The 115343-nt window shown below is 58.7% G+C and carries 93 protein-coding genes, 3 tRNA genes, 2 rRNA genes, 1 other RNA gene and 3 pseudogenes (2 of these 102 cut by a window edge); 31 read left to right on the top strand and 71 right to left on the bottom strand.

Features of this window, described 5'->3' with window-relative positions; genetic code table 11:
- The 5 genes from ACVHNU_RS00525 to ACVHNU_RS00505 all read right to left on the bottom strand — a co-directional run.
- Nucleotides 1-82, bottom strand: the start of a protein-coding gene (locus ACVHNU_RS00525; protein WP_473018787.1) for a hypothetical protein. The gene continues 308 nt to the left of window position 1, outside the view; 82 of the gene's 390 nt are visible here — the first part of the coding sequence; the start codon lies at nucleotides 80-82; the stop codon falls past the left edge of the window.
- A 158-nt stretch (nucleotides 83-240) separates the two neighbouring features.
- On the bottom strand, nucleotides 241-945 hold the full coding sequence (locus tag ACVHNU_RS00520) for a methyl-accepting chemotaxis protein (RefSeq protein WP_445261634.1): 705 nt from the start codon (nucleotides 943-945) through the stop codon (nucleotides 241-243).
- A gap of 1614 nt (nucleotides 946-2559) precedes the next feature.
- Nucleotides 2560-3399 carry a regulatory signaling modulator protein AmpE gene (ampE, locus tag ACVHNU_RS00515; protein WP_103486509.1) on the bottom strand — a complete coding sequence of 280 codons (840 nt, stop codon included), beginning with the start codon at nucleotides 3397-3399 and terminating at the stop codon, nucleotides 2560-2562.
- A complete protein-coding gene (ampD, locus tag ACVHNU_RS00510) occupies nucleotides 3396-3956 on the bottom strand; it encodes a 1,6-anhydro-N-acetylmuramyl-L-alanine amidase AmpD (protein ID WP_262143699.1) in 561 nt (186 codons plus the stop codon). Before ampD ends, ampE begins: the two co-directional genes overlap by 4 nt.
- A 64-nt stretch (nucleotides 3957-4020) precedes the next feature.
- Nucleotides 4021-6207: a DUF1631 domain-containing protein gene (locus ACVHNU_RS00505; RefSeq protein WP_473018786.1), complete on the bottom strand. Its 2187-nt coding sequence runs from the start codon at nucleotides 6205-6207 to the stop codon at nucleotides 4021-4023.
- 293 nt (nucleotides 6208-6500) lie between these two features.
- Here ACVHNU_RS00505 and nadC point away from each other — a divergent pair, with 293 nt between their 5' ends.
- Entirely contained in the window at nucleotides 6501-7349 is an 849-nt protein-coding gene (gene nadC / locus ACVHNU_RS00500; RefSeq protein ID WP_003221558.1) for a carboxylating nicotinate-nucleotide diphosphorylase, read from the top strand.
- A gap of 51 nt (nucleotides 7350-7400) precedes the next feature.
- Here nadC and ACVHNU_RS00495 read toward each other — a convergent pair whose 3' ends face one another.
- The 17 genes from ACVHNU_RS00495 to rlmE form a co-directional block, all read right to left on the bottom strand.
- Nucleotides 7401-7700 carry a DUF6388 family protein gene (locus tag ACVHNU_RS00495; RefSeq protein ID WP_003221556.1) on the bottom strand — a complete coding sequence of 100 codons (300 nt, stop codon included), beginning with the start codon at nucleotides 7698-7700 and terminating at the stop codon, nucleotides 7401-7403.
- Between the two features lie 225 nt (nucleotides 7701-7925).
- Nucleotides 7926-8001, bottom strand: a tRNA-Thr gene (locus tag ACVHNU_RS00490).
- Nucleotides 8002-8138: 137 nt separating this feature from the next.
- On the bottom strand, nucleotides 8139-10244 hold the full coding sequence (gene pnp / locus ACVHNU_RS00485; protein WP_473018785.1) for a polyribonucleotide nucleotidyltransferase: 2106 nt from the start codon (nucleotides 10242-10244) through the stop codon (nucleotides 8139-8141).
- Between the two features lie 193 nt (nucleotides 10245-10437).
- Nucleotides 10438-10707: a 30S ribosomal protein S15 gene (rpsO, locus tag ACVHNU_RS00480; protein WP_003221553.1), complete on the bottom strand. Its 270-nt coding sequence runs from the start codon at nucleotides 10705-10707 to the stop codon at nucleotides 10438-10440.
- Between the two features lie 115 nt (nucleotides 10708-10822).
- Nucleotides 10823-11740, bottom strand: coding sequence for a tRNA pseudouridine(55) synthase TruB (gene truB / locus ACVHNU_RS00475; protein WP_024011571.1), 918 nt, complete (start codon nucleotides 11738-11740; stop codon nucleotides 10823-10825).
- A gap of 4 nt (nucleotides 11741-11744) precedes the next feature.
- Entirely contained in the window at nucleotides 11745-12143 is a 399-nt protein-coding gene (rbfA, locus tag ACVHNU_RS00470; RefSeq protein ID WP_003221549.1) for a 30S ribosome-binding factor RbfA, read from the bottom strand.
- Between the two features lie 160 nt (nucleotides 12144-12303).
- Entirely contained in the window at nucleotides 12304-14823 is a 2520-nt protein-coding gene (infB, locus tag ACVHNU_RS00465) for a translation initiation factor IF-2 (protein ID WP_003221547.1), read from the bottom strand.
- A gap of 27 nt (nucleotides 14824-14850) precedes the next feature.
- Nucleotides 14851-16332, bottom strand: a complete 1482-nt coding sequence (nusA, locus tag ACVHNU_RS00460) for a transcription termination factor NusA (protein WP_003221546.1) — start codon at nucleotides 16330-16332, stop codon at nucleotides 14851-14853.
- 47 nt (nucleotides 16333-16379) lie between these two features.
- Complete coding sequence (gene rimP, locus ACVHNU_RS00455; RefSeq protein ID WP_007973115.1) at nucleotides 16380-16838, bottom strand: ribosome maturation factor RimP; 459 nt, start codon at nucleotides 16836-16838, stop codon at nucleotides 16380-16382.
- A gap of 138 nt (nucleotides 16839-16976) precedes the next feature.
- A tRNA-Met gene (locus ACVHNU_RS00450) sits at nucleotides 16977-17053 on the bottom strand.
- 97 nt (nucleotides 17054-17150) lie between these two features.
- Nucleotides 17151-17236, bottom strand: a tRNA-Leu gene (locus ACVHNU_RS00445).
- Between the two features lie 22 nt (nucleotides 17237-17258).
- The gene (gene secG, locus ACVHNU_RS00440) at nucleotides 17259-17645 is read right to left on the bottom strand and encodes a preprotein translocase subunit SecG (protein WP_473020044.1); all 387 of its coding nucleotides are present in this window, start codon (nucleotides 17643-17645) and stop codon (nucleotides 17259-17261) included.
- A 4-nt stretch (nucleotides 17646-17649) separates the two neighbouring features.
- Nucleotides 17650-18405: a triose-phosphate isomerase gene (gene tpiA, locus ACVHNU_RS00435; RefSeq protein ID WP_003221542.1), complete on the bottom strand. Its 756-nt coding sequence runs from the start codon at nucleotides 18403-18405 to the stop codon at nucleotides 17650-17652.
- Nucleotides 18406-18470: 65 nt separating this feature from the next.
- The gene (gene glmM, locus ACVHNU_RS00430) at nucleotides 18471-19808 is read right to left on the bottom strand and encodes a phosphoglucosamine mutase (RefSeq protein WP_400509730.1); all 1338 of its coding nucleotides are present in this window, start codon (nucleotides 19806-19808) and stop codon (nucleotides 18471-18473) included.
- Nucleotides 19809-19824: 16 nt separating this feature from the next.
- Nucleotides 19825-20676 carry a dihydropteroate synthase gene (folP, locus tag ACVHNU_RS00425; protein WP_103484333.1) on the bottom strand — a complete coding sequence of 284 codons (852 nt, stop codon included), beginning with the start codon at nucleotides 20674-20676 and terminating at the stop codon, nucleotides 19825-19827.
- A gap of 8 nt (nucleotides 20677-20684) precedes the next feature.
- Nucleotides 20685-22592, bottom strand: coding sequence for an ATP-dependent zinc metalloprotease FtsH (gene ftsH, locus ACVHNU_RS00420; protein ID WP_027610779.1), 1908 nt, complete (start codon nucleotides 22590-22592; stop codon nucleotides 20685-20687).
- 202 nt (nucleotides 22593-22794) lie between these two features.
- Entirely contained in the window at nucleotides 22795-23424 is a 630-nt protein-coding gene (gene rlmE, locus ACVHNU_RS00415; protein WP_003221536.1) for a 23S rRNA (uridine(2552)-2'-O)-methyltransferase RlmE, read from the bottom strand.
- Between the two features lie 101 nt (nucleotides 23425-23525).
- On the opposite strand from rlmE, the gene ACVHNU_RS00410 reads away from it, so the two are divergent.
- A complete protein-coding gene (locus tag ACVHNU_RS00410; protein ID WP_003221534.1) occupies nucleotides 23526-23834 on the top strand; it encodes a YhbY family RNA-binding protein in 309 nt (102 codons plus the stop codon).
- A gap of 9 nt (nucleotides 23835-23843) precedes the next feature.
- Here ACVHNU_RS00410 and ACVHNU_RS00405 read toward each other — a convergent pair whose 3' ends face one another.
- The 8 genes from ACVHNU_RS00405 to grpE form a co-directional block, all read right to left on the bottom strand.
- Nucleotides 23844-24248, bottom strand: a complete 405-nt coding sequence (locus tag ACVHNU_RS00405; protein WP_003221532.1) for a hypothetical protein — start codon at nucleotides 24246-24248, stop codon at nucleotides 23844-23846.
- A gap of 28 nt (nucleotides 24249-24276) precedes the next feature.
- A complete protein-coding gene (gene greA, locus ACVHNU_RS00400; RefSeq protein WP_003221530.1) occupies nucleotides 24277-24753 on the bottom strand; it encodes a transcription elongation factor GreA in 477 nt (158 codons plus the stop codon).
- A complete protein-coding gene (carB, locus tag ACVHNU_RS00395) occupies nucleotides 24750-27971 on the bottom strand; it encodes a carbamoyl-phosphate synthase large subunit (RefSeq protein ID WP_003221526.1) in 3222 nt (1073 codons plus the stop codon). The genes greA and carB overlap by 4 nt, the downstream gene beginning before the upstream one ends.
- A gap of 126 nt (nucleotides 27972-28097) precedes the next feature.
- Entirely contained in the window at nucleotides 28098-29234 is a 1137-nt protein-coding gene (gene carA / locus ACVHNU_RS00390) for a glutamine-hydrolyzing carbamoyl-phosphate synthase small subunit (protein ID WP_473018784.1), read from the bottom strand.
- Nucleotides 29235-29491: 257 nt separating this feature from the next.
- The gene (gene dapB, locus ACVHNU_RS00385; RefSeq protein WP_262143704.1) at nucleotides 29492-30298 is read right to left on the bottom strand and encodes a 4-hydroxy-tetrahydrodipicolinate reductase; all 807 of its coding nucleotides are present in this window, start codon (nucleotides 30296-30298) and stop codon (nucleotides 29492-29494) included.
- Nucleotides 30299-30307: 9 nt separating this feature from the next.
- A complete protein-coding gene (gene dnaJ, locus ACVHNU_RS00380) occupies nucleotides 30308-31432 on the bottom strand; it encodes a molecular chaperone DnaJ (RefSeq protein WP_003221522.1) in 1125 nt (374 codons plus the stop codon).
- A 297-nt stretch (nucleotides 31433-31729) separates the two neighbouring features.
- The gene (dnaK, locus tag ACVHNU_RS00375) at nucleotides 31730-33646 is read right to left on the bottom strand and encodes a molecular chaperone DnaK (protein WP_003221521.1); all 1917 of its coding nucleotides are present in this window, start codon (nucleotides 33644-33646) and stop codon (nucleotides 31730-31732) included.
- A gap of 102 nt (nucleotides 33647-33748) precedes the next feature.
- Entirely contained in the window at nucleotides 33749-34315 is a 567-nt protein-coding gene (gene grpE / locus ACVHNU_RS00370; protein ID WP_007961425.1) for a nucleotide exchange factor GrpE, read from the bottom strand.
- A gap of 240 nt (nucleotides 34316-34555) precedes the next feature.
- Between grpE and recN the strand changes: the two genes are divergently transcribed.
- Nucleotides 34556-36229 (top strand): DNA repair protein RecN, encoded by a 1674-nt coding sequence (recN, locus tag ACVHNU_RS00365; protein WP_003221517.1) that lies wholly within the window; start codon nucleotides 34556-34558, stop codon nucleotides 36227-36229.
- A 75-nt stretch (nucleotides 36230-36304) separates the two neighbouring features.
- Here the strand turns inward: recN and fur are convergent, their stop codons facing one another.
- Nucleotides 36305-36709: a ferric iron uptake transcriptional regulator gene (gene fur / locus ACVHNU_RS00360; RefSeq protein WP_003221515.1), complete on the bottom strand. Its 405-nt coding sequence runs from the start codon at nucleotides 36707-36709 to the stop codon at nucleotides 36305-36307.
- A gap of 97 nt (nucleotides 36710-36806) precedes the next feature.
- Here fur and ACVHNU_RS00355 point away from each other — a divergent pair, with 97 nt between their 5' ends.
- Nucleotides 36807-37334, top strand: coding sequence for an outer membrane protein assembly factor BamE (locus ACVHNU_RS00355; protein ID WP_003221514.1), 528 nt, complete (start codon nucleotides 36807-36809; stop codon nucleotides 37332-37334).
- Nucleotides 37335-37395: 61 nt separating this feature from the next.
- Here ACVHNU_RS00355 and ACVHNU_RS00350 read toward each other — a convergent pair whose 3' ends face one another.
- The 3 genes from ACVHNU_RS00350 to ACVHNU_RS00340 are packed head-to-tail and all read right to left on the bottom strand — an operon-like array spanning nucleotide 37396 to nucleotide 39548.
- Nucleotides 37396-37710, bottom strand: coding sequence for an RnfH family protein (locus tag ACVHNU_RS00350; RefSeq protein WP_473018783.1), 315 nt, complete (start codon nucleotides 37708-37710; stop codon nucleotides 37396-37398).
- Nucleotides 37703-38137 carry a type II toxin-antitoxin system RatA family toxin gene (locus tag ACVHNU_RS00345; RefSeq protein ID WP_003221509.1) on the bottom strand — a complete coding sequence of 145 codons (435 nt, stop codon included), beginning with the start codon at nucleotides 38135-38137 and terminating at the stop codon, nucleotides 37703-37705. The genes ACVHNU_RS00350 and ACVHNU_RS00345 overlap by 8 nt, the downstream gene beginning before the upstream one ends.
- A 7-nt stretch (nucleotides 38138-38144) precedes the next feature.
- Nucleotides 38145-39548 carry a sodium-dependent transporter gene (locus ACVHNU_RS00340; RefSeq protein WP_003221507.1) on the bottom strand — a complete coding sequence of 468 codons (1404 nt, stop codon included), beginning with the start codon at nucleotides 39546-39548 and terminating at the stop codon, nucleotides 38145-38147.
- 119 nt (nucleotides 39549-39667) lie between these two features.
- On the opposite strand from ACVHNU_RS00340, the gene smpB reads away from it, so the two are divergent.
- The gene (gene smpB, locus ACVHNU_RS00335) at nucleotides 39668-40150 is read left to right on the top strand and encodes an SsrA-binding protein SmpB (protein ID WP_003221505.1); all 483 of its coding nucleotides are present in this window, start codon (nucleotides 39668-39670) and stop codon (nucleotides 40148-40150) included.
- Between the two features lie 143 nt (nucleotides 40151-40293).
- On the opposite strand, the gene ACVHNU_RS00330 is transcribed toward smpB, so the two are convergent.
- Nucleotides 40294-41061 carry an FCD domain-containing protein gene (locus ACVHNU_RS00330; RefSeq protein WP_045122286.1) on the bottom strand — a complete coding sequence of 256 codons (768 nt, stop codon included), beginning with the start codon at nucleotides 41059-41061 and terminating at the stop codon, nucleotides 40294-40296.
- 261 nt (nucleotides 41062-41322) lie between these two features.
- Here ACVHNU_RS00330 and ACVHNU_RS00325 point away from each other — a divergent pair, with 261 nt between their 5' ends.
- From ACVHNU_RS00325 to ACVHNU_RS00285, 9 genes are all read left to right on the top strand, one after another.
- The gene (locus tag ACVHNU_RS00325; protein ID WP_103484338.1) at nucleotides 41323-43017 is read left to right on the top strand and encodes a lactate permease LctP family transporter; all 1695 of its coding nucleotides are present in this window, start codon (nucleotides 41323-41325) and stop codon (nucleotides 43015-43017) included.
- Between the two features lie 161 nt (nucleotides 43018-43178).
- Nucleotides 43179-44003, top strand: a complete 825-nt coding sequence (locus ACVHNU_RS00320; protein WP_473018782.1) for a (Fe-S)-binding protein — start codon at nucleotides 43179-43181, stop codon at nucleotides 44001-44003.
- Nucleotides 44000-45454 carry a LutB/LldF family L-lactate oxidation iron-sulfur protein gene (locus ACVHNU_RS00315; protein ID WP_103520284.1) on the top strand — a complete coding sequence of 485 codons (1455 nt, stop codon included), beginning with the start codon at nucleotides 44000-44002 and terminating at the stop codon, nucleotides 45452-45454. The genes ACVHNU_RS00320 and ACVHNU_RS00315 overlap by 4 nt, the downstream gene beginning before the upstream one ends.
- Nucleotides 45454-46125 carry a LutC/YkgG family protein gene (locus ACVHNU_RS00310; protein WP_473018781.1) on the top strand — a complete coding sequence of 224 codons (672 nt, stop codon included), beginning with the start codon at nucleotides 45454-45456 and terminating at the stop codon, nucleotides 46123-46125. Before ACVHNU_RS00315 ends, ACVHNU_RS00310 begins: the two co-directional genes overlap by 1 nt.
- Nucleotides 46122-48932: an FAD-binding and (Fe-S)-binding domain-containing protein gene (locus ACVHNU_RS00305; protein WP_473018780.1), complete on the top strand. Its 2811-nt coding sequence runs from the start codon at nucleotides 46122-46124 to the stop codon at nucleotides 48930-48932. Before ACVHNU_RS00310 ends, ACVHNU_RS00305 begins: the two co-directional genes overlap by 4 nt.
- 129 nt (nucleotides 48933-49061) lie before the next feature.
- Nucleotides 49062-49340, top strand: coding sequence for a hypothetical protein (locus ACVHNU_RS00300; protein ID WP_103484340.1), 279 nt, complete (start codon nucleotides 49062-49064; stop codon nucleotides 49338-49340).
- A 96-nt stretch (nucleotides 49341-49436) separates the two neighbouring features.
- Nucleotides 49437-49826, top strand: a transfer-messenger RNA (tmRNA) gene (ssrA, locus tag ACVHNU_RS00295).
- A gap of 182 nt (nucleotides 49827-50008) precedes the next feature.
- Nucleotides 50009-51244 carry an integrase domain-containing protein gene (locus tag ACVHNU_RS00290; protein WP_473018779.1) on the top strand — a complete coding sequence of 412 codons (1236 nt, stop codon included), beginning with the start codon at nucleotides 50009-50011 and terminating at the stop codon, nucleotides 51242-51244.
- 139 nt (nucleotides 51245-51383) lie between these two features.
- On the top strand, nucleotides 51384-52043 hold the full coding sequence (locus tag ACVHNU_RS00285) for a hypothetical protein (RefSeq protein WP_473018778.1): 660 nt from the start codon (nucleotides 51384-51386) through the stop codon (nucleotides 52041-52043).
- A 3-nt stretch (nucleotides 52044-52046) separates the two neighbouring features.
- Here the strand turns inward: ACVHNU_RS00285 and ACVHNU_RS00280 are convergent, their stop codons facing one another.
- Together ACVHNU_RS00280 and ACVHNU_RS00275 are read right to left on the bottom strand one after the other, a co-directional pair.
- On the bottom strand, nucleotides 52047-53132 hold the full coding sequence (locus ACVHNU_RS00280; protein WP_473018777.1) for a YagK/YfjJ domain-containing protein: 1086 nt from the start codon (nucleotides 53130-53132) through the stop codon (nucleotides 52047-52049).
- Between the two features lie 361 nt (nucleotides 53133-53493).
- Nucleotides 53494-53694 carry a helix-turn-helix transcriptional regulator gene (locus ACVHNU_RS00275; protein WP_473020043.1) on the bottom strand — a complete coding sequence of 67 codons (201 nt, stop codon included), beginning with the start codon at nucleotides 53692-53694 and terminating at the stop codon, nucleotides 53494-53496.
- Nucleotides 53695-54084: 390 nt separating this feature from the next.
- Between ACVHNU_RS00275 and ACVHNU_RS00270 the strand changes: the two genes are divergently transcribed.
- On the top strand, nucleotides 54085-54414 hold the full coding sequence (locus ACVHNU_RS00270; RefSeq protein WP_473018776.1) for a hypothetical protein: 330 nt from the start codon (nucleotides 54085-54087) through the stop codon (nucleotides 54412-54414).
- Nucleotides 54415-54463: 49 nt separating this feature from the next.
- Complete coding sequence (locus ACVHNU_RS00265; RefSeq protein WP_473018775.1) at nucleotides 54464-55432, top strand: DUF932 domain-containing protein; 969 nt, start codon at nucleotides 54464-54466, stop codon at nucleotides 55430-55432.
- Nucleotides 55433-55495: 63 nt separating this feature from the next.
- On the opposite strand, the gene ACVHNU_RS00260 is transcribed toward ACVHNU_RS00265, so the two are convergent.
- Nucleotides 55496-55741 carry a helix-turn-helix domain-containing protein gene (locus ACVHNU_RS00260; protein ID WP_473018774.1) on the bottom strand — a complete coding sequence of 82 codons (246 nt, stop codon included), beginning with the start codon at nucleotides 55739-55741 and terminating at the stop codon, nucleotides 55496-55498.
- 149 nt (nucleotides 55742-55890) lie between these two features.
- Here ACVHNU_RS00260 and ACVHNU_RS00255 point away from each other — a divergent pair, with 149 nt between their 5' ends.
- A complete protein-coding gene (locus ACVHNU_RS00255) occupies nucleotides 55891-56559 on the top strand; it encodes a hypothetical protein (protein ID WP_473018773.1) in 669 nt (222 codons plus the stop codon).
- 109 nt (nucleotides 56560-56668) lie between these two features.
- On the opposite strand, the gene ACVHNU_RS00250 is transcribed toward ACVHNU_RS00255, so the two are convergent.
- From ACVHNU_RS00250 to ACVHNU_RS00240, 3 genes are read right to left on the bottom strand one after another with little or no spacing between them, the layout of a single operon-like run.
- Entirely contained in the window at nucleotides 56669-57850 is a 1182-nt protein-coding gene (locus tag ACVHNU_RS00250; protein WP_473018772.1) for a GIY-YIG nuclease family protein, read from the bottom strand.
- Nucleotides 57843-59963: a DEAD/DEAH box helicase gene (locus ACVHNU_RS00245; RefSeq protein ID WP_473018771.1), complete on the bottom strand. Its 2121-nt coding sequence runs from the start codon at nucleotides 59961-59963 to the stop codon at nucleotides 57843-57845. Before ACVHNU_RS00245 ends, ACVHNU_RS00250 begins: the two co-directional genes overlap by 8 nt.
- A complete protein-coding gene (locus ACVHNU_RS00240) occupies nucleotides 59960-62749 on the bottom strand; it encodes a class I SAM-dependent DNA methyltransferase (protein ID WP_473018770.1) in 2790 nt (929 codons plus the stop codon). Before ACVHNU_RS00240 ends, ACVHNU_RS00245 begins: the two co-directional genes overlap by 4 nt.
- A gap of 788 nt (nucleotides 62750-63537) precedes the next feature.
- Between ACVHNU_RS00240 and ACVHNU_RS00235 the strand changes: the two genes are divergently transcribed.
- Nucleotides 63538-64056 carry a hypothetical protein gene (locus tag ACVHNU_RS00235; protein WP_473018769.1) on the top strand — a complete coding sequence of 173 codons (519 nt, stop codon included), beginning with the start codon at nucleotides 63538-63540 and terminating at the stop codon, nucleotides 64054-64056.
- 182 nt (nucleotides 64057-64238) lie between these two features.
- Nucleotides 64239-65645, top strand: coding sequence for a DUF2252 domain-containing protein (locus tag ACVHNU_RS00230; RefSeq protein WP_473018768.1), 1407 nt, complete (start codon nucleotides 64239-64241; stop codon nucleotides 65643-65645).
- Nucleotides 65646-65735: 90 nt separating this feature from the next.
- Here ACVHNU_RS00230 and ACVHNU_RS00225 read toward each other — a convergent pair whose 3' ends face one another.
- Nucleotides 65736-66308: a GNAT family N-acetyltransferase gene (locus tag ACVHNU_RS00225; RefSeq protein ID WP_473018767.1), complete on the bottom strand. Its 573-nt coding sequence runs from the start codon at nucleotides 66306-66308 to the stop codon at nucleotides 65736-65738.
- A gap of 141 nt (nucleotides 66309-66449) precedes the next feature.
- Here ACVHNU_RS00225 and rimJ point away from each other — a divergent pair, with 141 nt between their 5' ends.
- Together rimJ and ACVHNU_RS00215 are read left to right on the top strand one after the other, a co-directional pair.
- A complete protein-coding gene (gene rimJ / locus ACVHNU_RS00220) occupies nucleotides 66450-67037 on the top strand; it encodes a ribosomal protein S5-alanine N-acetyltransferase (protein ID WP_473018766.1) in 588 nt (195 codons plus the stop codon).
- 30 nt (nucleotides 67038-67067) lie between these two features.
- A complete protein-coding gene (locus ACVHNU_RS00215; protein WP_473018765.1) occupies nucleotides 67068-68546 on the top strand; it encodes an ArnT family glycosyltransferase in 1479 nt (492 codons plus the stop codon).
- Nucleotides 68547-68622: 76 nt separating this feature from the next.
- Here the strand turns inward: ACVHNU_RS00215 and pmrG are convergent, their stop codons facing one another.
- Nucleotides 68623-69291 carry a lipopolysaccharide core heptose(II)-phosphate phosphatase PmrG gene (pmrG, locus tag ACVHNU_RS00210; RefSeq protein WP_262143719.1) on the bottom strand — a complete coding sequence of 223 codons (669 nt, stop codon included), beginning with the start codon at nucleotides 69289-69291 and terminating at the stop codon, nucleotides 68623-68625.
- Between the two features lie 255 nt (nucleotides 69292-69546).
- Here pmrG and ACVHNU_RS00205 point away from each other — a divergent pair.
- Nucleotides 69547-70560: pseudogene (locus ACVHNU_RS00205) on the top strand (methyl-accepting chemotaxis protein); the annotation flags it as partial.
- A 42-nt stretch (nucleotides 70561-70602) separates the two neighbouring features.
- On the top strand, nucleotides 70603-71466 hold the full coding sequence (locus tag ACVHNU_RS00200) for a methyl-accepting chemotaxis protein (RefSeq protein ID WP_371260362.1): 864 nt from the start codon (nucleotides 70603-70605) through the stop codon (nucleotides 71464-71466).
- A gap of 171 nt (nucleotides 71467-71637) precedes the next feature.
- Here ACVHNU_RS00200 and ACVHNU_RS00195 read toward each other — a convergent pair whose 3' ends face one another.
- The 7 genes from ACVHNU_RS00195 to ACVHNU_RS00165 all read right to left on the bottom strand — a co-directional run bounded on the left by ACVHNU_RS00195 (nucleotide 71638) and on the right by ACVHNU_RS00165 (nucleotide 81917).
- Complete coding sequence (locus tag ACVHNU_RS00195) at nucleotides 71638-71850, bottom strand: FitA-like ribbon-helix-helix domain-containing protein (RefSeq protein ID WP_473018764.1); 213 nt, start codon at nucleotides 71848-71850, stop codon at nucleotides 71638-71640.
- A 223-nt stretch (nucleotides 71851-72073) separates the two neighbouring features.
- Nucleotides 72074-73447, bottom strand: coding sequence for a DUF1329 domain-containing protein (locus ACVHNU_RS00190; RefSeq protein ID WP_473018763.1), 1374 nt, complete (start codon nucleotides 73445-73447; stop codon nucleotides 72074-72076).
- Nucleotides 73448-73595: 148 nt separating this feature from the next.
- Complete coding sequence (locus tag ACVHNU_RS00185) at nucleotides 73596-75554, bottom strand: DUF1302 domain-containing protein (protein ID WP_473018762.1); 1959 nt, start codon at nucleotides 75552-75554, stop codon at nucleotides 73596-73598.
- Between the two features lie 47 nt (nucleotides 75555-75601).
- Complete coding sequence (locus tag ACVHNU_RS00180; protein WP_473018761.1) at nucleotides 75602-76891, bottom strand: phospholipase; 1290 nt, start codon at nucleotides 76889-76891, stop codon at nucleotides 75602-75604.
- 240 nt (nucleotides 76892-77131) lie between these two features.
- Nucleotides 77132-78700: an FGGY-family carbohydrate kinase gene (locus tag ACVHNU_RS00175; RefSeq protein ID WP_473018760.1), complete on the bottom strand. Its 1569-nt coding sequence runs from the start codon at nucleotides 78698-78700 to the stop codon at nucleotides 77132-77134.
- Between the two features lie 20 nt (nucleotides 78701-78720).
- Nucleotides 78721-80316, bottom strand: a complete 1596-nt coding sequence (locus tag ACVHNU_RS00170) for a glycerol-3-phosphate dehydrogenase/oxidase (protein WP_473018759.1) — start codon at nucleotides 80314-80316, stop codon at nucleotides 78721-78723.
- 5 nt (nucleotides 80317-80321) lie between these two features.
- Nucleotides 80322-81917 carry an FAD-binding oxidoreductase gene (locus tag ACVHNU_RS00165; protein ID WP_473018758.1) on the bottom strand — a complete coding sequence of 532 codons (1596 nt, stop codon included), beginning with the start codon at nucleotides 81915-81917 and terminating at the stop codon, nucleotides 80322-80324.
- 211 nt (nucleotides 81918-82128) lie between these two features.
- On the opposite strand from ACVHNU_RS00165, the gene gliR reads away from it, so the two are divergent.
- From gliR to ACVHNU_RS00150, 3 genes and pseudogenes are all read left to right on the top strand, one after another.
- The gene (gliR, locus tag ACVHNU_RS00160) at nucleotides 82129-83145 is read left to right on the top strand and encodes an AraC family transcriptional regulator GliR (protein WP_027614133.1); all 1017 of its coding nucleotides are present in this window, start codon (nucleotides 82129-82131) and stop codon (nucleotides 83143-83145) included.
- Nucleotides 83146-83294: 149 nt separating this feature from the next.
- Nucleotides 83295-83507: pseudogene (locus ACVHNU_RS00155) on the top strand (helix-turn-helix domain-containing protein); the annotation flags it as partial.
- 517 nt (nucleotides 83508-84024) lie between these two features.
- On the top strand, nucleotides 84025-84390 hold the full coding sequence (locus ACVHNU_RS00150) for a DUF6124 family protein (protein WP_003221460.1): 366 nt from the start codon (nucleotides 84025-84027) through the stop codon (nucleotides 84388-84390).
- A gap of 255 nt (nucleotides 84391-84645) precedes the next feature.
- Here the strand turns inward: ACVHNU_RS00150 and ACVHNU_RS00145 are convergent.
- Nucleotides 84646-84942, bottom strand: a pseudogene (locus tag ACVHNU_RS00145) (glyoxalase superfamily protein); the annotation flags it as partial.
- Nucleotides 84943-85337: 395 nt separating this feature from the next.
- Here ACVHNU_RS00145 and ACVHNU_RS00140 point away from each other — a divergent pair.
- Nucleotides 85338-86402: a hypothetical protein gene (locus tag ACVHNU_RS00140; protein WP_473018757.1), complete on the top strand. Its 1065-nt coding sequence runs from the start codon at nucleotides 85338-85340 to the stop codon at nucleotides 86400-86402.
- Nucleotides 86403-86666: 264 nt separating this feature from the next.
- Here the strand turns inward: ACVHNU_RS00140 and ACVHNU_RS00135 are convergent, their stop codons facing one another.
- The 9 genes from ACVHNU_RS00135 to mdaB all read right to left on the bottom strand — a co-directional run bounded on the left by ACVHNU_RS00135 (nucleotide 86667) and on the right by mdaB (nucleotide 96143).
- Nucleotides 86667-87035, bottom strand: a complete 369-nt coding sequence (locus tag ACVHNU_RS00135) for a glyoxalase superfamily protein (RefSeq protein WP_473018756.1) — start codon at nucleotides 87033-87035, stop codon at nucleotides 86667-86669.
- Nucleotides 87036-87153: 118 nt separating this feature from the next.
- Nucleotides 87154-88611, bottom strand: coding sequence for an N-acyl-D-amino-acid deacylase family protein (locus tag ACVHNU_RS00130; protein ID WP_473018755.1), 1458 nt, complete (start codon nucleotides 88609-88611; stop codon nucleotides 87154-87156).
- A 25-nt stretch (nucleotides 88612-88636) separates the two neighbouring features.
- A complete protein-coding gene (locus ACVHNU_RS00125; protein ID WP_473018754.1) occupies nucleotides 88637-89275 on the bottom strand; it encodes a YdcF family protein in 639 nt (212 codons plus the stop codon).
- Nucleotides 89272-89946 (bottom strand): HAD family hydrolase, encoded by a 675-nt coding sequence (locus ACVHNU_RS00120; protein WP_473018753.1) that lies wholly within the window; start codon nucleotides 89944-89946, stop codon nucleotides 89272-89274. Before ACVHNU_RS00120 ends, ACVHNU_RS00125 begins: the two co-directional genes overlap by 4 nt.
- 1 nt (nucleotide 89947) lies before the next feature.
- Nucleotides 89948-91123: an MFS transporter gene (locus ACVHNU_RS00115; RefSeq protein ID WP_473018752.1), complete on the bottom strand. Its 1176-nt coding sequence runs from the start codon at nucleotides 91121-91123 to the stop codon at nucleotides 89948-89950.
- Between the two features lie 63 nt (nucleotides 91124-91186).
- Entirely contained in the window at nucleotides 91187-92908 is a 1722-nt protein-coding gene (locus ACVHNU_RS00110) for a carbamoyltransferase family protein (RefSeq protein ID WP_473018751.1), read from the bottom strand.
- Between the two features lie 563 nt (nucleotides 92909-93471).
- The gene (locus tag ACVHNU_RS00105) at nucleotides 93472-94365 is read right to left on the bottom strand and encodes an NAD-dependent epimerase/dehydratase family protein (RefSeq protein WP_400508279.1); all 894 of its coding nucleotides are present in this window, start codon (nucleotides 94363-94365) and stop codon (nucleotides 93472-93474) included.
- Between the two features lie 103 nt (nucleotides 94366-94468).
- Entirely contained in the window at nucleotides 94469-95380 is a 912-nt protein-coding gene (locus ACVHNU_RS00100; protein WP_123587338.1) for a LysR family transcriptional regulator, read from the bottom strand.
- Nucleotides 95381-95552: 172 nt separating this feature from the next.
- Nucleotides 95553-96143, bottom strand: a complete 591-nt coding sequence (gene mdaB / locus ACVHNU_RS00095; protein ID WP_473018750.1) for an NADPH:quinone oxidoreductase MdaB — start codon at nucleotides 96141-96143, stop codon at nucleotides 95553-95555.
- A 183-nt stretch (nucleotides 96144-96326) separates the two neighbouring features.
- On the opposite strand from mdaB, the gene ACVHNU_RS00090 reads away from it, so the two are divergent.
- A complete protein-coding gene (locus ACVHNU_RS00090; RefSeq protein ID WP_473018749.1) occupies nucleotides 96327-96641 on the top strand; it encodes a putative quinol monooxygenase in 315 nt (104 codons plus the stop codon).
- Here ACVHNU_RS00090 and ACVHNU_RS00085 read toward each other — a convergent pair.
- Nucleotides 96631-97395, bottom strand: a complete 765-nt coding sequence (locus ACVHNU_RS00085) for a sulfite exporter TauE/SafE family protein (protein ID WP_473018748.1) — start codon at nucleotides 97393-97395, stop codon at nucleotides 96631-96633. The two genes, ACVHNU_RS00090 and ACVHNU_RS00085, sit on opposite strands and share 11 nt — an antisense overlap.
- Before the next feature lie 214 nt (nucleotides 97396-97609).
- Here ACVHNU_RS00085 and ACVHNU_RS00080 point away from each other — a divergent pair, with 214 nt between their 5' ends.
- Both ACVHNU_RS00080 and ACVHNU_RS00075 read left to right on the top strand, forming a co-directional pair.
- Nucleotides 97610-98509, top strand: a complete 900-nt coding sequence (locus ACVHNU_RS00080) for a LysR substrate-binding domain-containing protein (RefSeq protein ID WP_473018747.1) — start codon at nucleotides 97610-97612, stop codon at nucleotides 98507-98509.
- A gap of 95 nt (nucleotides 98510-98604) precedes the next feature.
- The gene (locus tag ACVHNU_RS00075; RefSeq protein ID WP_201135860.1) at nucleotides 98605-98955 is read left to right on the top strand and encodes a cupin domain-containing protein; all 351 of its coding nucleotides are present in this window, start codon (nucleotides 98605-98607) and stop codon (nucleotides 98953-98955) included.
- A 262-nt stretch (nucleotides 98956-99217) separates the two neighbouring features.
- Here the strand turns inward: ACVHNU_RS00075 and mmsB are convergent, their stop codons facing one another.
- Both mmsB and ACVHNU_RS00065 read right to left on the bottom strand, forming a co-directional pair.
- Entirely contained in the window at nucleotides 99218-100105 is an 888-nt protein-coding gene (gene mmsB / locus ACVHNU_RS00070) for a 3-hydroxyisobutyrate dehydrogenase (RefSeq protein ID WP_338800738.1), read from the bottom strand.
- Nucleotides 100106-100114: 9 nt separating this feature from the next.
- The gene (locus ACVHNU_RS00065; RefSeq protein WP_083367084.1) at nucleotides 100115-101641 is read right to left on the bottom strand and encodes a CoA-acylating methylmalonate-semialdehyde dehydrogenase; all 1527 of its coding nucleotides are present in this window, start codon (nucleotides 101639-101641) and stop codon (nucleotides 100115-100117) included.
- 150 nt (nucleotides 101642-101791) lie between these two features.
- Between ACVHNU_RS00065 and ACVHNU_RS00060 the strand changes: the two genes are divergently transcribed.
- Nucleotides 101792-102739 carry a LysR family transcriptional regulator gene (locus tag ACVHNU_RS00060; RefSeq protein WP_007962101.1) on the top strand — a complete coding sequence of 316 codons (948 nt, stop codon included), beginning with the start codon at nucleotides 101792-101794 and terminating at the stop codon, nucleotides 102737-102739.
- Here the strand turns inward: ACVHNU_RS00060 and yfiB are convergent.
- The 8 genes from yfiB to ACVHNU_RS00020 all read right to left on the bottom strand — a co-directional run.
- Complete coding sequence (yfiB, locus tag ACVHNU_RS00055) at nucleotides 102736-103230, bottom strand: outer membrane lipoprotein YfiB (RefSeq protein ID WP_003221406.1); 495 nt, start codon at nucleotides 103228-103230, stop codon at nucleotides 102736-102738. The two genes, ACVHNU_RS00060 and yfiB, sit on opposite strands and share 4 nt — an antisense overlap.
- A 4-nt stretch (nucleotides 103231-103234) precedes the next feature.
- Complete coding sequence (gene dgcN / locus ACVHNU_RS00050) at nucleotides 103235-104503, bottom strand: diguanylate cyclase DgcN/YfiN (protein ID WP_201135862.1); 1269 nt, start codon at nucleotides 104501-104503, stop codon at nucleotides 103235-103237.
- Nucleotides 104500-105075 (bottom strand): regulatory sequestration protein YfiR, encoded by a 576-nt coding sequence (gene yfiR / locus ACVHNU_RS00045; protein ID WP_473018746.1) that lies wholly within the window; start codon nucleotides 105073-105075, stop codon nucleotides 104500-104502. Before yfiR ends, dgcN begins: the two co-directional genes overlap by 4 nt.
- A 119-nt stretch (nucleotides 105076-105194) precedes the next feature.
- Entirely contained in the window at nucleotides 105195-107294 is a 2100-nt protein-coding gene (gene recD / locus ACVHNU_RS00040) for an exodeoxyribonuclease V subunit alpha (RefSeq protein WP_473018745.1), read from the bottom strand.
- Nucleotides 107291-110980, bottom strand: a complete 3690-nt coding sequence (gene recB / locus ACVHNU_RS00035) for an exodeoxyribonuclease V subunit beta (RefSeq protein ID WP_473018744.1) — start codon at nucleotides 110978-110980, stop codon at nucleotides 107291-107293. Before recB ends, recD begins: the two co-directional genes overlap by 4 nt.
- Nucleotides 110977-114429: an exodeoxyribonuclease V subunit gamma gene (gene recC / locus ACVHNU_RS00030; protein WP_473020042.1), complete on the bottom strand. Its 3453-nt coding sequence runs from the start codon at nucleotides 114427-114429 to the stop codon at nucleotides 110977-110979. The genes recB and recC overlap by 4 nt, the downstream gene beginning before the upstream one ends.
- A gap of 154 nt (nucleotides 114430-114583) precedes the next feature.
- Nucleotides 114584-114699, bottom strand: a 5S ribosomal RNA gene (rrf, locus tag ACVHNU_RS00025).
- Nucleotides 114700-114852: 153 nt separating this feature from the next.
- Nucleotides 114853-115343: ribosomal RNA gene (locus ACVHNU_RS00020) — 23S ribosomal RNA — on the bottom strand; it runs 2401 nt beyond the window's last position.

The raw sequence follows: 115343 nt of genomic DNA, 5'->3' as shown, positions 1-115343 counted from the left end.
CATTGAGTTGCCAGGGTTTAAGCACCTGCGTGGTCTGGCAATGAGCACAACGGCCCTGAACTCCCAGGGTTACAACGGACATTCGCGGCCTCCTCAGCGCAACTAACTGATCAGGGATACTGGCTCAATAATGACGAAAAGCCAGTCGCCGGAAGAAAACAGGAATTGGCTTACAAGCGTAAGCATCAAAGCATTACAAAATGTTCTGACATTACCGCCCTCGTAGGCATTCGCGCTCGATCAGACGCGGAACGCGCTGATCAGCTGTTTCAGTTCCACCACCTGCGCTGACAACGCTCGGCTGGCGTCTTCGGTCTGGTGCGCCCCCTGGGCCGTGCGCTCACCGGCGCGATTGATCTCGACGATGTTCTGGTCGATGTCATGGGCCACCGCAGTCTGTTGCTCCACCGCGGCGGCGATCTGCTGGTTCTGATCGACGATCATGCCGACCGCCCCGAGGATGTTTTCCAGCGCCTGCTGGACCTTTTCCGACTGCCCGACCGTGCCATTGGCCATCTGATGGCTAACGCCCATGGCCTTCACCGCAGCGCCCACGCCGCCATGCAGCTTGCTGATCATCTGCTCGATTTCTTCGGTCGATTGCTGGGTGCGTTTGGCCAACGTTCGCACTTCGTCCGCAACCACCGCGAAGCCACGGCCCTGCTCTCCGGCGCGGGCCGCTTCGATGGCGGCGTTGAGTGCCAGCAGATTGGTCTGTTCGGCGATGCTCTTGATTACTTCCAGGACGCGACTGATCGACTGGCTGTCGCTGGCTAGCTGGTTGATCACCAGCACCGATTGATCGATCTCGCTGGCCAGCGCGGCAATGCTGCCCTGCTGCGACGCTACCAGTGTGCGACCGCTGACGGTTTCGTCGTTGACGCTGTGCGCGCTGCTCACCGCTGCCGCCGCGCTGCGTGCAACTTCCAGCGAGGTCGCCGACATCTGGTTCATTGCGGTCGCCACTTGCTCGATCTGCGTGCGCTGCCCGGCCACCGCCTGATTGCTTTGCGCAGACACGTTTTCCACCTGTCCGGCCTGACGCTCGACCTCTGCCACGGTGTGCCCGACCCGCTCGATCAGGTCGTGGATCTTCCTCACGGTGCCGTTGAACACCTCACCCAACTCGCCCAGTTCATCACGGCTGTTGGCCTTGAAATTGACCGTCATGTCACCGGCCGCGACCTTGTCCATCATCGCGCCCAGGCGCTTGAGCGTGGTGCGGGTCGAGGCGTAGAACCCGCCGTAGAGATAGAAAATCAGCACGAACACCACCGACAGCGCCACCGCCTGCAACACCATGTGCGTGCGATTTTGCGCCAGCCGTTGCTGCAATTGCGTATCGAGGAATTTCAGGGTCGCTTCGTTGAGCTGGTAGGTCTGGTTCATCAGCCCGGTGACTTGGTCATAAAACGTCAGCCAAGGCGTATCAAGGGTCTCGGCCACCACGACTTTCGCTTCAAACAGCTCGCTGGCCTGCTTGAGCGAGGTTTTGCTGCTGTCGGCCGGTGCGCTGAGGCTGGCGCGCGCGGCTTTGCTGGAGTCGAGGGCATCGGCCAGTTTCAGCGCGTATTCGGCCTGGAGCTTTTCGATCTGCGCCAGCAACTCGTCGAAACGGGCGCTCGACGAACTGTTGAGAAAGCCCTGCCCCAACGAATACGAACCGATGGCCCGGCCTTCGCCCAAGGTCTGGGTCACGGCCGGGGTGATGTTGGTGAGCAACTCGCTGAGCTGGCGGATGTCGCTCTGGTTGTCGCGGCTCAGACCGGCCTGACTGGCGATGATCTGGCTGAAAATCTGCGCGTTGCCGAGCAGCTTGCCGATCATTGCGCTTTTGCTTTGCAGGGAGCTTTCCGCCTGTTGAGCCTTGAACGCGCTGATCATTTCATCGCGTTTGCCGTCGAACACCTTGATCTGCTCAGGATCGTCAGTCATCGCCTGCAGACCTTGCAGGCGCGCCAGCACGGTTTGCTCCAGGCTGCCGATCTGCGACTCGAGGTTGTCGGCTTTGCCGGACTGACCGAGGGTGACGTTGATCTGCACCAGATTGTTCAGGGTTTCCAGATCCCGGCGCAGGGTCAGGCTGCTGCCCAGCAGGTCGAGGCTCTGCAATTCGACCCGGGTGCCCTGGAATTCGCGAAAGGAATCGCGCACCAGATAGAAATTGGTCACCAGCATCGGCACCAGGAACAGCACGCTGATCAGACTGAACTTCATGCCGAAGCTCAGGCGATTCATCAACGAGACGGCGGGATAGAGCAAGCTCTTCACTGGAAGTCTCCCTTGGCTTTTCTTGTTTTTATTGGCAGGCGCGGGGCGAAAGCAGATAGCCACTATCGGGCGCTGTCTCTGTATAGCTCAAATCGGGGGGAGGTTTTGTAACTTAAGGTTAACGACTATCTGGGGCAGATCGCTCACCCTGTGGCGAGGGAGCTTGCTCCCGCTCGGCTGCGCAGCAGACGCAAATCGCTTGGACGCGTTGTTTATGATGAACAGCGAGGGCGGCTTCGCCACCCAGCGGGAGCAAGCTCCCTCGCCACAATTAACTTTACCGAGGGCTCAGTGAATCAACACTGTCCACAAGGCAAATCCGGCATACCACAACACCGCCGCGCGCAGCAGCAGTTCCCACAGGCAATCGAGGGTGTTGATGCCTTCCGGCCCGACCACCGGCGGCGGGATCTCGCCGGCTGCGAGCCCGACCTTGTTGATCAATTGCGCGGCGCTGATGTTCCAGTTCAGCAGTTCGTGCAACATCACCCGGCTGACCGCAACAAAGTTGCCGACCAGAGCAAAACTGGCGGCGAGCAAGCGCACCGGCACCCAGTCGAAGGCATGACGTAACTGGCCGGCACGTTCGGCGAGGGCCGGGTTCTGGCTGTTTTCTTCAGCCAATGCGAGCAAGCGATAAGCCAGCGCCGCCACCGGACCGAGCACGAAGTACCAAAAAATCACCGCGAAGAAACTTTGATACGCCTGCCACAACAGATGGCCCTGTACCTGATCCAGCAATTGCTCACCGCTGTCGGCACAGATATCCAGATCACGCTTGGCCACATGCGCGGCGGCTTGCAGGTCTTCGCGACGCCAGGCGTCACGAAACGGCCCGAGGCCGCCGAGCAGATCACCGCGCCCCAGCGCGTAAATCACCACCAGCAAATGCACCGGCAGCGCCAGCAAGCCGTAAGCGACGGGTTCCAGTACCACCAGCAACAAGGCAAGCAGCGCCACCGGCAGCAACACCAGAATTGTCAGCACCAGCCATGGCCGCTTGGCCAGGCGCTCACTGGCTTCGAGTTTGTGCAGTTCGCGGATCCATCCGCCATCGCGTTGAACCCGATGGCGCAGGGCCGAGAATTTCTCGATCCAGACCGCCAGCAGTAACACCAGAAAACTCATTGTCCTTCCTCTTGTGCCAGGGCTGCGCGGTAACGCGCCCAGTCGAATGCCGGGCCAGGATCGGTCTTGCGCCCGGGTGCGATGTCGCTGTGCCCGCAGATACGGGCGCCGGTGATAGCCGGAAATGCTCTTTGCAGCTGACGCGTCAGCGTGATCAACGCCTGATACTGCGCGTCGGTAAAGGGCAGATCATCGGTGCCTTCGAGTTCGATGCCCACGGAAAAATCGTTACAGGTTTCACGGCCTTCGAACATCGACACGCCAGCATGCCACGCCCGTTCAAGACAGGAGACAAACTGGGTGACGGTGCCGTCACGTTCAATCAGAAAATGCGCCGAGACGCGCAGGTCAGCAATCCCTGCAAAATAGGGATGCTCGGTGACATCCAGACGATTCTGGAAAAATTCCTGCACCTTGCCGGTGGCGAACTGCGCTGGCGGCAGGCTGATGTTGTGAATGACCAACAGAGAAATTTCGCCCGCAGGGCGTTCATTGAAGTTGGGCGATGGGCAGACCTGCACCCCGTGACACCACCCGCTAGCGGGATCCAACTGCATACCGATTCCTTCAACGCCGACTGTGTTGGCGCCCAGTATGCCGTGATCGGCCCCCGGCGCGCGATCACTTGCCGCGATTGAGTCGCCGCAGATTGCCGAGCACCGACTCCAGCGCCCGATCGAACAGCAAGGTGTCATCCAGCGCCCGCACCGCGCCACGGCGAAACTCAAGGGCCAGATCGACGCGGCTGCGCTCCAGCACTTTCATCCCGGTACGGTCGACAAACACGTATTTGCCGGTGGCTTCGATGATCGCTGCCAGCTTGCAGCGCAGGCTGTGCTCGTCGTCTTCCTGGAACGCGACCCAGTTGCCCAAGCGCAGTTGCTCCACCTGACGCAGCCCGGGGTCGTCATGCGCAAGGCCGCTGGCGTTCAGGCCGACCGCGCCCTCATCGGCGCTGCGCAGGGTAATGTGCTGCGACACTTCAACCAGCGCCGGCGCATCCGCCGGCGGCTGCTCGGTTGCAGGTTCAAGCACCCGCACATGCAGCGCTTCCAGCTCGCTGAAAAATTCGCTGGTGGCGAACGGATCAAACGCCGAGCTGCTCAGGCCGTCACGCAGTGATTTGAGCAAACCGGGCACCAGCGCCAACAATTGCAGACCGGCGTCCGCTTCGTCGTGACGCTGCACGCTCCAGATCAATTGCTCCATGGTCTGCACATCGGCCTGCCACTCAGCCGAGTGATCGCCATGCTTGAGACAGGTCAGCAGCAGCACCTTGCTCCAGGCGTCGCGCACAAACGTCACCACCGACGGCGGCAGGACTTTACCCAGCAGCGCCAGGTTCAACGCCTGCTCGACCCGTTGCCGCGCCAGTTCGGTTTTCGCCCGGCCCTCTTCGGCATCGCGCAAACGCTGCTCCAGCAACTCGCTGCGCCGCCGCTCATCGCTGGTGAAGGCGAGGAAATCGGCGAGCAACTCGGAGAAAATCGCCGGATCGTCGACGAAGTCACTCAGCAGGCGCTGCACCACTTGTTCGATGCGCAGATACAGGCTGTCGCGGGCCTCGCCATTGCAGTCGCCCCACCCCATGGCGGCATCGGCGATTTCGTTGAGCAGGCGCCGCGCCGGATGACTGCTGCGGCTGAAGAAGCTTTTGTCGAGTACCGCCACCTTGAGCATCGGGATCTGCAAACGCGCGATCAGCGCCTTGAGCGAATCCGGCAGGTTACGGTCTTCAAGGATGCATTCGAAGACCATGGCGATCAGGTTGATCACATCTTCATCGGCGCCGTCGACGATGCGCGATTTGCCGCTCCTGACACTGACCCGCGTCAGCAGCTGTTCAAGCTGATTGCGCAGATCGAAATCGTCTTGCGCCGCCAGCGCCGGGACGTATTGCTGCAAGTGCGAAAGCAGGCGCAGCAGATCGCGGGTGGTAATCGGTTGCGCGGCAGCACTCGGCTCCAGGGTAGGCGCGACGCTGCCGCGCACATGTAAAAGTAACTCCTGCAACGCCGCAAAGACTTCCTGCACGCCTTCGTCGGCGGGCTCGGGTTCGGCACCTTCTTCATTGTTGATACTGGCCGTCGCGCGCTCGATTGCGCGCCGCGCCGGTGCTGGCTTCAACTCAGGCAAGACGCCGGTGGCAATCAGCAATTGATTGGCTTCAGCGTACAGTTGCTCGGTATCGGCCAGCACGTAGCGCTCGAAAAGTTTGAGCAGGATCAGTTTGACCTTGATCTCCACGCCCAGGTTACGTCCGGCCTGCAGGAAAAACTCGCAGAGCATCGCCGGGCCGAGCGGGTTGTGCTGGTTGTCGAAATCCTTGCCCAGCAACACGTTGAGCCGCGCGGTCAGTTGATCGAGGGCAAAGCCGTCACGCTTGAGCACGCGGCCGACCATGGTCTCGACCGCCACACTGCGCTCCATGTCATCGGTACGCGGTGCCGAATCCTCGAACATCAGCGTGCCGGGCAATGTGGGTGGTGCGGCGTCGTATTGAATCAGCGCGACAAAGGCTTCGAAGAATTGCTCGAGAAAACCGCGCTCGATGTTTTTGCGCTTGAGGCGCAGGTCGCGCATGGCTTCGAAAAAGATGTTCTGTTCGACATCGTTGCGCGCCCGGTCGGCCATCTCGAACAGGGTGTCGTCGGCGTTATCGAACAACTCCTGCAAACCATGGCGCAGTTGCTGGGCCGCCTTGTCGCGGACCTGAAGCAGAATCACAGGCAGGCGGGCGAGCGGCGAATGATTCGCCTGATCGGTAGCAGCCTTGTGCAAAGGCACTACATTCCCGTCGTTGCGCATCCAAGCCTCCTGAAACGGTGATTCCACTGGTCAGTCAAAACGCAATGCCCGGTGGGAGCGAGCTGCACGTCAAAGCTATGACGTCAAATGCAAGGCGGATTATCTTGCAAAACTTGTCCCCGGCGCTATAGCCGTCAGGGTTTCCCCTATGCCTGCAACACCTTTCAGTGACCACGGAAATCTGGCTTTGCTCAAAGAAAATCGACCAGATGCAGTCAGGCACGCGAGTTCTCGCCTTGGGTTGGCTCTCGCCATGCCCCTATAATCGGCGCACTTAGTCTGTGGAGCCCGTTATGCCGAATCTACGTCTCGCCGATTTGACCGCCGAAATCGAAGCCAACGTGCGCCGTGCGTTGCTCGAAGATGTCGGCAGCGGCGACATCACCGCGCAACTGATCCCGGCCGAACGTCTGGCCAAAGCCACCATCATCACTCGCGACGAAGCAGTTATCTGCGGTACGGCGTGGGTCGATACGGTGTTTCGCCAGCTCGATCCGCGGGTCGCGGTGCATTGGCAGGTGCGGGACGGCGAACGGGTCAAACCCAATCAGCCGCTGTTTCATCTGGAAGGCCCGGCCCGTTCGTTGCTGACGGGTGAGCGCAGTGCGCTGAACTTCCTGCAACTGCTGTCCGGCGTGGCCACGCGTGCGCAGTACCTGGCGGACTTCGTGGCGCAGACCCAGGTCAAGCTGCTGGATACCCGCAAGACCCTGCCAGGCCTGCGTCTGGCGCAGAAATACGCCGTGACCTGCGGCGGTTGCCACAACCACCGCATCGGCCTCTACGACGCGTTCCTGATCAAGGAAAACCACATCGCCGCCAGCGGCGGCATCGCGCAGGCCATCGCCGCCGCGCACAAGATCGCGCCGGGCAAACCGGTGGAGGTCGAAGTAGAGAGCCTGGAGGAGCTGAAGGAAGCGCTGGCAGCCGGCGCCGATATCATAATGCTCGATGAACTGAGCCTGGACGACATGCGCGAAGCCGTACGCCTGAACGGCGGCAAGGCCAAACTGGAAGCCAGCGGCGGCATCAACGAAAGCACGCTGCTGCCGATCGCCGAAACCGGCGTGGATTACATCTCGATCGGGGCGATGACCAAGGACGTGAAGGCAGTGGACCTGTCGATGCGTCTGAGCCTCTGAGGCCGTCGCGCAATAAAAAACGCCAGCCTGGTTGAGGCTGGCGTTTTTGTTTCAGACCACCAGATTGTTCATCTCGCAGTACTCGTCCCACTCGACGCCCAACACTTCGGCCGCCTCCTTGTGCAGCTCCAGACGCTTGGCCTCGAACTCTTCAGGGGTGCTGGTGTACTTGAGCGTCAACTCCCACGGCTGCAAACCCTGAGCTTCGGCTTCGTCTTCGAATGCCCACTGGATCTGGTCTTTCTGATCATCAGGACTCAGGTCCTTGATCTCTTCTTTCAGATCCGGCACGTCCAGAATGTATTTTTCCAGCGCTTGTTCGTGACGTTGCTCTTGAGTTAATTCGGTCATGGCGTTCTCGCTGATCGTAAGAATGGAGGATGGATCTGGATCATCAAGGATCTCTCTGACGCGGATTGTCCGGCCTTCGGAACCATTCGGGATCATCTGAAAACTGCTGGGCGATGCTCATGCAGGCATCGAATATAGGACGTTTGCATGACGAATTACACGGCTCTTTACATCTCTCCCACAAAAACTTTGACCTGGAAGACATAAACCGGGGGACTGAGGGGATGGTGCCCGAGACAGGAATCGAACCTGCGACCTTCGCGTTACGAGTGCGCTGCTCTACCGGCTGAGCTACACGGGCGGTGGGCTAAACCTAGCACCGGTCTCGGGTTGCGGCAAATTTGGCGTTGTCTCTACTGATATCATTTGTGGCAGACAAAAAAATGCCCCGCCGTTTTCACGGCGGGGCATTTTTATTGCGCTAAAGCTGTGGGGCGATTAAACGCCCGAAGCCTTGGCTGCTACCACGTCTTTGATGGACAGCTTGATACGGCCGCGGTTGTCCACGTCCAGTACCAGCACTTCCACTTCCTGGCCTTCTTTCAGGATGTCGGTGACTTTCTCTACGCGAGCGTCGCTCAGCATCGAGATGTGCACCAGACCGTCCTTGCCCGGCAGGATGTTGACGAATGCGCCGAAGTCGACGATGCGCTCAACCTTGCCGACGTAGATCTTGCCGATTTCAGCTTCTGCAGTGATGCTCAGAACGCGCTGACGAGCAGCTTCTGCGGCATCCTTGGTTTCGCCGAAGATCTTGATCGAACCGTCGTCTTCGATGTCGATCGAAGCCTTGGTTTCTTCGCAGATCGCACGGATGGTCGCGCCACCTTTACCGATAACGTCACGGATCTTGTCGGTGTCGATCTTCATCGCGATCATGGTCGGAGCGTTGGCCGACAGTTCGGTACGCGACTGGCCAATGATCTGGTTCATCTGGCCGAGGATGTTCAGGCGCGCTTCCAGGGCTTGGCCCAGAGCGATTTCCATGATCTCTTCGGTGATGCCCTTGATCTTGATGTCCATCTGCAGCGCAGTAACGCCTTTGGCGGTACCGGCTACTTTGAAGTCCATGTCGCCCAGGTGGTCTTCGTCACCCAGGATGTCGGTCAGGACGGCGAACTTCTCGCCTTCTTTAACCAGACCCATGGCGATACCGGCAACCGGCGCCTTCATTGGAACACCAGCGTCCATCAGGGCCAGGGAAGCGCCGCAAACGGAAGCCATCGAGCTCGAACCGTTGGATTCGGTGATTTCCGAAACCACACGGATGGTGTACGGGAACACGTCAGCGGCCGGCAGCATAGCCGAAACCGAACGACGGGCCAGACGGCCGTGACCGATTTCACGACGACCAGCGCCACCCATGCGACCACACTCGCCCACCGAGAACGGAGGGAAGTTGTAGTGCAGCATGAACGGGTCTTTTTTCTCGCCTTCCAGGGTGTCCAGCAGCTGTGCGTCACGGGCAGTACCCAGCGTCGCGACTACCAGAGCCTGGGTTTCGCCACGGGTGAACAGCGCCGAACCGTGAGTCTTCGGCAGAACGCCGACTTCGATGTTCAGCGGACGTACGGTGCGGGTGTCGCGACCGTCGATACGTGGCTTGCCGTTAACGATGTTTTCGCGAACGGTGCGGTATTCGATTTCGCCGAAAGCCGCTTTGACGTCAGCAGCCGAAGGCTGGCCTTCTTCGCCGGACAGCTTGGCAACGACCTGGTCTTTCAGCTCGCCCAGACGGGCGTAGCGGTCAGCCTTGACGGTGATGGTGTAAGCCTGGGAGATCGCTTCGCCGAACTCGGCACGGATCGCGCCCAGCAGTTCGGTGGCTTCTGGCGCCGGAGCCCAGGTCCAGGTTGGCTTGGCAGCTTCAGCGGCCAGTTCTTTGACGGCGTTGATCACCACCTGGAACTCGTCGTGAGCGAACAGTACCGCGCCCAGCATCTGGTCTTCGGTCAGCTCTTTGGCTTCCGATTCAACCATCAGCACGGCGTCCGCGGTACCGGCAACGACCATGTCCAGGCTCGAAGCAGCTTGCTGCTCGTAGGTCGGGTTCAGCAGGTAGCCGGTGCTTTCGTGGAACGCTACGCGAGCGGCGCCGATCGGGCCGTCGAACGGAATGCCCGAGATGGCCAGGGCAGCCGAGGTACCGATCATCGCAGCGATGTCCGGATCGGTCTTCTTGCTGGTGGAAACGACGGTGCAGACAACCTGCACTTCGTTCATGAAGCCTTCTGGGAACAGCGGACGGATCGGACGGTCGATCAGTCGGGAAGTCAGGGTTTCTTTCTCGGAAGGACGGCCTTCACGCTTGAAGAAACCGCCAGGGATCTTACCGGCAGCGTAAGTCTTTTCCTGGTAGTGAACGGACAGAGGGAAGAAGCCCTTGCCTGGATCGGCTTGCTTGGCACCGACTACGGTCACCAATACGCTGACGTCGTCGTCAACGGTGACCAATACTGCGCCGGAGGCCTGACGGGCGATACGGCCAGTCTCGAGGGTAACGGTCGACTGACCGAACTGGAATTTTTTGATTACCGGGTTCACGGTGTCCTACCTTCTTTGTGGCTCTTGGGGGAACTGGTTTCTTGCGAAATTCTTGGGCAATGTCGGGAATCGGCCCGCTGACTGTCCGGGTAAAACGGTAGTGCAGATAAAACTTGAGGCTGGGAGCCTGCCAGCCACCAGCGGAAAACCGCTGATGCCTGACAGACAACCAACCTCATAGCGCAATCGCTGATTAGCGACGCAGACCCAGGCGGCCGATCAGAGCGCTGTAACGGCTCAGATCTTTGCCTTTCAGGTAGTCCAGCAGCTTGCGACGCTGGTTTACCATGCGGATCAGACCACGACGGGAGTGGTGGTCTTTACCGTTGGCCTTGAAGTGACCTTGCAGTTTGTTGATGTTGGCGGTCAGCAGTGCAACTTGCACTTCTGGCGAACCAGTATCACCAACAGCTTGCTGGTAGTCGGCAACGATTTGAGCTTTTTCTTGAACGTCGAGAGCCATGAGGCAATCCTTTTATCAGGAAACTGTTTCAAAAACAGTTTCAACAGGCCAGGGACAAATCCCTGTATCTATAAATGAGTAGTGACCGTGCCTGTTAACAGCCACACTCGTTCGGTCATTCTGACCGAATCAGTCGACGCGGCGCGATGCGCCCGTCTTCGCTCACTTCACCGATACCGATGAAGCGACCATTGTGATCCTGTACCCGTACCATGCCGAACTTCGGAGCATCCGGGGCGCGTACCGGCTGGCCGTTGAGCCAGTAGAACGCACTCGCTTCGGAGAAGTGCAGCAGCGGCCAATCCTGCAGGCCGCTGTCCGATGGCATCAGGAAGCGGTCGACCGCTTCGTTGCCGCCTTCGGCATGTACCGCTTCCAGCTCTTCGAGGGTTACGGTCTGCGCCAGGGTGAAAGGCCCGGCCTGGGTACGACGCAGTTCAGCGACGTACGCACCACAACCGAGTTGCTCACCGATATCCTCCACCAGGGTGCGGATATAGGTGCCCTTGCTGCAATCCACCGCAAGACGCGCAGTATCGCCTTCGAAGGCCAGCAATTCCAAGCGCGCAATAGTAACAGAACGCGGTTCGCGCTCCACTACTTCGCCTGCACGGGCCAGCTTGTACAGCGGCTGACCGTCACGCTTGAGTGCCGAGTACATCGGCGGTATCTGACTGATTTGCCCACGAAATTTCGGCAGAACCGCTTCGACATCGGCGCGACCAACGGTCACCGGACGCTCCTGCAAAACCTCACCCTCGGCGTCCGCCGTGGTGGTGGTCTTGCCCAGTTGCGCCAGGGTCTCGTAACCCTTGTCGGAATCGAGCAGGTATTGCGAAAACTTCGTTGCCTCGCCAAAGCACAGCGGCAAGACACCGGTGGCCAGCGGGTCGAGACTGCCGGTGTGACCGGCCTTCTCGGCGTTGAGCAACCAGCGAACCTTCTGCAACGCGGCGTTGGAGGTGAACCCCAGCGGCTTGTCGAGCAGGATGATACCGCTGACGTTACGACGGATACGTTTGACCTGAGCCACCGAATTACTCCTTGGTGTCTTCAGGTGCAGCGGCCAGGTGCTGATTGTCCTCAGCCACGGCGCGCTCGATCAGGGCCGACAGATGCGCGCCACGCACGACGCTTTCGTCGTAGTGGAAGTGCAATTGCGGCACGCTGCGCAGCTTCATTTCACGGGCCAGCTGCATGCGCAGGAAACCTGCAGCAGCGTTGAGCACCTTGATGCTTTGCGCGATGTCTTCGGCGTTGTCCTGCCCCATCACGGTGATGAAGATCTTCGCGTGACCGACGTCACGGCTGACTTCCACAGCGGTAATGGTGACCAGGCCGACGCGCGGGTCTTTGACTTCACGACGGATCAGTTGGGCCAGCTCACGCTGCATCTGATCGCCGATACGTTGGGTACGGCTGTATTCTTTTGCCATGATTTTGTTACCTGTTACTGCCCCGCGGTGAAACCCGCAAGGTCTGAAAGCGGCAAACGCCCGGCCTGACAAAAGCCAGACCGGGCGTTGCGTTTAGAGTCCTGACGCCGTGGCGCGCATCTGCATGCGGCGGCTCGGCGAGGCCCTTGAAGTGCGCGAGTCAGAGGCTGCGAGCAACCTGAACCTTCTCGAAGACTTCGATCTTGTCACCGACTTTGACGTCGTTGTAGCTCTTCACGCCGATACCGCATTCCATGCCGGCACGTACTTCGGAAGCGTCATCCTTGAAGCGGCGCAGGGATTCCAGCTCGCCTTCGAAGATAACGATGTCTTCACGCAGTACACGGATCGGACGGTTACGGTGCACAACACCTTCGATCACCATGCAACCGGCGATCGCGCCAAACTTCGGCGAACGGAACACGTCGCGCACTTCGGCCACGCCCAGGATGTTCTCGCGAACATCGCTGCCGAGCATGCCAGTCAGGGCTTTCTTGACGTCTTCGATGATGTCGTAGATCACGTTGTAGTAACGCATGTCCAGACCTTCCTGCTCGACGATCTTCCGTGCGCCAGCATCGGCACGCACGTTGAAGCCGAACAGTACAGCGTTGGAAGCCAGTGCCAGGTTGGCGTCGGATTCGGTGATACCACCGACACCGCCACCGACTACGCGCACTTGCACTTCGTCGTTGCCCAGGCCGTTCAGAGCGCCCTGCAAAGCTTCCAGCGAACCACGGACGTCGGATTTGAGGACGATGTTGAGCGTCTTCTTCTCTTCCTGACCCATGTTTTCGAAGATGTTTTCCAGCTTGCCGGCGTGAGCGCGAGCCAGTTTGACTTCGCGGAACTTGCCTTGACGGAACAGAGCCACTTCACGGGCTTTCTTCTCGTCGGCAACCACGCTCATCTCGTCGCCAGCGTCTGGTGTACCGTCAAGACCCAGGATCTCGACCGGAATGGCCGGACCTGCTTCCTTGATCGGCTTGCCGTTCTCGTCGAGCATGGCGCGCACGCGGCCATAGTTCGAGCCGACCAGCACCATGTCGCCTTGACGCAGCGTACCGTCCTGAACCAGCACGGTGGCCACCGGGCCACGGCCCTTGTCCAGACGCGATTCAACGACAACACCACGGCCAGGAGCCGATGGAGTGGCGGTCAGTTCGAGAACTTCGGCCTGCAGCAGAACGGCTTCGAGCAGTTCGTCAACGCCGGTACCCATTTTCGCCGAAACCGGTACGAATGGAGTGTCGCCGCCCCACTCTTCGGAAGTCACGCCGTGAACCGAAAGTTCGCTGCGGATGCGATCGAGGTCAGCACCAGGCTTGTCGATCTTGTTCACCGCAACCACCAGAGGAACGCCAGCCGCCTGAGCGTGCTGAACAGCCTCGATGGTTTGCGGCATCACGCCGTCGTCCGCCGCCACCACCAGGATCACGATGTCGGTCGCCTTGGCACCACGGGCACGCATTGCGGTAAACGCAGCGTGACCCGGGGTGTCGAGGAACGTCACCATGCCACGGTCGGTTTCAACGTGGTATGCACCGATGTGCTGGGTAATGCCGCCGGCTTCGCCCGCTGCAACCTTGGCACGACGGATGTAGTCGAGCAGGGAAGTCTTACCGTGGTCAACGTGGCCCATTACGGTCACGACCGGTGCACGGGAAACTGCCTCACCTTCAAACTTCAGGGACTCGGCCAGGGAATCTTCCAGGGCGGTGTCGCTGACCAGGGTCACTTTGTGGCCCAGCTCTTCAGCAACCAGTTGAGCAGTTTCCTGATCGAGTACCTGGTTGATGGTCGCTGGAGTGCCCAGTTTGAACATGAACTTGATGATTTCAGCAGCCTTGACCGACATCTGCTGGGCGAGATCGCCAACAGTGATGGTCTCGCCGATCTTCACTTCACGCACGACAGGACCGGTAGGGTTCTGGAAACCGTGAGCGTTGCGTTTCTTCAGCTTGGCCTTGCCGCGACCACCACGACGGAAGCCATCGCTTTCTTCGTCGGTAGTGCGTGGTGCCACACGTGGAGCCGGCGCCTTTTCTTTGACCGATGCGCGATGCGGAGCGTTTTTGCGCTCGCCATCGCCACCACCGCCGCGACGATTGTTATCGTCGGCACGTGGCTTGTCCGGACGACGCTGTTCGTCACGCTTGCGAGTGTCGGCAGCTGGCGCAGCAGCAACCGGCGCGGCTTCGCGCACGGGTTCGGCTACTGGCGCAGGTGCAGCAACAGCTTCGGCAGACGCGGACGGCGCAGCAGCAGGCTGGCGACGCGCTTCTTCTTCAGCGCGCTGCTTGGCTTCTTCTTCAGCCTTCTGACGGGCAGCATTTTCTACTGCGCGACGCTCATCCAGTTCACGCTTGCGCTCGGCTTCGATTTCTTCCGGGCTACGCTGTACGAAAACTTTCTTCTTGCGAACTTCTACGCTGATGCTCTTGCTACCAGCCACACGCAGGGTGCTGGTGGTTTTACGCTGCAGCGTGATCTTGCGTGGTTCTTCCACTTTCGCCTTGTGACTGCTCTTCAAGTGAGTCAGCAGGGATTGCTTCTCACTGTCAGTCACATGTTCTTCGGCGGCGGTGTGCGGCAGACCTGCCTCACGCATCTGCTGCAACAGGCGCTCTACCGGTGTTTTGACCTCATCGGCCAGTTGTTTCACCGTGACTTGCGTCATGCACTTCTCTCCTCAGGCCGCGCCTAATTACTCGAACCAGTGGGCTCGGGCGGCCATGATCAACTTGCCGGCACGATCATCGTCAATGCCGTCGATGTCGAGCAGGTCGTCAATAGACTGCTCGGCCAGGTCTTCGCGGGTAATTACGCCGCGCACCGCCAGTTCCATCGCCAAATCCTTGTCCATACCCTCAAGCGAGAGCAGGTCTTCGGCCGGATGGGCGTCTGCCAGCTTTTCCTCAGTAGCGATGGCTTTGGTCAACAAACGATCCTTGGCACGAGCGCGAAGCTCGTTGACGATATCTTCGTCAAAGCCGTCGATGTTGAGCATTTCTTCCAACGGTACGTAGGCAATCTCTTCCAGGCTGGTGAAGCCTTCATCTACCAGCACCTGAGCCAGTTCTTCGTCGACTTCCAGCTCGTCGATGAAGTTGCGCAGGATGTCGCCGGTTTCTGCTTGCTGCTTAGCCTGGATGTCCGATTCGGTCATCACGTTCAGGGTCCAGCCAGTCAACTGGCTCGCCAGACGCACGTTCTGACCACCCCGACCGATGGCCTGAGCCAGATTGTCTGCGCCAACGGCGATGTCCATTGCATGGGCATCTTCGTCAACGATAATGGCCGCCACTTCTGCCGGCGACATGGCATTGATCACGAACTGCGCCGGGTTATCGTCCCACAGGACGATATCGACACGTTCGCCACCCAACTCGCCCGACACGGCCTGGACGCGCGAACCGCGCATACCGATGCACGCGCCCTGCGGGTCGATGCGCTTGTCCTTGGAACGGACAGCGATCTTGGCACGCGAACCCGGATCACGGGACGCTGCCATTACTTCGATCAGGCCTTCAGCGATTTCCGGCACTTCGATGCGGAACAACTCGATCAGCATTTCCGGCGCGGTGCGCGACAGGATCAGCTGCGGGCCGCGGTTCTCGGTGCGGATTTCCTTGAGCAGTGCACGCAGACGCACACCGACACGGAAGGTTTCGCGAGAAATGATGTCTTCACGGGCCAGCAACGCTTCGGCGTTGTTGCCCAGATCGACGATCACGTTGTCGCGGGTGACTTTCTTCACGGTGCCGGAGATGATTTCTCCCAGGCGCTCGCGATAGGCGTCGACCACTTGAGCGCGCTCGGCTTCACGCACTTTCTGCACAATGACTTGCTTGGCAGTCTGTGCAGCAATGCGGCCGAACTCGATGGATTCGATCTTTTCTTCGACGACGTCGCCGACCTTGGCGCCCGGATGCGTTTCGGCAACCTTGCTTGGCCAGGTTTCGATCGCAGGATCGTCGAGATCATTCTCTTCGACGACTGTCCAGCGACGGAAAGTCTCATAGGAACCGGTGTGGCGATTGATCTCCACACGCAGGTCAACTTCGTCTTCAAAACGCTTTTTGGTAGCAGTGGCCAGAGCCAGCTCCAGCGCTTCAAAAATCACGCTTGCCGGTACGCCCTTTTCATTGGATACCGACTCAACAACCAGCAGTACTTCTTTGCTCATCGTACGCCTCGCCTTTCGCAAGCCATTGGATCCGCGGGATCCGCGTCTCAGTCAAAACTGGGAATAATGTTGGCCTTGTCGATCATATCGATCGGCAACAGGAACTCATGGTCTTCTACCTGCACCACGACGTCCTGTTCTTCTACACCGCGCAGAAGGCCCTGAAAGTTGCGTCGACCTTCGAAAGGCGAGCGCAGCTTGATCTTCACTTGTTCACCGGCAAATTTTGCAAACTGCTCAAGAGTGAACAGTGGGCGTTCCATGCCAGGCGAGGAAACTTCGAGGGTGTATTCAACGGAGATCGGATCTTCAACATCCAGGACACCGCTGATCTGACGGCTGACAATGGCGCAATCGTCCACCAGCACGCCACCCTCTTTATCGATATAAACACGCAACATCGAGTGACGACCTTGAGCCGAAAACTCGATACCCCAGCATTCATAGCCTAGGGCCACGACCACCGGGGCCAACAAGGCCTGCAACTCTTCTAGCTTGCTCGACACCTGAACCCCCTCGTGCATGTAAATGCATGCGCTGCAAAATAAAAAAATGGGCGAAACGCCCATCCTTGAAACGCCGTCGAACAGCGGCGCAGAAAGTGTCCAGCTAACAAAAAGCCCCTGAAAAGGGGCTCCTTAAACTGGTTGCGGGGGCCGGATTTGAACCGACGACCTTCGGGTTATGAGCCCGACGAGCTACCAGACTGCTCCACCCCGCGACAAAGCTGGGGCGGAAGTATACGACCGATCCCTTATAGGGTCAATGTAACCTTCCACCTGCAAGAAAGCCCGCAACAGCGGGCTCTCCTGACTAATTGGTACCGAGAAGGGGACTCGAACCCCTACACCCTATGGGCACAACCACCTCAAGGTTGCGTGTCTACCAATTCCACCACCTCGGCAAAACTACGTTTGAAACCCTTCTTACTTCTGCTCTTGAGCTGGAGGTACGTCAGTCGCTGTAGTAGCCGACTTTTGCTCTTGAAGCACCGGGACATCATCAGAAGCCGGTTTTTGTTGCTTAGGTACTTCCAACACTGCTGGATCTGGCAAACCTGCTTGAGTCAGCTGATGAGCTTTCTCTTTAGCAAAGTAACCTAACCCCAGGCTGGTTATGAAGAAACCGGCGGCAAGTATAGCAGTAAACTTACTAAGAAAGGTAGAGGAACCTTGGCTTCCGAACACAGTATTTGAAGCACCTGCTCCGAAAGACGCGCCAGCGTCCGCACCCTTACCCTGCTGCAGCAAAACCAGAGCAACTACGCCCAATGCACCCAGCAGATGAAAAACGACTACGACTGTTTCCAGCATTTTTTCAGTTTCCCGCGGCGCGACAAATCGCACCGAACTCATCTGCATTCAGGGAAGCTCCACCAATGAGCCCCCCATCGATATCCGGCATGCCGAACAGTTCGACCGCATTGGCCGCCTTCACGCTGCCGCCGTATAGAAGCCGCACACCTCGTGCGACTTCAGAATTCTCTGCCGCCAACTGCTCGCGAATGGCTTTGTGCACATCCTGAGCCTGTTGCGGCGTTGCAGTCAGTCCGGTACCAATGGCCCAGACAGGCTCGTAAGCAATAACTGCATTGGCAAAGGCACCTACACCCAGCTCCTCGATGATGCTGCCCAGCTGACGCCCGACAACCTCAAGAGTTTTTCCGGCTTCGCGCTGCTCGAGGGTTTCCCCTACACACAACACCGGAATCAAGCCACATGCCTGTGCCGCTGCGAACTTGCGATTCAGCATCCCGTCTCGCTCGCCCATTATCTGGCGGCGTTCGGAGTGCCCGACAAGCACCAGGGAACAACCTGCATCCACCAACTGACTCGGTGCAATTTCACCGGTCAATGCACCTTGCATGGATTCCACCGCAGAATTCTGCGCACCGACCGAAATCGATTTGCCTTTCAAACCATCAATCACTTGATTGATATGCAAGCAAGGCGGGAATACCGCGACATCAACACCGCTTGGCAAGGCCAGATGACGAAGGCCGTTGATCAGCTCAGCGACGCTGGCGCGGGTACCGTGCATCTTCCAGTTACCAGCTACCATAGGGCGACGCATGCTGTACCTCGTCGGTCAAAGTGGGCGCAGATGTTACCCAACACAATCATGGCTGGCAAGCCGAATCAGGCAGAAACTTCACTTACCAGTTTTGCCAGTTCTTCGGCATAGCTGCGAACCTGAGTTTCATCCTCGCCTTCGACCATCACACGCACCAGCGGCTCTGTGCCGGACTTGCGCAGAAGCACACGACCTCGACCCGCCATCGCCTGGGTTACCCGCGCACTGGCTTCCTTGACAGCCGGATGCTCAAGCGGGCTTTCGCCACCACCGAAACGCACATTGATCAGCACTTGAGGGCACTTGCGCAAGACCTGACGCGTTTGCGCAAGACCTTCATTGCGGGCTTTCAATGCCATCAACACCTGCAACGCAGCAATGATCGCATCACCTGTTGTGGTGTGATTGAAGCAGACGATGTGGCCCGAATTCTCACCACCTACCAGCCAGTTGCGCTCCAGCAGCTCGGCGATCACATAGCGATCACCGACATTCGCTCGAATGAACGGAATCGAGAGATCCGCCAACGCGAGCTCAAGACCCAGGTTGCTCATCAGAGTACCGACCACGCCACCCTGCAACTTGCCACGCTCGTGCAGATCGCGCGCAATGATGAACAGCAGCTCGTCACCATCGACGATGGCGCCAGTGTGATCGACCATCAACACCCGATCACCGTCGCCATCGAAGGCGATACCCAGATCAGCGTGCTCAGCCAATACAGCAGCCTGCAACGGCCCCATATGGGTCGAACCGCAATTTTCATTGATGTTCAGACCATTGGGCTGAGCCGAAAGCACGACCACTTCAGCACCCAACTCACGGAATACACTTGGAGCAACCTTGTAGGTCGCACCATGTGCGCAGTCGATCACGATCTTCAAACCGGAAAAACTGGTACCGCTCGGCACGCTGCTTTTGCAGAATTCGATGTAGCGACCCGAAGCATCGTTGATCCGCGACACCTTGCCAATCTTGCTCGACTCGACCACGGTCATCGGGGTGTCGAGCAGTTCTTCGATCATAAGCTCCAGTTCATCAGGCAGCTTCGTGCCCTTGCCGGAGAAGAACTTGATTCCATTATCATCATGCGGATTGTGCGAAGCACTGATCACGATGCCTGCTTCGGCCTGGAACGTGCGCGACAGATAGGCAATCGCCGGCGTCGGCATCGGGCCGAGCAGCATTACATCGGCACCCGCCGACGTCAGGCCTGCTTCAAGCGCCGACTCGAACATGTAGCCGGAGATTCGCGTGTCCTTGCCGACCAGAACCTTGCAGGCGCCCATCTTGCGAAAGGCCATGCCAGCCGCCCAGCCGAGCTTGAGCATGAAGTCCGGAGTGATCGGGTATTCACCGACACGACCACGAATACCGTCAGTACCAAAGTATTTCTTGCTCATAAGTGCTCCATCATTCTTATTCGGCTGATTCCACGGCCGCGAGCATTCGCACCACGTCTACCGTTTCCGCCACATCATGGACGCGCAATATACGCGCTCCTTTCACTGACGCCAGTGCCGCGAGTGCCAGACCACCATGCAGACGCTCGCCCACCTGACGATTCAGCGCCTGACCAATCATGCTTTTGCGTGAGACACCGACCAATAGCGGACGCCCCAGCGCATGCAGGGCTTCCATATGCTTGAACAAGCTTAGATTGTGCTGCAGGGTTTTGGCGAAACCGAAACCGGGATCAAGAATGATCCGCTCGGCAGGAATACCCGCCGCCGCACATTGAGCCATGCGCTCGGCCAGAAACTCACCCACTTCCCGGGTAACGTCCTGATAGTGTGGATTGTCCTGCATGTCACCTGGCTCACCGAGCATGTGCATCAGACATACCGGCAACCCGGTCGCCGCAGCGGCATCCAGCGCACCATCACGGCGCAGCGAGCGCACGTCATTGATCAACCCGGCACCGAGCCGCGCAGTTTCGCGCATCACTGCAGGTGTCGAAGTATCAACCGAGATCACCACATCCAGCTCGCGATTGATCAGCTCCACAATCGGAGCTACGCGCTCCAGCTCTTCCAGCGGCGAAACCGCTCGAGCGCCGGGCCGGGTCGATTCACCGCCGACATCAATCAGCGTCGCGCCAGCAGCCACCATGGCTTCGGCGTGACGCAAGGCCACGTCGAGCTGACTGTAGCGGCCGCCATCGGAAAAGGAATCGGGAGTGACATTGAGAATGCCCATGACATGCGTCCGGGCCAAATCAAGAACCCGGTTGCCGCAAGGCAACCGGGTCAGGGACTGTGCAGAAGTCATTTCAAACCTTAAACGTCAGCAGCCGGACCGCCGATCGGTGTTTCCGGACGCTCATCCTGGATCACTGGAGGCGGAGGCGTACCGGTGCCACCTGTCCAGTCACGCGGTTCGCGGGGCGTACGACCCGCCATGATGTCGTCGATCTGCTCGGCATCGATGGTTTCGTACTTCATCAGCGCATCGGCCATGGCATCCAGCTTGTCACGGTTGTCCGTGAGGATCTGCTTGGCCGTGCCGTAGCACTGATCGATGATGCTACGCACTTCGGAGTCGATCAGCTTGGCGGTCTCACCGGAGAAACTGGCATTCTGACCACCACCACCGCGACCGAGGAACACTTCGCCCTCTTCTTCGGCGTACATCAGCGGACCGAGTTTTTCCGACAGGCCCCACTTGGTCACCATGTTCCGCGCAATCTGACTGGCACGCATGATGTCGTTGGAAGCGCCGGTGGTCACACCGTCGAAACCAAGAGTCATTTCTTCGGCGATACGGCCGCCGTACAGCGAGCAGATCTGACTGATCAGCGCACGCTTGGACAGACTGTAGCGATCTTCTTCCGGCAGGAACATGGTCACACCCAGCGCACGACCACGCGGAATGATCGAGACCTTGTAGACCGGATCATGCTCAGGCACGACGCGACCAACAATGGCGTGGCCAGCTTCGTGATAAGCGGTGTTCTGTTTTTCTTTCTCGGACATGACCATCGATTTGCGCTCGGCGCCCATCATGATCTTGTCTTTGGCCAGTTCGAATTCTTTCATTTCAACGATGCGCTTGCCGCTGCGTGCAGCGAACAGCGAAGCCTCGTTGACCAGGTTGGCCAGGTCCGCACCGGAGAAGCCCGGGGTACCGCGTGCGATAACGGCCGGAGCAACGTCGTCGCCCATTGGCACTTTGCGCATGTGAACCTTGAGGATCTGCTCGCGACCACGGATATCCGGCAAACCTACAACCACCTGACGGTCGAAACGGCCCGGACGCAGCAGCGCAGGGTCGAGTACGTCAGGACGGTTGGTAGCGGCGATCACGATGATGCCGTCATTCATTTCGAAGCCATCCATCTCCACCAGCAACTGGTTGAGAGTCTGCTCGCGCTCGTCGTGACCACCGCCCATGCCGGCGCCACGATGGCGACCAACGGCGTCGATTTCGTCGATGAAGATGATGCACGGTGCGTGTTTCTTGGCCTGCTCGAACATGTCACGAACGCGGCTTGCACCGACACCCACGAACATTTCAACGAAGTCAGAACCGGAAATAGTGAAGAACGGTACCTTCGCTTCGCCGGCAATCGCTTTGGCCAGCAAGGTTTTACCGGTACCCGGAGGACCGACCATCAGCACACCGCGAGGGATACGACCGCCCAGGCGTTGGAACTTACCCGGATCACGCAGGAACTCAACCAGCTCGCCGACTTCTTCCTTGGCTTCGTCGCAACCCGCAACGTCAGCCAGGGTGGTTTTCACCTGATCTTCGGAGAGCAGGCGCGCCTTGCTCTTGCCGAAGCTCATCGGTCCACCCTTGCCCCCGGCGCCACCCTGCATCTGGCGCATGAAGAACATGAACACCGCAATGATCACCAGGATCGGGAAGCTGGCCACCAGGAGTTGAGTCCAGATGCTTTGCTGTTCAGGCTGCTTGCCTTCAACCACAACGTGATTGTCGACCAGATCGCCGATCAGGCCATTGTCCTGGATCGCCGGACGAATGGTCTTGAAGCTGTCGCCATCGTTGCGTTTGCCGGTAATCACATAGCCGTCAACGGCTACGCGCTCGACCTTGCCATCCTTGACCTGCTGGATGAAGTCGGAATAGTTGAGGGTCTGCGGCTCGTTAGGGCTGGAGAAGTTGTTCATCACCGTCACGAGGACTGCCGCGATGATCAACCACAGGATCAGATTCTTTGCCATATCGTTCAATTAACTACCCTCTGAAGCAAGCTCCGCTACTGGCGCGCGCTTCGCATGATATTCACCGGCCTAACTTACTACATTACCTACAACTCTGGCAGGCGCCGTCTGTAACCCTTTGTGAAACACTTTCTACACAATATTCGCTTATGCACGCGGGGCAAAATACGAAAAACCTATCACCCCGGCCAAAAAACTCGTTTTACTCGTTACCGCCGCGGTAGCCCCAAGCCAGCATATATTGCTCGCGGGAGCTGCCACGGGACGAATCCGGCTTGATCATCTGGATCTTGTCGAATTTCTTGCGAGCATCCTTCAGGTAAACATCGAAACCTTCGCCCTGAAAAATCTTGATCACGAAGTTACCGCCCGGTTTGAGTATCCGCTCCGCCAGATCAAGCGCCAGCTCACAAAGGAACATGGCTTTGGGCATGTCTACCTCAGGCGTACCACTCATATTGGGGGCCATATCGGAAATCACAAGGTCCACCTGCGAATTACCCACGGCCTCAAGGATCCGCGCGAGCACTTCGTCCTCGGTGAAGTCACCCTGGATGAAAGTCACGTCCGGGATGCTGTCCATTTCCAGGATGTCCGACGCGATCAGGCGGCCCTGACCGCCGATCAACCGGCTGGTGACCTGCGACCAGCCGCCGGGCGCCGCGCCCAGGTCGACAACGCTCATGCCGGAACGGATCAGCTTGTATTTCTCCTGGATCTCCAGAAGCTTGTAACTCGCACGCGAGCGGTAGCCATCCTTCTGCGCCTGCTTCACATAAGGATCGTTGACATGTCGTTTCAGCCAACCAAGGCTTGTCTTGGAACGCGCCATTGGGCACCTCGATAATAAGGGTCGTGATTAATTGGGCGGATCCACGAACCCTCGGGTAAAATGGCCGCCATTTTACAGAATCCAGACGAAAGGGTCAGATTATGCCGCTCACTCCAGAGCAGAAGAAACAGTACAAATCCATTGGCCACCATCTGAAACCAGTTTTGACTGTGGCTGACAACGGTTTGACTGAAGGTGTGTTAGCCGAACTCGAACGCGCATTGGCGGATCATGAGCTGATCAAGATCAAGCTCAACATCCTCGACCGCGAGTCGCGCCTGGCGCACATTGCAGAACTGTGCAAGGTCGGCAAAGCAGACCTGGTTCAGGTCATCGGCAAGATGGCACTGGTTTATCGCAAGAACTTCAGCGTCAACAAGCAGCTGTCGAACGTTCATCGCTTCAAGTGATGACAAGGGTCAAGGGTGTGCTTCGCGCACCCTCCCGCTCCATCCCGGAACCGGTTGCAACACCAGCACCAGACCGGAAAAGCCCAACACCAGAAAACTGAACTCCTGCCAGCGCTGCGCTTGCGGCCAGCCGACACGCACGGCGACAAACATCGCACACGCATACAACGCCATCAGCAACACCTGCCCACGAAAGTCCCGCCATAGACTGGCAAGGCCCTCGGCCTGTACCAGCACCAAAGCCTGAAAAATTACGCATGCGGCGGCAAAACTCACCACCGGCACTTCGAACGCATCGGCAATCTCATCGATCAGCAATGGTGCCAGGCCAATCTTGCCCAACACCGCTCGCAAACCGAGATGAATCAGCCAGAAGCCGCCGACCCACAACATCTGGGTCAGCTGCCAAAGCATGGCGCCCGCACGTAGCGGGCGCCTGCCTTCAGATATGACGGACTTCGACAATCTCGTACTCGATAACGCCGCTTGGCGTTTTCACTGCGACCACATCGCCCTCTTCCTTGCCGATCAAGGCGCGGGCCAGAGGCGAGCCAACCGAAATCTTGCCGAGTTTGAAGTCAGCCTCATCCTCACCGACGATGTGGTAAGTGACGCTCTCATCCGTCTCGACGTTGGCGATCTCGACGGTAGTACCGAAGATCACTTTGCCGGTGTGCGGAATGGTCGTGACATCGATGATGACCTGATTCTGGATCCGGCCTTCGATGTCACGGATCCGCGCCTCGACCATGCCTTGCTGTTCGCGGGCGGCATGGTATTCAGCGTTTTCCTTCAGGTCACCCAACTCGCGAGCCGTACCGATGTCCTGGCTGAGTTTCGGACGAACGACCTTGGTCAGATGAGCGTGTTCTTCTTCCAGGGCTTTCGCGCCCTGGACGGTCATTGGGTATTTGATCATGCCTTCAATCCTGCGTGTAAATCCTGCAAGCGGCGCACGGTCTTCTCGGGACCGAACTTCAGCGCTTCACAGATAGCCTCGCCCGCAGCAATGGTGGTGGTGCAGTAGATCTTGTGCTGCAGGGCATTACGACGAATGGAGTAGGAATCAGCGATCGACTGACGGCCTTCGGTGGTGTTGATGATCAGGGTGACTTCGTCATTCTTGATCATGTCGACCACGTGCGGACGACCCTCGGTCACCTTGTTCACACGGCGCACTTTCAGGCCTGCGGCTTCGATCAGCTTGGCAGTACCGGCAGTGGCGACCACTTCGAAGCCCAAGTTGATCAGATCACGGGCCACGCCTGCAACCAGCGGCTTGTCATCGTCACGCACGCTGATGAACGCGGTACCGCCGGTCGGCAGCACTTCGCTCGCGCCCATCTGGGCCTTGGCGAATGCTTCACCGAAGGTGTCGCCGACGCCCATCACTTCACCGGTGGACTTCATCTCCGGGCCGAGGATCGGGTCAACGCCAGGGAATTTGGCGAACGGGAACACCGCCTCTTTCACGCTGTAGAAGTTCGGGATGATTTCCTTGGTAAAGCCGATTTCCTTCAGGGTCTTACCGGCCATGACGCGAGCAGCGATCATTGCCAGGGAAACACCGATGCACTTGGACACGAACGGTACGGTACGCGAAGCGCGCGGGTTGACTTCGATGACGTAGATGTCTTCGCCCTGCAGCGCCAGTTGCACGTTCATCAGGCCGACAACGCCCAGTTCCAGGGCCATTTTCTTGACCTGTTCGCGCATCTCGTCCTGGATGTGCGCCGGCAGCGAGTAAGGCGGCAGCGAGCACGCGGAGTCACCGGAGTGAACGCCCGCCTGTTCGATGTGCTGCATGATCGCGCCGATCACCACGTCTTTGCCGTCGCAGACCGCATCCACGTCCATCTCGATGGCGCAGTTGAGGAAGTGGTCGAGCAGCACCGGGCTGTCGTTGGAGACTTGCACCGCATCACGCAGGTAGCGCTTGAGTTCGTCTTCCTTGTAAACGATTTCCATCGCGCGGCCGCCCAGTACGTAGGACGGGCGCACCACCAGCGGATAACCGATTTTCGCGGCAGCACGAACAGCTTCGTCTTCGCTGCGCACGGTGGCGTTTGGCGGCTGACGCAGGTTCAGGCGCTCGACCATTTGCTGGAAGCGCTCACGGTCTTCGGCACGGTCGATGGCGTCAGGGCTGGTGCCGATGATCGGCACGCCAGCGGCTTCCAGGGCACGCGCCAGTTTCAGCGGCGTCTGGCCGCCGTACTGGACGATCACGCCTTTCGGCTTCTCGACGCGGCAGATTTCCAGCACGTCTTCCAGGGTTACCGGCTCGAAATACAGACGGTCGGAAGTATCGTAGTCGGTGGAAACGGTTTCCGGGTTGCAGTTGACCATGATGGTTTCGTAGCCGTCTTCGCGCAGTGCGAGGGCCGCGTGTACGCAGCAGTAGTCGAACTCGATGCCCTGGCCGATACGGTTCGGACCGCCACCCAGAATCATGATCTTGTCACGACCGGACGGCGCGGCTTCGCACTCTTCCTCGTACGTCGAGTAGAGGTAAGCGGTGTCGGTGGCGAACTCGGCGGCGCAGGTGTCAACGCGCTTGTAGACCGGGAACACTTCCAGTTTTTGACGGTGAGTACGCAGATTCTTCTCGGTCACACCCAGCAGTTTTGCCAGACGCTGATCGGAGAAGCCTTTGCGCTTGAGTTTGAACATCAGGTCACGGTCGATGGCGGACAGACCGAGGGTCTTGACCTTCTCTTCGTCCTTGATCAGATCTTCGATCTGCACCAGGAACCACGGGTCGATCATGTTCATGCCGAAGATGTCTTCGACGGTCAGGCCGGCGCGGAAGGCGTCCGCCACGTACCAGATACGCTCGGCGCCCGGCACGGTCAGCTCGCGCTTGAGGATGCTCATGCTTTCCGGGTTGCTCAGGTCGAGCTTCTCGTCCAGACCGCAAACACCGACTTCCAGACCGCGCAGGGCTTTCTGCAGGGATTCCTGGAAGGTGCGACCGATGGCCATGACTTCACCGACCGACTTCATTTGAGTGGTCAGGCGTGCGTCAGCGTTGGCGAATTTCTCGAAAGCGAAACGTGGCAGCTTGGTCACGACGTAGTCGATCGACGGCTCGAAGGACGCCGGGGTCTTGCCGCCGGTGATGTCGTTCGACAGTTCGTCGAGGGTGTAGCCCACCGCCAGTTTGGCCGCGACTTTGGCGATCGGGAACCCGGTGGCTTTCGAAGCCAGTGCCGAGGAACGCGATACACGCGGGTTCATCTCGATCACGACCATGCGGCCGGTGTCCGGGCAGATGCCGAACTGCACGTTGGAACCGCCGGTCTCGACTCCGATCTCACGCAGTACCGCCAGCGAGGCGTTACGCAGGATCTGGTATTCCTTGTCGGTCAGGGTCTGTGCCGGAGCCACGGTGATCGAGTCACCGGTGTGCACGCCCATCGGATCGAAGTTTTCGATCGAGCAGACGATGATGCAGTTGTCCTTTTTGTCGCGGACAACTTCCATTTCGTATTCTTTCCAGCCGATCAGCGATTCGTCGATCAGCAGCTCTTTGGTCGGCGACAGGTCCAGACCGCGGGCGCAGATTTCTTCGAACTCTTCACGATTGTACGCGATACCGCCACCGGTGCCGCCCATGGTGAAGGACGGACGGATGATGCACGGGAAGCCCAGACGCTCGAGGACGGCGTTGGCTTCTTCCATGCTGTGGGCGATACCGGAACGCGGGCATTCCAGGCCGATCGACTTCATGGCCTTGTCGAAACGCGAACGGTCTTCAGCCTTGTCGATGGTGTCGGCGTTGGCGCCGATCATTTCCACGCCGAACTTTTCCAGGACGCCTTCGCGCTCCAGGTCCAGGGCGCAGTTCAGTGCAGTCTGGCCGCCCATGGTTGGCAGCACTGCATCCGGACGCTCTTTTTCGATGATCTTGGCCACGGTCTGCCACTTGATCGGCTCGATGTACGTGGCGTCGGCCATGTCCGGGTCGGTCATGATGGTGGCCGGGTTGGAGTTCACCAGGATGACGCGGTAACCCTCCTCGCGCAGGGCTTTGCAGGCCTGGGCGCCGGAGTAGTCGAATTCGCAGGCCTGGCCGATAACGATCGGGCCAGCGCCGAGAATCAGGATGCTTTTAATGTCTGTACGTTTTGGCATGGGTTTGTCACTCAAATCCGCAGGTCAGTCGGCAAGCCGTCTTGATCGATTTCTGAAGCCCTGAGGGGCGCCACCGGTGTCGGGGCCGCCCTCGAGGGCTTCTCGCTACAGTCTCAAGGCGAACGCTTAGCGTCGCTTGGCCATCTCGTTGATGAAGCGGTCGAACAGGGGCGCCACATCGTTCGGGCCCGGGCTCGCTTCAGGGTGGCCCTGGAAGCTGAACGCGCTCTTGTCGGTGCGCTCGATACCTTGCAGGGTGCCGTCGAACAGCGATTTGTGGATCGCACGCACGTTGGCTGGCAGGGTCGCTTCGTCAACCGCGAAACCGTGGTTCTGGCTGGTGATCATCACGACGCCAGTGTCCAGATCCTGCACCGGGTGGTTGGCACCGTGGTGGCCATGGCCCATTTTCAGGGTCTTGGCGCCGGAGGCCAGAGCCAGCAGCTGGTGACCGAGGCAGATACCGAAGACCGGAATTTCGGTTTCCAGCACTTCCTTGATCGCCTTGATCGCGTAGTCGCAAGGCTCCGGGTCACCAGGGCCGTTGGACAGGAACACGCCGTCCGGCTTGAGTGCCAGCACGTCGGCCGCCGGGGTTTGCGCCGGCACCACGGTCACGCGGCAACCGCGCTCGACCAGCATGCGCAGGATGTTCAGTTTGACGCCGTAGTCGTAGGCAACCACGTGGTATGGCAGCTCGGAGGCTTCGATGGTCGCGTGGCTGTCGGTCTTCAAGTCCCAGACAGTGGAGCGCCATTCGTACTTTTCCTTGGTGCTGACGACTTTCGCCAGATCCATGCCCTTCAGGCCCGGGAAGCCTTGCGCGGCGGCAATTGCAGCATCTTCGGAGATGTTGTCGCCGGCCATGATGCAGCCGTTCTGTGCGCCTTTTTCACGCAGGATGCGGGTCAGGCGACGAGTATCGATACCAGCGATTGCCACAACGTTGTTGGCTTTCAGGTAGTCGGACAGGGACATCGTGTTACGCCAGTTGCTCGCTACCAGCGGCAGGTCACGGATCACCAGGCCAGCGGACCATACGCGGTCAGACTCGGCGTCTTCCGGCGTGGTGCCGGTGTTGCCGATGTGCGGGTAAGTCAGGGTAACGATCTGCTGGGCGTAGGAAGGATCGGTAAGGATTTCCTGATAGCCGGTCATTGCGGTGTTGAACACCACCTCACCAACGGTTTGACCGTCGGCTCCAATGGCTTCGCCGCGAAAAATGCTGCCATCAGCAAGGGCGAGTATGGCTGGCTTAGTCAAGAAGACCTCCCGTAAATAACGCATGAAAGGGCAATCGCAGGTTGTAAAAAAGCGGAGTGACGTATGGACACGTCACCCCGCTTCTTCACTGAATTATTCTGCGCGCTTTTAGTGGACACACTAAAGCTGTAGCTTACAGAAAAAGGCTTTTTTGGTCCACCGCTAAAGAGCCTAAAAGGCCGGAGAATGCGACAGGCCGTCGCGCGGTGTAGAAAAACCAGCGCAAACCGGGCGTTTGCGCTGGGTAAAACAGTCAATCAATGCAGGTCGAGCACGTCCTGCATGTCGTACAGACCCGGCTCGCGACCATCCAGCCACAACGCCGCACGCACCGCACCCTTGGCGAATGTCATGCGACTGGAAGCCTTGTGCGTGATCTCCAGGCGCTCGCCTTCGCAAGCGAACAGCACGGTGTGATCGCCGACCACATCACCACCACGCACGGTAGCGAAACCGATGGTTTCCCGCTCGCGCGCACCCGTGTGGCCTTCACGACCATAGACCGCGACCTTGTGCAGATCACGATCCAGCGCATCGGCAATCACCTCACCCATGCGCAGGGCAGTACCCGAAGGCGCATCGATCTTGTGCCGGTGATGCGCCTCGATGATCTCGATGTCCGCATCGTCACCCAGCACCCGGGCGGTCATCTCGAGCAGCTTCAGCGACAGGTTGACCCCGACGCTGAAGTTGGCCGCGAACACGATCGGAATATCCTTGCCCGCCTCGGCTAGCAGCTGCTTTTGCGCAGCGTCGAGCCCGGTGGTGCCGATGACCATGGCCTTGCCGGCCTTGCGACAGAACGCGAGGTTTTTCAGCATGACTTCCGGCAGGGTGAAGTCGATCAGCACATCGAACTCTTCAGCCACCGATTCGAGGTTGCCGGACAACGGCACACCGATGCGACCCAGCGAAGCCAGCTCACCGGCGTCCACTCCGATCAGCGTACTGCCGGGACGAACGATCGCCGCGGTCAGGCCGGTCAGCGGCGCGCGCTGTTGCACGGCCTCGACCAGAATCTTGCCCATGCGCCCGGCGGCGCCCATCACAGCTATACGTCGCATGCCAACTCCTTACAGATCGCCGAAGAAGCGCTTCACACCATCGAACCAACCGGTGGTTTTCGGCGAGTGGCTGTTGTCGTCCGCCAGCGAGCTGCGGAACTCTTCAAGCAATTCGCGCTGACGGCGATTCAGATTGACTGGCGTCTCGACAGCCACACGGCACATCAGATCGCCCGCACCACCGCCACGCACTGGCGCCACGCCTTTGCCGCGCACGCGGAACTGCTTGCCGGTCTGGGTACCTTCAGGGATTTTCAGTTTGACGCGACCGTCGAGGGTCGGGATTTCCAGTTCACCACCGAGCGCCGCATCAACGAAGCTGATCGGCACTTCGCAGAACAGGTGTTTGCCATCGCGCTGGAAGATGTCGTGCTCGCGTACGTTGATCACCACGTACAAGTCGCCAGTCGGGCCACCTTGAGTACCCGCTTCGCCTTCGCCCGACAGACGAATGCGGTCGCCGGTATCGACGCCAGCCGGCACTTTCACCGACAGGGTCTTGTACTCTTCGACGCGACCATCGCCGTGGCAGGAATCGCACGGATCGGAAATGATCTTGCCCTGGCCATGGCAACGCGGGCAGGTCTGCTGCACCGAGAAGAAGCCCTGTTGCATGCGCACCTGACCGATGCCGCCGCAGGTCGGGCAGGTCGATGGCGACGAGCCTTTCTTCGCGCCGGAACCATCGCATGGCTTGCAATTGACCAGTGTCGGAACGCGGATATTCACGGTAGTGCCGCGCACCGCTTCTTCCAGATTCAGCTCCAGGGTGTAGCGCAGATCGCTGCCACGCTGGGCGCCGCCACGGGAACCGCCACGACCGCCACCGAAGAAGTCACTGAAGACATCGCCAAAGATGTCCGAGAAGTTCTGCCCGCCGAAGCCGGCGCCACCGCCACCCATGCTTGGGTCGACACCGGCATGACCGTACTGGTCGTACGCCGCGCGCTTGCTCGAATCGGACAATACTTCGTAGGCCTCGTTGGCCTCTTTGAACAGTTCTTCCGACGCTTTGTCATCGGGATTACGGTCCGGGTGATGCTTCATCGCCAGACGACGATAGGCCTTCTTCAGGTCTGCATCGCTTGAACCACGCTCAACACCCAATACTTCGTAATAGTCACGCTTTGCCATAATTCTTTTGCACTCTTGAGGACGTCCGGCAAACCCCTCCTGAGGATGGCCAAACTCGTTGAGCCCCAATACAGGCCCGGACCCAACTCACGTCAATTCAACGATCCTGGTCTTTGCTTCGTTTGGTACTTGCAGCGCGAAAAGCAGGAGCATTCCCGGCCATACCAGCAGCAAGCGAACCTTGTCGCATGCTGTAAAAATTCGTGTATTCCAGATACGCCAACGCGGGAGCAAGCTCCCGCGCGGCGACATCCTACCAGTCACCGCCGCAAGGCAGTCAACCGGGCGACCAACAACTTACTTGTGGTCTTTGACTTCTTCGAACTCGGCATCAACGACATCGTCAGCCTTTTCAGCTTTCTCGTCGTGCGGCGCCGCGCCTTCAGCAGGCTGAGCCTGTTCGGCGTACATCTTCTGAGCAACCGGAGCCGAAACTTTCGACAGCTCTTCGATCTTCGCTTCGATGGCAGCCTTGTCGTCGCCTTTCACAGCGGCTTCCAGTGCAACCACAGCGGCTTCGATCGCGGTCTTCTCTTCAGCGCTGACCTTGTCGCCCGCTTCGGTAACCATTTTGCGAGTCGAGTGAACCAGTGCGTCACCCTTGTTACGGGATTCAGCCAGCTCAGCGAACTTGCGGTCTTCCTCGGCGTTCAGCTCGGCATCGCGAACCATCTTCTGAATTTCTTCATCCGACAGACCGGAGTTGGCCTTGATAGTGATCTTCTGCTCTTTGCCGGTCGCCTTGTCTTTCGCGCCAACGTGCAGGATGCCGTTAGCGTCGATGTCGAAGGTCACTTCGATCTGCGGCACGCCACGTGGAGCTGGTGGAATGTCGGCCAGGTCGAACTTGCCCAGAGATTTGTTCTGTGCAGCTTGCTTACGCTCACCCTGCAGGACGTGAATGGTCACGGCGCCCTGGTTGTCGTCGGCAGTCGAGAACACTTGCGATTTCTTGGTAGGAATCGTGGTGTTTTTCTCGATCAGCGCGGTCATCACGCCACCCATGGTTTCGATACCCAGGGTCAGCGGGCTGACGTCGAGCAGCAGAACGTCTTTCACGTCACCGGCCAGAACGGCGCCCTGAATCGCAGCACCCATGGCAACCGCTTCGTCCGGGTTCACGTCTTTACGTGCTTCTTTACCGAAGAAATCGGTCACCAGCTTCTGTACCAGCGGCATACGGGTCTGACCGCCGACCAGAATCACGTCGTTGATCGCGCCAACGTCGATACCGGCGTCTTTCATGGCGATACGGCAAGGCTCGATGGTGCGCTGAACCAGGTCTTCAACCAGTGCTTCGAGCTTGGCACGCGAAATCTTCACGTTCAGGTGCTTAGGACCGGTAGCGTCTGCAGTGATGTACGGCAGGTTGACGTCGGTCGACTGAGCGGACGACAGCTCGATCTTGGCTTTCTCAGCGGCTTCTTTCAGGCGCTGCATCGCCAGCGGGTCACCTTTGAGGTTCATGCCGCTTTCTTTCTTGAATTCGTCAACGAGGTAGTCGATCAGACGAATGTCGAAGTCTTCACCGCCGAGGAAGGTGTCACCGTTGGTGGCCAACACTTCGAACTGGTGCTCGCCGTCAACTTCAGCGATCTCGATCACGGACACGTCGAAAGTACCGCCACCCAGGTCGTAAACAATCACGGTGTGATCGCCCTTGGCCTTGTCCATACCGTAAGCCAGAGCAGCTGCGGTTGGTTCGTTGATGATACGTTTAACGTCCAGACCGGCGATGCGGCCGGCGTCTTTGGTCGCCTGACGCTGGCTGTCGTTGAAGTAGGCCGGAACGGTGATCACCGCTTCGGTCACTGGCTCGCCGAGGTAGTCTTCGGCGGTCTTCTTCATCTTCTTCAGGATTTCAGCCGAGATTTGTGGCGGCGCCATTTTCTGGCCGTTCACTTCAACCCAGGCATCGCCGTTGTCAGCCTTGGCGATTTTGTACGGGACCATCTTGATGTCTTTCTGTACGACTTCTTCGTCGAACTTGCGACCGATCAGACGCTTCACCGCGTACAGGGTGTTGTGCGGGTTGGTCACTGCCTGACGCTTGGCCGACTGACCAACGAGGATTTCACCATCGTTGGCGTAAGCGATGATCGACGGCGTGGTACGCGCGCCTTCGGCGTTTTCGATAACTTTGGCTACGCCGTTTTCCAGCACGGAGACGCAGGAGTTGGTAGTCCCCAGGTCGATACCGATAATTTTGCCCATGTTCACTCTCCCGAAACTTTGGATTTTGTTGCCGCAGCAGTGGTGGCTAACTGCGGTAATACTTAAACGCTTGACTTCTAAATGGGGGCCTTGCGGCTAATTTCAAGCCTTCTCGTCAATCGAAGGCGAAATTGGCGCCGGCGCCTTGCTGACCACGACCATGGCCGGACGCAACAGGCGACCATTGAGCTGGTAGCCCTTCTGGAACACCTTCAGAACACTGTTCGGTTCGACGTCGGCGCTTTCCTGCATGGCCATCGCCTGATGGTGAACAGCGTTGAACGGTTCGCCATGCGGATCGATCGCTTCAAGCTGATAACGCTTGAGGGTGTCGTGGAACATTTTCAGGGTCAGCTCGATGCCTTCGCGCATCGGACGGATGCTTTCGTCGTCCGGGCTCGACAGCTCGAGGCCGCGCTCCAGGCTGTCGACGATCGGCAGCAGGTCACCGGCGAATTTTTCCAGCGCAAACTTGTGCGCCTTCTCGACATCCTGCTCGGCACGACGGCGGACGTTCTGCAGATCGGCAGCTACGCGCAGCGACTGATCCTGCGCGGCGGCCAACTGCTCTTCGAGCACTTGTACACGGGTCGCCAGGTCGTCACCCGAAGTTTCGGGCGCCTGATTGGCTTCTGGATTTTGCGTATCTACTGTCTGTTCGTCAGCCATAGAATTCTCCTTTCAATTACGTCCGCGAGCTGTACTCGCGCTTCTGCCCCGATATATGGGGCCGCAAAATCAGGCTTCAAGGGCCTGCAATGATTAACCCTACAAAAAAGTGCTGCATTGTCATTCCCGCTCGGACTAAGCATCTGATCGGATCAAGCAAATCGAGCTAAGCAAGGGCATTGTCAGCCTGAAACAAAACACTGTATAAATAACCAGACCTAAAGCCTGGGAGCGGCCTTTATGCTGGTGCACCTGTCCGTACACAACTACGCCATCGTTGAACATCTCGATCTCGAACTCGATCGCGGGATGAGCGTGATCACAGGGGAAACCGGCGCCGGCAAGTCGATCATGCTCGACGCCCTGGGCCTGACCCTGGGCGATCGCGCCGACAGCGGCGTGGTTCGCCCAGGCGCCGACAAGGCCGACATTCTGGCCACCTTCGATCTGGTCGACATTCCCGAAGCCCATGCCTGGCTGGCCGAGCGCGACCTGGAAAACGATGGCCCGTGCATCCTGCGCCGGGTGATCACCGCCGAAGGCCGTTCGCGTGGCTATATCAATGGCACGCCCTGCCCGCTCGGCGATCTCAAGGCTCTCGGCGAACTGCTGATCGATATCCACAGCCAGCACGAACATCAATCGCTGCTGAAAACCGATACCCATCGCCGCCTGCTCGATGAATACGCCGGTGCCACCGATCTGGCCCGCCAGGTTCAACTGGCTGCGCAGCGCTGGCGCCAGACTCGCCAGGAGCTGGAGCGTCTCTCCAACTCCGGCGACGAACAACGCGCGCGCCACCAACTACTCAGCTACCAGCTCGAAGAACTGGAAAACCTCGGCCTCGGCGAAAACGAACTGGAACAGCTGGAGCAGGAACACAAGAACCTGACCAATGCCGAAACCCTGCTCGGCATTTGCCGACAAGTGGTCGAACAATGCAGTGAAAGCGATTCCGGCAACGTACTGAATGCACTGACCGCCAGCCTCAACCGTCTGTCGAGCGTGAACAACTCGGTGGGCGCGCTGGGCGAAGCCAGCAGCTTGCTGACCAGCGCACAGATCCAGGTCGAAGAAGCCGTGGGCGAACTCAATCGCTTCCTCGACAACTTCGATGCCGATCCGGCGCGCCTGCAATATCTGGAAGAACGCCTCGACGCGATTTACACCCTGGCCCGCAAGCACCGGATCCAGCCAACCGAAGTCGCCGAGCTGCAGCAAAAGTTGCTGGATGAGATCGAAACCCTCAACGCCAATGACGAATCCATCGAGCGTCTGGGTGAAGAGCTGGCTTCCTACGCACGCCACTATCAAGAAAAAGCCCGCGAGCTGAGCGACTTGCGCCATCAAGCCGCCGGCAGCCTCGCCAGCGCCGTGGAACAGGAAATCCAGCGCCTGGGCATGCCCGGCGGTCGCTTCACCATAGAATTGCGCGCCAACAGCAGTGACGAATTGCTACCCAACGGCCTGGAGCAAGTCGAGCTGCTGGTCAGTGCCAACCCCGGTCAGCCGCTGAAAGCGCTGGCCAAAGTGGCTTCCGGTGGCGAGCTGTCGCGGATCAGCCTGGCGATTCAGGTGATCACCGCGCAGACCTCACGGGTGCCGACCCTGGTATTCGACGAAGTGGACGTGGGCATCGGCGGGCCGACCGCCGAAATCGTCGGCCAGTTGTTGCGGCGTCTTGGCGATCGCGGGCAAGTGCTGACCGTGACGCACTTGCCGCAAGTGGCAGCGCAGGGCCATCAGCATTTGTTCGTGCACAAGGTACGGGGCGAACAAGCGACTCACACCGCCGTGTCCAAGCTGAGCAAGAACGACCGTATAGAAGAAGTGGCACGGATGCTGGGCGGCATCGACCTGACCAAAGAGTCTTTGGCTCACGCGAAAAAAATGGTGGTCACCGCAAAAGTTTAAGAGCAGCAGAAAGCACGAAGGCGACCCTTGGGTCGCCTTCGTTCGTTTCGCGAACCTGAAATTCGCGCGACATGCTTACTTTTTCTTGCGTACGTACAGCACCAGATTGTGATCTACCAGATCAACACCGTGCTCCTCGGCAATTGCCTTCTGGAGCTTTTCGATTTCCGGGCTGACGAATTCGACGACTTCACCGGTTTCCACGTTGACCATATGGTCGTGGTGGCCACCGTCGGCCAATTCGAATACCGCGTGGCCACCGTCGAAGTTGTGACGGACCACGAGGCCAGCGGCTTCGAACTGGGTCAGAACACGGTAAACCGTGGCCAGACCGACGTCCTCGCCCGCTTCCATCAACGCCTTGTAGACGTCCTCGGCACTCATGTGACGCTGCTCGGTAGAGTCGAGCATTTGCAGGATCTTGACCCGTGGCAGGGTCACTTTGAGGCCGGCTTTGCGTAGTTCGCTATTTTCAACCATGGTCAGCTTTCTCGCGATGCTGCTTCGCAGCTTCTCTTAATGCGGGTATGATCGGCGTTTACGTTGTCCCAGCCAAGATAGTGGAAGTCGCCCACCGATGCAAAACACCAAGCTCTTGCTAACCAGTTTCACCTTTGTGGGACTGCTCGCACTCGCCGGTTGTTCATTCCCCGGGGTTTACAAAATCGACATCCAGCAGGGCAATGTCGTCACGCAGGACATGATAGACCAGTTACGCCCGGGAATGACCCGTCGGCAAGTACGGTTTATCATGGGTAACCCTCTGCTGACCGACACGTTCCATGCCGATCGCTGGGATTATCTGTACAGCCTGCAACCTGGTGGCGGTGAACGCCAACAGGAACGCATGAGTGTTATTTTCAACTCTAACGACCAGCTTGTCAGCCTGTCCGGTGACTTCATGCCGGGCGTGAGCCGTGACGAAGCCATTCTCGGCAAGGACAGTGGCACCAGCGTGACCGCCCCTGCTGAAAACGCCGAGAAGCCGAAGCCGGAACAACCAGCCAAACCTGGCTCCTTGCTGGATTCGATCCAGAAGGACGTGGATGGTGTTGAAACCGTTCCGGTTCCGACGCCTGAGCCGCTGGACACCTCGCCGCAGTAATGTGCGAGGCAATAAAAAACCCGGAATTTCCGGGTTTTTTATTGCCTGCGATTTGCTCGTCCTACTGATTTCGCGCCTTGGCTTCGGCAGCCTTGGCCGCCCGCAAGCGCCGAACCTCTTTCGGATCCGCCAGTAACGGCCGGTAGATCTCGATGCGATCCCCCGCCTGAATCAAGCGAACCTGTGGGTCAGCCACCACCTTGCCGAAGATCCCCAGCGGACATTCGTTCAGGTCCAGCTCTGGAAATTCATCGCCGATACCTGACTTGAGCACCGCCTCAAGCACTGTCGCCCCTTCAGGGACGCTCAAAGTGCGCAGGATCTGACGATCCACGGCGGCATATACCACCTCGATCTCGATCACCGGCTCAGCCATGCATCTGCTTGGCACGCTGGCAGAAAGCATCCACCAGCGTATTGGCCGCCTGATTGAACAGCGGGCCGAGTGTCGCGCGCACCAGCGGCCCGGCATAGTCGAAAGACAGGTCGAGACTGATCTTGCAGGCCTTCTCGTTCAACGCCTTGAAGACCCAGACGCCATGCAGCTGATTGAACGGGCCTTCTTCCAGGTTCATCTCGATCGACTGCCCCGGCACCAGCGTATTGCGCGTCACGAAGTGCTGACTGAGACCGCCCTTGGCCACGCCAACGCTGGCGCGCATGTGCTCGGGCGAGCTCTCCAGCACCTCGGCGGACGAGCACCATGGCAGGAATTCCGGGTAACGCGCGACGTCGTTGACCAGGTCGTAGAGGAATTGCGCCGGGTATGGCAGCAACGCCGAACGTTGAATATGTGTCGTCATGTAAGCGTTACTTCCAGAGCTGAGCGGCAAACACTACAAGAATGCCGATAGGCGCCACGTAGCGCATCAAGAACAAGGACAGGGCAAACAGCGCCGGGTTACGAATCGACAACTCGTCACGCACCGCATCACGCCCCATCACCCAACCGGCAAACAGCACAAAACACAGGCCACCGAGCGGCAACATGATCCGCGAGGTGAAGAAATCGATCACGCCGAAGAAGTCCAGACCACCCGCCGCACCCCATTGGTAGAGATGGAACAGCCCGCCATCGTTCACGAAAAATTTGGCTTCCTTCCAGATATTGAAGGAGAAAACCGTACCCAGACCAACGAACCAGCAGATGAAGGCCAGCCAGAAAGTTACCCAGCCACGGCTGATTTTCGTGCGTTCAACCAGATAGGCAACCATCGGTTCGAGCAGGGAAATCGCCGAACTCCAGGCGGCAATTGCCACCAGGACAAAGAACACCACGCCCATCAACTGGCCGAAAACCACGTTACCGAAGGCAAATGGCAGGCTGACGAACATCAGCCCCGGGCCTTCGCTAGGGTTCAAACCGCCGGCGAACACAATCGGAAACAATGCCAGACCGGCCACCAGCGAAACGAAGGTATCGAGCAGCGCGACACCGACTACGGTGCCGGACAGCGAGGCTTCCTTGGTCATGTAAGCGCCGTAGATCATGATCGAACCGACGCCCACGCTCAGGGAAAAGAACGCGTGCCCCATGGCGGGCAGCAAGCCGTCGAGGACTTTTTCCGGGTGGAAATCGAACATGAAATGCACGCCTTCCATGAAATGCCCGGTGGTCATGCTGTAACCCAGCAGCACCAGCACCATCACAAACAGCAGCGGCATCATGATCCGCAGGCTGCGTTCAAGCCCGGCAACCACGCCTTTGGCGATCACCACGGCCGACAACAGCATGAAAACTGTGTGCCAAAGTGTCAGGCGCCAGGGATCGGAGATGACATTACCGAAATAAGCGCCGACCTGATCCGCCGTAGCGCCCTGGAAGTCCCCGCGTCCCATGTCGATGATGTAATCCAGCGACCAGCCGCCGACCACACTATAGAAAGACAGGATCAGCAGCGCCGTGATCATCCCGGCAAATGCGCCCCACGACCACTTGCCCGAGTGCCCTGCTTCCAGCGCCAGCACCTTCAGGGCATTCGCCGGACTCTGTCGCGCGCGGCGGCCGATCAGGGTTTCAGCCAGCATGACCGGGATCCCGATCAACGCGATGCACGCCAGGAACATCAGCACGAAGGCGCCGCCACCGTAGACCCCGACCATGTAGGGGAATTTCCAGATGCTGCCCAGTCCCACGGCCGAACCGGTCGCGGCGAATATGAAAACCCAGCGGCTAGCCCAACTGCCGTGGACAGAAACCTTGTCTGTCGACATTGAATATCACGCCCAAGCGTTAGAAAAAGAGGCCGCATTGTCCGGGATTCACTCAACGTGCTCAAGCACGCAGCATCACCGTAGCCGAGGACCGTTTATCTCCATATAATGCCGCCCCTATGGCTAAACAGAAGAAACACCCAACAGGGACCATCGCGCAGAACAAAAAGGCGCGACACGATTACTTCATCGAACATCGGTTCGAGGCTGGTCTGGTCCTGGCCGGCTGGGAAGTAAAAAGTCTGCGGGCAAGCAAGCTGCAACTGGTCGACAGTTACGTCCTGCTCAAGGACGGCGAAGCCTGGTTGCTCGGCAGTCACATCACACCGTTGATGACCGCCAGCACCCACGTCATCGCCGATCCGACCCGCACCCGCAAACTGCTGCTCAACAAACGCGAGCTGGAAAAACTCGCCGCTGCCGTGCAACAGAAAGGCTACGCCTGCGTGTGCCTGTCCTTTTACTGGAGCAAGCACATGGTCAAGTGCGAGATCGCTCTGGGCAAGGGCAAGAAGGAATACGACAAGCGAGACACCGAGCGCGAACGCGACGCCGGTCGTGAGTTGCAGCGCGCCGTGCGCAACAAGGGCAAGGAAGAGTAATTTCTTCTGCCTGATACTGTAGCGAGGGAGCTTGCTCCCGCTGGGGCGCGTAGCGGCCCCCGCTTTCAGACAGTGGCGAGAGCCGGGGGCGCCTGCTGCGCAAGCAAGCGGGAGCAAGCCCCCTCGCCACAACTGAATTGCCGTCACATCCCCTTGCGCCGCTCCGCCCGAGCCATGCGCTGAACCTCCTGCCGCACCTCTTCCAACACTTCCTGCACATACAGAATGTGCCGACTGGAAACCTCGCGCGCCTGCTCCGCACGCCCTTCGATAATCGCCAGATACAGTTCCCGATGCTGAGCGATCAGCATGTCGCGGGTTTCCGTGCGTTGCTTGTACATGCCGCCGATGTTGGTCACCACGTTGCGTTTGAGCAGATCGAACAATCCGCGAATGGTGTGCAGCAGCACCGCGTTGTGGCTGGCTTCGGCGATCGCCAGATGAAACTTCGCATCCGCCGCCCCCTCTTCCGCCCGGCTCACTTCGTCATGTCGCGTGTAGCAATCCTGCAGCTCGTTGAATGCTGCTGTCAGACGCTCACGATCCACATCCGTGGCGCGCAATGCGGCGTAATAGGCACACGATGCCTCCAGAGTGTGCCGAAATTCCAGCAAGTCACGCTGCGCTTCGGGGTTGCTTTCAAGCAGCAATAGCAAGGGATCGCTGAAGGTCGAGCCAAGCGTATCCACCACGTAGTTACCGCCACCCTGGCGACTGACCAGCAAGCCCTTGGCCGCCAGTTTCTGAATCGCTTCGCGCAGCGACGGGCGCGATACGCCGAACTGCTCGGCCAACGTTCGCTCGGCCGGAAGCCGCTCACCGGACTTCAGCGTGCCCTCGAGGATCATCCCCTCGAGTCGCTCGACAATATCGTCAGACAAACGGCGCTGACGAATCTGATCAAACCCCATAACTCAACTCTCCACGATCCCGACCGCACGCCGGGCTCTCTATTCTGGCCGATCGGCGCCGCGCCGACACCTGTCAGTGCGCAATCGTCCGACCGGATCAGATGCCCTCTGCACCGCTTATTCGACAAAAGTTTCAGGGCGACAAATTGACACACCGACATCAAGGCTTTTACCCTAGCCAACAGCGATTGTAAATTGGTATTACCAATTAACCAAGAACGCTGACAGTGCCTGACCAACAACAATTAGGGGCCACCCCATATGCAAACCTGGCAACAGCTCTATACCCCGCTCGGCAGTCTCGGCGTCTCCGCACTCGCGGCCGTCATCCCCATCGTTTTCTTCTTTCTCGCGCTGGCGGTGTTCCGCCTCAAGGGGCATGTGGCCGGCAGCATCACGCTTGCGCTGTCGATCGCCGTGGCGATTTTCGCCTTCCACATGCCGGTCGACATGGCCTTCGCCGCTGCTGGATACGGCTTTGCCTACGGTCTGTGGCCGATTGCCTGGATCATTGTCGCGGCAGTGTTTCTCTACAAACTGACGGTCAAGAGTGGTCAGTTCGAGGTCATTCGCAGTTCGGTACTGTCGATCACTGATGACCAGCGCCTGCAGGTATTGCTGATCGGTTTCTGCTTCGGCGCCTTCCTGGAAGGTGCAGCCGGTTTCGGTGCGCCGGTAGCGATTACCGCTGCGCTGCTGGTCGGTCTCGGGTTCAACCCGCTGTACGCCGCCGGCCTGTGCCTGATTGCCAATACCGCGCCGGTAGCGTTCGGCGCGCTGGGAATTCCGATCATCGTGGCCGGCCAGGTGACCGGCATCGACGCGTTCAAGATCGGCGCCATGACCGGCCGCCAACTGCCACTGCTGTCGCTGTTCGTGCCGTTCTGGCTGGTGTTCATGATGGACGGCCTGCGCGGCGTGCGCGAAACCTGGCCCGCTGCGCTGGTTGCCGGCCTGAGCTTTGCCGTGACGCAGTACTTCACCTCGAACTTCATCGGCCCGGAACTGCCGGACATCACCTCTGCCCTGGCCAGCCTGATCGCCCTGACCTTGTTCCTCAAAGTCTGGCAACCAAAACGCACTGCCGGTGCACAGATCGCCGGCGCCACCTCGAGCGCAGCGATTACCGCCAGCGTCGGAGGTTTCGGCCAGAAGCGCACCACCGTGGCTTCGCCTTACAGTCTTGGGGAAATTTTCAAGGCGTGGTCGCCGTTCCTGATCCTCACCGTGCTGGTGACCATCTGGACCCTCAAACCCTTCAAAGCCATGTTCGCCGCCGGCGGATCGATGTACGCCTGGGTATTCAACTTCGCCATCCCGCACCTTGATCAACTCGTGATCAAGACCGCGCCGATCGTCGCCACCCCGACCGCGATTCCTGCGGTGTTCAAACTCGATCCGATTTCCGCAACCGGTACAGCAATTTTCTTCTCGGCGCTGGTCTCGATGCTGGTGCTGAAGATCAACTTCAAAACTGGTCTGACCACTTTGAAAGAGACCTTCTACGAACTGCGCTGGCCAATCCTGTCGATCGGCATGGTGCTGGCCTTCGCCTTCGTCACCAACTACTCGGGCATGTCTTCGACCATGGCTCTGGTATTGGCCGCAACTGGCGCAGCCTTCCCGTTCTTCTCACCGTTCCTCGGCTGGCTCGGTGTGTTTCTGACCGGCTCCGATACTTCGTCGAACGCCCTGTTCAGTTCGCTGCAAGCGACCACCGCGCACCAGATTGGCGTCAATGACACCTTGTTGGTAGCCGCCAATACCAGCGGCGGCGTGACCGGCAAAATGATCTCGCCACAATCGATCGCCGTGGCCTGCGCCGCGACCGGCCTGGTGGGCAAGGAATCGGATCTGTTCCGCTTCACTCTCAAGCACAGCCTATTCTTTGCGACGATTGTCGGCCTGATCACCCTGGCCCAGGCCTACTGGTTCACCGGCATGCTGGTGCACTAAAGCTGGAAGAAGCCTACAAGCAACACGGAAATAACCGACGCCGGTTCGTGATTCCGGCGTCAGCAATTCACACCCCGGTCTGTAAGGCTGCTGAAAGCAAGGCTCTTTATATTCAGCAGCCGCAACAGACGGATAACCGGGCCCACCCGGAGACACGCCTGATGAGCGAGCTTTTTTACAACGCTGTGCCCAACGCCACCCGCGTTGCACCGCCAATGCCCGAACCTCGGCAATACCCCAGCGAGAAACCGTCGCGGGTCTACCTGTTCGGGACCTGTGTGGTCGATCTGTTCTACCCCGAAGCCGGGATGGACGCGATCCACTTGCTGGAGCGCGAAGGGATAACGGTCGAGTACCCGCAGGGGCAGAGCTGCTGCGGACAACCGGCCTACACCTCGGGTTACACCGAGCAGGCGCGGACGGTCGCGCGCTCGCAACTGGCGCTGTTTGCCGGGGATTATCCGGTGGTGGTGCCATCGGGTTCCTGCGCGGGCATGCTGCGCGAGCATTACGCCGACTTGTTCAAGGACGAGCCGGAAACGTTGAAACAGGTGCAGGCCCTTGCGGCCCGCACCTATGAGTTGGCCGAGTTTCTGTTGTTCGTCTGCAAGGTGCAGCTCAAGGACAGCGGCGAACCGGTCAAAGTCGCGCTGCACACCTCGTGTTCGGCACGCCGCGAGATGAACACCCACCTGCACGGCCGCGAGTTGTTGGCGCAGTTGAGCAATGTGGAACGGGTCAACCATGAGCATGAAAGCGAATGCTGTGGCTTCGGTGGGACATTCAGCGTCCGTATGCCAGACATTTCCGGCGCGATGGTGGCTGACAAGACCCGGGCGTTGAAGGAATCCGGTGCGCATCAGGTGTTGAGCGCCGACTGCGGCTGTTTGATGAACATCAACGGCTCGCTGGAAAAACAAAAGGAAGCGTTGCGCGGGCAACACCTGGCGAGCTTCCTCTGGCAGCGAACCGGAGGTGCGAAATGAGCACCTCGACGATTATTCCTACGGTCGCCGTAGAAGAAGACTTCCGCACCCGGGCGCACAACGCCTTGGGCGATCAGCAGTTACGGAACAATTTCCGCACTGCGATGGATTCACTGATGACCAAGCGGGCAGCGGCTTTCAGCGATGCCCACGAAAGAGAACACTTGCGCGCCCTGGGCAACTCGATCAGGGCGCGAGCGCTCTCCAAGTTGCCCGACTTGCTCGAGCAACTGGAACAGAACCTGACCCGCAACGGTGTGACAGTGCACTGGGCGGAAACGGTGGACGAGGCCAATGGCATCGTCTTATCGATCATCCGCGCTCACGAGGCGCGGCAAGTGATCAAGGGCAAATCGATGGTCAGCGAAGAGATGGAGATGAACCATTTCCTCGAGGCTCAAGGTGTTGAATGCCTGGAGTCCGACATGGGGGAATACATCGTCCAGCTCGACCACGAGAAGCCTTCACACATCATTATGCCGGCGATCCACAAGAATGCCGGTCAGGTCGCGTCCTTGTTCCACGACAAACTTGGCGTGGAGTACACCAAGGACGTTGACCAACTCATTCAGATCGGTCGCAGAGTCCTGCGGCAGAAATTCTTCGAAGCGGACATCGGCGTTTCCGGCGTCAACTTCGCCGTGGCCGAGACCGGCACCCTGCTGCTGGTGGAAAACGAAGGCAACGGGCGCATGACCACCACCGTGCCGCCCGTGCACATCGCCGTCACCGGCATCGAAAAGGTTGTGGAAAACCTGCGTGACGTGGTGCCGCTGCTATCGCTGCTGACCCGCTCGGCGCTGGGCATTCCGATCACCACTTACGTCAACATGATCTCCGGCCCGCGCAAGGAACATGAACTCGACGGCCCACAGGAAGTGCACCTGGTCCTGCTCGACAACGGTCGCAGTCAGGCCTTTGCCGACAGCGAGCTGCGCCAGACCCTGAACTGCATCCGCTGCGGCGCCTGCATGAACCATTGCCCGGTCTACACCCGCGTTGGCGGTCACACCTATGGCGAGGTGTACCCGGGACCGATCGGCAAAATCATCACCCCGCACATGGTCGGTCTGGCGAAAGTACCGGATCATCCGAGCGCTTCGTCGCTGTGCGGTGCCTGCGGTGAAGTGTGCCCGGTAAAAATTCCGATCCCCGCTCTGCTGCGACGCCTACGCGAAGAGAACGTCAAAGCCCCGGACAGTCCGCATCAAGTGATGCGCGGCCAGGGCAGCAAGTATTCGCGCAAGGAACGCTTCATCTGGAACGCCTGGGCGAAACTCAACAGCTCGCCGACGCTGTATCGGTTGTTCGGGTTCTTCGCCACGCGCCTGCGTGCCCTGACCCCGAGCAATATCGGCCCATGGACGCAAAACCACAGCGCACCCAAACCCGCCGCCCGCTCACTGCACGACATGGCCCGCGAACATCTGGCCAAACAGGGAGACCGCTGATGAGCGCCAAGCAAAATATCCTCGCCAAACTACGGAAAAGTCTGACCGGCGCCACACCAATTCCCGACGACTTCGACGTCGATCTGGTGACGCAGCCTTACACCTACAGCGCCGAGCAACGTATCCCGCAACTGCGCAAACTGATGGAAGCGGTGCACACCGAAATCCATCTGACCAGCGGCGCAGACTGGCCGGCGCTGCTCGCGCAATTGCTGCGTGACCGTCAGCTACCAAGCCTGTTGATCGCACCGACTACACCTCACGGGCAGCGCATCTCACAACACTGGGCGAACAATCCTGATCTGCCGACGCTGAAGTCCTACAACCGGCCGATGGAAGAATGGAAAGCCGAGCTATTCAACGACACCCCGGCCAGCCTCACCGGCACCCTCGGCGCCATCGCCGCGACCGGTAGCCTGATCCTTTGGCCAACCCGTGAAGAACCGCGACTGATGAGCCTGGTGCCGCCGGTGCATTTCGCCCTGCTCAAGGCCAGCGAAATCCGCGACAACTTCTATCAGGTGCAACAGGAATTCGAGTGGGCCCAAGGCATGCCGACCAATGCGCTACTGGTGTCCGGCCCGTCGAAAACTGCCGACATCGAACAAGTACTGGCCTACGGCGCCCACGGCCCGAAAGACCTTGTGGTGCTGATCCTGGAGGACCAATGACGCTTCCGGTGAATTTCCTGCGCGATGCGCAGCAACTGATTCCAGCGGATCGCCGCTTCGACGATCCGCTGTCGACATTGGCCTTCGGCACCGACGCCAGTTTTTATCGGCTGATTCCCAAACTGGTGATCCGCGTCGAGTCCGAGGACGAAGTGGTGGCGCTGCTGAAACTGGCCCAGCGCGATCAGGTCCCGGTGACCTTCCGCGCCGCTGGCACCAGTTTGTCCGGGCAGGCGATCAGCGATTCGGTGCTGATTGTGCTGGGGGATAACTGGAACGCTCGTGAGATTCGCGGCCAGGGCATGCAGATTCGCCTGCAACCCGGGGTGATCGGCGCGCAGGCCAACGCGTGGCTGGCACCGTTCGGGCGCAAGATCGGCCCGGATCCGGCATCGATCAACGCCTGCAAAATCGGCGGCATCGTCGCCAACAACGCCAGCGGCATGTGCTGCGGCACCGCGCAAAATACCTATCACACCCTGGCCGGGATTCGTCTGGTTCTTGCCGACGGCACGCGCCTCGATACCGAAGACGCCGCCAGTGTCGCCGCGTTTCGCGCCAGCCACGGCGATCTGCTGGAGCGCCTGGCGACATTGGGCCGTGAGACCCGCGCCAATGCCGAACTGGCGGCGAGAATCCGCCACAAATACCGTCTGAAAAATACCACCGGCCTGTCACTCAACGCCCTGGTGGATTTCGACGAACCTGTGGATATCTTGAGCCACCTGCTGGTCGGCTCCGAAGGCACGCTCGGCTTCATCAGTGCGGTGACCTACGACACGGTGATCGACCACCCGAACAAGGCCTCGGCACTGATCGTGTTCCCGGATGTGGAAACCTGCTGCAACGCGGTCACCGTGCTGAAAAGCCAACCGGTGTCGGCGGTAGAACTGCTGGACCGGCGCAGTCTGCGTTCGGTGCAGGACAAACCGGGCATGCCGGATTTCGTACAACACCTGTCGAACAATGCCTGCGCGCTGCTGATCGAATCCCGCGCCGCCTCTTCCACTTTGCTGCAGGAACAGCTGGCGCAGATCATGGCTTCGCTGGTCAGTTTCCCGGTGGAAAAACAGGTCGACTTCACCGAAGACCCGGCCGAGAACGCCAAGCTCTGGGCGATCCGCAAGGACACCTTCCCCGCCGTCGGCGCCGTGCGTAAAACCGGCACCACGGTGATAATCGAAGACGTGACCTTCCCGGTCGAGCAACTGGCCATCGGCGTCAATCGCCTGATCGCGCTGTTCGACAAACATGCCTACGACGAAGCGATCCTTTTCGGACACGCACTGGAAGGCAATCTGCACTTCGTCTTCACCCAAGGCTTCAACAGTCCGGAAGAAGTCGCACGCTATCAGGCGTTCATGGACGACGTGGCGCAACTGGTGGCGGTGGAGTTCGGCGGTTCGCTGAAGGCCGAACACGGCACCGGGCGCAACATGGCGCCGTTCGTTGAGCTGGAATGGGGCAGCGACGCCTATCAACTGATGTGGCAACTCAAACGCCTGCTCGACCCTAATGGCATCCTCAACCCGGACGTGGTGCTCAGCGAAGATCCGCAGATTCACCTCAAACACCTCAAGCCGTTGCCAGCCGCAGACGAGATTGTCGATAAATGCATCGAGTGCGGTTTCTGCGAACCGGTCTGCCCGTCAAAAGGCCTGACCCTCAGCCCGCGTCAGCGCATCGTGATCTGGCGTGACATTCAGGCGAAAAAACGCGCCGGCGTTGACACCACCGAGCTGGAACAAGCCTACGAATACCAAGGCATCGAAACCTGCGCCGCGACCGGATTGTGCGCGCAGCGTTGCCCCGTAGGCATCAATACCGGCGAACTGGTGAAAAAGCTCCGCGCCCGTAATGCCACGCATCAGAAAACCGCCGACTGGATCGAAGGAAATTTCGCCAAGACCCTGCAAGGCGCACGCTTCACCCTGCACGTGGCAAACGGCGCACGGATGCTGCTCGGCGCACCGCGTCTGGCCAAGCTTTCGGCGACGCTGACGCGCTTGTCCAAAGGCCAGGTGCCACTGTGGAGCAACGCAATGCCACAACCGGAAAAAGCCATTCGCTTCAGCCCGAGCGTATCGGACGAACGGCCCCGCGTGGTCTATCTGGCCGCCTGCGTTTCACGGGTGATGGGCCCGGCGGCGGGTGACGAAGAGCAGATGTCGCTGTACGACAAGACCCGTGGCCTGCTGGAAAAGGCCGGTTACCAAGTGGTGTTCCCGGACAATCAGGACAACCTCTGCTGCGGTCAACCGTTTGCCTCCAAGGGCTACGCCGAGCAGGCTGAGCACAAACGCCAGGAACTGATTAGCGCCCTCCTCCATGCCAGTCGTGGCGGGCTCGATCCGATCTACTGCGACACCAGCCCGTGCACCTTGCGCCTGGTGCAGGACGTAGGAGATGTTCGCCTGGATCTGTACGACCCGGTGCGCTTCATCCGTACGCATCTTCTCGATCGTCTGGAGTTCACCCCGCAAGAAGCACCGATTGCGGTTCACGTGACCTGCAGCACACAGCATCTGGGCGAAAGCCAGGCGTTGATCGATCTCGCGCGCAAATGCAGCAAGACCGTAGTGATCCCGGAAGGCATTCATTGTTGCGGGTTTGCCGGCGACAAGGGCTTCACCACACCGGAGCTGAACAGCCATTCGCTGCGCACACTCAAGGACGCGGTGCAGCACTGCAGCGAGGGGATCTCCACCAGTCGCACCTGCGAGATCGGCCTGACGCAGCACGGCGGCATCGACTATCACGGACTGGTCTATCTGGTGGATCGGGTGACCCGCGCCAAGGCCTGCTGAAGAAAAATAGAACCCTTGCGCGCGACCGTAGTCCACAGAACAGACCCCGAAAATCGGGGCTTTTCTTCCACTCGGTTGCCCGTCCTGACGGCCAGCGAAGTCTGGAACCCTCAGTTCAAGGAGATACACATGAAACGTTCTGTACTGTTAGGTCTGTTCGTTACTGCCTCGATGCTGGCCTCCACCTCGTTCGCCGCCGACAAGCCTGCCGACCTGTGCGATGCCAATATCCAGACCATCGACAATGCCAAAGGGCAGCTGTCTACGAATCCAGAACTGACTCAGCGCGCTGAAACCAGTGTTGCCAAAGCCAAAGCGCTCAAGGCCCAAGGTAAAATCGACGACTGCATTGCGGAAACCTCGCAAACCATCGTGGAACTGCGTAAATCCACCGGCACCAACAACTGATTCACTCCCCGGCCAACCTTCGGGTTGGCCTCGGGGGCCGTTTGGCGTACACTGCGCAGGCTTGTTGCCTCACCTGATGTACGAGGCAATGAGTTCGGGGCCGATTAGGATTCGACGCCGGTGACGAAACTTTAGGTGCATGCCGACTTGGTAACAGAAGTCGTAAATCCACTGTTGCAACTTCTTATAGTTGCCAATGACGACCAATACGGTGCTGCTCTCGCTGCTTAATTGCAGCTGACATGCACTCCTGGTGCCTTCGGGCCCAGCAATCATCAGGGGATGTCTGTAAACCCGAAATGATTGTCATATAGAACAGAATCGCCGTGCAGTACGTTGTGGACGAAGCGGCTAAAACTTACACAACTCGCCCAAAGCACCCTGCCCGTCGGGTCGCTGAGGGTTAACTTAATAGACACGGCTACGCATGTAGTACCGACAGCGGAGCACTGGCGGACGGGGGTTCAAATCCCCCCGGCTCCACCACTTCAACATCTAAAGACGTCCAAGGACGTCTTTTTTTGTGCCTGAAATCCAGTAAACGCGGGGCTTTCAGGTCCAATGGTGTCCGATGGTATCTGAGCTCATCCTACAATTCGTGTATTCCACGTGGTATTCCAAACCCACGACTGGTATTTTTTGGAATACACGCAGTATCGGAGATCACCATGGGTGCTCAAGCCACGCGGCTTTCAGACGTCAAAGTCAAAGCAGCGAAACCAAAGGAAAAAGACTACATCCTCACTGATGGCGACGGCCTTCAAATGAGGGTGAGAGCCAATGGCTCAAAGCTGTGGAATTTTAACTACATTCACCCAGCAAGCAAAAAACGAATCAACATGGGCCTTGGCACCTTTCCGGAGGTGAGCTTGGCTCAAGCCCGGAAAAGGACCGTAGAAGCCAGGGAGTTGGTAGCTCAAGGCCTAGATCCGAAGGAGAAGCGCGACGCGGATCGAAAAACCTTAAGAGCGACTACGGAACACACATTTAAAAACGTAGCCACCGCGTGGTTCGAGCTCAAGAAAGATTCCGTCACGACTGCCTATGCTGAAGACATCTGGCGTTCGCTGACGCTGCATGTTTTGCCCGACTTGGGTACAACTCCAATCTCAGGGATCACTGCGCCGGAGGTAATAAAACTCCTTAGACCGCTTGAGACCAAAGGCAGTCTTGAGACAGTAAAGCGACTTAGTCAGCGTCTCAACGAGATCATGACCTACGGTGTGAATTCTGGCTTGGTTCATTCGAACCCACTCAGCGGCATTCGCTCAGTCTTCAAGAAACCAAAAAAGAAAAACATGGCAGCGCTCGCCCCAGACGAGCTGAAAGAGCTAATGGTGACCGTGGCGAATGCCAGTATAAAAAGGACAACGCGGTGCTTGATTGAGTGGCAGCTGCACACGATGACCCGCCCCGCAGAAGCAGCTACCGCACGGTGGGTCGACATAGACATCGGAAAGAAAATCTGGACGATACCTGCGGAGCGAATGAAAAAGCGCCGGACTCACATCATCCCCCTCACGGAACAGGCTCTAGAGCTTCTGGAGGCTATAAGGCCGTTAAGCGGTCATCGCGAGCATGTCTTCCCAGCAGATCGGAATCCCCGTACTCATTGCAATAGCCAAACCGCCAATATGGCTCTCAAGCGTATGGGCTTTGAAGGCCGCCTGGTTAGTCATGGCATGCGTTCAATGGCTAGCACCATCCTCAACGAGCACGGCTGGGAACCTGAGCTGATCGAGGTTGCGCTTGCTCATGTTGATAAGGACGAGGTACGCAGCGCATACAACCGGGCAGATTACATAGAGCGAAGACGTCCCATGATGAAATGGTGGAGCGAGCATATAAGGGAAGCTGCCACTGGAAACCTATCAGTCTCAGCGATCCTTGATCGCCGCGACTAGTGCCATAGTCCAAGAGCCCACCTCGTAAAAACTAAGAATGCCGTTGCTCGTGTCCTAATGCGACACGGGCAACGGTCCATTGCGTACCATGCTGAGGAAACATGCCTCGTGATTGTTAAGCGCACTAGGAGCAATTCGCATGTCTTTTGACAAGCTATATGAGATTGATATAGATGATTTCATAAAAGGAATTTGGAAGTCTTTACGTCAAGCTTTCAAATCCATGCCCGAAGATAAAAGCTTTGATGAGTACACGAAGCAGCTTCGTGAGGGCATCGCAAGCGGAATTATTACAGATGACTGGGTTAATGAACCACAATTCGAGTATTTTGGTTCAAATCCTCTCAGCCTAGAATATCCCTTCAGGCGCGCGATAGTTCTAGCAGAGCTCACACAGCAAGCGCTAAACAAGGGAGATAATTTGAGCTTTTTGGCTCTTGCGTTAAAAGCTAGCGCCGCTGTAGAAAGCGCTTTCGTACACGCAGAATTCCAATCAATTCTGAACGTCCCTGCCGCTTTGCGACGACACCGCGCTGAAAAAGGGGGGGCGGCGCGGGCCAAAACATTCCAGCTAGCCAGAGACCATGCGTTAGCACTCATTCGCGATCAGCGCCCAGAAGATGGCTGGGATGACATAACACATGCAGCCGAGACGATTTCAGGAGAACTTTATCAGTTCGCCAGAAGCAATAAAATCAGCCTCACGGAACAAAGAATTGTGAGCAATCTAAAAAAATGGTCCAAGGAAGATGTAGCGTTTCGCAACGCGCTGAACAGCTTGCTTAAAGGCCCTCACTAGGTCTCAGATCTCAATAGCGGGCTGCCGCCGAGGTCGCCCTCTTTTTTTGACTGCTGGCTTTGGCATCTCTCCACGGCCAAACGTTCTAGCTCTACCTTCTGTAGCGATGCGTAAGTAATATTCAATTTTAGTCAAATATACTGCCGCCTTCTGCAAGTTCTTCCTTTTATCTTTGTCAAAATGCTCAATCATGCCAATGCCGCAAGCACGGTATACATCCTTTCTACGATTACAGTTGTAATACACCCCCGTACCCTGAGTCGCTCTGTCGGCCCACATCTCACCAATCGTCCTCGCCCAGCCTATATCCTCTCTAACCTGTGATCCATCTAAAAAGAACATACAGTGATAATGGTATCCCTTGGACAATCCGTACTCTAACTTCCAGGCATGACCTAAGAATGCACCTCTAACTTTACGTCTCAACATACCCATTAAGCGTTCCCTATGTGATTTCACATCTTCAAAATGTAACTCCTCTCGCATCCCCCCGGCGCATACTAGCTTCGAATACCCTAAATCCACTCGCAACACCATCACCCGAGAAGTTTCTTTGAAAATAGCATCAATATAGGCGAGCAGACTTTTGTAGTTTTTATTTGAAAGCCTGCGGTGTGCGCTTAATTGTTTTCTGAACACTGCACCACGTATCAGCTTTCTAACTCGGTCGACAGAAACATTAATCGAGTCGACCAATGCAAACAAATCACCATGAAAACTCTTTGGATTACGTTGATGGTAATACTGAAGAGCGTGCTCTTCAGTCGCTTGAAAAAATACATTGACCAATGGACTGAAATCATGGATTGGATAATACCTCTGAATTTCACTCCTAGACCAGATATTAGCCAGGAGTCGTTTCCCTATACTGTTTAACTTAACGACCTGCTGTCCACCGCATGCTTCATGGATAGAGGCAACATTTTCATCAGTAGCGTCCACATCTTTAACTAGTCTCTCTATCGCGCTAATCCTTAAAATCGCACTTCTTTCGCCATTTATTGCGATGACTCCAGATATAGCACTATCGAAATACGACGTGGTGCTTTCCAGCAAAGCATCTTCAACGTATCTATCTAATATCTTCATTCCTACTCCTACACAATCGATTCACATAACCGTGCGCTATGTGCGCACAGTCAGCCAGCACAACCAACCTCATAAAAACGGCTTAACTGGAGGATGCTCACCCACTGCTCATTTTCATCTGCGAGGCACCTACTTTCATTAATCGTCTACTGACAAAATTCAGAACTATCAATAGGCATATCTGCTAAGAAATACTTAGAGCTAATGCAATAACAAAGAATCCAGAATCCCCCTACGGGACATTCAGAAGGGAATCTAGGCAAAGGAAGAAATCTACAAAGCGTGGCCCGGAATAAAAAAGGCCTAATTGCAAATCCACAACCATCGAGTTAGTGCTACGCCAGATACGACCAACGACGGGTCAGAGCTCAGAATTGGTTGCCCTGGACTGAATCCAGTCGTTGATATGCGCTTCCATCCATCCGACAGCTGAGCAGCCAAGCTTTATCGGCTTGGGGAAGGTTTTGTCGTACCTGGGCGAATTGACGTTCATCCGATCATAAATTGTGGACCGCGATAAACCGATACGTTTCTGGACCTCCCTCATCCGGAGAACCCTCATTGGCCTTTGCGTCTGCGCTTCCATCGTCAACCTCTCATGAGTCAAATTGGCTATGGATCGACTTTAAATATTCATGCGAATCGCGTGCAAAATTGTGCTTACGTAAAAAAATACACGTCGCGTAAGCCCTAAGAATGACGACCTGAAGAACTAACCCAAGCTTTCCTGAAGAACCAACACGCACAGCGGTTGTGGACCTAACTGGAACACCACGCTTATAACCAAATAGAATATTAAAATAAACTCATATTCCTTATTGATGTATCGGACTCAAGCTAACTATCAACACACTAATCAAACTTATTTGAAATACATATTACCTAATTGAATATATGAATTATTCAAAGCGAAACGCCATCCACAGCAAAGCAGTCCACTACGGAAACTAAAATGAACAACTCATGCCCGAACTGTAATTCATCTCGCATAACCACCAGAAATATCGGACGAAAGACCGGCGGTTTTATTGGATCTGTAGGAGGCGCAACGAGTGGTGCCACGGGAGCGTTAGCAGGTGCAGAGCTAGGCGCGACTTTAGGTGTTACTGGTGGCCCTATAGGCATTGCGATAGGGGGAATAGCTGGCGCTCTAATAGGTGGTCTATTCGGCGGAGTAGCAGGTGGCATTGCTGGCGCGACTGTGGGGGAACAGATCGACACGAGAATACTTAACAACTTCCAGTGTTTAAGTTGCCGTCATTCTTTTACGTCCAGAATCTGATAACTCACATTCCTGTTAACTTCATTAAACTTTGCTAGCGAGTTAAAAAATGGCTCATCTCATCGAAAAAATGGCTTATGTCGGCGCTACTCCTTGGCATGGTCTTGGCAACCAACTTACAAAAAAGCAACCTCTTGAAGTCTGGCAAGAGGAAGCGGGCATGGACTGGCTGATACAGGAAAGCCCGGTCCACTACAAAGCTGGCTCAATCGGCCACTTGGGGAGCATTCACACTTTTCCTGAGCAGAAAGTACTGTATCGCTCCGATACGAAAATCGCTCTCTCAGTCGTATCTCAACGCTACCAGGTGGTGCAACCCCGTGAGGTATTAGAGTTCTACAGAGACCTCACCGAGGTTTCAGGCTACGAACTGGAAACGGCTGGGATACTAAAAGGTGGTCGTAAGTTCTGGGCACTGGCTCGTACCGGACAAGGCACGACGCTCCGGGGTAACGACCAGGTGAATGGTTACCTGCTGCTAGCCACCTCCTGTGACGGTACGCTGGCTACGACGGCAACACCGACCACGGTACGGGTGGTATGCAACAACACGTTGACCATAGCCTTGGACGGCGTAGCCAACGCTATCAAAGTACCGCACAGCACGCGTTTCGATCCACAAGCGGTGAAAAGGCAGCTCGGTATCGCCGTCTCTCAATGGGACGAGTTCATGTACCGAATGAAAAATCTGTCTGAGCGAAAGGTTCAGTGGCCCGAGGCGATGAGTTTCTTCATGAACGTACTGTGTGACACCAGCCCTGATAGCCCGCTACCGACAGTCCTGCCTAATGAGCGGGCATTGCGGAAGGTGCAAAATCTATACGAAGGACAGGGACGCGGATCGACACTGGAGTCGGCTCAGGGCACTGCCTGGGGGTTACTCAACGCTGTAACTGAGTATGTGGACCACGAGCGTCGAGCTCGAAGTAGTGAGTACCGCATTGATTCCGCATGGTTCGGCCAAGGGGCAACTCTCAAGCAACGAGCACTGAATGCGGCCCTAAAGCTCGCGGCATAAAGCAATGGCCTCTCAGCCCGTACCAACCAGGCTGGGAGGTCGTCGCTGAGAAGACAGTAGCTCTCAAAGCCCGGCGTCGCTCAGCAGCTCAGATGGCTTACGTTGGATCGCTTTGGCAATGCGCAAGATATTCAAGAACGTAACATTTCGTTCTCCCCGCTCGATTTTTCCCATATGGGACCGATCAATCTGCGCGAAGTCGGCTAATGCTTCCTGGGAAAGCCCTAGCTCAAGTCGACGAGCACGCACAGCAGCCCCCAAACGTACAAGGTCACGGTCTTTATCAAGGCTTGCGGAGATTCTTTCCATGCCGAGAATCGTTACGCTATGATGCCTAAACAACCACGGCATTTACGACCCTTTTTGGTTCGTTGACGTAACGTGTGAGATCCCCAACCGAGCCCCTCACGGCATCAATGCCATGACTTCAAACCAAGTTAAGGAAAGCAGCGGAAGCTATGAAAATCTCTAAAGTACTTGTCGCAACAGCACTCGTAATTTTATCGACGCAATCTAAAGCAGATCTTTGGAGCCAATATCAAACCCCGAACGCCATTAAATGCGAAGTTTTGAGAAGCAACATTAAACACTGTACAGATTCAACCAGACCAGAAAAACATGTAGTACAGTACCAGGACCAGAGTGGTCAATCCGCAATGAGAGAAGAGCCCACCTTCGAAGCGGTCACATGCATTCCGCAGCTAGAAAAATGCATAGACAACAGTCGAAATTATCGTGGCAAAAGTAACACTGAGAAAGATATGAAATACTTTGTTTACTTAGACTTTTATATCTACCCAGGGGCCGACGGAACTGACTGGGCTTATAAAGATGGTACAGGGCCTTTGTTCGGAGGTGCTCCAGCAGGCAACACCGTAGTAACACCTGTGGCTACCTCAGTGAAAGCAACACCTAATGCTTCCGGAACCTATGACATTTGGTGCGATCCTCAAGGTGATGCTTGCGATCTAACAATTGATGGAGGTAGCGACCAAGTGAGTCGTGCTCGGCTTCCCGTTTACGTACCGATAGCTTCCAATACAGAAAATTGCTCAATGGAATTTTGTTACGACTCCAAGCAGAATGTTATCGGCCTTAACCCTGACTACCATCTGTGGAAAAAGTGATGCTTCGAGTCTGTGTTAAGGCGTTAAGGCGTTAAGTACGACGCTATTAAGAATATTTATTTGTAGGCACAGGGTGTTAGCTTAGACACCCTACGCCTTTTCATAGGTACTAGCTGACTAAGCGAGCCGACTTGGGATCGTACAACATTTCGGTAATAGTTCCATTACGAATATGCTCGACCGCTTCGTCAATCACATGGAGTGGCACAAGGAACCACTCTCTCGGTTTTACCGGATTTCCGAAGCGATCTTCTATGGTCAGATCAAGCTGCACTGCGCCAAATAAGCGATGGAAGATATTCTCTAATCTCGTTCTATTAAGGTTGTGCAGCTTATAGGCGGCGACTACCTCCACTCCAGCCAACATGTAGGTAGCATCTTTTTCCGCGCCCGCGATGCGTGCTTCCACTTTACCACCAGTCACCCCGATCTTGTGAATCAGTTCGCGGTGCTCTGCCACAAATGGGTGGCCCGACAAGCTTCGCAATACATAGATCGTGCCGCTCTCAATGTCGTCGGATTCAGAAGCATCACCAAACAACGGCCCCATGTCCGGGTCTGTCAGTCGGCGACCAGTGTCGTCTTTGTACAGCGCGCGTTGTAAGGAGCGACGCAGCAGATTGCTTTCCGTGCCATTGGCGTAGATGACGCGCAAACGCGCATCGCTTTCGCCATTCGGAGCCTTGATGGTTTCTCCTATGTCGGCTACATACGCTAGCTGCCCGCCGACGATGAAGTAGTTTCCAGTTTCAACGCTGGTATCGCGCCCAAAACGCAAGGTTTTACGAATGCCGGATTTCAGATCGCTCTCAGCTAGTTCGAATAGCGGTTGGAATTTGTCAAAATCCGCACAAGGAGCACGATCAGCGACTTCCTCGGCAGCACGCTTTTCAGTGCTCGAACGCACATGGCGCAGCACCGTGATGTCGTTCTGGTCTGCGGACTCACTGCCCATACCGAGCTCAGCAAGCAATGCGTCTTCATCCAGCTCGTCCACATCCACCGAAGCGATAAAGGCACCAGACAGCAGGCCGGGCTCGTCGAACGCAGTCAGTAGGGTTTGGGCTTCCGGCAACCTGCGTAACTGATCCAGGCGCACTGCATACAAACGCTCGAATATGTCGCGGTCTTCACCGTGTAGTGGTGCACGACCGTGGATCTGATAAAAGCGCAGAATGTCCTCGAAGCCGGCGACGATCCGTTCTTCACGAGGCGTTCGGGTTGCTACCTTGAGTGGAGTGACTTCTACGCCAAGCGCATCCAGCAGTTCGTCATCGTTCATATCAGCCATTGTCGGATTCTCTCAGAGCCTGTGCGGCCCTGGCCTGCGCACGGTAACGGGATAATACAGCCACTCCTTCGGCCATTCGCTTCTCCCACGAATCGGCGGAATTGATATCCGGGAGGCGACCGCGTTCATTCTTGAACTGCAAAGCGCGCCTTGCCAGCTCACGGGCTTCGTCTTCGGGAATACTCAACTTCTTGGCGGCAATGCTGGCCTGCACCTGACGCAATGATTTCTCATCCATCGCTTTCGCAAGCACCGCATAAGCCGCGTCGAAGGGGTTAATACGATCGATCAGGTCAATGTCCAGTTCGCGTACGTTAACGAATTTACGCACGCCATCCAGCAGCGCTGTACTTCCTTGGGCGGTGTCACCACCGTTCGCATCTGCCTGCCCCAAGACCAGTTTGGCCTGCTGAGTAATGTTCATTGCAGCGATAGCGTGCTGGCGAATGGCTTCCTGGTCGACGTCGCTCAAGTCTGGGTAACGCTCACGCACTATCTTGCCCATGCGGAGTTGTGTCAGCTCTTCGGGCAGGGTGTTTTCCTTGTCAAACAAACCGCGCTCTAACACGGTTTTATCCTGTAAGAAGTTGGTCACCACTTCATTCAAATCCTCTTTGCAAATGCGCGTAGCTTCTGCGCTTTGCGGCGTCGTCAGGCCATTGATCTCGACATGGAATTGGCCTGTGGCTTCATTCACGCCGAGGTTAGTGCCACCTGGTTGATAACCATCGAGCCCATAATTGAAACCCTCTTTCGGTCCTGTATCTTTAGGGGTGAACTCATAGCGCGGTGCGAGCACCTGTTCCATCAATAAGCTGGCAGAAATGGCCTTGAGCATATCGTTCACCGCTTCAGCAACAGCGCTTTGATCGGCTGAAGGTTCGGCGATCAGGTTGGTGAAGCGTGAGCGCTCCTTCCCCTCGGCATCACGAGTTGCGCGGCCAATGATCTGCACAATTTCCGTCAAGCTTGATCGGTAGCCAATAGTTAGCGCATGTTCGCACCAGATCCAGTCAAAGCCTTCCTTCGCCATACCCAACGCAATGATCACATCCACGTTGTCCCGGTTATTCTTCTGCACAGGGTCTTTCAGCGCGGCGAGCACTTTCGAACGTCTAGCCGCGTCGCTGTCATCCACCAGATCGGCCAGTTTCAGAGTGCGACCGTCCTTGGTCTTAATGAGGTGGAAGCCGGTGGCCGGATCGACACCCTGCCAATCCCCCAGCGCACTCATTATCTCGTTGACTTCGCGTTCCTTGTCTTTGAGGCTTTCGCGGGCATTCACATTGGGAATATGGATGATAGTTTTCAACGCCGGGTCCAGCACCTTGGCGACGGCATCCACATACTTTCCAGTGTAGAAAAAGTAGCCTATGTCCAGAGACTTCAACCAACGGTAGCCATTGAGCTGCTCGTAATAAGTGTAAGTGACCGTCTCAAACCTAGCCTCTTCCGCAGGGGCCAGTACTGCCTCGCTGTCACCGCGAAAATAAGAGCCGGTCATAGCTACCAGATGCACTTTATCGCGACCGATAAAGGCGCTCAGTTGCCCACCAAGCTTGTTGTCTGGGTTCGCGGAAACGTGGTGGAATTCGTCGATGGCGATCAGACGGTTGTCGAAAGCTTCGATGCCCAACTCTTCCACCGCAAAGCGGAAGGTGGCATGCGTACAAACCAGCACCTTGTCAGTGCTTTCCAAAAACTTACCTACCGCCCCAACCTTGGACTTGGCTACACGTGGCTCGTCGATGCCTGGGGCATTGCACAGGTTCCACTGAGGGGATACCTGCCAATCCCAGTAAAAGCCGTACTTGCTAAGAGGCTCATCAGCAAAGCTACCGCCAATAGAACGCTCCGGAACGACGACGATGGCCTGCTGCAAGCCTTGGTTGTGGAGCTTGTCCAGCGCGATAAACATCAGCGCACGAGATTTTCCCGAAGCTGGTGGTGATTTGATTAACAAGTACTGCTCACCGCGCTTGGTGTAGGCGCGCTCTTGCATCGTTCGCATGCCCAATTGGTTGGCTTTACTGGATGCGCCGGTGCGAGCAGTGGTAATGGACACCGACGGTACGGTATAGCTATTTGTCGGATTGCTGGCTGGTTCCGTCACGCTTTTTTTCCCTTTATTTTGGGTGCGACTTTGGCTGCACCGGCCGTCATCTTGGTGTAAAGGTCGAACAACTTTTCCAGCCGCTCAGTGTCGTTTTTGAAGCGTCGACCGATGTAGATACGCTCTAACACTTCATCGTTTCGCTCATGGGCACGGCGTAGATTGTCAGGCATGTTTTCAGGATCGTACAAATCGGCGATGGTGGCTGGAAAATGGGCTTCGCGAGCAAGCAAGATATCCTCGGCACAAGCAGTCAGATCGGCTTTGTTTTGCTCGGTGAGCAGCGGCACAGGGAATGTGTTCCAGCCGAGAGTGTTCGAATAGCGAAAGTCGGTTTTCATTTTTCCGCAGACGGTCCCAATCCAGACCAAGTGCAAGCGTGACGCGATCACGGCCATGTTCCAGAGTGGGGCGTCGTACAAGCCAAAGGCCAAGTTGGTGAGTGTTGTATGGCTATCGATGATTCCCGAAGGCAGGAATGGTCTTCGCTCAGAGGAGACACTCGGCACAACGATAGTGTGCCGCTCGCCTATTCGCATCAATTTGAGCTGATGCGCGCGTCTTGCCAACATCTGCGCCCCTTTGTCGGGGCTTGCCATACGCACCATGCGAACAGCCTCAATACGTTCGTTTAGGACTGGAATGCCTTGTGCCTCCGCCAGGTTTTTCTCTTCAATCCAAACGCAAAACCGGGTGCCGCCGTTGATGAAGTCGGCCGACCCATAGATACGGCGGATGAATAGCTCTCTTTGGGCTGACGTCAAACTGAGGGATTCCAACTCGTCCCGGCTTAAGAGCAGGTTTCCCCCATCACTGGGCTTGTTGCCGAACTCCATGACGCCAAGGTCGGACATCGGCGCTCTCTTTTTTTCAACAATGACGCGCCGCCCCATCGTCAGATACGGCGTTATCGAGGCACCTTCACGGAGGACAACGCTGCCGTCATCTTGATGCTCGTAGAGGCGGCGGGTAGCGCTATTTTGAGATCCAATGCCAACTACAGCCACTGTCACGCCCGCATTATGGCTCGCGAGGTTTGCCCATTTAAACGACGTGTATGCGAATCTGATGTCACAGCCTGCATCAAACAGAATCGGCCACATTATGGGAACAGACTGACCTTGGCAGATTGAGTTTGTAGTCACGAATGCAGCGATGCCTTGGTTGGTTGCTGCAATCCAGTCTGCTGCTTTTACAAACCAACCAGCCACATAGTCTAGGAAGCCTGTGGAGCCGGTGCGTCCGTTCAAGACGTTACGGATGTCGGCTTTCTGCTCCGGTGTCTGCCAAGTATTTCCCAAATAGGGAGGGTTACCACATATGTAGGTTTCACCACCTTCGTTCTCAAAATCGATTTCCGTCTGATCCAGCGGTGTATCGAACAAATCATCGCCGGTTACCCTCACACCCGTCCCGGTTGGCGGGCAAATGCTCATCCAGTCCAACCGCAGAGCATTCCCGCAGACAATCCAGTTTTGCGCATTCAGCGGCAAAAATTCGGCGAGTGCATCCTGCTGACCGCGATACAACACGTCGCACTGGTACTCGGCAATAATCAGTGCCAGACGGGCAATTTCTGCCGGAAAGTCACGCAACTCAATGCCACGGAAATTGGTCAGCGGTATTTCTGACTTATTGTGAGCCTCACCCCTACGGCGATTGATCTCCGCCTCGATTTCTCGCAGCTGTTTGTAGGCAATGACCAGGAAGTTGCCTGACCCACATGCCGGATCGAACACTCGAATGTGTGCCATGCGTCGGCGCAAATTCAGCAGTTTGCGCTCGTTATCACCTGCTTCCGCCAACTGAGCGCGTAAATCATCCAAGAATAGCGGATTGAGCACCTTCAAGATGTTGGGCACGCTGGTGTAGTGCATGCCTAGCGTGCCGCGCTCAGCATCGTCTGCTACAGCTTGGATCATGCTGCCAAAAATGTCTGGGTTAATTTTCTTCCAGTTCAGCTCACCTGCATGCAGCAGATATGTACGCGCCATGCGCGTGAAGCGTGGGACTTCAGTACTCCCGGAAAATAACCCACCATTGACATAGGGGAAACCGTTAGTCCAGCTCGGCAATCGCGGCTGGGCAGTAGTGCGATCGATACCTTTGATGTTCATGGAACGGAAGATTTCGGACAGCACCTGATCGGTATTGGAGCCGTCGCGCTCGCTGTACCGGTCTACAGATCGGGTGAATAAACCCTCTCCATTGAAGATGTCGGTGTCTTCCGCAAAAAAACAAAACACCAGGCGCGCCATGAAGTGGTTCATGTCAGCCCGACGTTCGTCCTTGGCCCAGTCCGGATTTTCTCCCAGAAGCTCAATGTACAGCTTGTTCAGCCTGCTAGTAGCACGTACATCGATGGGGTTGTCTTTGATCTCCTTGATGGTGGAGATGCCTGCCAACGGCAGCAGGAAGCCGAAATGGTTAGGGAGGTCCCCATAGTCGCAGGTAATGGTTTCACCTGTGATCAGCTCTTCGGCCTCAACGGTTTGACCATCGGTGGCGAGAACGTACTTGGCTTTGCTTTTTATGGTGGCCGGGCTGGCTAGCAACCGTTTGAGGGTTTCGCCCACGGTGCCAGCTTCGCACACGGCTATATGAATGTTACTTCTGAGCAACACTCCACCGGACACATCCGACGCATTGTTATTGCCTGCACGCAGGCGCTTGAGCGCCGTGTCTTTGCTACCGAATGCGGCTAAAAAGGCAAACGGGAACTCCGTCGCGTCGAAAGGCTGGAGAGCCAGCTCCGATATTGCGGACTCGATTTCTACTGCGTTCATGGTTTACCACTGTCCAGATCGCTCAAAAGCGAAGGCGGCCACTTAAGCCGCTAAATTTTGATGATTAATGCGAGACCTCAGAGGATGCCTAATTCTTGCCTTGTCCCGGCAAACTCTAGCGGGATGACATTTGGCGTGCCACGAACAATCAAGATAGTGACAAGGCGGAGGCATTGCGCCCAAGTCAAAAGCATCGGCTCAAAACCGGGTCGTTAGCAGCATCCCGCGTCAGCTTTTTTAACCAATCCACGGTGCCGTGGATTGTAATGGAAGGTTCCTCCTTATGGTAAACAACCGTAGGCAGTCCGCCGTATGGAGCTATCGTAGGTTGTCCAGATCGGGAGGTGATGTAGAAGGGCGAGAGGGATACGCCCTTCCTCCATGCCCGGCCGCAGTCTGGTGACGCGGCGAGCTATTTTGGTTTTTTCCGATATCCAAGCTATGGCTAATGACAGGACCTCATCGGCGCAGCCGATCACGACTCAGGCTTTGCAAAGAAACACTGTATTCCAAAAAGTATTCCAAACAAAAAAACAAACCGCATAAATCCATACAAATCAATAACTTAAAAATCCAGTTCAGATTACCCCGGCTCCACCAACTCAACGAAAAAAGACGTCCAAGGACGTCTTTTTTTGTGCCTGAAACTCATCACCACTCCCCTCGTTTGATCAGTCAAAAATGACAGCAAGTGACTAATAACCACCTTGTTGACGCACAAGAGCCGGCGTAGATTCGCCCCCTCTCAACCTGGCTGGAACGCTTTTCGCAATTCGACATGGACAGTTATGACCGACCTCCCCCGCTTGATCCCACCTCTACTCCCCTCATCAACCGGCATCTCTTATCGATCCAAGCTGTTCAGTTGGGTGAAGTGGGTCTTTTCGATAATCGGTGTTCTTAGCGTATTGAAGTACGCCGCAATTACTTTGATCGGCATGACTGCCGACGCCGATGACGATGTGTATTCCAAGGTTTTCGTTTCACCTGGTGGACATTACAGCGCAGCCCTGATTTCTCGCTCGGGCGGTGGGGCGATTGCGCCGATGTGTAACGACACTGTGGTCGTGTTCAACAGCCGGATGCCACTGGAGGAGGTGGTACAAAGCAAGAACTACGACGTTTATTCAGGCGAATGCGACAGCTTCGTTGACCACTCGGCTTCGCCAGATATTCAGTGGAATTCCGATTCGGAAATCCACATTGATTTCGCAATCAGCGCGACCCGGGTTTACAGTCGACGGGTTGACTTACGTGCAATGGATGCTTCAGGAAACGTACAAGTCAGGTTCTCCGCTCATCGCTGAACATCAGCCACCTTTAATCACTGGACGAATGGACTCTCGTTGAATGGGTAAACGCTTCCCGGTGTGGATTTTGCGTGAGGAAGGTCACGGCGTTCTGAAATAACTGGGCGCGTTGCGGCCGGAGGATAAACCTTCAAACCGCTTCTAAACTCACACCGCCCCCACCGCCAAAACGAGCGCTCATGACCACCCTCCAAGACCGCATGAAGCAAGGCAAGGACGCCCGCAAACAATGCTCGCGCAGCGCCCACGCCACCACCGGAAAGATGAACCGAGATCCGATCCCGCTGATCAAGGCCTCCAGTCAGGGCCGCGTCGCCTCACTGGTGGAGTTGCGTTACGGGCGGATGCTGGTGTCGCCGTTCGCCTTCTTTCGCGGCAACGCGTTGGTGCAGGCGCACGATTTGTCGGACACCGAGAACATGGGGCTGGTCGGGCCGATCTGCGGTGACGCGCATTTGATGAATTTCGGCGGGTTTGCCACGCCCGAGCGCAACCTGTTGTTCAGCGTCAACGATTTCGACGAGGCTCACCCAGGGCCGTGGGAATGGGATCTGAAGCGTCTGGCGGCCAGTTTTGTGATCGCCACCCGTGATTTGCGCCATGGTGATTCGGTTCAGGAAGAGGTCTGTCGGCAGATGGTGGGTGCCTATCAGGCGACCATGCTTGAGTGCGCCGAGCAGAGTGCGCTGGAAACCTGGTACGACTCGATCAAGTACGAAGACTTGCTCGATCAGGCGCGCAAGAGTGCGCTGGAGCATGTACAGCGTGCCGTCGATAAAGCCGAACGGCGCACCCACGCCGAGTTGCTGCCGAAGATCAGCGAGCGCGACGCCAACGGGCGGCTGGTCATTCGCGACGACTTGCCGGAAATTTTTCACCTGCACAACAACACCACGCTGCTCGACGCCGATGATGACTGGCTGCGGCTGTCAGACTGGCGTCCGCTGTCCGAAGCGTTCATGCGCGATTATAGGACCACGCTGCAGGCTGACCGTCGGGAATTGCTCTCGCGGTTTCAGGTGCAGGATCTGGCGTTCAAAGTGGTCGGCGTGGGCAGTGTTGGCACCCGCTGTCTCGTGGCGCTGCTGACTGACGAACGGGAATCGCCGCTGTTCCTGCAATTCAAGGAAGCGCGGCGCTCGGTGCTGGCCGACTATGTGAATGCCAAATGCCGGACGCGCCATGAAGGTCAGCGAGTGGTCGAGGGTCAGCGCCTGATGCAATCGGCCAGCGACCTGTTTCTTGGCTGGACCACCGGGCCTACCGGGCGGTTTTTCTATGTCCGGCAATTGCGCGACATGAAGATCTCCGCCGAGCTGGAAAACTTCGACGCCGAAACCTTCGCCGCCTATGCACGGGTCTGTGGTCGCGCGCTGGCACGGGCGCACGCCAAAGCCTCAGGCAATGCGGCGCTAATCAGTGGTTACATCGGCAAGGGCGATGCCTTGGCGGACGCACTGTTCAAATACGCACGCAGTTACACCGCGCAGAACGAACGCGACTTCGAGCGCTTTCAGCAGGCCTGCCGCAAGGGCCGGTTACGCGCACGTTCGGAAGCGGATTTCGCAGCGGATCACTTGCCCTGATGCGTTGCAGAGCGGTCACCACCGAGATGAATTTTTCTTCACTGCCCCCGTTCGATCAACACGGTACAGTCCGCTCGCTCATTCAAGAAACTACGGTTCGCCCGCGCTCTCCCGCGGGCTTTTTTTTGCCTGGCGTTTGCTGCCGAAGCGATACACCCAAGTGTCCTGCACGCCGTGCTGCTGCGATTGCCGCGCCTGTGGGTAAACCCTGATCAGCGCAAACCCCGCCGCTTCAGCCAGACGCTGACTGCGGGTGTTGGCCGACGATGTGGTCAGGTAAAAGGTGAACTCCGGCAGGCGCCTGACTAATTGCTGGAGCACTTCGCGCATGTAGCCCTTGCCGGCAAACGCGCTGTTGGCCCAATAACCGACGACGTAGCGCTTGCGTCGACGCGGCACCAGACCGATGCAGCCAACGATGGCTTGTCCGTCCTCAGTCACGATGAATAAGCGCCGCTCACCGGTCTCGCTGGCGAAGTCATCCCGCGCTTGCAGCATGGACGACAGCGCTCGCTCCTCACTGGTATGTTCGATCGCCCACTCGAGAAAAGGCGCATGCTCGCGGTAACTGGCGTTCAGCGCCTCCCGCACCGGAGCGACCAGCGCTGGGTCCGGCGCCCGAACACACAGTGCCAACCCATTTACCGTCAATGCAAATTCCATTGCTTGTTCCTCCAATCCCGGAAATGCCGCAGTCGATACCCTGTGCACTCAACCAAAGAAATTTACAGGGCGCCAGTGCGGTTTGTTTTTTTCCGCCTCACGGGCAATCCTGTCCCTCGACCCTGCCCACCGGAGCCCTTGATGCCGCTGCTGACCTTGCCCTGCCAACGCCTGACGCTTGCCATCCTCGCCCCGCAACAGGCCGAGCTGGAAAGTGACTTCTATGCACGCAACCAACGCCACCTCGCCCCTTGGTCGCCGATTCGCACCACCGAATACTTTTCCAGCGAACAGATTCGCCGACGCCTTGAAGTCCAGGCCAGTGCTTTCGAGGCCGGGCTGGCGATGCATTTCGCCCTGTTGACGCCGGATGGCCAGCAGATGATCGGCGCGTGCAATTTCAGCGGGATCATTCGCGGGGCGTTTCAGGCCTGTTATCTGGGTTATCACATCGACCACGCGCATCAGGGTCAGGGTTTGATGCAGGAAGGCCTGGAGGCCGGCATCGGCTACATGTTCGACACGCAGAACCTGCATCGGATCATGGCCAACTACATGCCCGGTAACGAGCGCAGTGCGCGACTGCTGGAGCGCCTGGGTTTCGAGCGCGAGGGCTATGCCAAGGCTTATCTGAATATCGCCGGACGCTGGCAGGATCATGTGCTGACGGCGCTGGTCAATCCGTTGTTCGAAGCACCGGAACAGCGCTGGTCGCGACAATTAGCGTGAGTTTCACAATTTGTTAAGCATTGGCGAAGTATGCTCAAGGCTCCTGCCCTTTCCGGTTGCCTGAAATCCATGCCGCGTGCCGCCACTTCACTGTTTCTACTCGCCGCCCTGCTGTTTTTTTTCGCTTTGGGTAACCACCAGTTGCAAGGCTCCACCGAAGCCCGGGTCGCCGGGATCGCCATGGAGATGCATCTGGACGATGACTGGGTGACGCCGCGCCTGTTTGGCGAGCCGTTTCTGGAAAAACCACCGCTGAGCCTGTGGCTGGACGCTGGCGCCATGCGCGTGTTCGGTGTTTCGCCCTGGGCGGTGCGGCTGGCGTCGGCGGTGGCCGGGTTGCTCAGCGTGATGCTGCTGTACGGCATGTTGCGCCGTTTCGGGCGCCCGAAAGCGGTCGCCTGGACGGCGGGGATTCTGCTGGCGACCATGGCCAGTTACTGGAGCAACGTGCGCGGGGTCGGCGAGGATGCGCTGCTGGCGCTCGGCGTGGCCACGGCGCTGCTGGCGTTCTTTCAGGCACAACGCGCACCGAGCGCCGGTAGCTCGCTGCTGTTTATCGTCGGGATCGCTATCGCTACTTTGAGCAAGGGTGTGCTCGGCCTGGCGATGCCGGGGGTGGTGATTTTCGCCTACCTGCTGGCTGATAACCTGATCGACAAACGCTTGAAGATCGGCGCCTGGCTGCGTCCCGGCCTGCTCACGGCCGTGGGTCTGATACCGTTGCTGATCTGGCTCGCCGTGCTGTATCAGCGCGGTGGTTCGCACGCCGTCGCTGAAGTGCTGCTGACCAACAGCGTCGGGCGCTTCAGCGGCTCGTTCGTCGAGGCCGGGCATTATGAGCCGTTCTATTACTATTTGGCCAAACTGCCGGAAGCGTTTCTGCCGTGGAACATTCTGGTGTACCTGGGCCTGTGGCATTTCCGCAAGGAACTGAAGGCCAACCGTTACCTGCTGTTTTTCAGCCTGTGGATCGTTGCGCAGTTCATCATGCTGACCTTGGCCTCGAGCAAGCGCACGGTGTACCTGATGTCGATGACCCCCGCGGCTGCGGTGATCGCCGCGGAGTACGCGCGCGTATTGTTCGAGCGCTTGCAGGCGCGCGAAACCACCGACCGCTTTATCGGAAGAATCGCCCGTCATCGTCAGGCGATTGCCGCAGGACTGCTTACGGTGGTGATCGCCAGCTACCTCGGCGCGGCCCAGTGGGCACTGCCCAACGCAGACAAGGAGTTGTCGTTCCTGCCATTGACCGAACACATTCAGGCCCTGCAAGCCAACGGTCATCAGGTCGCGCTGTTCCAGGCCAATGAACGGGTCGGCGGCGCCAGCGTGTTCTACACCCAAAGCGTGCTCAAGGGGCTGGACACCGACGCGCAACTGCATGATTTCCTCAGCGCGTCACCCTCGAACGTCGCGGTGATCTCGGCAGACCGCGAACCCGCCGCACCGCTCAAAGTGCTCAAGACCATGATGGTCGGGCGTCAGGCGTACTACTTCGTCGGCTACTGACGCCCCTCGCGCCAGACAATAAAAAACCCGCCGGACTGGCGGGTTTTGTTTGGGCTGACGCTTTGCACACCTCAGTTCATCGAGTGGTCACTGAGTGCCAGTCGGAGGCCTCGATAAAGCCAAGCATGCGCGGGGCGGCCTTGTTCGCGGCGGAAACGAACAGCGAAGAGCCATAGCCAGGGTCAGACACCGGTACATCCAGATCCTTTTCCAGCTCCGCCATGCATTCACTGTGGGTCACCAGAATCAGATTGCGCCCCGGGATCTTGTGCGCCAGCGCTTCCTGCAAGATGCGGCCCTTGCAACTGATCAGCCAGTCTTCGCTGGCCGCGCGGTTGAACATGTAACCGGCGGTCTGCACGGTGCGCAGCATCGGGCTGTTATAGATATCGACGCGGTTCAGGCCCAGATGCTCGAACTGTGCGCCGACACTCACCGCGACACTGCGCGAGCGGTCGGTGATGCCATCATCGCCGCTCAGGCATGGCGCCGGGGAGTGATCGCAGCGCTCGACGTGACGCACCAGCACGATCATGTCGCCCTTGGCCCACCCGGCCGCCAGCGCGCGGGCGCCGGACACATTGCCATGCGCCAGGTCCGGCACCGCCGCCGGGGCGAGCAGCCACAGGGTCAGCGGAATCACCAGCAGCGACGTGGCGAGCACCACCCAGGTATTGCGGTAACGGGCCAGTCCGCTCAGGGAGATCGAGCGTTTGACGCCGAACAGACTCAGTCTCAATTCCACATCGGGCCGCCTCGTCGGCATGCATCACAGTCAATTCGATGCGGTAAGGGTAAAGAGGCGTGCGTAAGTGGCCGGTGAAACGTATGTGAAAAAAGTCTTGAAGTGCCCTTGTTACAAATTCCGTAGGACAAAATCCTTTCAGCTCTCGTGTTTGCGGCCGATACAAACCTGCTAACACCCTTGCTGGCTCAAAAAAACAACAATCTTCCAGCCTGACCGACGATCAAGTAGCTCTACGTTCCTGGAGGAATTGTGATGAATAGCTGGTTCGGCAACATCAGCGTGAACATGAAATTGGGTCTGGGCTTCGGCCTGGTCCTGGCCCTGACCTGCGTGCTGGCCCTGACGGGCTGGACCAGCCTCGGCGGCCTGATTGACCGCAGCAACTGGATGAGCGACATCACCCAGCTCAACGCCGGCCTGACCAAGCTGCGTGTGGTGCGCCTGCAATACATGCTGACCAACGGCGACGAAACCGCCGCGCAGAATGTACAAACCACCCTCGAAAGCTTCGCCGCGCAACAACAGGCGCTGATCAACAAGTTCAAGAGCCCGGAAAACGTCAAGCTGCTCAAAGAACAGGCCGCGACCATCGCCGAATACCAGACCTCACTGAACAAGATGCGCAACGCCTACCGCACCGGCAACAGTGCCCGTGACGTGATGGGCACCAACGCTGACACCGCTTACAACCTGATCGAGTCGATCAGCAACCGCGTTCAGCAGTTGCCCCTGAGCGACGAGCGCTTCGCGCAGTTCCAGGCCATCACCGAAGCCAAGGAAGCGTTCATCCTCGCGCGCTATGAAGTGCGCGGCTACACCGCCACCACCAATGCCGAAACCGAGCAGAAAGCCGTCGCCCAACTGAACGTGGCCATCGACAGCCTCAAGCAGTTGAACACGCACTTCTCGGGTACCCAGCAAGACACGCTCCGTCAGCTGGAAACCGCCCTGACCAATTACCGCAGCGCGTTGCAGGCGTATAAAAACGCCAACAGCGAAGCGGTGCAGGCGCGTAAAGAGATGACCGATCAGGGCACCGCGATCGTCAACACCAGCGAGCAGCTGTACCAGATCCAGCTCGACCGTCGCGACATCGAAAGCGCCCAGGCTCGTACTTTCCAGTTGATCAGCACCCTGCTGGCGCTGTTGGTCGGTGTGATTGCCGCGGTGATCATCACCCGTCAGATCACCCGTCCGCTGCAAGAGACCCTGGCCGTGGTCGAGCGCATTGCCAGCGGCGACCTGACCCAGAACGTCACCGTCACCCGCCGCGACGAGCTCGGCGTACTGCAACAAGGCATCGCACGCATGGGCGTGACCTTGCGCGACCTGATCAGCGGCATCCGCGACGGCGTCACTCAGATCGCCAGCGCCGCCGAAGAACTCTCGGCCGTGACCGAGCAGACCAGCGCCGGTGTCAACAGCCAGAAGGTCGAGACCGATCAGGTGGCCACCGCCATGCACGAGATGACCGCCACCGTGCAGGAAGTCGCGCGCAACGCCGAAGAAGCCTCGCAAGCCGCTGCCGCCGCTGACGGCGAAGCCCGTGAAGGCGACAAGGTGGTCAACGAAGCCATCGCCCAGATCGAGCGCCTGGCCAGCGAAGTGGTGCGTTCCACCGAAGCCATGAGCGTGCTGCAACAGGAAAGCGACAAGATCGGTAGCGTCATGGACGTGATCAAGGCTGTGGCCGAACAGACCAACCTGCTGGCGCTCAACGCCGCAATCGAAGCGGCGCGTGCCGGTGAAGCCGGCCGTGGGTTTGCCGTGGTCGCCGACGAAGTCCGTGGCCTCGCCCAGCGCACACAGAAATCCACCGAAGAGATCGAAGGCCTGGTCGCCGGTCTGCAGAACGGCACCCAGCAAGTCGCTGCCGTGATGAACAACAGCCGCGCCCTGACCGACAGCAGCGTGGCCCTGACCCGCAAGGCTGGCGATTCCCTGGAAAACATCACCCGCACGGTGTCGAACATCCAGTCGATGAACCAGCAGATCGCCGCCGCCGCCGAACAGCAAAGCGCCGTGGCCGAAGAAATCAGCCGCAGCATCATCAACGTGCGCGACGTGTCGGAACAGACCGCCGCGGCCAGCGATGAAACCGCAGCGTCCAGCGTTGAACTGGCACGCCTGGGTGGTCAGTTGCAGCAAATGGTCAGCCACTTCCGCGTCTGATTTTCAGTCAGCGCCAAAGGGTAAATCCAATCGCGGGCAAGCCCGCTCCCACAGGAAACGAGTCGAACACGGAATATGTGAACGACCGAAAAACCTGTGGGAGCGGGCTTGCCCGCGATTGCGTCAGATTTACTGCCACTGAAAATTGGCGATGCCGAGAAAATACTGGCTTCAGCGTGAAGGCACATCCAATTCAACGTCACCGACATTATTAAATCGTCTATGAATTCGAGTCCCCAAGCCAGCGACAGATTGATTCTGCTCGAGCGCTTTCTGCAACATCACACGCGCGTGCTCTTCAATCGAACGATTATTAATATCTGCCGCTAACTGCAGTTCTTCATAGAGCTGAAGGTCAAGATTGCTGATAGTCAAACTCGCCACAATGTACTCCAGCGATACAGCCATCGAAGCAGCGAGACTACCACTCGGTTTACGAATCTTCGTTTTCAGGTTGTAACGCCATTTGATCGAGCCTTTGTAGGAGCTGCCGCAGGCTGCGATCTTTTGATCTTGTTTTTAAAATCAAAGTCAAAAGATCGCAGCCTGCGGCAGCTCCTACATGGGTGGCGTTGGATTAGCAGGCCGGTGCGCGTGTTGCCTGCCTCTAGCGCGTCCCGCGCTGGCGTAACGCCGACGGCATGAAATACGCGTCTTCCGGCACCGGTTGCGAGAAGTCCACGGTGGAGGCTTCTTCGTTGTCGAGGTTCTGCACGTAGTAACGCCGGGCCTGCAGGTCGTGGAACACGTCCAGTGCACTCCAGGTGGTCGGCAGGTCGTAGAAGTTTTTCAGGTAGGCCATCGACACCCGCCACAACTCCCCTCGCCCATCGTATTGATCGACCAGCGCCGCGCCCCAGCTGTCCTCGTCGAGAAACAGCACGCGCTTGGAATAGATATGCCGCGCCCCCGGTTTGAGGTTGCCTTCGACCACCCACACGCGGTGCAGCTCGTAGCGGGTGAATTGCGGGTTGAGGTGGCCCGGGGTCAGCAGTTGTGCGTACTTCACGTCGGGGCTGCCGACCTTGTAGTTGTTGTAGGGAATGTAGATTTCCTGCTTGCCCTTGAGCTTCCAGTCGTAGCGGTCCGGCGAGCCGTTGAACAGGTCGGTATCGTCCGCCGTGCGCAGGCCATCGGACGAGGCGATCGGCGTGTCATATGCCAGGTTCGGCGCGCGGCGCACGCGGCGTTGGCCGGCGTCGTAGACCCAGGCCTGGCGCGGGTCCTTGAGCTGATCGAGCATCTCGTGCACCAACGCCGCACCACCGGCCAGCCGCGCCGGACTTTTCACGAAAGCGAGGTAGTAGAACAGGATGTTTTTCAGGTCGGCGTACTGCCCGCCCGGACGGTAGAAGTTGAACAGCGCTTCCTGCTGCGAGGTGACGAGGGCAAAGCTGCCGTTGCGCTGCACCGGGGCTTCGGACGCGCGACGTACCACGTAGATTCCGCGATAACGGGTGATGTGGTTCCACAGCACTTCGATGCCGTCCTTGGGCACCGGGAACGGTACGCCACCGTAGGCATCGGCGAATCCGCTGCCGCCCTCCAGCAGCTTGGCCGAGGTCGCGTTCTTCAGGGTGTTGTCATACAGCCACTGCGGCGCCGAACCCGAGCGACGCGACGGATAGACCGGCATCTGGAACGTGTCCGGGTAGCTGGTGAACAGCGCAATCTGCCCGGGACTGAGGTGGGCCTTGTACTGGTCGAGATTGGCCTTGGTAATGGTGAACAACGGCTTGTCCGCCGCATACGGATCCGGGTGATGTTGGCCCGGTTTGTAGCCGGCGGGCGCCTGGGTGATGCCGCCGGTCCAGGCCGGAATGGTGCCGGCGGCGTTGCCGGCGCGCTCGGCGCCCATGGGCGTGAGGGTGGTTTTCAGTTGTTCGGCTTGTTGCGGGGTGATGGCGGCCAGCGTGCTGCCGGTGACAAGGCCGAGAACGAGTGCCAGCGAGATCTTGGTCAGTCTTGAAGTGTGGAACATGATCTTCTCCGAAGTACAAAAACCTGTGGGAGCGAGCTTGCTCGCGAAAGCGGTTTGTCAGGCGACATCTGTGTTGAATATGCCGGCCTCTTCGCGAGCAAGCTCGCTCCCACAGGGGATGAGCTGCCGCAAAAATTGTGTTTGGTACTCACAAGAAATACTTGAGGTTGAACCCGACGTTGTCGCGGTCGCGAATCCCGTTGTTCTGTCCGCCGCCCCAGAAGTTGGTGTATTGCACCTCGGCTTCGAGCTTGTTCTGGTAGTTGGCCTTGATCCCCAGGGTGTAGGCTTTGCGCCCGTCGATGGTGTTGCCGGCCTGATAGCTGTTGCCCTTGAAGTCGTCCTTGTAGACGACGTAAGGCGAGACGTTGACCCCGGCGTACACGTCGTTCCAGGTGCCGTTGAACATCACCGTGTAGCTGTAGGAGTTGCGGTTGACCTGATCATCACGATCACCGCCGGAGACATAAGAGGTGTTGCCGGTACCGGCGTAATAACGCGTGCTGCCGTCGTAGGCGGTGTATTGCAGACTGCTGCCGCGCAAGTGTTCGGAGGCCAGTTCGAAGATGCCGAACATCGAGTCGAACGACAGCGTCGGGCCGAAGTTGTAGATGCTGCCCAGCGAGGTATTGAACGCCTCCACGCGCTCGGCGTTGTTGATCTCGCTGTCGAGGGTGACCATCTGCCCGCCGACGTTGATCGCCTTGCCGGTCACCGCCACAGCGGCACCGTTGGCCAGGTCGCCGATCAAGTCGTTAGTCGCGGCGATGCCGATCGGCAGGTTCGGCCGGTAGGCAATCTCACCGAACACCGAGGCCTGGCCCAAAGTGGTGTTGAAGCTGAAACCGTACATGCGGATGTCTTCGGCATAGCGCCGATGCGCCTGGATGTTGCCCATCACATCGGCCGTCGCCAGACCGTTGGCCAGCGCCCCGGCCTGACTGCCAGCGACGCTGGAGAGCATGTTGGTCAGGGCATTCATGTCGATGCCTTTGTAGCCACCGAGGTCAGCGGCAATGGTCGGTTCCTTGGCGTGGTAATTGACCAGGTACAGGCCAAACTCGGTGCTGTTCAGCTCCTCGGCGATGTAGCGGAAGGCGAAGCCGAACTGGCCGTCGTTGCGCGCGTTGTAGTCCTTGCCGATCGACGCCACTTTCAGCGTGTTGCCGTAGGCCGGGGTCACACCGTTGGCGTACAGGCCGGTGCTTTTCAGCGCCGGGCCGAGCAACGGGTTGTTGCCCAGTGCGCTGTACAGGCCGATGACGTTGCCGAAGCCCGGCACCGGGGTATCGAGCGCGGTGCCGCTGAAGTTGTTGTAACCGGTGTTGCCGCCATCGGCGAACAGGTCGGTCTGCGAGTAGAAAGTGCCGACCGGGTCGATGCGGGTCTCCTTCCAGTTGGTCTGGTAGAAGCTCTCCAGGGTCAGCGAATCGCTGAGGCCGATGTTGAAGCTCACGGCCTCCACCGGCATCAGCACTTCCTTGACCTCGGCCCCCGGCAAACGGTATTTCGCCGCGTCCACCGGGTTGGTGGTGTTGATCCCGCCGCGATAGAAAATCCCCTCGCCCCAGTTGAACACCTGACGCCCGACCCGTGCAGTCACCGGCATCTGCGCCACGTCCCAGTTGCCGTAGACATAAGCGTCGAGCATTTCGATCCGGCTGCCGGCGATGTCGCGGGCCTGGCTGGTGAAGCGGTCGTCCTGCGGGTAGCTCTGACTCGGCTGCGCCGGGTTGTTGTTGCGGTAGTAATCGTTGCGCTTGTCCATCAACTGGGTGTCGTAGAACGCCGTGCCGCGCAGGAACATCCCGTAGTTCTGGTAGTTGGCCTCCAGCTCCGAAGTGATCTTGTACACCTCGGAAACCAGCCCGGTATCGAAGTTACGATTGCCGTCGTTGGTGTTGACGTCGTCGTTGTTCTTGTCGCGGCCCTGCACCCGCCACAAACGCCCATAGGACAAGGTCGTGTCGATAGAGCCGGTGACTTGATTGTCCAGCACGCTGAACTCCGCAGCCTGCACCGGCTCCACCGCACAGAGTTGCAGCAGCCCTGCGAGGCCGACACCGGGAAGTGCCACGCCAGTGAGGCGCAATCGAGTGTTGATCATGGGTTCCTCCTTCCTTGTTCTTATTGTTTTTTGCGTGGCCGCGACGGCTACGGTGCCAGTCCCGCACGGACATAAATCCGGCTGTGCGCGCCGAAATGCCCGAGCAGTTTGAACAGCTGCTGATTGAGTGCCGGATGCTCGAATGTCTCGCGCTGCACCTGATTGCCGCTGCTGAAACCACTGGTCACCGGGGCCGTCTCCAGCCACTGGCCGATGGCTTCATCGAATGCCGCCGAGTCCTCTACCGACTCGGCGCTGACCACTTCGCGCAAGTAGTCCACCGAGTACGGCGGATACTGTTGGTCTTGAGCGACATCGGCGTAGGCAGCGAGCATCGGATGCGCCTGACCGCCACGCAGCACGCGGCGCAGCCAGGTCGATTGATACTTTTCGATTTCCATATGGCGGGTGGCGACGCGTTCGATCGAGGCTTTTTTATCATCGGCAAAACCGGCCAGCGCCTTGCCTTCCAGCAGCAACAGGCTCGGCAGTTCGACCCCGGGCAGCGGCTTGGCGTGATACGGCTGAGTCAGGTCCTGCACGTGGTGCACGCCCCATCCGAGAAAGCGGTACCCCCAGTAAGGATGGCCAGAGGCGAACGCCAAACGCGCCAGGCCCAGGTACTGATAGGCGCGCCAGTCCGGCCAACTGCGCTGAAGAAATCCGGCAGCGGCATACACCACCGGGCTTTCATGGAAGAAGCCCATGTGGAACGGCGCCTGCGAGCTGTACTGAAAACGCGCATCGCCGAACGGCTGCGGGCCGAAGCCATACAGCGCGCCGACCTCGCCGGGGTTGTCGCTGAACAGATTGATGTCGTGACCGTAATCCGGCTCATCAGCAGCGGTCGCCAATACCGCCAGCGCCGCGACTTTCTCGCCGTCCGCCACGCGAATGAAACGCTGACGATTCCATGGCGAAAGCGTCTGCTCGACCATCACCTGATCGGCACTGAGGTGTTCGCGTTCGGGCAGGTCTTGGCCCGGCAGCGGCTGAATGACCATCGCCAGATGAATGCGCGGATTGAGCCGCAACGCAGTGAGAAAATCGTGGCGCAGATTGTCGCCCGGCACCGCGGGCAGCTTCAGATTGTCGGGGCGCGGCGGGTATTGGGTGAAGTGTTCACGGGCGAAGTTTTCCTGTTGCTCCAGCAGCGCGACCACGGCCGGATATTGCTCGACAAGAAAGCGCTCCAGCGGCTCGACCTCAACCGACGGCGCATCGCGCAGCGCCGGCAGTTCCTGCAACGCCAGATAGCTGCCCACCGTGTGGTTCGACCAGCCCCACGCCGTCGGGGCCATTGCACAAAGCAGCAACAGGAGAAATGTCAGCTTCATTGCTTTTAATTCTTATGGGAGGTGCCGTGGGGGTTGAGCCTAACAACCGCCCCCGGCGCTGACACTGTCCGATCTCACCAGAAAAAGTCTCCGATAGCGCCACATAAGAGGTTCCGATTCCACCGCATAACCTTGTGGGAGCGAGCTTGCTCGCGAAAGCGGTGGGTCAGACAAGACAATAGTGACTGACACTCCGCCTTCGCGAGCAAGCTCGCTCCCACAGGGGACGGTGGTGGTCAGCTAAGCGGGGTAACCGGTGATTTTGCGGATGCTCTGGTACAACGGTTTGAGCTGGCGGTACATGCGCAGGTACACCTCGTTGTACAAACGCTCATAGACTTGCTGCGCCTCGGGCTGCGGTGTGAACACCGCGCCCACCCGCGTCATCGCGGCGATTGCCGTGGGGAAATCCGCATACAAGCCCAACCCCACCGCACAGCAGATCGCCGCGCCCAGCCCCGACGCTTCATACACATGCGGACGCTCCGCCGGCAGACCAAAAATATCCGCCGTCAGCTGCATCGCCGCATCACTCTGCGAACCGCCACCGGCCACTCGCAGGCGCTTGATCGACACCTTCGAGCGCTTCTCGATGTTCTCCAGCCCCTGGCGCAGCGCATACGCCAGCCCTTCCAGAATCGCCCGGTAAATGTGCGCGCGGGTGTGCACGTCGCCGAAGCCGATCATCGCGCCTTTGGCTTCGACACCCGGCTCACGAATCCCCGGCGACCAGTACGGTTGCAGCATCAGCCCCATCGATCCCGGCGGCACCGCATTCACCAACGCATCGAACAGTTGCTCGGGTTCAATGCCCTGCTCTTTGGCCTGCTGCATTTCGCGCAAACCAAACTCGTTCTTGAACCAGCTGACCATCCAGTAACCGCGATAAATCATCACCTCGCAGTTGTACTGATCCGGCACCGCCGAGGGGTACGGCGGGATCAGCGGGACGATTTCCAGATAGCGCGAGCGAGTGCTGGTGATCGTCGCCGTAGTGCCGTAGGACAGGCACACCGTGCTCGTATCGACCACGCCGGAGCCGACCACTTCGCAGGCCTTGTCAGCGCCCGCAGCAATCAGCGGCAGCCCCTCGGGAATCCCCGTGTGACGGCTCGCTTCGGCGCTGATGTAGCCAAGGGTTTCGCCGGGTTTGTGCAAGGTCGGCAATTGCTCCGGACGCACCGCCAGCGCCTGCCATTTCCAGTCGCTGGGCGCGGCCCATTTCAACCGTTTGAAGTCGAACGGCAGGTAGCCGACGCAGCAACCCACCGAGTCGACAAAGCGCCCACACAAACGATGGGTGAGAAACCCCGAGAGCAGCAAAAACTTGTCGGTCGCCGCCCATACTTCAGGCTGGTGTCTGGCGATCCAGTTGGCCTCGGCCTGAGCGCGAAAATAATCCACGGTGGCCTGCGCGCCGACCAGTTTGAACAGCCAGCCCCACGGCCCCTTGATCCCGCCCTCGACTTCGCTCTGGCGCTGATCGAGCCACAGAATGGCCGGGCGCAACGGCTTGCCCTGAGCATCGACATTGATCACCGTGCCGCGCTGAGTGGTCAGCGACACCCCGACAATCTGCGAGCGATCAATCCCGGTTTGCGCCCACACCTGCTGACAGGCCTCGCCGAGTTTCGCCCAATAATATTCCGGGTCCTGTTCGGCCCAGCCCGGTTGCGTCGAGTAATACGCCTGCAACTCGACCTTGCCTTTACCGAGCAGATTGCCCTGCAAATCGAAGAGCAATGCGCGCACGCTCTGGGTGCCGTTGTCGATTGCCAGCAGGTAACGCTTGTTCGGGGGGGTGTCCATGGCGCTCTCTTCAAGGGGCCTCAAGGCGTGGCATCCGGCAGACCGTGATGGCGTTGCCACAACGCCCGGTAACGTTGCAGCTCTTGCTGCCAGTGTGCATCGTCCCAGCCCAGACGTGGCTGGCAGAGTTGGCGGATGGCAGCGAAATGCGCTTCACCACCGCGCGCCAGCAACAGTCCCAGACGGGTGCGGCGCAGCAATAGATCATCGAGGTGCAGGACCATTTCCGCCTCACAGGCGAAGGCCAGCTCTGCCCACAATGTGTCGGTGTTGCCGACCGTTTCGTGGCCCAACTCGGCGATCAACTGCGCCAGTCGCGGCAGATCACGGCCGTGGCGTCCGGCCAGACGTCGCCACTGTTGCGGGCTGAGTCCGGGGATCGGCAGGGGCGCTACAGCGGCAAAAACCGCTGCGCCGTCATCTTCGAAATCGCGGCCAAGCATGTCGGCGCAGGCCTTGAGCACTTCGATGGCTTGCGGGCGAAACGTCGTCAGTTTGCCGCCGGCCAGGGTGACGCAACCCGGCTCCTGCCACAGCACATGTTCACGGGTTTCATTCGACGGTTTGCCTTGCTGTTCACCCGCCGCGCTGCCCACCACCGGACGCACGCCGGACCAGGTCGACAGCACATCGCTCGCCGTCACTTCGGCACCTGGAAACTGTTGCGTGCAAGCCGCCAGCAGATAGTCGAGTTCTTCAGCGCTGATGCTCGCGCTCTGGTCCAGATTCTCGCGATGATCGAGGTCGGTGGTGCCGACCACCGTCGCCCCTTCCCACGGAAAAACGAACACTGGCCGACGGTCGCGCGCATGCAGAAAAGTCAACGCCTGCGCCACCGGCAAACGCCAGCCCGGCAGCAGCAGATGGCTGCCGCGCAATGGCCGCAACTGTCGTGGTGCCTCGGGCAAACGCAGGCGCTCAGCCCACGCCCCGGTCGCCACCGCCAGCACGCCGCAACGCAATTGCAGCGATCCACCCGCTTCGCAGTCCTCGATCTGCACCCCACACACCCGACCGTTTTCGCGCAGCAAATGTTCGACGCGCACCCCGTTGAGCACCACTGCGCCATCGGCCCGCGCTTCGCTCAATACGCGCATCACCAGCCGTGCGTCATCGGTCAGCGCATCGACAAAACAGGTACCGCCGAGCAGGTGATTTTCCTTCACCCCCGGCGCCAGAAAACGCAGTTGCTGCGCATCATGAAAACGATGGCTGCGGCGTCCCGCCAACGCGTCGTAAACCGACAACAAGCCACCGAACACACGCGGCCCGGGAAAGCCGCCGCGATAGTGCGGCATCATGAAACTCATCGGCTCCACCAGCCCCGGCGCTTCGTCGAGCAGACGCTGACGCTCGCGCACCGAATCGCGAGTCAGGCGCCACTGGCCCTTGGCGATGTAACGCAAACCGCCGTGGACCATTTTCGACGATCGGCTGGAGGTGCCCCAGGCGAAATCCCGTTGTTCCAGCAGCAGACAACGCCAGCCACGCCGTGCCGCTTCGCGCAGAATGCCAGCACCGCTGATGCCACCGCCGACGACGATCAGATCCCAGCTTGCGTCGGCCAATGTCGGCAAGGTTTGCTGGCGCCATGCGGCGTTCCAGTCCGGATGCATGACCGTCACTCCTGCAACAGCGTGCCGGGGTTGAGGCGCCCGGCCGGATCGAAGTGCTTGCTCAGCGCCTGCAAGGTGTCCATCGCCAGTGCGCCTTTCTCGCGTGGCAGATACGGCGCGTGATCCTTGCCGACGCCGTGCTGGTGGCTGATGGTGCCGTGGTTGTCGACGATGGTCTGGCTGGCCGCGTGCTTGAGTGCCTGCCAGCGCGCCAGCGTCGCCGGGTAATCCGCCGCCGGGCGAAACACGTAAGTGGTGTAGATGCTCGAGCCTTCGCCGTAGACGTGGGACAGATGGGTGAACACATGCACCCGTTCGCCCTGCGCTGCCAAGGCATCGCGCAGGCTGTTTTCGATGAGGTTGAGCAGGTGGTCGACGTTGTTCCAGTCGGTGGCGGTTTCCAGGGTGTCGACCACGTAACCGGCGTTCCATAGGTTCTCGCGGAGGTAGGGGAAACGGAAGCGGTTCTGCGCCCATTTCTTGCCAAGCAAGGTGCCGGTGAACACGCCACCGAAGGCTTTCAGATGCTGCCGCGCCTGGCTCAGCGACAGCGCGTTTTGCCGGCGGTTGCCGGTCACGCCGAAGGTCAGCAGGCATTTGCCTTCACCGGCACCGCGCAGGTTCAGATACTTCTCCAGCCAGGCGATCTGCTGCGGATGCCCGGCCAGCGCCAGTTGGGTTTCGGTCTCCACCGCGTTCGACAGGCGCAGCATCGACAGCGGCACTCGCGCCTGGGCCAATTGGCGGATAGCTTGCAGCGCCTTGCTCCAACTGGGCAGGAAAACGCCGTAGAAACGCTCATCGGTGGGCAACGGACTGACCCGCACTTTGACCTCGGAAATGATCCCGAAGCGGCCCTCGCAACCGAGCACCACTTCGCGCAGATCAGGCCCCGCCGCCGAGGCTGGAAAGGTCGGAATTTCCAGTGGCCCGGCAAAGGTTTCCAGGGTGCCGCCGGCGAACAATTGCTCGATGCGCCCGTAGCGCAACGACTGCTGACCGCTGGAGCGACTGGCGACCCAACCGCCCAGCGTCGACAACTCCCACGACTGCGGGAAATGCCCCAGCGTGTAGCCGCGAGCGCGCAGCTGACTTTCCACCTGCGGGCCACTGGCACCGGGGCCGAACGTCGCCAATTGGCTCTGCTCGTCGAGATCGATCAGGCGATTCATCCGCGCCAGCGACACGGTCACCACCGGCCGCGTCGAATCCGGCGGATTGATGTGCCCCGCCACCGAGGTGCCGCCGCCGTAGGGAATCAGGCACAGGTCCTGCTCATGGGCGAGGGCCAGCAACTGGCGGATCTGTTCGGCGGTTTCCGGGAACGCCACCGCGTCCGGATAGATGCCCAGCGCACCCTCGCGCAGCGCCAGCCAGTCCGGTAGGCTCTGGCCGCGGGCGTGCAGCAGACGGTCATGGGCATCGACGCTGTACAAGGTGTGCGCCGCCAATCGTGAGAGCGGCACCCGCGCCAATGCCGACTCCAGCGTGGCATCGGGCAACGCGCGCCCGGCCCCCAGCCGTTCATGGAGAAAACTCGCGCCCTGGGCCGGCAGTTCGACCACCGTTGTTGCCTCTCCCCAGCCGTTCCAGCGTCGCATGCGTGTGTCCTTCTTATGCAGTCTGATCAGTGATGTGGCAGGCCTCCATACTAGTCAGCGGCCCAAAAGTGTCACGGTCGCATCCGGCCAGTTCGAGTAGCCAATTGAGTCAAACGTCGCGCAAGTGCCAGCCATTTACTTTAGTCGGGGTTTCAAATTACCTTTCAGGCATTCATTCGCTCACGCAGGCCTTGATCAAGGAATTCGGATCATGCAATCGCTCGGCTTCACCTCGGTTCCGCCGCTGCTCAAATACGTGCGCCATGCCGAGCAACTGGGCATGGCCATCGAGCCGGCGTTGGCGGCAGCCGGATTGCAGGCGCAGCAACTGAGCGACAACAGCCTGCGCCTGCCGGGCGAAACCCATGAACGCCTACTCGATTATTTCTGCGAGCACTCGGGCGATCCGCTGTTTGGTCTCAACGCGGCAAACTTCGTCCTGCCCAATTCCTGGAGCGTGCTCGGTTACATCACCATGAACTGCGCGACCCTGGGCGATGCCATGAGCCGGATCATGCCGTTCGAAAAACTGGTGGGCGACATGGGCGTCAGCCGCGCCGAAGTGCAAGACGGCCACGTGCATCTGATCTGGACTTGCCGCTACGAGCGTCCGCGGATTCGCCGGCATCTGGTGGAAAACGTCCTCGGCTCCTGGCTGCAATATGCACGCTGGATCGCCGACACGCAGATGTCGCCCGCCGCCGTGTGGCTGGAACATCCGTGCCCGCCAGACGCTACCCAGGCGCAGTACGAAGCTTTTTTCGATTGCCCGGTGCTGTTCGAGCAGGCCTATTCGGCGCTGATCGTGCCGCTGGCGTATCTGCAATTACCGCTGCGCCAGGCCGATGCGCAATTGCTGCGCACGCTGGAAGAGCACGCGATGGGTTTGATGGCGACGCTGGAGGATGCGTCGCTGGAGCAGCGGGTCAAAAGCATCCTGCGCCAGTTGCTCAAGGAAGGCTTGCCGCGCAAGGAACAGGTGGCCGAACAACTGGCGGTGTCGGTGCGCACGTTGCAACGCCAGTTGCATCAGGCGGGGACGTCGTATCAGCAGATTCTGGATGATTTGCGTCAGGAGCTGGCGGAGCATTACTTGCTCAACAGCACCTTGCCGATTCAGGACATCGCGCAGTATCTGGGGTTTACCGAGCCGAGGTCGTTTCATCGTACGTTCAAGAGCCGGCGCGGGATGCCGCCGGGGGAGTTTCGGCAGATGCATCGGGGGTGACGGGACTGGCCTCTTCGCGAGCAAGCCCGCTCCCACCGAGGATCTTCAGTGGATGCAGATTTTGTGTACGACATAAATCCCCTGTGGGAGCGGGCTTGCTCGCGAAGGCGCCAGTCGCCATACCAAAAACCCTACTGAGAATTCCTCAGCAACGCCAGTTGCATCAGGCGGGGACGTCGTATCAGCAGATTCTGGATGATTTGCGTCAGGAACTGGCGGAGCATTACTTGCTCAACAGCACCTTGCCGATTCAGGACATTGCGCAGTATCTGGGGTTTACCGAGCCAAGGTCATTTCATCGCACGTTCAAGAGCCGGCGCGGGATGCCGCCGGGGGAGTTTCGGCAGATGCATCGGGGGTGACGGGACTGGCCTCTTCGCGAGCAAGCCCGCTCCCACAGTGGATCTTCAGTGGATGCAGATTTTGTGTACGACATAAATCCCCTGTGGGAGCGGGCTTGCTCGCGAAGGCGCCAGTCGCCTCACCTCAATCCGACAGACAAATCCTCCGCTTCTGTAGCGCAATAAACACCTTCCAGCACACCTGTTTAAAGACACTCAGAGTTACGCCCTACTGCCTACAAATCCTTGCGCCACTGCCTACGGCTACGCCAGAATCCGCCGGCTTGTGCGCTCCGGAGGCCGTCGGTAACTTGAGTCCGTCACTGATTTCCAGTGATCGGGTTTAGTAGCCCGTGGTAATTCTGCTGGTCGTACATTCATCACAGGTGCTCTCGTACCTGAGCTTGATGGTGGCTGTACGTAGGGCGCTTCGGCGCGCCGGCTTAAGCTGAGTTCCCCGGTCTACTAACCTGCGTACAGCTGCCACCCTTTCGTTTAGTAGCAAAGGGGTTGGCGCTCAATGACGGGAACACAGCCTATGTTCAAAGTTACGCCAAACCCACCGGACACCGGTCCGGCCTCCCCCTACGAATCCCCCGAATCAAAGAAATTCCACGAAGCCGCCGAGCGCGCCCTCGACCACTATCTCGGCCCACCGACGCCCGCGATCATGGCCACCCCGTACCAGCCCAATCGTCTCTACATGGCCAACCCGGCCAGCGGCACCGAACCGTTGCTGGCCGACGCCAGCGAAACCCTGGGCTCGGCCACCGTGATGCTCAACGACTTTGCCGGCCTGCTTGAAGGCTCACACCGCAAGACCCTGCAAGGCATCGCGCAAGTAGTGATGGTGGCGGAGATCGCCGTCAACCGGGTGCTGGATCAATTAGTGCCAACCGAGTAACGAAAAAGCCCGCGGCAAAACCTTAGTGGTTTGGCAGCGGGCTTTTTTGTATGGCGTGAATCTTTTTCCCTCACCCCAGCCCTCTCCCGGAGGGAGAGGGGGCCGATCGAGGTGTCTGGCGTCGTACATCGACCTGAATGACCGAGTCGATTATGGATTCGGTAAAGGAGGTTCAGGTCGGCGTATTACTCGAATATCCCAGGGTCAGTCCCCTCTCCCTCCGGGAGAGGGTTAGGGTGAGGGGCTCTTCTCAGCTCAAACACTGATCGCGTTGGTAAACACCAACCGATTACCAAACGGATCAGCAATCGTCATGTCCTGACTGCCCCACGGCATCGCCTGAATCTGTGGGTGCGAGAACTTGTAATCCTTGGCCACCAACTGCTGCTGAAATGCCTCCAGCTCATCGGTCTCGATGCGCAGCGCCGAACCCGGCGTCGCATCGCCATGATGCTCGGACAGATGCAGCACGCACTCGCCACGGGACACCTGCAGATACAACGGGAAGTTCGCTTCGAAGCGATGCTGCCAGTCGATCTTGAAGCCGAGGAAGCTGTGATCTTTCTGACATCCCACATCGATGCCATTCGTCGGCACCTGTCAGATCTGACAGGTGCGCGATACCGGCATACGGTGTCCAATCTCTTTAGCGAGTTCACTCACAATTTTTACTGCCACGCGCGCCAGCATCAGAGAAATGGCCTAGGCAAATCTCAATATGGTGACCACGAAACGGCTGACAGTTCTGGCCTTGAAGAAATCAACGAAAAAAAAACCAACAGACACAGGAGACAGAACCTAGAGCCAACCAATCAATCAGCAATCCCGGCAATGGCAATTTCGGCCAACCTACAGCGAACCGAAATATTTAACAGAACTCTTCAGCGGAGAAATACTGAAAGCTCCCCATTTCAGATTAATAACAAGCACCCCAAGACAACTCTGAAATGGGTGATCAGAATGTATTTAAGATCATGACAAAACCATTAACCACTTCAGAAATCACCACCTATTTTACTGAGAAAAGTAACGACAACCTTCCCGACCCTGCAATTCTAGAGGCGCCGGATGGAATAATTACGTGGCAGACCGTTGAGAAAGGTTTGACATTCAAGATACCTAAGTTTGAAGACATGAGCGCTAGCAGAATTCACGTTCAACTTTCTGGTCTGGAGCCACATTTTGCCATCGAATATAATCATGTCGGAGAGGACAGAGATGTCGAGCTGCCAATATCCGCCAACGAACTCATCTACTTTCAAGGCTATAATGTTCGAGCAGTATATGTTCAATTAGACCCACCACGTCGCCTCTCAGACTTTATTCCGTATGTTGTAACTGCAAGACATGAGGCTCCCGTGATCGACGACATCGACGGAGACTCTCTCCCTTGGAAGGATCTCAGCAAGGGCATCAATATACGAATCAAGGCGTCACACGGCATATCAACAGGCGATCTGCTCTCTATTTACTGTATCGGTACCGGCTATGAAGGTTCCAGCATCATACGCTTTTGGGTTGAAGCTGAAGATCTGGGGAAGGATATAGTCAGATTTATTGATCCGAAATATCTCTACTCCAGCGCCTATGGCGAGATTGTGGTTTTTTTCTCTGTTGAATCGCCAGACAAAAAAGTTACTTATTCGCCCCTGACAAGGCTAAAAATTCAAGATGGTCCTATACCAAAGCCAGAGACCCTTTTCACTAGACCAGAAGGACACTTACCGGCCTCAGCTTTAATTGCCAACCGTATGGCATTTTACCAACCTGCCTACCAGGATATGGCTGTAGGTGATTGGGTGACAATGATCCTGCTGGGTGAACAACGCAACGCGGTCATGACCCTATCCAGGCTCATTACTTCGAGCGATGTGGGCAAAGGCCTGGACTTTTCTTTCCAAAATATAACCGTAAATGGCCTCGGCAGTAATATCGAGCTCCATTTTATTGTAGAAACCCTCGGCCGAATGACGAGAAGAGCTCCCAAATTAATGATTGCACTACACGGTTGAAATAAAAATCCAACTACAAATAGCTCCGACCAGATAAGTCAATGACTCTTAAATGAAAAATCGTTCCAAACAAAAAAACCACTGTTAGCCGCTAGAGCTGCAGTGGTTTTTTTGATTGCGACTGTTCGGCTATCCATGACCTCTCAAGTAGAAGCGACACCTGTACCGATTTTGAATTTAGACAAAACACCTTCATGTCGGCGCATTTCATAATCCTCGAAGCAGTTCCAGCGTTTTGGGCATTAGAGTAAGGCGTTTCTGGGTTCAAACACTGATCGCGTTGGTGAACACCAACCGATTACCAAACGGATCAGCAATCGTCATGTCCTGACTGCCCCACGGCATCGCCTGAATCTGTGGGTGCGAGAACTTGTAATCCTTGGCCACCAACTGCTGCTGAAACGCCTCCAGCTCATCGGTCTCGATGCGCAGCGCCGAACCCGGCGTCGCATCGCCATGATGTTCGGACAGATGCAGCACGCACTCGCCACACGACACCTGCAGATACAGCGGGAAGTTCGCTTCGAAGCGATGCTGCCAATCGACCTTGAAGCCGAGGAAGTCGACGTAAAATTCCAACGCCTTGGCTTCATCGAAGATCCGCAGGATCGGGGTGGTTTTGCCGAAGCTCATGGGGTGCTCCCTGACTGGTTGGCCCAAGAGTTTAGCTGGGCTGGATGTCAGCAATTCGGCTTGGCGATGGCTTTCTTTAATTGCAATGTGCCATCACCGTGACGTACTCCGCGAAACGTCAGCGAAAGTTGTCGCGCAAATCCCCTTCCCGCGCGAGAAACCGCCCTTCCCGACGACCATTCGCCTGCCCATCGCGATAACTCAACACGCCATTGACCCACACCCCGTCAATCCCCTGCGCCGCCCGCTGCGGGTCATTGAAGTCCGCCACATCGCGCACCGTCTGCGGATCGAACAACACCAGATCCGCCCAATTTCCCTCGCGAATCTCGCCGCGCTCTTTCAAGCCAAACCGCGCCGCCGACAGACCGGTCATCTTGTGCACGGCGGTGTGCAGCGGAAAAAGCCCGACATCGCGACTGAAATGTCCGAGTACCCGTGGGAAAGCGCCCCACAGGCGTGGATGTGGGAACGGGTCTTCCGGCAGTCCGTCAGAACCGACCATCGACAGTGGATGCGCGAGGATTTTTCGTACATCGGCCTCGTCCATGCCGTAGTACACCGCGCCCGCCGGTTGCAGGCGCTTGGCGGCTTCGAGCAGTGGCACGTTCCATTCGGCGGCGATGTCGATCAGGTCGCGTCCGCTGACTTCAGGATGCGGCGTCGACCAGGTGATGGTGATGCGGTGGGCGTCGGTGACTTGCTTCAGATCCAGGGTCGAAGAACTCGCCGCGTAGGGATAACAATCGCAGCCCACGTGCTGGGTTTTCGCTGCTTCCTCCAACGCCGCGAGCAACTGCGGACTGCGCCCCCAATTACCGACACCGGCGCATTTGAGGTGGGAAATGATCACCGGGGACTGTGCGTGACGGCCAATGCTGAACGCTTCGTCCATCGCCTCCAGCACCGGTTCGAATTCACTACGCAGATGGGTGGTGTACACCGCGCCGAATGCCGTCAGCTCTTCGGTCAGTTGCTTCACTTCATCGGTGGAGGCGTTGAAGGCGCTGGCGTAGGCCAGGCCTGTGGATAAACCGAGCGCGCCGGCTTCAAGGCTTTCACGCAGTTGCTCGCGCATGGCGGCGATTTCATCTGGCGTGGCGGTGCGGAACAGGTCGTCGAGGTGATTGCTGCGCAGTGCCGTGTGGCCGACCAGTGCAGCGACGTTCAGCGTGGTGTTCGCCGCTTCTACGGCGGCGCGGTAATCGCTGAAGCGCGGATAGACGAACGCCGCTGCGCTGCCGAGCAGGTTCATCGGGTCCGGCGGAGTGCCTTTCAAACTGACCGGCGAGGCGCTGATCCCGCAGTTGCCGACGATCACCGTGGTCACGCCCTGGCTGAGCTTGGGCAGCATTTCCGGCTGGCGGATGACCACGGTGTCGTCGTGGGTGTGCACGTCGATGAAACCCGGGGCGAGCACGCGGCCGGCGGCGTCGATTTCTTCCGTGGCGCGAGCATCGTGCAAGTCGCCGATACGTTCGATGCGCCCGTTGAGAATCGCCACATCGGCGCGGTAGCCGGGCGTGTTGCTGCCATCGATGACGGTGGCATTGCGGATCAGCGTGTCGTACAGCATGTCTGTCTCCCGGCGGGAGTCAGCGTCAACTCCTGCCCTTGATCAAATGGTGATCGAAGCCTTGCTCCACCAGGTACCGCCAGGCCACCTGAACCTCTTCGGGGATGATCTGCTCGACCTGAAAACCCAACGAAGGGTAAACCATGATGCGGTGCACATCGCCGACCATTTCGTCGATCAGGCCCAAGACCCCGATCAGATTGCTGACGTCATCGGGAAATCGGAACGACGGCGCATCCACAAAGGCTTCCAGGCCGGGCCATTGCACGGGCAGAGTCAACGCCACGCGCCGGATCGAATTGGGCTTGGTCAGAAAGGTCGCGCGACGCACGTCGGGAAACATCGCCCGGGCAAACGCAATGTTTTCGGCAAAATTGGTCGCGCGGGTTTCCAGGGTGAACTGCTCTGCCCTCACCCCTTGCATCAACGCGTGTTGGGCAAAAATATCGGCTTCGGTGCGTTCCCACAAATGCCGGGTCCAGTTGCCGGTATTGCCGGTGAACAACAGGTGGGGGGCCACGCCGTCTTTCAGGAGTTGGCAGGCGTAATCGCAGACCCGCAGGTCGTAGGAGCCGCAGACTACGATCAATTCACTGGCGCTGTGTTGGCGCCCCGCACCGAGGAATTTCCAGAGCACGCTGGCGTGCTGCAACGTCAATGTCATGAGCGGGCAAACCTCTGGGTCGGGTGAGCGTTAATGAACAGCGCTCCATCGGCATAACCGTGCGCGCCCACACCGTTCAGCCTAAGCGCAAGCCGGGTGAAATCGGCATACACGCCTGCAGCGCCATGCGCAGTCAGCGTCGGGTCGTCGCCAATGCCGATACACAGCGCACCGCTGCTGATCGCCGACTGCACACCGCTGACCGAGTCTTCGAAAACCAGGCATTCATCACTTTGCCGGCTCAGTTGTGCTGCGGCCAGGCGATAGGGATCGGGGGCCGGTTTGCCGCTGCGCACGTCGTCGCGGCAGATGATGCTGTCGAACGCCGACGTCAGGTCGTGTTGCTGCAGAACGTGCTCGACCCGCGCCCGCCAACTGCTGGTGACCAGCGCCAGGGGCACGGCGTGCTCGCGGAGTCGAGCGATCAACGTCGCGACGCCCGGCACCAGCGCACAGTTCGTCACCTGCTCGATGGCGTCGACTTCACGCTTGATCGCCACCCGCTGTGCTTCGTCGAACTCGGCAAACAGAACCTTGAGGGTATAACCGCCGGGACGGCCGTGGATGTGCTCGTCAATGAACGCCTGATCGACGCTGATCCCGTACTCGCGCGCCACGGTGGTCCAGGCGTGTTCAATCACCTCGCGCGACTGAATGAGCACGCCGTCCATATCAAAGCAGACGGCTGTAAACGTTTGTTGAACCATGAATTGAACTTCGCATTTTCTGATGAGCAATGAACGCCAGCACCGTTCCGACCAACGCGAACAGCGCCATCACGTAGTAGGACCACTGTGGCCGGGTCTGGTACAGGTAGCCGGCGAAAGGTGTGGCCAGGCCCATGGGCAAGGCCACCGCCAGGGAGTAATAAACCCCTTGAGTAAAGACCTGAATATCCTGCGGTGCCTGGTCGCGAATAAAGCGCATGATCGCCGCGTGGTAGGCGGCAAAGCTCAGCGCGTGCAGGCACTGGCCCAGCAGGATCAGCGACACCGCGTCGCTGTTGGAAAACAGCGCCCAGCGCAGCGCCGCACAGACACTGGAAAACATCACCAGGGACAACGGCGCACAAAATGCCAGGACCTTGTTGGAGAGCGCGAACCAGGTGATTTCCGCAATCACCGCCACCGCCCAGAACATGCCGATCGCCGAGGAAGAGAAGCCCTTCACCCCCCAACCGATCGAAGCCGTGGAAAAGTACAGGGTGTGGCTGAGCTGAATGAAGCTGGCGGCAGCAATCGCGATCAGCAGGCTCTTGTGTGCCAACAGCGCTCTCCAGTCCGGCCGTTTGCGCGCCGGGCCGGGCGGCGCCAGATGCGCCCGCGACACTTGGCGCTTCAGGCGCAGACACGCCACGGCGGTGAGTAACATGCTCGCCGCGATCACCAGCGGCACCCACGACTGGCTGTACTGCGCAAACAGAAAGCCGCCGAGGGTCGAGGTCAGGATAAACGCCGAAGAGCCTACCGCACGCACCCAGCCGTAATTCTGCAGGGCCAGTTTGTCGCGCTTGAGCAGGTAAGACTCGGACAGCGGCAGCACCACCATCCACACCCCGCCAAACAGCACACTCAGGCACACGAACATCCATAAGTGCGCCGGGATGAAGTAGAACAGCAACGTACACAACGCGGCGGTAACGCTCAGAACAGCGGCGAGCCGCAACTGATCCACGCGCCAGTCGGCCACATAGGTGATCAGCACCCCGGTCACCACCTGCGGCCAATACGCCGCGGCGATCAGCAAACCGATTTCACTGGCACTGAAGCCCAGGGAATCCAGCCAGGTCGGCCAGAACGGATAGATGATCCCTTCCGCCGCAAAGAACCCGAAAAAGATTAAATACATTCGTTAACCATGCGCCTGACACTCCAGAAACAGGGCTCCCCGAGGAGCCCTGAATACCATCCATTATTCGAAGCGTTGCTGAGTGAAGCTGTTTTTGCCCTTGCGCCAGACGATCAGCGATTCACTCATGACCACCAGATCGACCATGCCTTCCTTCAGCGCATCCAGTGCGTCCTGGGAAGAGCACACGATCGGTTCTTCATGGCGGTTGAACGAGGTGTTGATCAAGGCTGCCTGACCGGTTTTCTGGTGCCAGGCCGTCAGCAGGCGATGCATGAACGGGTCGCTCTGCGGGCGAATGATCTGCGGGCGCGCGGTGCCATCGATGTGCACCACCGCCGGACTCGCCTCGCTGAATTGCGGATGGCAGTCGTAGGTCATGGTCATGGTATCGGCGGCCACTTGCTCCTCGTCCCAACCGACGTAGCAGGCCGGTGCCTGCTCGATGGCGGTGACCGGGCCGAAGGGCATGAACTCGGTGCGATGCATGCGCTTGTTCAGCCAGTCGTTCACCTCGGCATCCTGCGCGTGATAGACGATGCTGCGGTTGCACAGCGAGCGCGGGCCGAACTCCATCTTGCCCTTGAACATGCCCAGCACCTGATTTTCCGTCAGGGCCTCGGTCAGCACGTCGATGATGTTCGACGGCGTGTGATAACCGAGTTCAGGGTAGTCACGAATGATCAGATTGATGTTCTGCGAAACGCTGCGCGACTCCGGACCAAGCATCATCGACGGATTCTTGAAGCGGGTGCCGTTTTCCAAGTACGCGGCACCGACCGCAGCAGCCAGTGCCAGGCCGCCATCGCCCATGCACGGCAGCACGTAGACGTCTTTCACGCCCGGGATCTCGCGCAGGCGCTGGTTGAGTTTGACGTTGCCAAACACACCGCCGGCCAGGCACAGGTTGGCGCTACCGCGCTGCGCCAGATGATGGCTGACGGTCGCCACCAGCAGATCTTCGCTGTGGCGCTGTACAGCGGCGGCGATGTCCTCGGGGGTTTCCCGGGCAAACAGGGTTTCCAGCGGCGCGCTGTAGGTGTTGTAGGACGGCAGGAACATATCGCCGCAGCGCGCCTTGATGCGGCCGTCTTCGAAACGGATCATCTGCTGCATCACGCCCAGCAGTTTTTGCGGATCGCCGAACGCGGCCAGACCGGTGACCTTGCCTTCGTGGCGGTTGGGTTTGTAACCGAGCAGGTGAGTGATCCGGCCGTAGAAATAACCGAGGCTGTCGACACTAGTTTCGCGTTGCAGCACCGTGGTTTCTGTCGGGCTGTACCAGGTGACGGTCAGCGACTGAAAGTCGCCGCGTCCGTCGCACGTCAGGGTCAACGCGTCCTCGAACGGCGAGCAGACATAGGCACCGAGTGCATGGCATTCGTGGTGATCAATGTAGTACGCCTTGCCTTGCAGACCGTTGGCGACAATGTACTGGTCGAATTCGCCGCGCTTTTCCTTGTCGTTGTTGATTTCATCGGTCACACGCTGACGGAACTGCGCAAGGCCCTGGGGGTTGTTCCTGACCTCCTCGACAATGCGATCGAAGTACAACTCCAGATGTTTGTCGGCACTGAACCCGGCGTTCCATCCATAGGCGACATGATCGACGTCTTCCAGTGACACGCCGGCCTGGCTCAACACAAACTCGATGGACTTGGTCGGCCAGATTTTATGGTCCTTGATGCGGGTGAAACGCTCTTCACTGACCGCTGAAAGAATCTGACCATCGCGTACCAGGCAAGCACCCGCCAAATCATTGTTCGTAATACCCAAAATGATCATAACTATTCCTTGTTTTCGCCAATTGAGGTGACGGCTTCGCCCACGCGCGTAGCGTGCAATGCAACAACGAGAGTCAATGACAGATGCCGGCCGTCATGGCCGACCATTACTCGTCGGGAGATAGCGGATTCATGTAGATCCGCCGGGGAGATACACCTTCACCAGAAGGCATCAATGGGTGTCGCCATCGCAAATTCCTTTTGCCGGAAAACTCCATGGCGGTGCCGTGCTGAACGGGCCTCATGCCTGCAACACGTGGAGGGCGACGTGCATCGCAGCTGCCCTCGTTTCACCGGGGTAGCAGCCTAGTCGGTAATTTCCCGAGCAGTTGGCGAAGTCCTCGCTAAAAATTAAATTCCACTGGCAGCCGCTGTGTTTGCGGCGGGTTACCGGGACAAAAAAAAGAACGATGACGGTGTGCCATTCGACTTTTCTGTTGTTTGATCCAGCGCTTTCGCGAGCAAGCCCGCTCCCACAGGTTGACCGCATTCCTTCAGCCAGAATGCGCTTCACTTGTGGGAGCGGGCTTGCTCGCGAATGGCTTCACGCGGTGTAGCGTGGGCTCACACCATCTCGTTACGAATCCATTCAACCACCGACGTACGCTTCGGTGCCCAGCCCAGCAGTTCGCGGGCGTGTTTGCCGCGAACGCGGCTGTTGGATCCGAGGCCGTAGTTGGCCATTTCGTAGCCCCACTCGGCTTCGGCGTCTTGCAGTGGCCAGTCTTGTGGCTCGCCGAGGTTCAGCGCCTGGGCCATGGCGGTGGTCATGTCGATGAATGAGGCTTCGCCGCTTTCGACAAAGTAGAAGGTGCCGGGCACGTTTTTGGTCAGCGCCAGCAGGTACAGGGCGACGACGTCTTCGATGTGCACGTTGGACCAGATGTTCTGGCCAGTGCCGACATGGCGCACCACACCGCTTTTGCGCGCTTGCTTGAGCAGACGCGGCAACTGCACGCTGTCGCGATTGACCCCCAGGCTGTGGCCGTAGATCAAGGTGTTGCAGATCACCGCCGAATTCACGCCGTCCTGCGCGGCGGCGAGGATCAGGTTGTCGATGGCCACGCGGGCAGCCTTGTCGACGGTGGGTTCCGGCAGATTGTCTTCGTAGTAGATGACGTCGCTGGACTTGCCTCCCGAGGCATCGCCGACGATGCTCGAACCGCTGGTGTGCAGGAACACTTTGTTCGAACCGCGCAGGGCATCGAGCAACGCTTCGACCGCGCCGCGATGGTCACTGCTGGCGGCGTTGATCACCGCATCGGCGGCGCGGGCCTGTGCGGCCAGCAGCGTGGCGTCTTCGAGGGTGCCGATCACCGGGGTGATGCCCAATGCCTTGAGTTCTTCGGCCTGTTCGGCGCTACGCACCAAGCCCGTGACGGTGTGGCCGGCCTGGACCAGACCGGTGGCGATGGAACCGCCGATGAATCCGGCAGCGCCGGTGATGAATACGTTCATGGAGAAACTCCCTGCGTGAATAAGTGATGCCGCGAGTATCGACCGCTAACCCCGGTGGAAAAACCCGCGACCAGCCAAATCACTGTTGCGCAGGGATCACGAATCAACCCTTGAAATCGGCGCTGGCGTAGGCCGCAAGTTTGCTCTGGATGAAGTCGAGGAAGCACTGAATGCGCAGCGCCAGTTGCGAGTTACGGTAGTACACCGCGTTGATCGGCTGGCGATAACCGCTGTTGAATTCCGCCAGCAGCACCTTGAGGCGCCCGGCGCGAATGTCGTCAATGGTCATGAAGTGCGACAGGCAGGCGATGCCCTGGCCTTCCAGCGCCAGATGGCGCACGGTTTCGCCGCTGGAGGCGCTGATTGCCGGGGTGATCGGCCAACGGTCGCCATGCACGTAGCGCAGCGGCCATTGGTTGAGGCCTTCGTTGTGGGTGAAGCCGAGCAGGGTGTGGTCACTCAAGTCGGCGACCTGCTGCGGCGCGCCGTGCTGCTCCAGATACGCCGGACTGGCGACGATCAGCAACGGGCTGCAACCCAGCGAGCGCGCATGCAAGGTGGAATCGGCAAGGGTGCCGATGCGGATGGCGACGTCGGTGCTTTGTTCCAGCAGGTCAATGATCAGGTCATTGCTGTTGAGTTCGAGCTGGATGTCCGGGTACAGGCCTCGGAACTCGTCGATGTACGGCACGATGGCGTGCAGCATGAACGGCGACGCGGCGTTGATTCGCAGGCGTCCGGACGGGGTTTGCTGGCGTGAGGACAGACGCTCTTCGAGGGCGTCCATCTGATCGAGAATCAGCTTGGCCTGCTCGAAGAAGTACTTGCCCTCCTCGGTCAGGTCCATGCGACGCGTGGTGCGGTTGATCAGCGTGGTGTCGAGCTTGGCTTCCAGCCGCGACAACGTTCGGCTCACCGCCGAAGGGGTCTGGCCGACCTGCTCGGCAGCGGCGGAAATCGAACCGCATTCGATCACGCAGACGAAAATCTGCAACTCATCGGATCTGGCTTTCACGGAAACTCTCTAATCGAATGCGTATTCATCGTGGCGAGGGAGCTTGCTCCCGCTGGAGTGCGCAGCGCTCCCCTGCGATTCAGGTAGAAGCGAGGGCCGCTGCGCAGCCCAGCGGGAGCAAGCTCCCTCGCCACAGGACTTGGCCAAGCTATTCGATAGTAGCTTGATTCACTCAAGCCTTGAGAGCGAACACCTCTTTCAGATGCTGCTCATACCGCGCCACATCATTCTCGATGTTCGGGCGCTTCATCACGTCCACACAGAGGAACGTCGGCAACCCGGTCATGCCCAAAAACTCGTTGGCCTTGTGGAACGGAAAATAAACCGCGTCGACACCCTTGGCTTCAAAGAAATCTGTCGGGTCATCAAACGCCTGCTGCGGTGCGTTCCAGGTCAGCGACAGCATGTACTGCTTGCCCTGAATCAGACCGCCGCTGCCGTACTTCTGCGACGCATCGGAACGGGTGCGGCCATCGCTGGCATAGAGGCTGCCGTGGCCTTCGGTGAAGACTTCGTCGAGGTACTTTTTCACGGTCCACGGCGCGCCCATCCACCAGCCCGGCATCTGATAAATGATCACGTCGGCCCAGAGGAATTTGGCCACTTCTTCCGCGACGTCGTAACCCTCGTCGATGAACGTGGTTTTGACATCCAGACCGCCGCGATCCAGCACGCTCAGTGCAGTTTCGTGCAGGGTCGCGTTGTAACGACCGTCGGAGTGGGCGAATTTCTTGCCGCCATTGAGCAACAACATTTTTTTCATGAGAACGCCTCGGTGCAGCCTTGGGGCTGGAGGAAGATGGGAAAAGGAATGGCGGCAGGTTAACGGCCCATCTCGCGCGGAATAAGCCGCGCTGGCGCAAAATACATTTGATCAAAAAGCACGAATCGAATGCCGATTGTTGCAATAGCATTCCCGGCCATCTGCATTTGAGGAGTTGTTTCGATGAATGAACGCCACGGTTTCATCCTGCACGCCAAGACCCGCCCGGAGAAAGCCGAGGCCTTCGAAGCGCTGTTTCGCGCCTATGTCGAACCGAGCCGCGCCGAGCCCGGCTGCATCGAGTACCACATGCTGCGCGACAAGGAAGATCCGACGCTGTTCATCTTCTACGAGATCTGGGAAAGCCAGGCGCACCTGGACGTGCACTCGAACCTGCCGCACATGCGCGAGTTTTTCGACAACCGCATGACGTACCTGGAGCGTGATTTCGATATCCGTCGGATCGACATGCTCAGCACCTCGTCGGCTAGCCGCTGATCAGCAGATGGGCGCCGAGCGCGCCCAGTCCGACGAAAAATATTCGCTTGAACAGCACGGCGCTGATGCGCTGACGCAACCACTGCCCGAACCACATGCCCAGCATCGCCGGGATCAACACCAGCAGCGAGGCAGTCAGTTCGCCACTGCCCAGCGCACCGCGCCAGAACAAGCCGCCGGCCAGCGCCAGGGTCGAAACCGTGAACGACAGGCCCAGCGCCTGCACCAGTTCATCGCGGCTCAAACCCAGCGCCTGCAGGTACGGCACCGCCGGTATCACGAACACACCGGTGGCCGAGGTGATGACGCCAGTGATCATCCCGCACAGCGGGCCGAGCCACGGCTCATGCCGAGGATTGACCTGCAGCGTCGGCAGCAGCAACCCACTCAACGCATACAGCAACAGCGCCGCGCCCAAGCCGCGCACCACCCAATGCCCGCCTGCCATGCCGATCGACAACGTGCCGGCTGCGGTGCCGAGAAAGATCATCAGCAGCATCGGCCACAGGCGTTTGATCAGCCCTCTCAGATGCCCGCCGAAGGCCAGTTGCCAGACATTGGTCAACGTCGCAGGAATGATCAGTAACGCCGCAGCCTGCGACGGGGCCATAGCCAGACCGAGCAGGCCCATGGCGACGGTGGGCAGGCCGAGGCCGATCACGCCTTTGACCAGGCCGGCCATGATGAAGGTGGCGATGACCAGCAATGATAGGGCAAGGCCGAGGTTCTGGTAGAAATTTGCGAGTGTGTTCATGGCGCTACTGTGCGCTTTCACGGATGCGCTGAAAATCTGCCATATACTGAGGTTGCCTCTGCCAATACAAGAGGCTGTTAATTGCGTTGCGGCTGATGGCCCCTTCGCGAGCAAGCCCGCTCCCACAGTTTTGGATTCACCACTGATCCACTGTGGGAGCGGGCTTGCTCGCGAAGAGGCCCGCCCAGACACTACAAAAACCAGAGGCTGCCCCATGCACTTCGACCTCACCGACCTGCGCCTCTATCTGCACATCCTCGACACCGGCAACATCACCGCCGGCGCCGCCCGCAGCCACCTCTCGCTGGCCGCCGCCAGTGCGCGCATCCGCGCCATGGAAGCCTCGCTGGGCATCGAGTTCCTGCAACGCGGGCGCCGTGGAGTGAGCCCGACACCTGCTGGCAAGGCATTGGCTCACCACGCGCGCATCCTCCTGCAACAGGCCGAACGCATGCAGCAGGATCTGGCCGACTACGCCCAAGGCGTCAAAGGTCAGGTGCGACTGTTGTGCAACACCACGGCGATCACCGAATACCTGCCGGAAGTGCTCGCGGACTTTTTGCGCGAGCATCCCAACCTCGACATCGATCTGCAGGAACTGCCCAGCGCCCGCATCACCCACGCCTTGCGCCAGGGCGCAGCCGATATCGGCATCGTCTCCGATGCGGTGGACACCTCCGATTTACAGACCCAGCCCTTTCGCGATGATCCGTTAGTGCTGATCGTGCCGCGGGAACATGCACTGGCCAACGCCGCCGAAGTCAGCTTCAGCGACGCCCTGCATCACGATTTTGTCGGCCTGAGCACCGACAGCGCGCTGGCGATCTACCTCGAAGAACAGGCACTGCACAGTGGCTCGCGCATGCAGGTACGGATCCGCGCCGACGGTTTTGACGGGGTTCTGCGCATGGTCGCCCGAGGTGCCGGCCTCGCCATCGTGCCGCTGGCTGCCCTCGAACGCGCGACGCCGCGCACATTCACCAGCATCGCCCTCAATGAGCCATGGGCGCGCCGCACCCTGATGCTCTGCGCCCGGGATTTCAGCGCCCTGCCCGGTTATGCCAAAGCCTTGCTGCAGGCCTTGACTCCTCCCGAGGGCAAAGCGCGTTTCTGAGCAGCTTGATGTCGAGCACAGACAACTGAGCCCTGTCCGGGCGCTATAGGGTGCGACTTGGTTTCTTTGCCATCCGCCCACTGCCCGGAGTTCTCATGAACGCGACCGCCCCCATCACCGTTCTGCGCGATACCCACCCGCTGCCGGTACTCGATGCCTGCAAATGGGAAAAACTCGAAGGTGACCCGCACACCGTCAACCTCAACGCCTACACCAGCGAAGACGGCAGCAAGATCATGGGCACCTGGATCTGCACCCCGGGCAAGTGGCGGGTCGACTATGTGAAGTGGGAGTACTGCCACTTCCAGGAAGGCTACTGCATCATCACCCCGGACGGCATGGCACCGATCCACCTGCGCGCCGGCGATATTTTCGTGGTTGAACCGGGGATGAAAGGCACCTGGGAAGTGGTCGAGACCGTGCGCAAATATTTCGTCTTCGCCTGACATGCAAAAGATCGCAGCCTTCGGCAGCTCCTACAGGGTGTACATCTTGCCCATGTAGGAGCTGCCGAAGGCTGCGATCTTTTTTGCCTCACAAAAAAACCTGTGGCGAGGGAGCTTGCTCCCGCTCGGCTGCGCAGCAGTCGTAAATTCAGTCAATGCGTTTTTTATGAAGAACCGCATTGACCGGGTTTGGGTCTGCTGCGCAGACCAGCGGGAGCAAGCTCCCTCGCCACAGAAGCTCATCCCAGACTTTGATACTTGGTTACTGCGGCTTCCGATAACTGTTGATAATCGCCGAGAAGTCCTTGCCGCCTTCCCCGCGCTGGCTCATCGCCTGATACAACTGTTGCGCCACCGCACCGAGCATCACCGGTTGGTGCGCCTGACGCGCCGCTTCGGTCGCCAGTCCCAGATCCTTGAGCATCAGTTCGGCACCAAACCCACCGGTATACCCGCGCGAGGCTGGCGCCGTTTCGACGATGCCCGGCCACGGGTTGTACATTTCCGAACTCCAGCAACGCCCGGTCGAACTGTTGATGATCCCGGCCAGCACCGAAGTGTCGATCCCCAGCGCATCGCCCAACGCCATGGCTTCACTGACGCCGACCATCGAGATCGCCAGCAGCAGGTTGTTGCAGATCTTGGCGATCTGTCCGGTGCCGACTTCACCGCAATGCACGATGTTGCGGCCCATCTGCGCCAGCACCGGTTGCAGGGTGGCGAACAGTTCCGGGGTGGCGCCGACCATGAAGGTCAGCGTGCCAGCAGTCGCGCCACCGGTGCCGCCGGAGACCGGTGCATCGGCCATGGCCACGCCTTGTTTGGCGGCAGCGGCGGCCACATCACGAGCAGTCTGCGGATCGATGGTGCTGCAATCCACCGCCGGCACGCCTTTGCCGATACCGGCCAGCACACCATCCTCACCGAGCCAGACGCTGCGCACATGCACCGCCGCCGGGAGCATGGTGATCACCAGTTCAGCGTCTTCAGCTGCTTCGCGGGCCGAGGCGCGGATGGTGCCGCCCAGTTGCTCCAGTTCCGCCAGCACAGTCTTGTTCAGGTCCACCAGGTTCAGCGAGTGGCCGGCCTTGATCAGGTTGCGCGCCATCGGCGCGCCCATGTTGCCCAGACCGATAAATGCGATTTTCATGGCCAGTCCTCAGCGCAGGTTGATGGTGGTGTTCACGCCGTCGTTGACGCTGTCGTCATCGAACCAGCGCGCCGTGACCGTTTTGGTCTGGGTGTAGAACTGCACCACTTGCTTGCCGTACGGACCGAGGTCGCCGAGTTTCGAACCACGGGAACCGGTGAAGCTGAAGAACGGCACCGGCACTGGAATCGGGATGTTGATGCCGACCTGGCCGACGTCGATTTCCGTCTGGAATTTGCGCGCTGCCGCACCGCTCTGGGTGAACAGGCCCGTGCCGTTGCCGAACGGGTTGGCGTTGACCAGCGCGATGGCCTGGTCGAGGGTGTCGACTTCCAGCACCACCAGCACCGGGCCGAAGATTTCCTGGGTGTAGATCTGCATATCGGTGGTCACGCCCGAGAACAGGGTCGGGCCGACGAAGTTGCCTTGCTCGTAGCCCGGCACCTTGATGTCGCGACCATCGAGTTCAAGCTTGGCGCCTTCCTTGATGCCGCTTTCGATCAGATCGAGAATCCGCGCCTTGGCTTTCTTCGAGATCACCGGGCCGACATCGGTGCCTGGCTCACTGCCGGCGTTGACTTTGAGTTTCTGCGCCAGCGCTTTCAGATCCGGCAGCCACTGCTTCGCCGCACCGACCAGCACCACCACCGAGGTGGCCATGCAGCGTTGCCCTGCCGCACCGAACCCGGCGCCGACCAAGGCATTCAGCGCTTGCTCGCGATTGGCGTCCGGCAGCACCACGGCGTGGTTCTTCGCGCCCATCATCGACTGCACGCGTTTGCCGTGCTTGCCGGCCAGGTCGTAAACGTGGGTACCGACTGCCGTCGAACCGACGAACGACACCGCTTTGATGTCCTTGTGGGTGCACAGGCCATCAACCACGTCCTTGCCACCGTGCACCACGTTGAGCACGCCCGCCGGAACGCCAGCCTCGATCGCCAGCTCCACCAGGAGCATGGTCGACAGTGGATCCTGCTCGGAAGGCTTCAAGACGAAGGTGTTGCCGCAAGCGATCGCCATCGGGAACATCCACAGCGGAATCATCGCCGGGAAATTGAACGGGGTGATGCCGGCGCACACGCCGATCGGCTGACGCAGGGTGTAGGTATCGACGCCACCGGCCACGTTTTCGGCGAATTCACCCATTTGCAGGGTACCGATGGAGCAGGCGTGCTCAACCACTTCCAGGCCACGGAAAATGTCGCCCTCGGCGTCGGCAATGGTCTTGCCCTGCTCGGCGCTGAGCACCACGGCGATGCGTTTGGAGTGCTCGCGGATCAGTGCCTGCAGCTTGAGCATGATGCGCATGCGCGCGCCGATCGGGGTCAGTTTCCAGGTCTGGAACGCGCGGTGCGCGGCACTGATGGCGGCATCGACTTCAGCGGCGGTGGCGAACGGGACTTTGGCCAGCACTTGCTGGGTCGCCGGGTTGACGATGTCGTGCCACTCGGTGGTCTGCGATTCGACCCACTCGCCATCGATCAGCAGCTTGACCTTCTGGACCGTGGTTTCGTTGGGCGTAAGCGATGCGTTCATGCTGGTCTCCGAAACTTGTTTTTATCGTAGGAGCCAAGGCGAAAGGGTTCGCCTTGAGATGAGGCGTGTGTCACGAATTGGTTGTCGGACTGTTTTTGGAGTATAGATGTGCAAACTTCTAATAAGAACGCACATATAAGCCCGTCCATCATGCAAAAAAACATCACCTCCCTGGGGTCGCTGAACTGGGACGACCTGAAGTTTTTCCTCGAAGTCGCCCGCACCCGCAAGGCCAGCACCGCGGCCAAACGCCTGGCGGTGGACTACACCACCGTGTCGCGGCGCATCAGTTCGCTGGAAGCGGCGTTGGGTACATTGCTGTTCGAAAAATCGCGCACCAGCGGTTTTGTCCTGACCACTGAAGGCCAGCGTTTGCTGGGCTATGCCGAGTCGATTGAAAGCACGTTGCACATGGCTTGCGAGCAGGTCTCGGGGTCCGGCGTGGCACTGTCCGGGCATGTACGCATGGGCTGCACCGAAGGTTTCGGCAGTTTTTTCATCACCCCGCAGCTGAGCCACTTCGTCGACGCCTACCCGGCGATTTCGGTGGACATCCTGCCGCTGCCGCACTTCATCAGCCTGTCCAAGCGCGAGGCCGATATCGTCATCGCTTTGGAACGCCCGGAGCACGGCCCGTACGTGTGCTGCAAACTCTGCGACTACCGCTTGCAGCTGTACGCAACCCAGGACTACCTCGATCAACACCCACCGATCCGCCGCCCGGCCGATTTGGGCAAGCATCAATTCATCAGTTATGTGGATGACCTGGCGTTCAGCTCGGAGCTGCTGTACCTGGCGAACGTGCTGCCCGGCGCCAGCGCAAACCTGCGCAGCACCAGCGTCATCGCGCAATTCGTCGCGGCGCAGCAGGGGCGTTCACTGGCGATTCTGCCGTGCTTCCTCGCCGCGCAGGATCCGCGCCTGCTGCCGGTGCTGCCCGAGGAAATCGACATCACCCGGCAGTTCTGGATGTACTGCCGGGAGGACCTGCGCAAGTTGAAGCGGATCACCCTGTTGTGGGATTACATCCGTGAGGTGACCGAGCGTAATCAGGGTCTGCTGATGGGGCAGACCCGCGAGATGCGGTTTGCCGATTAATCGGCGCTGACCACAATCGACACCCGGCGATTCTCGGTGCGTCCGGCGGCAGTGTTGTTCGACGCCACCGGCTCGCTGCTGCCCAGTCCGCGCAGCTGGATGTTCTCTTCCTTCATGCCGACGGTGGTCAGCACTTTGGCCACACTCTTGGCACGGCGCAGTGACAATTGCTGGTTGTAGGCCTCTTTGCCCGAGGCGTCGGTATGACCGTCGACGCGCACTCGCTCAATGCCGACACCCACCAGCGCCTTGCCGATGCGTTCGACGATCTCGGTGCTCTGCGCGTTCAGGCTTTCGATATCGCTGCCAAACAGCACTTTGCCCGACAGGCCGAATGCCCAACCCTCGTCGGTCGGCTCGAAGCCCTGTTGTTTGAGTACGGCGATCTGCGCCGGGGTCAGGCCTTTTTGCGGTGCGGTCTGGCACCCGGTCAGCGCCAGTACGGCGATCATCAGCAAGGCGGAAAACAGTCGAGCGGGAAATGTGAACACGGAATCAGCTCCTGGTTTGAAGATTGACGACCGGGCTCTCCGTCCCGGCAGTGGATTGAGCGCCACGCGACAGGCGTTTGGCCTGATACATCGCCGCGTCGGCAGCATTGAGCAAGGCACCTGGCGTGGCACCATGATCGGGGAAAACGGCAATGCCGATACTGAGCGACGTCACCACACTGGTGTCACCCGGCAGCGCGATGGGCATGTCCATGCTGGCGAGAATCTTGTCGGCAATGCGTTCGGCGTCTTCGATCTTGTGCAATGGCGCGAGCAGCACGGCGAATTCATCGCCCCCCAGCCGCGCCACCAGATCCTCTTCACGCAGTTGCGCGCGCACCCGATTCGCCACCGCCACCAGCACGGCATCGCCAGCGGCGTGACCGAAGTTATCGTTGATGCCTTTGAAGCGGTCGCTGTCGAGAAACAGCACCGCCGCCCGCTCGTTGTGCTTGCCGGCATTGCGCAAGGCGCGAATCAACCGGCCTTCGAAAAACGCCCGGTTCGGCAGGCCGGTGAGGCTATCGTGGCTGGCCTGGTGGGCGAGGGTTTCGTTCTCGCTTTGCAGGTGGGTTTGCCAGGATTCGAGTTCATCGAGCAGGGCATTGAAGTCGTTGCCGAGGTTGTCGAGCTCGGCGATCTGCGCCGGCGGTACCCGTCGATCCAGCGCACGCTCGCTGCGGGCGGCGTGAGCTACCGCCGCGAGACTGCGAAGAGGACCGGTAATGCTGCGCAGCTGTCGGCGCGCCAGATACAGCGCGACCCATGCACTGATCGCGGTACAGAGGATGATTCCCGCCAGACCGCTGAGCAAAAAGCGCATGAGGCTGCCGCCGTGACCAACCAGCAGAATGCGCCCGATTTCACGATCCTGATGCACGATCGGCAGGCTGATGGGCTTTTCCAGAATAGTGCGGGCGGCCTGCATTTCCAGTTCGGAGAACAAGCCGTTCTCGGGCCGCTGCCAGCGTGCCAGCAACTGGCCTTGCGCATCGAAAACCTGAGCATCCGCCACTTCCTCGGTGGACGCGATCAACGCCAGCGCTTCGGTAGCGGCAGCCTTGTCGTTGAACACTACCGCCGCTTCCACGGTGTAGCTGATCGAGCGCGCAATCAGGTGCAGGTTGTGATCGGCGTAGACCCGCAGCGCGAGAACGCCCAACAGGGTCAGCGACACACTGGCCATGGTCACGGCCACCAGCGCGACAATCAAATGTCCACGGCCGATGACCGAGCCCAGTGTCGGACGGGTTCTGGAACGGAACAATTTCATGGCGCCGCCGATTTGCGGCGCGACAGCTGCAGTACGCTCGGGTGGATGCGTACGCCGCTGCGGGCTACGGAGTCGAGATTGACCTCGAAGGACACCTGCTCATCGCCGACGCGCAGGCAGAACAGGCTGCCAACCGTGCACTGATCGCCACCTTCGCTGATGCTCAGCACCGGATGGCCGATCAATGACGTGAACAGCCGACTGCGTTCATCTGTGGTGAGTTTGCCGATATACACCGCATCGCATTCGCTGACGATGGCCGGGTTGTCGGCCAGCAGCCGACGCACGGTGACCGGCCGGCCAGTGGCTTGTGTGGTGCCCTTGACCAGATCGTCGGTGTACTCGGTAGGCCCGACGATACACAGGCGCAACTGCGCTGGCTCGACCGGCCAACGAGCGTAGCTGAGGATGCCAAGCACGACTTGCGTCACTGACTGGGCGCGTTGTTCGGCCATGCTTGCGGGCGTCTGTGGCTGCGCAACAGCAACGCCCGTCAGCAAACAGAGCAGACTGACAAGCAATGCGTGCTTGCAGCGAACCACGCGCTCTGTCGCCCAGACTGCCACCTTCATGCAGGGATTCTCTTGGATCGTACCGAAATGATGCCGCAACGATAGCACAGCGGAGTAACACCAGCGAGACAGCACCTTCTGACCCGCTGGTCAGTAACCGCCGCCAATCGCCAGATCTTTCATTCCCGAGCCTCGCCACCCTCCTCCAGTTCCAGCATCAATCCGCTCAGGCGTTTGACCTTGCGTTGCACGGCCTCTTCGAACACGCCTGCGCGAGGTTCGATCAAGGTGAACCAGTTTTTCGCGCGAGTAATCCCGGTGTAGATCAACTCCTTGGTCAGCACCGGATTCAGGGCATCCGGCAGGATCAGTGCGGTGTGCGCGAACTCCGAACCCTGGGATTTGTGCACGGTCATGGCATACACCGTTTCAACGTCGTTAAGCCGACTCGGCAGCACGAAGCGCACGCCGCCCTGGCCGTCGTTACGCGGAAAGGCCACGCGCAATACCGGTTTACCGGCGTCCGGCCCTTCACGCTCGGGCAGCTTGAGCGCAATACCGATGTCGCCGTTCATCAGGCCCAGGCCATAGTCGTTGCGGGTCATCAACACCGGGCGGCCTTCGTACCATTGCTGGTCATGTTCGATCAGGCGCGCTTTGAGCAAGGCTTCGGTAATCCGCAGATTCAGCCCTTCGACACCCCAAGGGCCCTTGCGTACGGCGCACAACAACTGGAACGCGTCGAACGCCTGCAGTACGTCCCGTGCCCAGTTGATCCAGTCCGGATGCTCCAGCGGTCTACCCGCCGGAGGGCGTTGATTGCGCAGCACGCTCAGATAGTGGCGGTAGCCCTGTGGCCCGTCGCCATGGCCTTCGAGCAACAGCCGCTCCAGCTTGTGATCATGTTCGCCCTTGAGCGGCAGGGAAAACACATCGTCGTAGTGTCCGGCCGCCAGCAACTGGCGCGCCTCATCCGGCAACTGCTGATTGACCCGCCGCGCCAGTTGACCGATGCCGCTGCCTTCACCGAAACGCCGGGAGTGGCGCAGCATCACCAGTTGCTGCGCCAGAGGATGCGAGCCGTCGTTGTCTTCGTGCAAACCGCTGTTCTGCAATGACTCACCACTGACCGACTCCAGCCATTGCCGGGTCTGCGAGTTGTACCAGCCAGCCTCGGCATCGCGGCACAGATCGCCGAGCACCGCACCCGCCTCCACGGAGGCGAGCTGATCCTTGTCGCCAAGCAACACCAGACGCGCATGCGCCGGCAAGGCATCAAGCAGATTGGCCATCATTTCCAGGTCGATCATCGACGCTTCGTCGACCACCAGCACATCCAGCGGCAAGCGGTTGCCGGCATGATGACGAAAGTGTCGGGTACCGGGACGACTGCCGAGCAGACGGTGCACGGTGGTCACGTCGCAGGGGATTTTCTCGCGAACGGCTTCGGCGACCTTCAGCGACTGCACCTGCTGGCTGATGGACTCGGTCAACCGCGCAGCGGCTTTGCCGGTGGGTGCTGCCAGGCGAATCCGCATCGGCTGACCGGCCTCCACGGCAGGTGCCTGGAGCAACGCCAACAGGCGCACCACCGTGGTGGTCTTGCCGGTACCCGGGCCACCCGTGATGATGCTGAAGGCTCCACGGGTCGCAAGGGCGCAGGCGAGTTTCTGCCAGTCGACCACCGCATCCGGCCTGACGGGGCCGAACAACTCATCAAGACGCTGGGGCAGGTCATCGGGCGGCGTTTCACCTTGAGCCAGACGTGTGCGCAACGCCCGGTCAATACGGCGCTCATAGGCCCAGTAGCGCCGCAGATACAGACGCTTGCCGGACAACACCAAAGGTCGCTGCTGCGCGGCCTCGCTGGTGTCCGCCGCCAGCGCAACCAGAGAACTGCTCGCCAACGCCTTGCACCAATGGCTGCCGTCCAGTGTTTCGAGCAACTGTGAAGGCAGCAGCAATACGCCACTCTGCACATCGCCTTCGGGTGGCAGCGATAGCGCGAAATCCGGGGCCTTGAGGGTTTCGAACAGATCCAGACACACATGCCCGTGCCCCAACTGGTGGCTGGTCAGCGCGGCGGCGAGCAACACCAGCGGATCAGACTCGGGCGCGAGCTCGTGCAGAAAGGCCACGAAGGCCTTGTCCAGCGACCGCAGCCAGCCTCGCTCGACCCAGCGATCCAGCAACAGCAGTAGATCTGCAGCACTCGTCAGCGGCGCCAGGCTCGACGCGTGGTCGATACCCGATGACAGATCGGCGAATGTACGATTCATAGCAGGACTCCCTGTTCCCATGCGGGCTCGGCCTTGGGTTCCGGCTTGCCCTGGAACAGACGATCCAGCCGCTCGATCAGTTCACGCGGCGGGCGCGCGAAATACACGCCGCGACTGTCAGCCCGGGTTCCCCGCAGGAACACATACAACGCACCGCCGACATGTCGGTCGTAATCGTAGTCGGGCAACCGCGCCTTCAATTGCCGATGCAATGCCAACAGGTACAGCACGTATTGCAGGTCGTAACGGTTGTCGAGGATCGACCGTTCCATGGCTTGCTCGGTATAGGCCGCATCGTCGACGCCCAGCCAGTTGGATTTGTAGTCAGCGACGTAATAGCGCCCCTCGTGTTCGAAAGTCAGGTCGATGAAGCCCTTGAACATGCCGTTGAGTTGTACCGGCTCGGCGGCCACCCGGGCCACACCGTTGTGGGTGTACTGGCGCACCCACTCATCGAGCTTGAGAACATCGACCTTGTGGCTGGCGAACCAGAACTCCATCTCGACGCGGTACTGTTTCAGTTGCTCAAGCACGACCGGAGACTGTCCGCTACCAGTCGGCAACGGGGACTTGAGCAGGTGATGCAGCCAGTCACTCAGAGTGGTGATCCAGCCTTCCCATCCGCGCAGGTTGCAGCGTCGGCCAATCGCATCCTTGATCGATTCGTAGGGAACGGCAAAACCTTCATCGCCAGCCCACTCCAGCAAGCCGTGAAGAAAGGTGCCCGGGTTGGGTCCACGGGGGAACCGATGGATATCGGCGCCGCCGGCCACGATATCTCGCGGCGCATCCGGATCGAGGCGCTCATCATCAAACAGTTTTTGCGCTTGCGGACTGTCTGGCGCCTCATCACTGCCAACACTCAACACATCACTGATGCGCAAGGCACTGTAGGAGGCAATCCACCAGTTCTCGCTGGCCTTGCGCTTTGGTACCAATGTGGCACTGAGGATCGCTTCATTGCACTCGGGACGATAAGTCTCCTGCCTGGCCTGCGGCATTTCACCCAGGTTTATTGCCGGACAGTCTTGTTGCAGATCCAGCAACCAACGGCTCAAGCCGGTTGATTCATCCAGCCTTGCACCGCCACCCAGCAGATAGCCAAGCGCCGAAAGATGAAGCACCGAACTGTTGTTATTACCGCGTTTGAGGTCCGTTACACCCAGCCAGCATGCATGTTGTGCGCGAGTCAGGGCGACGTAGAGCAGTCGCAGATCTTCGGCCAGACGCTCATCGTCTGCCAGGGCGATCAACTCGGCAGTCGGTTTCAGCGTCACCTGAGCCTTGCCCGAGGCATCGTGGTAATGCAACGGCAAGCGACTGCCATCCACCGGTTTTGCCGAGCAGATGAAGGGCAGGAAAACCAATGGATACTCAAGCCCTTTCGATTTGTGGATGGTCACTACCTTGACCAGTTGCTCGTCGCTCTCCAAACGTAATATCTGCTCTTCACCGGCCTGACCTGACAACGCCAGAAGTTCGGCCAGATGACGAATCAGCGCTTGCTCGCCATCGAGCTCCGCTGCGGCCTGCTGCATCAGCTCCGACAGGTGCAAGAGATTGGTCAGCACCCGCTCGCCATCACTGCGTGCAATCAGGGTCTGCGGCAAGTGAAAGTCGTGCAGCAGACGCCGCAACATCGGCAACACGCCTTGCTTGCGCCACAGCTCGCGATAACCACGGAACTGCATGACCCGGGCTTCCCAGACCAACTCGTCCTGATTCAGTCGCTCCAGTTCAGCCAGAGGCAGATTGAGGGTGATGCAGGCCAGCGCGGCCTTCAGTGAACGCTCGACATCCGGCTCGGCGCAGGCCTTGAGCCAGGACAGCAGATCGTGCGCCTCCTGGGCGGCGAAGACCGAGTCCTTGTCAGACAGATAAACGCTGCGCACCCCACGGGCAGCAAGCTCTGCGCGTACCGCCTGAGCCTCTTTGCCGTCGCGCACCAGAATCGCAATATCGGAAGGCCGCAAGCCCCGGAAGACCTCACCTTCCTGAACGAATCCCGCGGCACCGGTTTGCCCGCCATTGAGCAACGCCGTGATTTCACTGGCACAGGCCGCCGCCAACTGCTGGCGATAGACCGCGCCGGACAGGGGCTGATCGGTGGACAACTGCCAGACATTCAGCGCTGCGACATCTAGCCCGGCGATCTGCAATCGCTCTTTGCGTCCCTGAGACTCAACCGGCTGAAAGGGAACCGGGTTTTCCCCGGTTTTTTCCCGAAACAAAAACGCGCCGCGTCCCAGATCACGGGATTCAGCGCGTTCGAATACATGGTTGACCGCACTCACCATGCCATGGCTGGAACGGAAATTGGTACCCAGCGTATGCAGGCGGCCGGTGGTGGCCTGACGCGCACGCAGGTAGGTGTAGATATCGGCGCCACGGAACGCGTAAATCGCCTGTTTGGGGTCGCCGATCAGGAACAGACCGGTGTCCGGACTGTTGTCTTCGATGCGGTAGATACTCTCGAAGATCCGATATTGCACCGGGTCGGTGTCCTGAAACTCATCGATCAGGGCAACCGGAAACTGTTCGCGGATTACCGCCGCCAAGCGCTCGCCGCTGTCGGATTGCAGCGCAGCATCGAGGCGCAACAGCATATCGTCGAAGCCCATTTCTGCGCGACGACGCTTCTCTTCCTCAAAGCGTGCACCCACCCATCTCGCCGCATGCTGCAATACAGCAGCATCGGGGGTCGGCAATGCGTCGAGGCTCGCCTTGAGCCCCGGCATCGCGTCCAGAGCAGGATGACTCGGTGCCTGGCCCTTCCAGGCTTCGGCCATCCCGTCCGGGGTCAATCGGGTGAAGCCGGTGCCGATATCCAGTTGCTCCATGGCCTCGTCTTCAGCCCAGGCTTTGAGCTTTTCGAACCAGGGCTCAAAGTAGCGCGCCTGCATCTTGCGCCCGTCGACGGCTTTGCTCGCCACGCCCTCGTGACAGATCACCAGCAGTTCATCTGCCCACTGCCGCCAAGGCATCTTCAGCTCGAGCAACGCGGCACGCCGTTCTTGCAGACACTCTTCGATCAATTGCGCAGGTGCCTTGCCTTCGTCGCTGTCGCGCTCACTGCCAAACAGACCTCGCACTCGCGGCAACAGCGCTGCCGGCCCGCCCCAGTTTCCACGAACCCAATTCAGCGCGTCGCCCTGCATCGGGTAACAGAACAGTCGCCAGTAATCGCGCAGCACTTCGCCAAGCAGATCGCTGTGATCGGTTTCCAGGGACTGTGTAAACAGGCTGCCGCTGTCGAACGCATGTTCACGCAGCATGCGCTGGCACCAACTGTGAATGGTCGAGACGGCCGCTTCATCCATCCATTGCGCGGCGATGTCCAGGCGATTGGCGCAGCTGGGCCATTTTGACGGATCAAACTGTTCACGCAGTTCGGCGATCAGTCCGTCCGGTGCAGGGGTTTCTTCGCGAAAAAAGCGCGCCGCCTCAGCCAGTCGCGTACGGATTCGTTCACGCAACTCTTTGGTGGCGGCATCGGTGAATGTCACCACAAGAATCTGCGGTGGCAATAGTTCTCGCCCGAAGCCGTTCGACTCGCCGCCGTGCCCAAGGATGAGACGCAGATACAGAGCAGAAATGGTGAAGGTCTTGCCGGTGCCGGCACTGGCTTCGATGAGTTGACTGCCGTGCAGCGGGAATGCCAGGGCCAGCGGTGTCCTGGTGCTCATGTGCGTGCTCCATCGCTGTTCAAGGAACGCCACGGCGCTTCATACAAGGGGCGATACAACGCGTCGCACCAACCGGAAAAAGTTTCGTCCGCCATCAACGCATCAAAGTCAGCGAATTGTCGGGAGAGCGCAGGGCTCTCGCGGCGTTCGCCTTCGCTGTTCTGACCATCACCTTCGTAGGCTTTGCGGGCAGCAGCCTCGGCCTTGAGCGGGTCAGTCTGAGTAAGCCAGGCGAAGGCCGTTTTTACCGCAATCGGCAATGGCTGGCGCATGCCGGCCTGCCAGGCGAGCAGCAGATCACCAAGGAAACGAACCGCTCTATCCTGTTCCATAGGCTCAAGCAGAAGGGTATCGTCACTCGCCACTAACGCGGTGGTCAGCAAGAGTCCGCTGGCGCAGGCTACCAGGTGATTGACCCAGGGCTTGGTCAAGCGATGCCATTTTCGACTTTTGATCGAGCCGATGCTGTTGGGGATGGTCGTGACTGATAACACTCCACCATCAGCGCGTTGATGCAAACCGGCGAGCCAACCATCAACACGCACGCCCTGTAACTCAAGATTGATCGGAATCGCACTGGTCAATGGCGTCGGCCACAGCGCCAGTAGTTGTTGGTAACGCTGCAGCAAATCCGGCAACGGCTCGATCAACTCCCTCTGGAGGCATTCCCCGAAACCGGCCATGGGCAGCAATCCACTGTTCTGCAAACGCCGAGCCTGATCTTCGAGCGCCCGATCGATATTGTCCGGCTGCCTGAGTGCGGCCTCAAGCAGACTGTCGCTCAGCATGTAGCGCTGCAGTGCGTCCAGCACGAAAGGTTCTTCGTCAGCCAGGGGCGCCTCGGCGGCCTCGAAATACACTTTGAGTCGCTGAGTGAAAAAGTGCCGGGCCGGGTTACGCAAGAAATCCTGTAGAAGGGGCAGACTCAGTGGCTCTTCCTGAACATGAGGCGCGAGTAACTCGGCCTCATGCAGAGGCTCATGGTTCTGGTGTAAAACCTGCCACTCGCGGGCATAGCTGAATAGCTGATCGCCTTCATGGAAATAGCGCGAGCTGAACGGTTGCAGCGGATGCTCCTCGGTCATGGCACTCAACAGATCCTGATGCTCGTCGATGAGCCGCCAGCCACTGGCGAGGTGGTCACGCAACTGGCCGATCAATACCGAAGCTGGCCGCTCACTGTTGTCACGGATGCTGCGCCCGACCCAACTGATGTACAGCTGACAGCGCGCAGACAGCAGCGCTTCAAGCAACAGATAACGATCATCCTCGCGCCGGGAGCGATCCCCAGGCCGGTAGTCGCTGCCCATGAGGTCGAAGTCCAGTGGCGGTTGCGCCCGAGGGTAATCGCCATCGTTCATCCCCAGCAAACAGACAAGCTTGAACGGGATCGCGCGCATGGGCATCAGCGTGCAAAAGTTTACTGCGCCGGCAAGAAAACGCTGGGACAGGCGCCCCTGATCCAGTCCCGCGAGCCAGGCTTCTCGAACCACCGTCAACGGCAATTCTTCTACTAATCCCACAGATTCACAGGTCTGCAGCCAGGTCTCGCGCAGCTCCTCAAGTTGCGTGAGCAGATAATCGTCGTGCTCGTTGCTGGCCTTGAAGAACAGCTGCATCAGCACTTGCAGTCGCTGTCCCCACACCTTGGGTTGAGCAGCCTGAGTGAGCTCGTGATGGGCCAGCTCCAAGGCATCCAGCAGCGCAACCAATGGCCCGATCAACGCGGCATCCAGACCACCGATTTCATCGTAGGGCTCTATACCTGCGCAGGCATTGGAGCTGCCGACCGCGTACCCGAGCAACATTCGCCGCAAGCCGAAATGCCAGCTGTTTTGCTCCAGCTCATCCGGCAAGCCCAGACCGGCACGCTGCTCGGCGTTCATTCCCCAGCGCACTCCCGCCCCTTCGATCCAGCGATGCAGAGTCGGCAAGTCACGCTCCTGCACGCCAAAACGGGCACGTAATGCGGGAACATCGAGCAGGTCGAGGATCTCACTGACCGGAAAACGACTGTCCGGCAACTTGAGCAGATGTTCGACCGCAATCAGCAATGGGTCGCGGCCACGCTGGCCCTGGTCGGCCAGGGTAAATGGAATGAAGCGTGAATCATGCCGATCCAGTTGGCCAAACACCGCCCGGATATGCGGCGCATAGCTGTCGATGTCGGGCACCATCACGATTACATCCCGTGGACGCAGATCCGGATTGGCACTGAAGCGTGCGAGTAACTGGTCGTGGAGAATCTCCACTTCGCGCTGTGCACTGTGGGCTATGTGAAAACGGATCGACTCATCCTGCATCAGGTCGACGGCGGGCCAGTGCTCACGCGTTTCATTGAGTGGCCGCAACTCGAGGATATCGTCCTGAAGTTGATTGAGCAGGTTTTGCGGCTCCGCTTCGCTGAACAGGTCGATGCGTCCGTCACGGAATGCCGCACGATAGCTGTTGGGGTCATCATAACTGTCGAGCAGATTAATATAGTCGCGACCTTGTTTACCCCAGGCGGCGAGCAGCGGATGAGCGTGTTGGTGCAGCGCTTCAGGATCGAGCGCGGCCGGCATGCCGGTCTTGCGACTCTGACGCTTGTATTGATGGCGCAGCAGATCCTTGTCGGCGACGATATCGGCCCAGTGATGTCGACAAGGGTTGTGCACACACAACAGCACCTGGCTGAAACGTGCAAGCCCGGCCAATGCTTCAAGCACCTGGGCCGGCAATGATGAGATGCCAAACACAATTACTCTCGAGGGTAGCCCTGCAGGAGCATGCTCAAGAGAGTTTATGCGCTCGATAAAGCGCTGGTGAACGCCGGCCCGGCTTTGAGCCATACCCTGCTCACCGACATCCACCAGCAGGGCACGCCACAATTCAGCCTGCCAGCAACTGACCGGGGGCAGTGGCTTTACCTCACCTCTGACATTGCGTAGCTGGTGCCGACCTACGGCCCAATCCTCAAGCCAGTCGGCTCGATACACTTGATACTGGTCAAACAGGTCTGCCAGGCGTTCGGACAACTGGTAGCGTTTACGCAAATCGGTGTCATCGGTGAGGAAGCGTTGTAGCGGCTCGAAATGGGGGCGCTCAATAACTTGCGGCAACAGACGCATCAGTCGCCAGGTCAATGGGGCTTTGTCGAGCAGAGACTTGGCCGGAATTTCTTCTCGGCCCAGCACCATACGGTAGAGCTGCCACATGAAACTGCCGGGGAGCTGCACATCGATCGCAGCGGCTATCCCGCAACCACCGAGGTCGTCCCCTTCAGGGTCTTCCGCCAAGGCCAACTTGAGCCATTGGGCGATACCGTTGCTCTGCACCAGAGCGATTTCGTTCTCCAAGGGCGCCAATGGATAGCGCCGCATAATGCTGACCACCAGGCTGCGCAGTTCGTCCAGACTATTGCTCTGAACCACCATGAATGCAGCATTGAGGGACGAGGCGTCCGGCATAAAAGCTTCCTTGGAAAAGTACAAAAGCCAGGGCAGAACCTTAGCACTGTCGGCAGGTTGTGACAGCCGGAAGGGTCTACCGCGTGCTGTAGGAACTTTCCTGCGGGCAAAACAAAACCCCAACTGCTTTCGCAATTGGGGTTTCGGAATTTAATCTTGACGATGACCTACTCTCACATGGGGAAACCCCACACTACCATCGGCGATGCATCGTTTCACTTCTGAGTTCGGGATGGGATCAGGTGGTTCCAACGCTCTATGGTCGTCAAGAAATTCGGGTACTGACTCGTGACCTGTTGGCCTCGCTTCAGCAAATCGGGTATGTGATACAGGTGTTTGTGAGCATCGCGAACTTTCGGTTCATTGCGTCTTCACACACCGCAATCTGGTCTCTTTCGAGCATTCAGATTGCTTGGGTGTTATATGGTCAAGCCTCACGGGCAATTAGTATTGGTTAGCTCAACGCCTCACAGCGCTTACACACCCAACCTATCAACGTCGTAGTCTTCGACGGCCCTTCAGGGAACTCAAGGTTCCAGTGAGATCTCATCTTGAGGCAAGTTTCCCGCTTAGATGCTTTCAGCGGTTATCTTTCCCGAACATAGCTACCCGGCAATGCCACTGGCGTGACAACCGGAACACCAGAGGTTCGTCCACTCCGGTCCTCTCGTACTAGGAGCAGCCCCTCTCAAATCTCAAACGTCCACGGCAGATAGGGACCGAACTGTCTCACGACGTTCTAAACCCAGCTCGCGTACCACTTTAAATGGCGAACAGCCATACCCTTGGGACCGGCTTCAGCCCCAGGATGTGATGAGCCGACATCGAGGTGCCAAACACCGCCGTCGATATGAACTCTTGGGCGGTATCAGCCTGTTATCCCCGGAGTACCTTTTATCCGTTGAGCGATGGCC

This window comes from Pseudomonas sp. Ors-4-3C, assembly GCF_055755035.1.
This window is presented reverse-complemented; position numbering and strand designations above follow the sequence as displayed.

Excerpts from the sequence above, each read along its gene's own strand:
- ACVHNU_RS00520 (WP_445261634.1), bottom strand. The coding sequence starts at position 945 with ATGTCGGCGACCTCGCTGGAAGTTGCACGCAGCGCGGCGGCAGCGGTG.
- ampE (WP_103486509.1), bottom strand. The coding sequence starts at position 3,399 with ATGAGTTTTCTGGTGTTACTGCTGGCGGTCTGGATCGAGAAATTCTCG.
- ampD (WP_262143699.1), bottom strand. The coding sequence starts at position 3,956 with ATGCAGTTGGATCCCGCTAGCGGGTGGTGTCACGGGGTGCAGGTCTGC.
- ACVHNU_RS00505 (WP_473018786.1), bottom strand. The coding sequence starts at position 6,207 with ATGCGCAACGACGGGAATGTAGTGCCTTTGCACAAGGCTGCTACCGAT.
- nadC (WP_003221558.1), top strand. The coding sequence starts at position 6,501 with ATGCCGAATCTACGTCTCGCCGATTTGACCGCCGAAATCGAAGCCAAC.
- ACVHNU_RS00495 (WP_003221556.1), bottom strand. The coding sequence starts at position 7,700 with ATGACCGAATTAACTCAAGAGCAACGTCACGAACAAGCGCTGGAAAAA.
- rpsO (WP_003221553.1), bottom strand. The coding sequence starts at position 10,707 with ATGGCTCTCGACGTTCAAGAAAAAGCTCAAATCGTTGCCGACTACCAG.
- rbfA (WP_003221549.1), bottom strand. The coding sequence starts at position 12,143 with ATGGCAAAAGAATACAGCCGTACCCAACGTATCGGCGATCAGATGCAG.
- infB (WP_003221547.1), bottom strand. The coding sequence starts at position 14,823 with ATGACGCAAGTCACGGTGAAACAACTGGCCGATGAGGTCAAAACACCG.
- nusA (WP_003221546.1), bottom strand. The coding sequence starts at position 16,332 with ATGAGCAAAGAAGTACTGCTGGTTGTTGAGTCGGTATCCAATGAAAAG.
- secG (WP_473020044.1), bottom strand. The coding sequence starts at position 17,645 with ATGCTGGAAACAGTCGTAGTCGTTTTTCATCTGCTGGGTGCATTGGGC.
- tpiA (WP_003221542.1), bottom strand. The coding sequence starts at position 18,405 with ATGCGTCGCCCTATGGTAGCTGGTAACTGGAAGATGCACGGTACCCGC.
- glmM (WP_400509730.1), bottom strand. The coding sequence starts at position 19,808 with ATGAGCAAGAAATACTTTGGTACTGACGGTATTCGTGGTCGTGTCGGT.
- folP (WP_103484333.1), bottom strand. The coding sequence starts at position 20,676 with ATGACTTCTGCACAGTCCCTGACCCGGTTGCCTTGCGGCAACCGGGTT.
- ftsH (WP_027610779.1), bottom strand. The coding sequence starts at position 22,592 with ATGGCAAAGAATCTGATCCTGTGGTTGATCATCGCGGCAGTCCTCGTG.
- rlmE (WP_003221536.1), bottom strand. The coding sequence starts at position 23,424 with ATGGCGCGTTCCAAGACAAGCCTTGGTTGGCTGAAACGACATGTCAAC.
- ACVHNU_RS00410 (WP_003221534.1), top strand. The coding sequence starts at position 23,526 with ATGCCGCTCACTCCAGAGCAGAAGAAACAGTACAAATCCATTGGCCAC.
- ACVHNU_RS00405 (WP_003221532.1), bottom strand. The coding sequence starts at position 24,248 with ATGCTTTGGCAGCTGACCCAGATGTTGTGGGTCGGCGGCTTCTGGCTG.
- greA (WP_003221530.1), bottom strand. The coding sequence starts at position 24,753 with ATGATCAAATACCCAATGACCGTCCAGGGCGCGAAAGCCCTGGAAGAA.
- carB (WP_003221526.1), bottom strand. The coding sequence starts at position 27,971 with ATGCCAAAACGTACAGACATTAAAAGCATCCTGATTCTCGGCGCTGGC.
- dapB (WP_262143704.1), bottom strand. The coding sequence starts at position 30,298 with ATGCGACGTATAGCTGTGATGGGCGCCGCCGGGCGCATGGGCAAGATT.
- dnaJ (WP_003221522.1), bottom strand. The coding sequence starts at position 31,432 with ATGGCAAAGCGTGACTATTACGAAGTATTGGGTGTTGAGCGTGGTTCA.
- dnaK (WP_003221521.1), bottom strand. The coding sequence starts at position 33,646 with ATGGGCAAAATTATCGGTATCGACCTGGGGACTACCAACTCCTGCGTC.
- grpE (WP_007961425.1), bottom strand. The coding sequence starts at position 34,315 with ATGGCTGACGAACAGACAGTAGATACGCAAAATCCAGAAGCCAATCAG.
- recN (WP_003221517.1), top strand. The coding sequence starts at position 34,556 with ATGCTGGTGCACCTGTCCGTACACAACTACGCCATCGTTGAACATCTC.
- fur (WP_003221515.1), bottom strand. The coding sequence starts at position 36,709 with ATGGTTGAAAATAGCGAACTACGCAAAGCCGGCCTCAAAGTGACCCTG.
- ACVHNU_RS00355 (WP_003221514.1), top strand. The coding sequence starts at position 36,807 with ATGCAAAACACCAAGCTCTTGCTAACCAGTTTCACCTTTGTGGGACTG.
- ACVHNU_RS00350 (WP_473018783.1), bottom strand. The coding sequence starts at position 37,710 with ATGGCTGAGCCGGTGATCGAGATCGAGGTGGTATATGCCGCCGTGGAT.
- ACVHNU_RS00345 (WP_003221509.1), bottom strand. The coding sequence starts at position 38,137 with ATGACGACACATATTCAACGTTCGGCGTTGCTGCCATACCCGGCGCAA.
- ACVHNU_RS00340 (WP_003221507.1), bottom strand. The coding sequence starts at position 39,548 with ATGTCGACAGACAAGGTTTCTGTCCACGGCAGTTGGGCTAGCCGCTGG.
- smpB (WP_003221505.1), top strand. The coding sequence starts at position 39,668 with ATGGCTAAACAGAAGAAACACCCAACAGGGACCATCGCGCAGAACAAA.
- ACVHNU_RS00330 (WP_045122286.1), bottom strand. The coding sequence starts at position 41,061 with ATGGGGTTTGATCAGATTCGTCAGCGCCGTTTGTCTGACGATATTGTC.
- ACVHNU_RS00325 (WP_103484338.1), top strand. The coding sequence starts at position 41,323 with ATGCAAACCTGGCAACAGCTCTATACCCCGCTCGGCAGTCTCGGCGTC.
- ACVHNU_RS00320 (WP_473018782.1), top strand. The coding sequence starts at position 43,179 with ATGAGCGAGCTTTTTTACAACGCTGTGCCCAACGCCACCCGCGTTGCA.
- ACVHNU_RS00315 (WP_103520284.1), top strand. The coding sequence starts at position 44,000 with ATGAGCACCTCGACGATTATTCCTACGGTCGCCGTAGAAGAAGACTTC.
- ACVHNU_RS00310 (WP_473018781.1), top strand. The coding sequence starts at position 45,454 with ATGAGCGCCAAGCAAAATATCCTCGCCAAACTACGGAAAAGTCTGACC.
- ACVHNU_RS00305 (WP_473018780.1), top strand. The coding sequence starts at position 46,122 with ATGACGCTTCCGGTGAATTTCCTGCGCGATGCGCAGCAACTGATTCCA.
- ACVHNU_RS00300 (WP_103484340.1), top strand. The coding sequence starts at position 49,062 with ATGAAACGTTCTGTACTGTTAGGTCTGTTCGTTACTGCCTCGATGCTG.
- ACVHNU_RS00290 (WP_473018779.1), top strand. The coding sequence starts at position 50,009 with ATGGGTGCTCAAGCCACGCGGCTTTCAGACGTCAAAGTCAAAGCAGCG.
- ACVHNU_RS00285 (WP_473018778.1), top strand. The coding sequence starts at position 51,384 with ATGTCTTTTGACAAGCTATATGAGATTGATATAGATGATTTCATAAAA.
- ACVHNU_RS00280 (WP_473018777.1), bottom strand. The coding sequence starts at position 53,132 with ATGAAGATATTAGATAGATACGTTGAAGATGCTTTGCTGGAAAGCACC.
- ACVHNU_RS00275 (WP_473020043.1), bottom strand. The coding sequence starts at position 53,694 with ATGAGGGTTCTCCGGATGAGGGAGGTCCAGAAACGTATCGGTTTATCG.
- ACVHNU_RS00270 (WP_473018776.1), top strand. The coding sequence starts at position 54,085 with ATGAACAACTCATGCCCGAACTGTAATTCATCTCGCATAACCACCAGA.
- ACVHNU_RS00265 (WP_473018775.1), top strand. The coding sequence starts at position 54,464 with ATGGCTCATCTCATCGAAAAAATGGCTTATGTCGGCGCTACTCCTTGG.
- ACVHNU_RS00260 (WP_473018774.1), bottom strand. The coding sequence starts at position 55,741 with ATGGAAAGAATCTCCGCAAGCCTTGATAAAGACCGTGACCTTGTACGT.
- ACVHNU_RS00255 (WP_473018773.1), top strand. The coding sequence starts at position 55,891 with ATGAAAATCTCTAAAGTACTTGTCGCAACAGCACTCGTAATTTTATCG.
- ACVHNU_RS00250 (WP_473018772.1), bottom strand. The coding sequence starts at position 57,850 with ATGGCTGATATGAACGATGACGAACTGCTGGATGCGCTTGGCGTAGAA.
- ACVHNU_RS00240 (WP_473018770.1), bottom strand. The coding sequence starts at position 62,749 with ATGAACGCAGTAGAAATCGAGTCCGCAATATCGGAGCTGGCTCTCCAG.
- ACVHNU_RS00235 (WP_473018769.1), top strand. The coding sequence starts at position 63,538 with ATGACCGACCTCCCCCGCTTGATCCCACCTCTACTCCCCTCATCAACC.
- ACVHNU_RS00230 (WP_473018768.1), top strand. The coding sequence starts at position 64,239 with ATGACCACCCTCCAAGACCGCATGAAGCAAGGCAAGGACGCCCGCAAA.
- ACVHNU_RS00225 (WP_473018767.1), bottom strand. The coding sequence starts at position 66,308 with ATGGAATTTGCATTGACGGTAAATGGGTTGGCACTGTGTGTTCGGGCG.
- rimJ (WP_473018766.1), top strand. The coding sequence starts at position 66,450 with ATGCCGCTGCTGACCTTGCCCTGCCAACGCCTGACGCTTGCCATCCTC.
- ACVHNU_RS00215 (WP_473018765.1), top strand. The coding sequence starts at position 67,068 with ATGCTCAAGGCTCCTGCCCTTTCCGGTTGCCTGAAATCCATGCCGCGT.
- ACVHNU_RS00200 (WP_371260362.1), top strand. The coding sequence starts at position 70,603 with ATGGGCGTGACCTTGCGCGACCTGATCAGCGGCATCCGCGACGGCGTC.
- ACVHNU_RS00190 (WP_473018763.1), bottom strand. The coding sequence starts at position 73,447 with ATGTTCCACACTTCAAGACTGACCAAGATCTCGCTGGCACTCGTTCTC.
- ACVHNU_RS00185 (WP_473018762.1), bottom strand. The coding sequence starts at position 75,554 with ATGATCAACACTCGATTGCGCCTCACTGGCGTGGCACTTCCCGGTGTC.
- ACVHNU_RS00180 (WP_473018761.1), bottom strand. The coding sequence starts at position 76,891 with ATGAAGCTGACATTTCTCCTGTTGCTGCTTTGTGCAATGGCCCCGACG.
- ACVHNU_RS00175 (WP_473018760.1), bottom strand. The coding sequence starts at position 78,700 with ATGGACACCCCCCCGAACAAGCGTTACCTGCTGGCAATCGACAACGGC.
- ACVHNU_RS00170 (WP_473018759.1), bottom strand. The coding sequence starts at position 80,316 with ATGCATCCGGACTGGAACGCCGCATGGCGCCAGCAAACCTTGCCGACA.
- ACVHNU_RS00165 (WP_473018758.1), bottom strand. The coding sequence starts at position 81,917 with ATGCGACGCTGGAACGGCTGGGGAGAGGCAACAACGGTGGTCGAACTG.
- gliR (WP_027614133.1), top strand. The coding sequence starts at position 82,129 with ATGCAATCGCTCGGCTTCACCTCGGTTCCGCCGCTGCTCAAATACGTG.
- ACVHNU_RS00150 (WP_003221460.1), top strand. The coding sequence starts at position 84,025 with ATGTTCAAAGTTACGCCAAACCCACCGGACACCGGTCCGGCCTCCCCC.
- ACVHNU_RS00140 (WP_473018757.1), top strand. The coding sequence starts at position 85,338 with ATGGGTGATCAGAATGTATTTAAGATCATGACAAAACCATTAACCACT.
- ACVHNU_RS00135 (WP_473018756.1), bottom strand. The coding sequence starts at position 87,035 with ATGAGCTTCGGCAAAACCACCCCGATCCTGCGGATCTTCGATGAAGCC.
- ACVHNU_RS00130 (WP_473018755.1), bottom strand. The coding sequence starts at position 88,611 with ATGCTGTACGACACGCTGATCCGCAATGCCACCGTCATCGATGGCAGC.
- ACVHNU_RS00125 (WP_473018754.1), bottom strand. The coding sequence starts at position 89,275 with ATGACATTGACGTTGCAGCACGCCAGCGTGCTCTGGAAATTCCTCGGT.
- ACVHNU_RS00120 (WP_473018753.1), bottom strand. The coding sequence starts at position 89,946 with ATGGACGGCGTGCTCATTCAGTCGCGCGAGGTGATTGAACACGCCTGG.
- ACVHNU_RS00115 (WP_473018752.1), bottom strand. The coding sequence starts at position 91,123 with ATGTATTTAATCTTTTTCGGGTTCTTTGCGGCGGAAGGGATCATCTAT.
- ACVHNU_RS00110 (WP_473018751.1), bottom strand. The coding sequence starts at position 92,908 with ATGATCATTTTGGGTATTACGAACAATGATTTGGCGGGTGCTTGCCTG.
- ACVHNU_RS00105 (WP_400508279.1), bottom strand. The coding sequence starts at position 94,365 with ATGAACGTATTCATCACCGGCGCTGCCGGATTCATCGGCGGTTCCATC.
- mdaB (WP_473018750.1), bottom strand. The coding sequence starts at position 96,143 with ATGAAAAAAATGTTGTTGCTCAATGGCGGCAAGAAATTCGCCCACTCC.
- ACVHNU_RS00090 (WP_473018749.1), top strand. The coding sequence starts at position 96,327 with ATGAATGAACGCCACGGTTTCATCCTGCACGCCAAGACCCGCCCGGAG.
- ACVHNU_RS00085 (WP_473018748.1), bottom strand. The coding sequence starts at position 97,395 with ATGAACACACTCGCAAATTTCTACCAGAACCTCGGCCTTGCCCTATCA.
- ACVHNU_RS00080 (WP_473018747.1), top strand. The coding sequence starts at position 97,610 with ATGCACTTCGACCTCACCGACCTGCGCCTCTATCTGCACATCCTCGAC.
- ACVHNU_RS00075 (WP_201135860.1), top strand. The coding sequence starts at position 98,605 with ATGAACGCGACCGCCCCCATCACCGTTCTGCGCGATACCCACCCGCTG.
- mmsB (WP_338800738.1), bottom strand. The coding sequence starts at position 100,105 with ATGAAAATCGCATTTATCGGTCTGGGCAACATGGGCGCGCCGATGGCG.
- ACVHNU_RS00065 (WP_083367084.1), bottom strand. The coding sequence starts at position 101,641 with ATGAACGCATCGCTTACGCCCAACGAAACCACGGTCCAGAAGGTCAAG.
- ACVHNU_RS00060 (WP_007962101.1), top strand. The coding sequence starts at position 101,792 with ATGCAAAAAAACATCACCTCCCTGGGGTCGCTGAACTGGGACGACCTG.
- dgcN (WP_201135862.1), bottom strand. The coding sequence starts at position 104,503 with ATGAAATTGTTCCGTTCCAGAACCCGTCCGACACTGGGCTCGGTCATC.
- yfiR (WP_473018746.1), bottom strand. The coding sequence starts at position 105,075 with ATGAAGGTGGCAGTCTGGGCGACAGAGCGCGTGGTTCGCTGCAAGCAC.
- recD (WP_473018745.1), bottom strand. The coding sequence starts at position 107,294 with ATGAATCGTACATTCGCCGATCTGTCATCGGGTATCGACCACGCGTCG.
- recB (WP_473018744.1), bottom strand. The coding sequence starts at position 110,980 with ATGAGCACCAGGACACCGCTGGCCCTGGCATTCCCGCTGCACGGCAGT.
- recC (WP_473020042.1), bottom strand. The coding sequence starts at position 114,429 with ATGCCGGACGCCTCGTCCCTCAATGCTGCATTCATGGTGGTTCAGAGC.